Source organism: Pseudomonas sp. NFX224 (genome assembly GCF_048565165.1).
GTDB lineage: Bacteria > Pseudomonadota > Gammaproteobacteria > Pseudomonadales > Pseudomonadaceae > Aquipseudomonas.
On the sequence record NZ_CP183416.1, the window covers coordinates 3,662,089 to 3,772,794 of the forward strand.

Consider the following 110,706-nt stretch of genomic DNA (forward strand, 5'->3'; position numbering starts at 1 on the left):
CAGGAACCGTACCCCAAACCGACACAGGTGGTTGGGTAGAGAATACCAAGGCGCTTGAGAGAACTCGGGTGAAGGAACTAGGCAAAATGGCACCGTAACTTCGGGAGAAGGTGCGCCGGTGAGGGTGAAGGACTTGCTCCGTAAGCCCACGCCGGTCGAAGATACCAGGCCGCTGCGACTGTTTATTAAAAACACAGCACTCTGCAAACACGAAAGTGGACGTATAGGGTGTGACGCCTGCCCGGTGCCGGAAGGTTAATTGATGGGGTTAGCTAACGCGAAGCTCTTGATCGAAGCCCCGGTAAACGGCGGCCGTAACTATAACGGTCCTAAGGTAGCGAAATTCCTTGTCGGGTAAGTTCCGACCTGCACGAATGGCGTAACGATGGCGGCGCTGTCTCCACCCGAGACTCAGTGAAATTGAAATCGCTGTGAAGATGCAGTGTATCCGCGGCTAGACGGAAAGACCCCGTGAACCTTTACTATAGCTTTGCACTGGACTTTGAATTTGCTTGTGTAGGATAGGTGGGAGGCTTTGAAGCGTGGACGCCAGTTCGCGTGGAGCCATCCTTGAAATACCACCCTGGCAACTTTGAGGTTCTAACTCAGGTCCGTTATCCGGATCGAGGACAGTGTATGGTGGGTAGTTTGACTGGGGCGGTCTCCTCCTAAAGAGTAACGGAGGAGTACGAAGGTGCGCTCAGACCGGTCGGAAATCGGTCGTAGAGTATAAAGGCAAAAGCGCGCTTGACTGCGAGACAGACACGTCGAGCAGGTACGAAAGTAGGTCTTAGTGATCCGGTGGTTCTGTATGGAAGGGCCATCGCTCAACGGATAAAAGGTACTCCGGGGATAACAGGCTGATACCGCCCAAGAGTTCATATCGACGGCGGTGTTTGGCACCTCGATGTCGGCTCATCACATCCTGGGGCTGAAGCCGGTCCCAAGGGTATGGCTGTTCGCCATTTAAAGTGGTACGCGAGCTGGGTTTAGAACGTCGTGAGACAGTTCGGTCCCTATCTGCCGTGGACGTTTGAGATTTGAGAGGGGCTGCTCCTAGTACGAGAGGACCGGAGTGGACGAACCTCTGGTGTTCCGGTTGTCACGCCAGTGGCATTGCCGGGTAGCTATGTTCGGAATAGATAACCGCTGAAAGCATCTAAGCGGGAAACTAGCCTCAAGATGAGATCTCACTGGAACCTTGAGTTCCCTGAAGGGCCGTCGAAGACTACGACGTTGATAGGTTGGGTGTGTAAGCGCTGTGAGGCGTTGAGCTAACCAATACTAATTGCCCGTGAGGCTTGACCATATAACACCCAAGCAATTTGACGCTCCTCGTTGAAGAAACGAGAGAGACCAGATTGCGGTGTGTGAAGACGCAATGAACCGAAAGTTCGATGCTCACAAAACACCAAGCTATCACATACCCAATTTGCTGAAGCGAGACCATCTGGTCACGAGTCAGTACCCGAATTTCTTGACGACCATAGAGCGTTGGAACCACCTGATCCCATCCCGAACTCAGAAGTGAAACGATGCATCGCCGATGGTAGTGTGGGGTTTCCCCATGTGAGAGTAGGTCATCGTCAAGATTAAATTCCGAAACCCCAATTGCGAAAGCAGTTGGGGTTTTGTTTTGTCCGCAGGAAATCTGTCGCGCCCTCTTTCTATGCATTTGCCCGGCGCGTGGCTATCATGCGGGCCTCATTGTGAGGCGAGACTTGCATGCTGACGTTGTTAAAGCTTCTTAAAGATGGCCGATTCCATTCGGGTCAAGCCTTGGGCGCTGCCTTGGGCATTAGTCGCAGTGCGGTCTGGAAGCAGCTTCAGCATCTGGAGGCTGAGCTGGGGTTGTCCATTCATAAAGTCAGGGGGCGCGGTTATCAATTGGCTGCGCCGCTGACGCTGCTCGATCCCCTGGAGATCGGGCGTTTGGCGCCTGGCTGTGACTGGCCTGTCCTGATATTCGATTCGATCGATTCCACAAATGCTGAAGCGCTCCGTGCCATTGAGCGGCACGAGGCGGCGCCTTTTCTGGTGCTTTCTGAGCGGCAAACTGCTGGTCGCGGGCGGCGCGGGCGAAAGTGGGTGAGTCCATTCGCGGAAAACATCTATTACAGCCTGGTGCTGCGGATTGGGGGCGGAATGCGTCAGCTGGAAGGCTTGAGCCTTGTTGTCGGGCTCGCCGTCATGCAGGCCTTGCGTGAGCTAGGTGTTCCAGGTGTGGGGTTGAAATGGCCCAATGACGTCCTGGTCGGTCAGAAAAAAATTGCAGGAATCTTGCTGGAGTTGGTTGGTGATCCTGCCGACGTATGTCACGTGGTGTTGGGTGTAGGTATTAATGTAAACATGCAGATGACCGACGAGGTTGACCAGCAGTGGACTTCCATGCGGCTCGAGTCGGGAAGGATGTTTGATCGCAATCACCTGGTGGCTGCCCTTGGTTTGATGTTGCAGAAGTACCTCGCGCTTCATCAGTTCGGCGGGTTCTCAGCGGTTCAGGCGGAGTGGGAGCAAAATCACCTGTGGCAGGGGCGGGCGGTGTCGTTGATCGCCGGTGTTAACCAGATAGATGGTGAAGTGCTGGGTATTGATAGTCAGGGCGCCTTGCGCCTGAAGGTGGGCGGTGTGGAAAAGGTTTTCAGCGGCGGAGAGCTGAGTCTGAGGTTGCGCAATGATTCTTGAGCTCGACTGTGGAAACAGCTTTATCAAGTGGCGCGTGATTGAGACGGGCGTCCAGTGGGTTGTAGGCGAGGGGGTAGTCGATTCGGATCACGCTTTGCTGGAAAGCTTGAGTGCGCTCAATGGGCTCGCTCTCAGGTTTTGTCGGTTGGTCAGTGTAAGGACTTCAGAAGAAACCGATGCGTTGATCTCCCTGTTGAAGGCGTCCTTCGATGTGTCGGTGGTATGTGCGGCTCCGGCGCGTGAAATGTCCGGTGTGCGCAACGGCTATGAGGCGTTCGAGAGGCTGGGCCTTGATCGCTGGCTCGCCTTGCTCGGCGGGTTCCATTTGGCGGGTGGTGCATGCCTTGTGCTTGATTTCGGTACGGCAGTGACCGCTGACTTCGTCGCCGCGGATGGCGAGCACCTCGGAGGGTTTATTTGTCCGGGAATGCCGTTGATGCGTAATCAGCTTCGCACCCATACCCGAAAAATTCGTTACGGTGATCTTGCCGCCGAGCGCGCATTGGAGGCACTAGTCCCGGGTCGCGCTACGGTTGAGGCTGTCGAGCGCGGTTGCGTTTTAATGCTTCGGGGGTTCGTGCTGACTCAGTTGGAGTTGGCGCGTAGCTACTGGGGCGAGGGTTTCGCAGTTTTCATTACGGGTGGTGATGCGGGGCTGGTCTCCGGGGTGGTGCCTGAGGCCAGGGTGGTGCCGGATCTGGTATTTGTGGGCTTGGCGATGGCTTGCCCTTTGTCCTGAGGTATTTATGCGTTGGTTGTTTTTGCTGCTGCTTGTTCTGAATGTGTTTTATTACATCTGGCATCAACAAGAGGCTCCTCTGCGCGCGAAGGACGTAACACCCTTGAGCTTGTATCGGGGATCTCAACAGGATATTCGTTTGTTGAGCGAGGCTCCGGACGTGGCGAAGGATAAGAGCAAGGTGGCTCCGGTAGAGTCGGGATGCCTTTTTCTAGGTGGTTTTACTCGTCAGGACGTTGCTCAGGGGCTAGAGCGCAGATTGACTGGCATGGATGTCAAGTTTCAGCCGTTACCCAGGGGGAGTGCTGAATCCGCCGGTTATTGGCTGCGCGTAGCCCCGGAAAGCCGGCGCTGGCTGGATGATCTTCAGCTGATAAACCTTTCTAAAGAATTCAATGAGTTAAAACATAAAATAATGTCTTGCGAGGGGGTTGCACCCATCGAATAGTTTGCATAGAATGGCGCCCGCTCCACAGCGAACACCGGAAACGGTTAACGGTGTGAAGCGAGGTCAACGCAGCTAAGCTCAGGTTTTTATTGAGAAAAACGCTTGACAGAAGGCTGGCATGATGTAGAATGCCGGCTCGCTTAGGAGGGGTTCCCGAGCGGCCAAAGGGATCAGACTGTAAATCTGACGTCTACGACTTCGAAGGTTCGAATCCTTCCCCCTCCACCATTTTAGCGAGAGCTGTAAGCCTCGCGGGTATAGTTTAGTGGTAGAACCTCAGCCTTCCAAGCTGATGATGCGGGTTCGATTCCCGCTACCCGCTCCAAGTTTACAGGTTTTGCACAGTGTTACGCTCTTGTAGCTCAGTTGGTAGAGCACACCCTTGGTAAGGGTGAGGTCAGCGGTTCAAATCCGCTCAAGAGCTCCATATAACAAGGCAGATATGAAAATATCTGCCTTTGTTTTAAGGGTCTGGATTGCATTTCGTGTTCGGTGTAGGCGATTAGGTCGTCGGTGCTGATGGTGTCGTCCGGCTCGCAGAGTAAATGTTGTAAAGTCTTCTTCAGGCCGGCATAATGGTCGGCCTGATTTTGTTTTAGGTCAGTAGCTCAATTGGCAGAGCGACGGTCTCCAAAACCGTAGGTTGGGGGTTCGATTCCCTCCTGACCTGCCAGATTCACTCGGTGTGTCTGGCTTTCTTTTCACAGGATCTTCATAGATGACTCCTAAAGCTGAAGCTCAAGGCTCTCGCTTCGATCTGCTCAAGTGGCTAGTAGTAGTCGCTTTGGTGGTTGTTGGCGTTGTTGGCAATCAGTACTATTCTGCTTCGCCGATCCTGTACCGTGTACTGGCATTGCTTGTCATTGCTGCTGTAGCTGCCTTTGTAGGCCTGCAGACCGCTAAGGGCAAGTCTTTCTTCGTACTGGCTAAGGAAGCACGCACCGAGATTCGTAAAGTCGTATGGCCAACTCGCCAAGAAACGACGCAGACCACGTTGATCGTTGTGGCTGTTGTCCTGGTTATGGCGTTGCTGTTGTGGGGGCTTGATTCCCTGCTCGGCTGGCTTGTCTCCTTGATTGTCGGCTAAGGGTGTCCCGTGGCTAAGCGTTGGTATGTTGTGCATGCTTACTCGGGTTACGAGAAGCATGTCATGCGTTCGTTGATCGAGCGCGTAAAGCTGGCTGGCATGGAAGATGGCTTCGGCGAGATTCTGGTTCCCACTGAAGAAGTGGTTGAGATGCGTAACGGCCAGAAGCGCAAGAGCGAACGCAAGTTCTTCCCTGGCTATGTGTTGGTCCAGATGGATATGAACGAGGGTACTTGGCACTTGGTCAAGGATACTCCTCGGGTGATGGGCTTTATCGGCGGTACCGCTGATAAGCCTGCGCCGATTACTGATAAAGAAGCAGAAGCGATTCTGCGTCGCGTCGCTGACGGTAGCGATAAGCCTAAGCCGAAGACGTTGTTCGAGCCAGGCGAGTCGGTGCGTGTTAACGATGGTCCGTTTGCCGATTTCACCGGCACGGTCGAAGAGGTTAACTACGAGAAGAGCCGGATCCAGGTCGCGGTGCTCATTTTCGGACGCTCTACTCCGGTAGAGTTGGAGTTCAGCCAGGTCGAAAAGGTCTAGTTGAACAAGCATCCCAACCCCGCAGCCTTAGGCTGTGGGGTTTTGTCGTCACTGGGATAAACGCGCAAGTAACCGGGGAGCCTTTCGAGGCGTTTGAACCCGTAATTGGAGTGCCTCATGGCCAAGAAGATTACCGCTTACATCAAGCTGCAAGTGAAGGCCGCTCAGGCTAACCCAAGCCCACCTGTTGGTCCTGCTCTGGGTCAGCACGGCGTGAACATCATGGAATTCTGCAAGGCTTTCAACGCCCGTACTCAGGGTCTTGAGCCAGGTCTGCCGACTCCAGTGATCATCACTGTCTACAGCGACCGTAGCTTCACTTTCGAAACCAAATCCACCCCTGCTTCGGTTCTGCTGAAGAAGGCGGCCGGTCTGACCAGCGGTTCCGCTCGTCCGAACACCGTTAAGGTTGGCACTGTAACTCGTGCTCAGCTGGAAGAAATCGCGAAAACCAAAAACGCGGATCTGACTGCAGCTGATATGGAAGCAGCCGTGCGTACCATCGCCGGTTCTGCTCGTAGCATGGGCCTTAACGTGGAGGGTGTGTAATGGCTAAGCTGACCAAGCGTCAAAAGGCTATCGCCGGCAAAATCGAAGCAGGCAAGGCCTACAACTTTGTAGACGCTGCTGCCCTGCTGGCCGAGCTGTCGACTGTCAAGTTCAGCGAGTCGTTCGACGTTGCTGTAAACCTGGGTGTAGACCCGCGTAAATCCGACCAGGTTGTTCGTAGCGCTACTGTGCTGCCACACGGCACTGGCAAGACCGTTCGCGTTGCTGTGTTCACCCAGGGTCCAGCTGCTGAAGCCGCTCTGGCTGCCGGCGCTGACCGTGTAGGCATGGACGACCTGGCTGCTGAAATGAAAGGCGGCGACCTGAACTATGACGTAGTGATTGCATCCCCGGATGCAATGCGCGTTGTGGGTCAGTTGGGTCAGATCCTCGGTCCACGTGGTCTGATGCCTAACCCTAAAGTCGGCACCGTAACTCCAGACGTAGCTACCGCGGTTAAAAACGCCAAGGCTGGTCAGGTTCGTTATCGCACCGACAAAAACGGCATCATCCACACTTCCGTTGGCAAGATCGGCTTCGATGCCGTCAAGCTGAAGGAAAACGTTGAAGCCCTGATCGCTGATCTGAAGCGTATCAAGCCAGCTTCTTCGAAAGGTATCTACGTCAAGCGCGTTACCCTGAGCACCACTATGGGCCCAGGTCTGGTCATCGACCAAAGCTCGCTCGACGCGTAAGACACAGATTGGCGCAAGCGATTGCGCCAATTGAAAAATTGGGGTCCCTGCCTGGCGGGGGCTATCCAAGACCGTAGGCGACGCGAGTCTTAAACCACAAGCCTACGCAGATGGTGCTCCCGGTTCCTTACCGAATCAGACACCAAAACGACATCCGGTTTCGACCAGATGAAACGGTAACAAGCAGGAGTTAAACCCGTGGCAATTAAACTCGAAGACAAGAAGGCCATCGTCGCTGAAGTCAACGAGGCTGCCAAAGTCGCTCTGTCCGCTGTCGTGGCTGATGCCCGTGGCGTAACAGTAGGCGCGATGACCGGACTCCGTAAAGAGGCTCGTGAAGCTGGCGTTTACGTACGTGTTGTACGTAACACCCTGCTCAAGCGCGCTGTTGCTGACACTGAATTCAGTGTTCTCAACGACGTGTTCACTGGCCCTACCCTGATTGCATTCTCCAAAGAACATCCAGGCGCTGCTGCCCGGATCTTCAAAGAGTTCGCAAAGGGTCAGGACAAGTTCGAGATCAAGGCAGCTGCGTTCGAGGGCAAGTTCCTCGCAGCTAACCAAATCGACGTACTGGCAACTCTGCCGACCCGTGACGAAGCAATTTCTCAGCTGATGAGCGTGATTCAAGGCGCTACCAGCAAATTGGCTCGTACTCTGGCGGCAATTCGCGACCAGAAAGAAGCTGCTGCAGCCTAAGGCTCGTCAACTTCTCGCGTTTTTTGTTTTTTTCGATGGTCGCGTAGGCCGTCCCCAATATCAGGAATTAGATTCATGTCTATCTCTCAGAACGATATCCTTGAAGCAGTTGGCAACATGTCCGTAATGGAAGTTGTTGAGCTGATCAAAGCTTTCGAAGAAAAATTCGGTGTTACCGCTGCTGCTGCTTCGGCTGGTCCAGCTGCTGCTGCCGCTGTTGTTGAAGAGCAAACTGAATTCAACGTCATGCTGACCGAAGCTGGCGAGAAGAAAGTTAACGTGATCAAGGCTGTACGTGAACTGACCGGTCTGGGCTTGAAAGAAGCCAAGGCTGTAGTTGACGGCGCTCCTGCCATGGTTCTGGAAGCTGTTGCCAAAGACGCAGCTGACAAAGCCAAAGCAGCTCTGGAAGAAGCAGGCGCTAAAGTCGAGCTGAAGTAAGCATCGACTTTGCTCCTCCAGCCCAAGCGTTAAGCGACAGGCTGATGGCTGGTGGCTCTTGCCACCGGCCTTTTTCCGTTATTGGCAGCCGACTGGGTCGGTGCCGATAACGTGCTGTAACCACCCGATGCGGTGGCGCAAACCATGGGGTTTGCACGATTTTCTGGCTGCTCCCGTCGGGAGGGGCCAAACAAGCAGGTGACCAAGCTGGGGAACGCTGATGGCTTACTCATATACTGAGAAAAAACGTATCCGCAAGGACTTTAGCAAGTTGCCGGACGTCATGGATGTGCCGTACCTCCTGGCCATCCAGCTGGATTCGTATCGTGAATTCTTGCAAGCGGGAGCGACTAAAGATCAGTTCCGCGACGTGGGCCTGCATGCGGCCTTCAAATCCGTTTTCCCGATCATCAGCTACTCCGGCAATGCTGCGCTGGAGTACGTCGGTTATCGCCTGGGCGAACCGGCATTTGATGTCAAAGAATGCGTATTGCGCGGTGTAACTTACGCCGTACCTTTGCGGGTAAAAGTGCGCCTGATCATTTTCGACAAAGAGTCGTCGAACAAAGCGATCAAGGACATCAAAGAGCAAGAAGTCTACATGGGTGAAATCCCCCTGATGACTGAGAACGGCACCTTCGTAATCAACGGTACCGAGCGTGTAATCGTTTCCCAGCTGCACCGTTCCCCGGGCGTGTTTTTCGACCACGACCGTGGCAAGACGCACAGTTCCGGTAAACTGCTGTACTCCGCGCGCATCATTCCTTACCGCGGTTCGTGGCTGGACTTCGAGTTCGACCCGAAAGACTGCGTGTTCGTGCGTATCGACCGCCGTCGCAAGCTGCCTGCATCGGTACTGCTGCGCGCGCTGGGCTATACCACTGAAGAAGTGCTGGACGCGTTCTACACCACCAACGTATTCCACGTGAAAGGCGAGAACCTCAGCCTTGAACTGGTACCTCAGCGTCTGCGTGGTGAAATCGCGGTTCTGGATATCCAGGACGACAAAGGCAAGGTTATTGTCGAGCAAGGTCGTCGTATCACCGCTCGCCACATCAACCAGCTGGAAAAAGCCGGGATCAAAGAGCTGGAAGTGCCTCTGGACTACGTCCTGGGTCGCACTACCGCCAAGGTCATCGTGCATCCGGCAACCGGCGAAATCCTGGCAGAGTGCAACACCGAGCTGAGCACCGAGATCCTGGCGAAAATCGCCAAGGCCGGCGTAGTTCGCATCGAAACTCTGTACACCAACGATATCGACTGCGGTCCGTTCGTCTCAGACACGCTGAAGATAGACTCCACCAGCAACCAACTGGAAGCGCTGGTCGAGATCTATCGCATGATGCGTCCTGGCGAGCCGCCAACCAAAGACGCTGCCGAAACCCTGTTCAACAACCTGTTCTTCAGCCCTGAGCGCTATGACCTGTCTGCGGTCGGCCGGATGAAGTTCAACCGTCGTATCGGTCGTACCGAGATCGAAGGTTCAGGCGTGCTGTGCAAGGAAGACATCGTCGCGGTACTGAAGACCCTGGTCGACATCCGTAACGGTAAAGGCATCGTCGATGACATCGACCACCTGGGTAACCGTCGTGTTCGCTGTGTAGGCGAAATGGCCGAGAACCAGTTCCGCGTTGGCCTGGTGCGTGTTGAGCGCGCGGTCAAAGAGCGTCTGTCGATGGCTGAAAGCGAAGGCCTAATGCCGCAAGACCTGATCAACGCCAAGCCTGTTGCAGCGGCGGTGAAGGAGTTCTTCGGTTCCAGCCAGCTGTCGCAGTTCATGGACCAGAACAACCCGCTGTCCGAGATTACTCACAAGCGTCGTGTCTCTGCACTCGGCCCTGGCGGTTTGACTCGTGAGCGTGCCGGCTTTGAAGTTCGTGACGTGCACCCGACGCACTACGGTCGTGTTTGCCCGATCGAAACGCCGGAAGGTCCGAACATCGGTCTGATCAACTCCCTGGCTGCCTATGCGCGCACCAACCAGTACGGCTTCCTGGAAAGCCCGTATCGTGTGGTGAAAGATGCACTGGTCACCGACGAGATCGTGTTCCTGTCCGCCATCGAAGAAGCTGATCACGTGATCGCTCAGGCTTCGGCCACGATGAACGACAAGAAAGTCCTGATCGACGAACTGGTAGCTGTTCGTCACTTGAACGAATTCACCGTCAAGGCGCCGGAAGACGTCACCTTGATGGACGTATCGCCGAAGCAGGTCGTTTCGGTTGCTGCGTCGCTGATTCCGTTCCTCGAGCACGACGACGCCAACCGTGCGTTGATGGGTTCGAACATGCAGCGTCAGGCTGTACCAACCCTGCGCGCCGACAAGCCGCTGGTAGGTACCGGCATGGAGCGTAACGTAGCCCGTGACTCCGGCGTTTGCGTCGTGGCTCGTCGTGGCGGCGTGATCGACTCCGTCGACGCCAGCCGTATCGTGGTTCGTGTTGCCGATGACGAAGTTGAAACCGGTGAAGCCGGTGTCGACATCTACAACCTGACCAAGTACACCCGCTCCAACCAGAACACCTGCATCAACCAGCGTCCGCTGGTGCGTAAAGGTGATCGGGTTCAGCGTAGCGACATCATGGCTGACGGTCCGTCCACCGATATGGGTGAACTGGCGCTGGGTCAGAACATGCGCATCGCGTTCATGGCATGGAACGGCTTCAACTTCGAAGACTCCATCTGCCTGTCCGAGCGTGTTGTTCAGGAAGACCGTTTCACCACGATCCACATTCAGGAACTTACCTGTGTGGCCCGTGACACCAAGCTGGGCCCAGAGGAAATCACTGCGGACATCCCGAACGTGGGTGAGGCTGCACTGAACAAGCTGGACGAAGCCGGAATCGTGTACGTTGGTGCTGAAGTAGGCGCAGGCGACATCCTGGTTGGTAAGGTCACTCCGAAAGGCGAAACCCAGCTGACTCCGGAAGAGAAACTGCTGCGTGCGATCTTCGGTGAAAAAGCCAGCGACGTTAAAGACACCTCCCTGCGTGTACCTACCGGTACCAAAGGTACTGTTATCGACGTACAGGTCTTCACCCGCGACGGCGTTGAGCGTGATGCTCGTGCACTGTCGATCGAGAAGTCCCAGCTGGACGAGATCCGCAAAGATCTGAACGAAGAGTTCCGCATCGTTGAGGGCGCTACTTTCGAACGTCTGCGTTCCGCTCTGGTCGGCCATAAAGCCGAAGGCGGCGCCGGTCTGAAGAAAGGCCAGGACATCACCGACGAAGTTCTCGACGGTCTTGAGCACGGCCAGTGGTTCAAGCTGCGCATGGCTGAAGATGCTCTGAACGAGCAGCTCGAGAAGGCTCAGGCCTACATCGTTGATCGTCGCCGCCTGCTGGACGACAAGTTCGAAGACAAGAAGCGCAAACTGCAGCAGGGCGATGACCTGGCTCCAGGCGTGCTGAAAATCGTCAAGGTTTACCTGGCAATCCGTCGTCGCATCCAGCCGGGCGACAAGATGGCCGGTCGTCACGGTAACAAAGGTGTGGTCTCCGTGATCATGCCGGTTGAAGACATGCCGCACGATGCCAATGGCACCCCGGTCGACGTCGTTCTCAACCCGTTGGGCGTACCTTCGCGTATGAACGTTGGTCAGATCCTTGAAACCCACCTGGGCCTCGCGGCCAAGGGGCTGGGCGAGAAGATCAACCGCATGGTTGAAGAGCAGCGTAAGGTTGCCGAGCTGCGTAAATTCCTGCACGAGATCTACAACGAGATCGGTGGTCGTCAGGAAAGCCTCGATGACTTCTCAGACCAGGAAATCCTGGACCTGGCTCAAAACCTGCGTGGCGGCGTTCCGATGGCCACTCCAGTGTTCGACGGCGCCAAGGAAAGCGAAATCAAGGCCATGCTGAAACTGGCAGACCTGCCAGAAAGCGGCCAGATGCAGCTGACCGACGGCCGTACCGGCAACAAGTTCGAGCGTCCGGTTACCGTTGGCTACATGTACATGCTGAAGCTGAACCACTTGGTAGACGACAAGATGCACGCTCGTTCTACCGGTTCGTACAGCCTGGTTACCCAGCAGCCGCTGGGTGGTAAGGCGCAGTTCGGTGGTCAGCGTTTCGGGGAGATGGAGGTCTGGGCACTGGAAGCATACGGTGCTGCTTACACTCTGCAAGAAATGCTCACAGTGAAGTCGGACGATGTGAACGGCCGTACCAAGATGTACAAAAACATCGTGGATGGCGATCACCGTATGGAGCCGGGCATGCCCGAGTCCTTCAACGTGTTGATCAAGGAAATTCGTTCCCTCGGCATCGATATCGATCTGGAAACCGAATAACACGTGACGCGAATCGAGAGCGGGGCAGGATTGCCCGCTCTCTGCTCCGCCAGGAGGAAAGGCCTTGAAAGACCTACTGAATTTGCTGAAAAACCAGGGTCAAGTCGAAGAGTTCGACGCCATCCGTATCGGATTGGCATCGCCTGAGATGATCCGTTCGTGGTCGTTCGGTGAAGTTAAAAAGCCGGAAACCATCAACTACCGTACGTTCAAACCTGAGCGTGACGGCCTGTTCTGCGCCAAGATCTTTGGCCCGGTAAAGGATTACGAGTGCCTGTGCGGTAAGTACAAGCGCTTGAAGCATCGTGGCGTAATCTGCGAGAAGTGCGGCGTTGAAGTCGCGCTGGCAAAAGTTCGTCGTGAGCGCATGGCGCACATCGAACTGGCCTCGCCTGTTGCCCACATCTGGTTCCTGAAATCGCTGCCGTCCCGTATCGGCTTGCTGATGGACATGACCCTGCGTGATATCGAGCGCGTTCTCTACTTCGAGAGCTACGTCGTTATCGATCCAGGCATGACCACCCTTGAAAAAGGTCAGCTGCTGAACGACGAGCAGTACTTCGAAGCGCTGGAAGAATTCGGTGATGATTTCGATGCCCGCATGGGTGCCGAAGCTGTCCGCGAACTGCTGCACGCTATCGATCTGGAACACGAGATTGGCCGTCTGCGTGAAGAAATTCCGCAAACCAACTCCGAAACCAAAATCAAGAAGCTGTCCAAGCGTCTGAAGTTGATGGAAGCCTTCCAGGGTTCCGGCAACCTGCCAGAGTGGATGGTGCTGACCGTTCTGCCGGTTCTGCCGCCAGATCTGCGTCCACTGGTCCCGCTGGATGGCGGTCGCTTCGCGACTTCCGACCTCAACGATCTGTATCGTCGAGTGATCAACCGTAACAACCGTTTGAAGCGCCTGCTGGATCTGTCCGCTCCTGACATCATCGTGCGCAACGAAAAGCGTATGTTGCAGGAAGCCGTCGACGCACTGCTCGACAACGGCCGTCGTGGTCGCGCGATCACCGGTTCGAACAAGCGTCCTCTGAAATCCCTGGCTGACATGATCAAGGGTAAGCAAGGTCGTTTCCGTCAGAACTTGCTCGGTAAGCGTGTTGACTACTCGGGTCGTTCGGTAATTACCGTAGGTCCGACCCTGCGTCTGCACCAGTGCGGTCTGCCAAAGAAAATGGCTCTCGAGCTGTTCAAGCCGTTCATCTTTGGCAAGCTGGAAATGCGTGGTCTCGCTACCACCATCAAGGCTGCCAAGAAGATGGTCGAGCGCGAACTGCCGGAAGTTTGGGACGTTCTCGCTGAAGTGATTCGCGAACACCCAGTTCTTCTCAACCGTGCACCGACCCTTCACCGTCTGGGTATCCAGGCGTTTGAACCGGTTCTGATCGAAGGTAAGGCTATCCAGCTGCACCCTCTGGTCTGCGCCGCGTACAACGCCGACTTCGACGGCGACCAAATGGCCGTGCACGTACCGCTGACGCTGGAAGCCCAGCTCGAAGCGCGTGCGTTGATGATGTCGACCAACAACATCCTGTCGCCAGCCAACGGTGAGCCAATTATCGTTCCGTCGCAGGACGTTGTACTGGGTCTGTACTACATGACGCGTGAAGCGATCAACGCCAAGGGCGAAGGTCGTGTGTTTGCGGATCTGCAGGAAGTTGACCGTGTGTTCCGTGCCGGCGAAGCCGCACTGCACGCGAAAGTCAAAGTGCGGATCAACGAAACCGTCAACGACCGTGACGGCGGCAGCGTGAGCGGCACCCGTATCGTCGACACCACTGTCGGCCGTGCGCTGCTGTATCAAGTTGTTCCTAAGGGTCTGTCGTACGACGTCGTCAACCTGCCGATGAAGAAAAAGGCGATCTCCAAGCTGATCAACCAGTGCTACCGCGTGGTTGGTCTGAAAGAGACCGTGATCTTCGCTGACCAGTTGATGTACACCGGTTTTGCATATTCGACCATTTCCGGCGTTTCCATCGGTGTTAACGACTTCGTTATCCCGGATGAAAAAGCCCGCATCATCGGTACTGCTACCGACGAAGTGAAAGAGATCGAAAGTCAGTACGCCTCCGGCCTGGTAACCCAGGGCGAGAAGTACAACAAAGTGATCGACCTTTGGTCCAAGGCGAACGACGAAGTTTCCAAGGCAATGATGGCCAACCTCTCGAAAGAGAAGGTCATCGACCGTCATGGCGTCGAAGTCGACCAAGAGTCCTTCAACTCGATGTACATGATGGCTGACTCGGGTGCGCGGGGTTCCGCAGCACAGATTCGTCAGCTGGCCGGTATGCGTGGCCTGATGGCCAAGCCGGACGGTTCCATCATCGAAACGCCGATTACTGCGAACTTCCGTGAAGGTTTGAGCGTACTTCAGTACTTCATCTCCACTCACGGTGCTCGTAAAGGTTTGGCGGATACCGCGTTGAAAACTGCGAACTCCGGTTACCTGACTCGTCGTCTGGTAGACGTAGCGCAAGATCTGGTTGTAACCGAGATCGATTGCGGCACCGAACACGGCCTGCTGATGACTCCGCACATTGAAGGCGGTGACGTTGTAGAGCCCCTGGGTGAGCGCGTATTGGGTCGAGTTATCGCCCGTGACGTATTCAAGCCAGGTACCGAGGACGTCATCGTTCCTGCTGGCACTCTGGTAGACGAGAAGTGGGTCGAGTTCATCGAGCTGAACAGCATCGACGAAGTGATCGTGCGTTCGCCGATCAGCTGCGAAACCCGTTTCGGTATTTGCGCCAAGTGCTACGGCCGTGATCTGGCTCGTGGTCACCAGGTGAACATCGGTGAAGCAGTCGGCGTTATCGCTGCCCAGTCCATCGGTGAGCCGGGTACCCAGCTGACGATGCGTACGTTCCACATCGGTGGTGCGGCAAGCCGGACCTCCGCAGCCGACAGTGTTCAGGTGAAGAACGGCGGTACCGTCCGTCTGCATAACCTGAAGCACGTTGAGCGAGTGGACGGTCACCTGGTTGCCGTGTCCCGCTCCGGTGAGCTGGCCATTGCTGATGACTTCGGTCGTGAGCGTGAGCGCTACAAGCTGCCGTACGGTGCCGTGATTTCGGTTAAAGAAGGTGACAAGGTCGAAGCTGGCGCCATCGTGGCCAAGTGGGATCCGCACACTCACCCGATCGTTACCGAAATGAAAGGTACCGTGACCTACGTAGGCATGGAAGAAGGCATCACGATCAAGCGTCAGACTGACGAGTTGACCGGTATGACCAACATTGAGGTACTCGACGCCAAAGATCGTCCAGCTGCCGGTAAAGACATCCGTCCTGCCGTGAAGATGGTCGACGACAACGGCAAGGATCTGTTGCTGCCAGGCACTGACGTTATCGCTCAGTACTTCCTGCCAGCCAACGCCCTCGTCGGTGTAGCGGACGGCGCGAAGATTGCGATCGGTGATGTTATCGCTCGTATTCCGCAAGAAACTTCGAAGACCCGTGACATCACCGGTGGTCTGCCGCGTGTTGCCGATTTGTTCGAAGCTCGTCGTCCGAAAGAAGCGTCGATTCTGGCTGAAGTCAGCGGCACCATCGCGTTCGGTAAGGAGACCAAAGGCAAGCGCCGTCTGGTTATCACCCCGAACGACGGTAGCGATCCGTATGAAGAGCTGATTCCGAAGTGGCGTCACCTGAACGTCTTTGAAGGCGAACAAGTGAACCGCGGCGAAGTTATCTCCGACGGTCCAAGCGATCCACACGACATCCTGCGTCTGCTGGGTGTGAGTGCGCTGGCCAAGTACATCGTTAACGAGATCCAGGACGTTTACCGTCTGCAAGGCGTGAAGATCAACGATAAGCACATCGAGACCATCCTGCGTCAGATGCTGCGTAAAGTTGAAATCGCTGAATCCGGCGATTCCAGTTTCATCAAGGGCGACCAGATGGAATTGACTCACGTTCTGGTAGAGAACGAGCGTTTGAGCGGCGAAGACAAATTTGTCTCCAAGTTCACTCGTGTTCTGCTGGGTATCACCAAGGCGTCGTTGTCCACCGAATCGTTCATCTCGGCGGCTTCCTTCCAGGAAACCACTCGCGTACTGACCGAAGCGGCGGTAACCGGCAAGCGCGATTACCTGCGCGGCCTGAAAGAAAACGTGGTCGTGGGTCGTCTGATCCCGGCTGGTACCGGTCTGGCGTACCACAGCGAGCGCAAGCGTCGCCGTGATGCCGACAAGCCGTTGCGCGTAAGCGCCAGTGAAGTGGAAGCTGCACTGACCGAAGCGCTGAACTCTAGCGGTAACTGAGTTCTGCGATAAATGAGCGTAAGGCCCTGGCAGCTCCGTTCATCGAATCGAGACAATTTGTCGAGGTTCGATGGGTGGGGAGGTCGGGGCCTTGCCTTGACTGGGGACAAGATCCTCTTTAGACTCTTGTACCCCTAAATTTGGCGGGGATTCGTTCCTGTCATTTTGCTTTTCTTGCAAGACAATAGCGTCGCAAGACAACAGTGGAGCTAGTAGATGGCAACTATCAACCAGCTGGTACGTCAGCCGCGTAAGCGTATCGTCGAGAAATCCGACGTACCTGCGCTGCAGAACTGCCCGCAACGTCGTGGCGTGTGCACCCGTGTGTATACCACTACGCCGAAAAAACCTAACTCGGCACTGCGTAAAGTATGCCGTGTGCGTCTGACCAACGGTTTCGAGGTTTCCTCGTATATCGGTGGTGAAGGCCACAACCTGCAAGAGCACAGCGTGGTACTGATCCGCGGCGGTCGTGTAAAAGACTTGCCAGGTGTTCGTTACCACACCGTTCGCGGTTCTTTGGATACTTCCGGCGTTAAAGGTCGTAACCAGGGTCGTTCGAAGTACGGTACCAAGAAGCCTAAGTAGTAGCGGCTTTTTGTAAGAACTGAATTATCTATTTTTCTGAGTCGATAAGAGTAAGGTCGGAGGCGTCCCGTACAGGGCACCGATTCCGAGCGAACCTGAAGACCGTTTGAGGGCTTATCCATGCCAAGAAGACGCGTAGCAGCCAAGCGCGAAGTGCTTGACGATCCAAAATACGGAAGCCAAATCCTGGCCAAGTTCATGAACCACGTGATGGAAAGCGGCAAGAAAGCCGTTGCCGAGCGTATCGTTTATGGCGCGCTGGAGAAGGTTAAAGAACGCAAGAACAGCGACCCCCTGGAAATCTTCGAGAAAGCTCTCGACGCCATCGCTCCGCTGGTCGAAGTAAAGTCGCGCCGTGTAGGCGGTGCTACTTACCAGGTTCCGGTTGAAGTTCGTCCGTCCCGTCGTAACGCTCTGGCAATGCGCTGGTTGGTAGACTTCGCCCGTAAGCGCGGCGAGAAGTCTATGGCTCTGCGTTTGGCTGGCGAACTGTTGGACGCCGCCGAAGGTAAAGGTGCTGCAGTTAAGAAGCGTGAAGACGTGCACCGTATGGCTGAAGCCAACAAGGCTTTCTCGCACTACCGCTTCTAATTTTAGCGTCACTAATTTTGCGAGGGCTTTATGGCTCGTACTACACCGATTAATCGCTACCGTAACATTGGTATCGTTGCTCACGTGGATGCTGGTAAAACCACCACCACCGAGCGCGTCCTTTTTTACACTGGCAAAAGTCACAAGATGGGCGAGGTGCATGACGGCGCCGCGACCACAGACTGGATGGTTCAGGAGCAGGAGCGTGGTATTACCATTACTTCTGCTGCTATTACCGCCTTCTGGCAGGGTTCTGCGAAGCAGCACAAAGACCAATACCGCTTCAACGTCATTGACACCCCGGGTCACGTAGACTTCACCATCGAAGTTGAGCGTTCCCTGCGTGTACTCGACGGCGCGGTCGTTGTGTTCTGCGGCACTTCCGGCGTTGAGCCTCAGTCCGAGACCGTATGGCGTCAAGCCAACAAGTACGGTGTTCCACGTATCGTTTACGTGAACAAAATGGACCGTGCCGGCGCGAACTTCCTGCGCGTGATCGCTCAGATCAAGCAGCGTCTGGGTCACACCCCGGTGCCAATCCAGTTGGCTATCGGTTCGGAAGACAACTTCCAGGGTCAGATCGATCTGATGACCATGGAAGCGGTTTACTGGAACGATGCTGACAAAGGCATGACTCCGCGTCGCGAAGCTATCCCTGCTGAATTGCAGGAGCTGGCTGAAGAGTGGCGCAGCAACATGGTAGAGGCTGCGGCCGAAGCCAGCGAAGAGCTGATGAACAAGTACCTCGAGGGCGAAGAGCTCTCCATCGAGGAAATCAAGGCCGCTCTGCGTCAGCGTACTATCGCTGGTGAGATCGTTCTGGCTGTTTGCGGTTCCTCCTTCAAGAACAAGGGTGTTCCCCTGGTTCTCGACGCCGTTATCGACTACCTGCCTGCTCCTGTCGACATTCCTGCTATCAAGGGTTCCAACCCTGATAACGAGGAAGAAGAGATGGAGCGTCACGCAGACGACAACGAGCCGTTCTCGGCTCTGGCGTTCAAGATCGCTACCGACCCATTCGTGGGTACTTTGACCTTCGTCCGTGTTTACTCGGGCGTGTTGGCATCCGGCGACGGCGTGATCAACTCGGTTAAAGGCAAGAAAGAGCGCGTGGGTCGTATGGTGCAAATGCACGCAAACGCCCGTGAAGAAATCAAGGAAGTACGCGCTGGTGACATCGCGGCCTTGATCGGCATGAAGGACGTCACCACTGGTGAAACTTTGTGCAACGCTGACAAGCCAATCATCCTGGTTCGTATGGACTTCCCGGAGCCGGTTATTTCGGTTGCCGTTGAGCCTAAGACCAAGGATGACCAGGAAAAAATGGGTATCGCTCTGGGCAAGCTTGCTCAGGAAGACCCGTCTTTCCGCGTCAAAACTGATGAAGAGACCGGTCAAACGATCATCTCTGGCATGGGCGAGTTGCACCTGGACATCCTGGTTGACCGGATGCGCCGTGAGTTCAACGTCGAAGCCAACATCGGCAAGCCTCAGGTTTCCTATCGTGAGCGCATCACGAAGAACTGTGAAATCGAAGGCAAGTTCGTTCGTCAGTCCGGCGGTCGTGGCCAGTTCGGTCACTGCTGGATCCGTTTTGCGCCTGCTGACGAAGGTCAGGAAGGTCTGCAATTCGTGAACGAAGTAGTGGGTGGTGTGGTTCCTAAGGAATACATCCCGGCTATCCAGAAGGGTATCGAAGAGCAGATGAAGAACGGTGTTGTTGCCGGCTATCCGCTGATCGGCCTGAAGGCTACCGTGTTTGATGGTTCTTACCACGACGTCGACTCGAACGAGATGGCGTTTAAGGTGGCTGCTTCCATGGCGACCAAGCAACTGGCCCAGAAGGGTGGTGGTGAGTTGCTCGAGCCGATCATGGCGGTAGAGGTTGTTACGCCTGAAGACTATATGGGTGACGTGATGGGCGACCTGAACCGTCGTCGCGGCATGATTCTGGGTATGGAAGACACGGTTTCCGGTAAGGTTATCCGTGCTGAAGTTCCGTTGGGCGAGATGTTCGGTTATGCGACCGACGTTCGTTCGATGTCCCAGGGTCGCGCAAGCTACTCTATGGAATTCAAAAAATACAATACGGCTCCGTCGCACATCGTCGAAACCGTTACCAAAAAACAAGGCTGATTCAGTCCTTTAGGCAAGGAGTTAATTGTCGTGGCTAAAGAAAAATTTGATCGTTCCCTACCGCACGTCAACGTTGGCACCATCGGTCACGTTGACCACGGTAAAACCACTCTGACCGCAGCTCTGACTCGCGTCTGCTCCGAAGTTTTCGGTTCGGCCGTAGTTGAATTCGACAAGATCGACAGCGCGCCAGAAGAAAAAGCTCGTGGTATCACCATCAACACCGCGCACGTCGAGTACAACTCGAACATTCGTCACTACGCTCACGTTGACTGCCCAGGTCACGCTGACTACGTGAAGAACATGATCACCGGTGCTGCCCAGATGGACGGCGCGATCCTGGTTTGCTCGGCCGCTGATGGCCCGATGCCACAAACCCGTGAGCACATCCTGCTGTCCCGCCAGGTAGGCGTTCCGTACATCGTGGTTTTCCTGAACAAGGCTGACCTGGTGGACGACGCTGAGCTGCTGGAACTGGTTGAGATGGAAGTTCGCGACCTGCTGTCCACCTACGACTTCCCGGGCGACGACACTCCGATCATCATCGGTTCTGCTCGTATGGCGCTGGAAGGCAAAGACGACAACGAAATGGGCACCACTGCCGTTCGTAAGCTGGTTGAAACTCTGGATACCTACATCCCAGAGCCAGAGCGTGCTATCGACAAGCCATTCCTGATGCCAATCGAAGACGTATTCTCGATCTCGGGTCGTGGTACTGTTGTGACTGGTCGTATCGAGCGCGGTATCGTTCGCGTTCAAGATGCACTGGAAATCGTTGGTCTGCGTGACACCACCACCACCACCTGCACCGGTGTTGAGATGTTCCGCAAGCTGCTCGACGAAGGTCGTGCTGGCGAGAACTGCGGCGTTCTGCTGCGTGGCACCAAGCGTGACGACGTTGAGCGTGGTCAGGTTCTGGTTAAGCCGGGTTCGGTTAAGCCGCACACCAAGTTCACCGCAGAAGTTTACGTTCTGAGCAAGGAAGAAGGCGGTCGTCATACTCCGTTCTTCAAAGGCTACCGTCCACAGTTCTACTTCCGTACTACTGACGTGACCGGTAACTGCGAGCTGCCAGAAGGCGTTGAAATGGTAATGCCAGGTGACAACATTCAGATGACTGTTACCCTGATCAAAACCATCGCAATGGAAGACGGTCTGCGCTTCGCTATCCGTGAAGGCGGCCGTACCGTTGGTGCTGGCGTTGTAGCTAAAATCATCGAGTAATCTCTTTTTGAGATGGCTTTGATGCTTTGAAAAGGCCCCCGCTCAGCGGGGGCTTTTTTATTGGGTTGACACCTATCTGGGGCGTCTATAGAATTGCGCCTCCTTTTAACGGGCGTATTGCGCTCGGTGGGAATAGCAGCCGGAGTCTGAAATCCAATGCAAAATCAGCAAATCCGTATCAGGTTGAAGGCTTTCGACCATCGCCTGATCGACCAATCAACCCAGGAAATCGTGGAAACCGCGAAACGTACTGGTGCTCAAGTGCGTGGTCCAATTCCACTGCCTACCCGTAAAGAGCGGTTCACCGTTCTGGTCTCCCCGCACGTCAACAAAGACGCGCGTGACCAGTACGAGATCCGTACTCATAAGCGCGTTCTGGACATCGTCCAGCCAACGGATAAAACCGTTGATGCTCTTATGAAGCTTGATCTTGCGGCCGGTGTGGAAGTGCAGATCAGCCTCGGCTAAGACTCGGTCTTAGTCGTGTAACGCTCTGAAATGGGCGGCCATAGCGGGTGAAAGCCCCGTACACTCATGAGGTTTACAACATGACTATTGGTGTAGTCGGTCGTAAATGCGGTATGACCCGTATTTTCACCGAAGAAGGTGTCTCCATTCCGGTCACGGTCATTGAGATCGAGCCGAATCGCGTCACCCAGTTCAAAACTGAAGAGACCGATGGCTATCGTGCAGTGCAAGTCACTGTCGGCGAGCGTCGTGCTTCGCGTGTAACAGCAGCTCAGGCTGGTCACTTCGCTAAGGCGAACGTTGCCGCTGGTCGTACCGTAATGGAATTCCGTCTTGAAGAAGGCGAGTACCAAGCCGGCGATCTGATCAATGCTGAAATCTTCGCTGCTGGTCAACTGGTTGATGTAACCGGTCAGTCCAAAGGTAAAGGCTTCCAGGGTACGATCAAGCGTTGGAATTTCCGCGGGCAAGATAACACCCACGGTAACTCCGTATCCCACCGCGTTCCAGGCTCTATCGGCCAGTGCCAGACTCCTGGTCGTGTATTCAAGGGCAAAAAAATGTCCGGTCATATGGGCGCTGAGCGCGTGACCGTGCAGTCCCTCGAAGTAGTGCGCGTGGACGCTGAACGCAATCTGTTGTTGGTCAAGGGCGCTGTTCCTGGCGCTACTGGCGGCAACTTGGTTGTACGTCCAGCAGCCAAGGCTCGCGGTTAAGGGGAAGCTGACATGCAATTAAATGTAAATGACGCTCAAGCGATCGAAGTTTCCGAACTGACATTTGGCGGCGAATTCAACGAGACGCTGGTTCACCAAGCAGTCGTGGCCTACATGGCTGGCGGCCGTCAAGGTAGCAAGCAGCAAAAGACCCGTTCCGACGTTCGTGGTGGCGGTAAGCGCCCATGGCGTCAGAAAGGCACTGGCCGGGCTCGTGCCGGTACTATCCGTAGCCCAATCTGGCGTGGCGGCGGTACCACTTTCGCAGCTCGTCCTCAGGATCACTCCCAGAAGCTGAACAAGAAGATGTATCGCGCAGCAATGCGTTCCATCCTTGCTGAGCTGGTGCGTACTGATCGTCTGGTCGTGGTTCAGGATTTCGCCGTTGAAACGCCGAAAACCAAAGACCTGCTGGGCAAGCTGAACAACATGAGCCTGACCGACGTTCTGATCGTGTCGGACGCTGTTGATCAGAACCTGTACCTGGCTGCTCGTAACCTGCCACACGTTGATGTACGTGACGTGCAAGGTTCCGATCCAGTTAGTCTGATCGCATACGACAAGGTGTTGATCACCGTGTCGGCCGTGAAGAAATTCGAGGAGCTGCTGGGATGAACCAGGAACGCGTATTTAAAGTTCTGCTTGGCCCGCACGTTTCCGAGAAGGCTACGGTTCTGGCAGACAAGAAAGGCCAGTTCGTTTTCAAGGTTGCTACTGACGCAACCAAGCTGGAAATCAAGAAGGCCGTCGAAAGCCTGTTCAGCGTGAAAGTAGAGCGTGTTACTACCCTGAATGTTCTGGGTAAGAGTAAGCGCACTGCTCGCGGTCTGGGCAAGCGTAATGACTGGAAGAAGGCAGTTATCTCCCTTCAGCCAGGCCAAGATCTCGATTTCAGCAGCAGTGCTGAGTAAGGAAGGGGTGCATCATGGCAATCGTTAAATGCAAACCGACTTCCCCTGGCCGCCGTTTTGTGGTCAAGGTGGTCAACCAGGAGCTGCATAAAGGCGCTCCTCACGCACCGCTGCTCGAGAAAAAATCGAAGTCTGGTGGTCGTAACAACAATGGCCGTATTACCACTCGTCACATCGGTGGTGGTCATAAGCAGCATTACCGTATGGTCGATTTCCGTCGCAACGACAAAGATGGCATCTCCGCCACTGTCGAGCGTATCGAATACGATCCAAACCGTACTGCTCACATCGCACTGCTGTGCTACGCAGACGGCGAGCGCCGCTACATCATCGCCCCTAAAGGCGTGAGTGCTGGCGACCAGCTGATCGCAGGCGCTCTGGCTCCAATCAAGCCAGGCAACTCCCTGCAACTGCGCAACATCCCAGTGGGTAGCACGATTCACGGTATCGAATTGAAGCCGGGTAAAGGCGCTCAGATTGCTCGTTCCGCTGGTGCTTCGGCTCAGCTGATCGCTCGTGAAGGCGTGTACGTGACCCTGCGTCTGCGTTCCGGTGAGATGCGTAAAGTCCTGGCTGAATGCCGTGCGACCCTGGGTGAAGTCTCGAACTCCGAGCACAGCCTGCGTTCGCTGGGTAAAGCTGGTGCCAAACGCTGGCGTGGCGTTCGCCCAACCGTTCGTGGTGTTGCCATGAACCCGGTTGACCACCCACATGGTGGTGGTGAAGGTCGTACCTCTGGTGGTCGTCATCCGGTATCGCCATGGGGCTTCCCGACTAAGGGCGCGAAGACTCGTGGTAATAAGCGTACCGACAAAATGATCGTCCGTCGTCGCAAGTAAATAGAGGGATACGACAGTGCCACGTTCTCTGAAAAAAGGTCCTTTTATCGATCTTCACCTACTGAAGAAGATCGAAGTGGCGGCGGAAAAGAACGATCGCAAACCAGTTAAAACCTGGTCGCGTCGTTCGATGATCCTGCCACAAATGGTCGGTCTGACCATCGCAGTACACAACGGTCGTCAACACGTCCCGGTTCTCGTTAACGAAGACATGGTCGGCCACAAACTGGGCGAGTTCGCCGGTACCCGCACTTATCGCGGGCACGTGGCAGACAAGAAAGCCAAGCGTTAAGGGGTTAGGAAATGGAAGTAGCCGCTAAGTTGTCGGGCGCTCGAATCTCCGCCCAGAAAGCCCGCTTGGTCGCCGACCAGATCCGCGGGAAGAAGGTGGGCGAAGCGCTCAACCTGTTGGCTTTCAGCAGTAAGAAAGCCGCCGAGATCATGAAGAAAGTGCTGGAGTCGGCCGTAGCCAACGCCGAGCATAACGAAGGCGCAGACGTTGATGACCTGAAGGTCAGCACCGTTTTCGTCAACGAAGGGCGTTCGCTGAAGCGCATCATGCCACGTGCCAAAGGCCGTGCTGATCGCATCGTCAAGCGGTCTTGCCATATCACTGTCAAGGTTGCTGACAAGTAACGGAGTCGAAGAGATGGGTCAGAAAGTACATCCCATTGGCATTCGCCTGGGAATCGTCAAGGAGCACACCTCCGTCTGGTACGCAGACGGTCGGACTTATGCGGACTACTTGTTCGCTGATCTGAAGGTGCGTGAGTATCTCCAAGACAAACTAAAAAGCGCGTCCGTAAGCCGTATCGATATCCATCGTCCGGCTCAAACTGCACGTATCACCATCCACACCGCTCGTCCAGGTATCGTTATCGGGAAGAAAGGTGAAGATGTTGAGAAACTGCGTCAGGACCTGACCAAGCAAATGGGTGTGCCTGTGCACATCAATATCGAAGAGATCCGCAAGCCGGAACTCGACGGTATGCTGGTTGCGCAGAGCGTAGCTCAGCAGCTGGAGCGTCGCGTAATGTTCCGTCGCGCTATGAAGCGCGCTGTACAGAACGCAATGCGCATTGGTGCCAAAGGCATCAAAATCCAAGTGAGCGGTCGTCTCGGCGGTGCTGAAATTGCACGTACTGAATGGTATCGCGAAGGTCGTGTGCCACTGCACACCCTGCGTGCCGACATCGACTATGCCAACTACGAAGCTCACACCACTTACGGTGTGATCGGTGTAAAGGTTTGGATCTTCAAAGGCGAAGTAATTGGTGGTCGCCAAGAAGAACTGAAACCACAAGCACCAGCGCCTCGTAAAAAAGCTGCTAAGTAAGGGGTACGCCAAATGTTGCAACCAAAGCGTACGAAGTTCCGCAAGCAGATGACCGGCCACAACCGTGGTCTGGCACTGCGCGGTAGCAAAGTCAGCTTCGGCGAGTTCGCGCTGAAGTCTGTTGCTCGTGGTCGTCTCACCGCTCGTCAGATCGAGTCAGCGCGTCGTGCTCTGACCCGTCACGTGAAACGTGGCGGCAAGATCTGGATCCGTGTATTCCCGGACAAGCCGATCTCCAAAAAACCTCTCGAGGTTCGTATGGGTAAAGGTAAGGGTAACGTGGAATACTGGGTTGCCCAGATTCAGCCAGGCAAAGTCCTGTATGAAATCGAGGGTGTTTCTGAAGAGCTGGCGCGTGAGGCTTTCGCCCTGGCTGCTGCAAAGCTGCCGCTCGCCACCTCCTTTGTTAAACGGACGGTGATGTGATGAAAGCGAATGAACTTCGTGAAAAATCCGCACAGCAGCTGAACGAGCAACTGCTCGGCCTGCTGCGCGACCAGTTCAATCTGCGTATGCAGAAAGCAACTGGCCAGTTGGGGCAGTCTCATCTGCTCTCGCAAGTTAAGCGTGACATTGCTCGCGTGAAGACTGTGCTCAACCAGCAGGCAGGTAAGTAATCATGGCTGAAGCCGAAAAAACTGTCCGTACGCTGACTGGCCGTGTTGTCAGCGACAAGATGGACAAAACCATCACCGTTCTGATCGAGCGTCGCGTTAAGCACCCGATCTACGGTAAATACGTTAAGCGTTCGACTAAGCTGCACGCGCACGACGAAACCAATCAGTGCCACATCGGCGACAAAGTCACTATTCGTGAAACTCGTCCTTTGGCCAAGACCAAGTCTTGGGCGCTGGTTGATGTTCTCGAACGCGCTGTGGAAGTCTAAGGACTAGGGGTCGGAGAAATTATATGATTCAGACTCAATCCATGCTCGATGTGGCCGATAACAGCGGCGCTCGCCGTGTTATGTGCATCAAGGTGCTGGGTGGCTCCCATCGTCGTTACGCTGGTATCGGTGACATCATCAAAGTTACCGTCAAGGAAGCAATTCCTCGCGGTAAAGTGAAAAAAGGCCAAGTGATGACTGCTGTTGTAGTCCGCACTCGTCACGGCGTACGCCGTGCTGATGGCTCCATTATCCGCTTTGATGGCAACGCTGCTGTTCTTCTGAACAACAAGCAAGAGCCGATCGGCACCCGTATCTTTGGGCCAGTGACCCGTGAACTTCGTACTGAGAAGTTTATGAAGATCGTCTCGCTCGCCCCAGAAGTGCTGTAAGGAGATCCGACATGCAAAAGATTCGTCGTGACGACGAGATCATCGTGATCGCCGGCAAAGACAAAGGTAAGCGCGGTAAGGTGCTGAAGGTTCTTGCTGACAACCGTCTGGTTGTTGGTGGTCTGAACCTGGTCAAGCGCCATACCAAGCCTAACCCGATGTCGGGCGTACAAGGCGGTATCGTCGAGAAAGAAGCGCCACTGCACGCTTCCAACGTCGCCATCTTCAATGGCGAAACCAACAAGGCTGACCGCGTTGGTTTCAAAGTAGAAGACGGTAAGAAAATTCGTGTCTTCAAGTCGACCCAAAAAGCGGTTGATGCTTGAACACTGCTAGGTAGAAGACCATGGCACGACTAAAAGAGATTTACCGGAAGGAAATCGCTCCGAAACTTAAGGAAGAACTTAAGCTTTCGAACGTGATGGAAGTTCCGCGCGTTACCAAAATCACCCTGAACATGGGTCTGGGCGAAGCGATCGGCGACAAAAAAGTCATCGAGCACGCTGTTGCTGACCTGGAAAAGATCACCGGCCAGAAAGTCGTTGTGACCTACGCTCGCAAATCCATCGCTGGCTTTAAAGTCCGTGAAGGTTGGCCGATCGGCGTCAAAGTGACCCTGCGCCGTGAGCGTATGTACGAGTTCCTGGATCGTCTGCTGTCGATCTCCCTGCCTCGGGTTCGCGACTTCCGCGGCCTGAATGCCAAGTCCTTTGATGGTCGTGGTAACTACAGCATGGGCGTAAAAGAGCAGATCATCTTCCCGGAAATCGACTACGACAAGATCGATGCTCTCCGCGGTCTGGACATTACCCTGACCACCACTGCCAAGAACGATGATGAAGGCCGCGCTCTGCTGCGTGCGTTCAAATTCCCGTTCCGCAACTGATTGGAGTAGGACCATGGCCAAGATGAGCATGAAAAACCGCGAGCTGAAGCGTCAGCTCACGGTTGCCAAGTACGCCAAAAAGCGTGCAGCACTGAAAGCTATCATCGTTGATCTGAACGCAAGTCCAGAAGCGCGTTGGGAAGCTACAGTAGCCCTGCAGAAGCAGCCACGTGACGCAAGCGCTTCGCGCATGCGTAACCGCTGCCGCCTGACCGGTCGTCCACACGGCGTTTACCGCAAGTTCGGCCTCGGCCGTAACAAACTGCGTGAAGCGGCAATGCGTGGTGACGTACCAGGTCTGGTTAAAGCCAGCTGGTAAGTACTGTCAAAGTCTCGGTGGGAAGGTTCGCAAGATCCTGACCGCCGGTGGCCTTGAATCTGAATCAAGCCCCTTTTGGGGCTTGATTCATTTCTGGGGTTTGTCTAGAATATCCGGCTCGCCTGAGCCCGTGTTTTCTATGCTCGGAGATTCTCGGCGACACGTAGTAGCCGCAAGGCTAATTTTTCTGTATTAGGAGCGTCTAGCCCATGAGTATGCAGGACCCGTTAGCGGACATGCTAACTCGAATCCGTAATGCCCAGATGGCTGAAAAGTCCGTCGTAAGCATGCCATCTTCTACTTTGAAGGTAGCTGTTGCCAAAGTCCTGAAGGACGAAGGTTACATTGCGGGTTATCAGATCAGCAGCGAAATCAAACCACTGCTGTCTATCGAGCTGAAATATTTCGAAGGCCGTCCGGTTATCGAAGAAGTGAAGCGCGTTAGCCGTCCAGGCCTGCGTCAGTACAAGTCCGTCGAAGATCTGCCGAAAGTTCGTGGCGGTCTCGGTGTGTCTATCGTCTCCACCAACAAGGGTGTGATGACTGATCGTGCTGCGCGCGCTGCCGGTGTCGGCGGCGAAGTTCTTTGCACTGTGTTCTAAGGGGGGATAAGCATGTCTCGCGTCGCTAAGAACCCCGTTAAGCTGCCAGCCGGTGTCGAAGTAAAATTCGCAGGCCAACAGCTTTCGGTGAAGGGTGCCAAGGGCACTCTTGAACTGAACATCCATTCGTCCGTTGAGATCGTTGAAGAAGCTGGTGAGCTGCGTTTCGCTGCTCGCAATGGCGATCAACAGACTCGCGCAATGGCTGGTACCACTCGTGCGTTGGTAAACAACATGGTCCAAGGCGTAAGCCAAGGCTTCGAGCGCAAGCTCCAGCTGGTCGGTGTTGGTTACAAAGCGCAAGCAAAAGGCACAGTGCTGAACCTGGCTCTTGGCTTCTCGCACCCAGTGGATTACGAACTGCCGGAAGGCATCACCGCTGAGACTCCTAGCCAGACCGATATCCTGATCAAGGGCATCGACAAGCAGCTGGTAGGTCAAGTGGCCGCCGAGATCCGCGACTTCCGTCCACCAGAGCCGTACAAAGGCAAAGGTGTGCGCTACGCGGACGAAGTCGTCCGTCGTAAAGAAGCCAAGAAGAAGTAGGGCATAGCAAATGACCGACAAAAAAGTTACTCGACTGCGTCGCGCTCGCAAAGCACGCCTGAAAATGCACGAACTCGAAGTCGTGCGTCTCTGCGTGTTCCGCTCTTCGCAGCACATCTACGCCCAGGTCATTTCGGCCGACGGCAACAAAGTCCTGGCAAGCGCCTCGACTTTGGATAAAGAACTGCGTGATGGCGCCACTGGCAACATCGACGCGGCCACTAAGGTTGGCCAGCTGGTCGCTACGCGTGCTAAGGCCGCTGGCGTCTCGCAGGTGGCTTTCGACCGCTCTGGCTTCAAGTACCACGGCCGCGTTAAAGCGCTGGCTGATGCTGCTCGTGAAGCTGGGCTGGAGTTCTAAGTTATGTCAAATAACGACCAAAAGCGCGACGAAGGCTACATCGAGAAGCTGGTTCAAGTTAACCGCGTAGCCAAAACCGTTAAAGGCGGCCGTATCTTCACCTTCACCGCGTTGACCGTGGTTGGTGATGGTAAAGGCCGTGTTGGCTTCGGCCGTGGCAAGTCGCGTGAAGTGCCTGCTGCGATCCAGAAGGCAATGGAAGCTGCTCGCCGCAACATGATCCAGGTTGATCTGAACGGCACCACTCTGCAGTACGCAATGAAGTCCGCTCACGGCGCTTCGAAGGTGTACATGCAGCCTGCTTCTGAAGGTACCGGTATCATCGCTGGCGGCGCTATGCGTGCTGTCCTCGAAGTTGCTGGCGTTCAGAACGTTCTGGCCAAGTGCTACGGCTCGACTAACCCGGTAAACGTGGTTCACGCCACTTTCAAGGGTTTGAAAGCAATGCAGTCTCCTGAATCCATTGCCGCCAAGCGTGGCAAAAGCGTCAAGGAGATCTTCTGATCATGGCTACCGTTAAAGTTACGCTGATCAAAAGCATGACCGGCCGCATCCCTAACCACAAACTGTGCGTTAAGGGTCTGGGTCTGCGTCGCATCGGTCACACTGTAGAAGTCCAGGATACTCCCGAGAATCGCGGGATGATCAACAAGGCTTACTACATGCTGCGTGTCGAGGGTTAATCGATGAAACTCAATGATCTGAGTCCGGCGCCGGGTTCCCGTCGCGAAAAGCATCGTCCGGGCCGTGGTATCGGTAGTGGTTTGGGTAAGACTGGTGGCCGTGGTCACAAAGGTCAAACCTCCCGCTCCGGTGGCACCATTGCTCCAGGCTTTGAAGGCGGTCAACAGCCGCTGCATCGTCGCCTGCCGAAGTTCGGTTTCGTTTCCCTGAAGGCCATGGACCGCGCAGAAGTGCGTCTGTCCGAGCTGGCTAAAGTGGAAGGCGACATCGTCACCGTGCAGTCCCTGAAAGATGCCAACGTGATCAACGTCAACGTACAGCGTGTGAAAATCATGCTGTCCGGTGAAGTGACTCGCGCTGTCACTATCGGCAAGGGAATCGGCGCCACCAAAGGTGCGCGTGCGGCTATCGAAGCAGCTGGCGGCAAGTTCGAGGAATAAATGGCTAAGCAAGGTGCTCTCTCTGCGCTCGGCAAAGGCGGTATGTCTGAACTTTGGGCTCGTCTGCGTTTTCTGTTCCTGGCGATTATCGTCTACCGAATAGGCGCACACATCCCGGTTCCAGGTATCAACCCGGACCGACTCGCGGACCTGTTTCGACAGAATGAGGGGACCATTCTTAGCTTGTTCAACATGTTTTCCGGCGGCGCGCTGGAGCGGATGAGCATCTTTGCACTGGGGATCATGCCGTACATCTCGGCATCGATCATCATGCAGCTGATGACCGCCGTCAGCCCGCAGCTGGAGCAGTTGAAGAAGGAAGGTGAAGCTGGCCGTCGCAAGATCAGCCAGTACACCCGCTACGGCACTGTCGTCCTTGCTCTCGTTCAGGCTATTGGCATGTCCATTGGTCTGGCGGGGCAGGGCGTTGCGTTCACTGGTGACTTTGGCTTCCATTTCGTCGCGGTATCCACTTTTGTGGCTGGTGCGATGTTCATGATGTGGCTGGGTGAGCAGATTACTGAGCGTGGTGTTGGCAACGGTATCTCGATGTTGATTTTTTCGGGTATCGTCGCCGGTCTTCCGAGAGCGATTGGGCAGTCTTTCGAGTCTGCACGTCAGGGTGATATCAACATCTTTGCCCTGGTTGCCATCGGTTTGCTGGCAGTAGCGATTATCGGTTTCGTGGTGTTCATTGAGCGTGGTCAGCGTCGTATTGCTGTTCATTACGCCAAGCGTCAGCAAGGCCGCAAGGTTTTTGCTGCGCAGACCAGCCACTTGCCGCTGAAGGTGAACATGGCCGGCGTTATTCCGGCTATTTTCGCGAGCAGCATTTTGCTGTTCCCGGCTTCGTTGGGTGCCTGGTTCGGTCAGTCTGAAGGTATGGGCTGGTTGCAGGACATCTCGCAGTCGATCGCTCCTGGTCAGCCGTTGAATATTCTGCTGTTTAGTGCAGGGATTATTTTCTTCTGCTTCTTCTATACGGCGTTGATGTTCAATCCGAAAGACGTAGCGGAAAACCTGAAGAAGTCCGGTGCCTTTATTCCGGGCATCCGTCCAGGTGAGCAGTCTGCGCGCTACATTGATGGCGTTCTGACTCGCTTGACCATGTTCGGTGCTCTTTACATGACGGCCGTGTGCCTGTTGCCCCAGTTCCTGGTGGTTGCAGCTAACGTTCCGTTCTACCTTGGCGGGACCTCGTTGCTGATCGTCGTCGTGGTTGTGATGGACTTCATGTCCCAAGTACAATCGCACCTCGTTTCGCACCAGTACGAATCCCTGATGAAGAAAGCCAACCTGAAGGGCTACGGCAGCGGCATGTTGCGCTGAGTACCCCATAAGGTTCGAGGAGTTGGTGATGAAAGTTCGTGCATCGGTGAAAAAGCTGTGCCGTAACTGCAAGATTATTCGCCGCGAAGGTGTTGTTCGAGTAATTTGCAGCGCGGAACCGCGTCACAAACAGCGCCAAGGCTGAGTGTGATTGTGCTTCAAGCCCGGTAGCTAGTGCGCTACCGGGTTGATTATTTGTTATTACAGCGATATTATCTCGCGCCCTATTTCTTGGCTTCCGGGGCGTAGGTAGCTGTCAATTGGAGTCCCACTGAATGGCCCGTATTGCAGGCGTTAACATTCCAGATAACAAGCATACTGTTATCTCGCTGACCTACATCTATGGTGTTGGTCGCACTACTGCACAGAAAATTTGTGCAGAGACTGGGGTAAACCCAGCAGCAAAGATCAAAGATCTGAGCGACGAGCAAATTGAACAGCTGCGTGGCGAAGTGGCGAAGTTCACCACTGAAGGTGACCTGCGTCGCGAAATCAACATGAAAATCAAGCGCTTGATGGACCTCGGTTGCTATCGCGGTCTGCGTCATCGTCGTGGTCTTCCAGTACGCGGTCAGCGTACCAAGACCAACGCGCGTACCCGTAAAGGTCCGCGTAAGCCGATCCGCAAGTAATCGCCCCAGCGAATCGACAGGAATTTAATCATGGCAAAACCTGCTGCTCGTCCTCGTAAAAAAGTTAAAAAGACAGTGGTTGATGGCATCGCCCACATCCATGCATCTTTTAACAACACCATCGTGACCATTACCGACCGTCAAGGTAACGCTCTTTCCTGGGCTACCTCCGGTGGTTCGGGTTTCCGCGGTTCCCGCAAGTCCACCCCGTTTGCTGCTCAAGTAGCTGCTGAACGTGCTGGTCAAGCTGCGCTGGAATACGGCCTGAAAAACCTCGACGTAAACGTCAAAGGTCCAGGTCCAGGTCGTGAATCCGCAGTCCGCGCTTTGAACGGCTGTGGCTACAAGATCGCCAGCATCACCGACGTGACGCCAATCCCGCACAACGGGTGCCGTCCGCCGAAGAAGCGCCGCGTGTAATCCAGGAGATTGTAAAGAATGGCTCGTTACATTGGTCCAAAATGCAAACTCGCTCGTCGCGAAGGCACCGATCTCTTCCTGAAGAGCGGCGTGCGCGCGATCGAATCGAAGTGCAACATTGAAGCAGCACCTGGTATCCACGGCCAACGCCGCGGTCGCCAGTCCGACTACGGTACCCAACTGCGTGAAAAGCAGAAGGTCCGTCGTATCTACGGCGTTCTCGAGCGTCAGTTCAGCGGCTACTATAAAGAAGCTGCTGGCAAGAAAGGTGCAACCGGTGAAAACCTGCTGCAACTGCTCGAATGCCGTCTGGACAACGTTGTATACCGTATGGGCTTTGGTTCGACTCGTGCCGAATCCCGTCAGCTGGTATCGCACAAGTCGATCAGCGTAAACGGTCAGACCGTTAACGTTCCGTCCTACCAGGTTCGTGCTGGTGACGTGGTTGCTGTTCGCGAGAAAGCAAAAAACCAACTTCGCATTGTCCAAGCTCTCGATCTGTGTGCCCAACGTGGCCGCGTAGAATGGGTAGAAGTAGACACTGAGAAGAAGTCGGGCGTTTTCAAGAACGTTCCAGCTCGCAGTGATCTGTCCGCCGACATCAACGAAAGCCTGATTGTCGAGCTCTACTCCAAGTAAGGGCTAGAAAATAGGTGCATCCATGCAGATTTCGGTAAATGAGTTCCTGACACCCCGCCACATTGATGTGCAGGTTGTCAGTCCAACCCGCGCCAAGATCACTCTCGAGCCTCTCGAGCGTGGCTTTGGCCACACCCTGGGCAACGCGCTGCGCCGCATCCTGTTGTCCTCAATGCCTGGCTGTGCAGTAGTCGAGGCCGAGATTGACGGTGTGCTCCACGAGTACAGCGCCATCGAAGGTGTACAGGAAGACGTAATTGAAATCCTGTTGAACCTTAAAGGTCTGGCTATCAAGCTGCACGGCCGTGACGAAGTTACGCTGACCTTGTCGAAGAAGGGTTCGGGGGTGGTTACCGCTGCCGATATTCAGCTGGATCATGATGTCGAGATCGTTAATCCCGATCACGTAATCGCTAACCTGGCGTCTAACGGCGCCCTGAACATGAAGCTCGTAGTAGCTCGTGGTCGTGGTTATGAACCAGCCGACTCGCGTCAGAGCGATGAAGACGAAAGCCGCAGCATCGGTCGCTTGCAGCTTGACTCTTCGTTCAGCCCGGTTCGCCGTATCGCATACGTGGTGGAAAACGCCCGTGTTGAGCAGCGTACTAACCTGGACAAGCTGGTTATTGATCTGGAAACCAACGGTACTCTGGATCCTGAAGAGGCAATCCGCCGCGCTGCAACCATTCTGCAACAGCAGTTGGCTGCGTTCGTCGACCTCAAGGGTGACAGCGAACCTGTGGTAATCGAGCAGGAAGACGAGATCGATCCGATCCTGCTTCGCCCGGTTGACGATCTGGAACTGACTGTACGTTCGGCTAACTGCCTTAAGGCGGAAAACATCTACTACATCGGCGACCTGATTCAGCGTACCGAAGTAGAGCTGTTGAAGACTCCGAACCTGGGCAAGAAATCCTTGACCGAAATCAAGGACGTTCTGGCCTCCCGCGGTCTGTCCCTCGGCATGCGCCTCGACAACTGGCCGCCTGCAAGTCTTAAGAAGGACGACAAGGCGACTGCCTGATCGTCGTAATCACCGAACGTAGTGTTTGGTAAGGAATGAACCATGCGTCATCGTAAAAGTGGTCGTCACCTCAGCCGCACCAGCTCGCACCGCAAGGCCATGTTCCAAAACATGGCGGTGTCGCTGTTCGAGCACGAGCTGATCAAAACTACTCTGCCAAAAGCTAAAGAACTGCGCCGCGTTGCTGAGCCGCTGATCACTTTGGCCAAGACAGATAGCGTTGCTAACCGTCGTCTGGCTTTCGACCGTACTCGTTCGAAGGCTATCGTTGGTAAGCTCTTCAACGACCTGGGCAAGCGTTACGCTACCCGTGAGGGTGGCTACCTGCGCATCCTCAAGTGCGGTTTCCGCGCTGGCGACAACGCGCCTATGGCGTACGTCGAGTTGGTTGATCGTGCTACTGCTGGCGAAGCTGTATCCGCCGAGTAAGACGTCAAATACGAAAAACCGGGCCTAGTGCCCGGTTTTTTGTGCGCGCTTGGAAAGTGCAGCGGCGGTTCTTCCGATTTTGTTAGGTATTTTCTATCGATTGGTATCAGTCAATGAATTAGAAGATGTCATGTCGATCATCAATACTTCCTCTCAGCCGATTAGCCGGCAGTTTGAGACTGACAAAGGAAGAGATCGCATGAGCCAGAATAAAACGCTTACCACCGCCAGTGGCGCTCCTGTCGCCGATAACCAGAATTCCCGTTCCGCCGGCCCGAGAGGCCCGCTGCTGCTCGACGACTTTCACCTGATCGAGAAGCTGGCTCACTTCAACCGCGAAAACATCCCTGAACGTCGTGTGCACGCCAAGGGTTCAGGTGCTTACGGCACGTTCACGGTGACTCGTGATATCACTCAATACACCAGCGCCAAGCTGTTTGACGCCGTCGGCAAGCAAACACCAACGTTTCTGCGGTTCTCCACGGTAGGTGGCGAGCGCGGTTCGGCAGATACCGAACGTGATCCACGTGGTTTTGCGCTGAAGTTCTATACCGAAGAAGGTAACTGGGACATCGTCGGCAACAATACGCCGGTGTTCTTCATCCGTGATCCGCTCAAATTCCCGGACTTTATCCACACCCAAAAACGTCTGCCGCAAAGCAATCTCAAAAGTGCGCAAGCGATGTGGGACTTCTGGTCGCACTCTCCGGAGGCGCTGCACCAGGTCACTATCCTGTTTTCGGACCGAGGCATCCCTGATGGTTACCGCCATATGCACGGCTTCGGTAGCCACACCTATGGCCTGATTAGCGGCAATGGTGAGCGTCATTGGGTTAAGTGGCATTACAAGACCAAGCAAGGAATCAAGAACCTGGCGCCGGCAGAGGCTGCACGTCTGGCGGGTACTGATCCGGACTACGCTCAGCGAGACCTGTTCGAGGCCATCGAGCGCGGTGATTTCCCGAAATGGAGCGTATGCATCCAGATCATGACCGAGGCCCAGGCCGCCGCGCATTATGAAAACCCGTTCGACGTCACCAAGACCTGGTCGCAGAAAGAATTTCCGTTGATCGAAGTTGGTGAGCTGGAGTTGAACCGCAACCCGCTCAACTACTTTGCTGAAGTCGAGCAAGCGGCGTTCGGCCCAAGCAATATGGTGCCGGGTGTAGGACTGTCGCCGGACCGCATGCTGCAAGGTCGCGTGTTCGCCTACACTGATGCCCATCGCTACCGTGTAGGCACCAATCATCAGCAATTGCCGGTGAACGCTCCGCGCAGCCCGGTCAACAGCTACCAGCGCGATGGTTCGATGGCGTTTGGCAGCAATGGCGGCGCAGCGCCGAACTACGAGCCGAACAGTTATGTCGATTCGCCGAAGCAGGCTCCTCGCTATGCCGAGCCAGCGCTCGCCCTGAGTGGTGCGGCTGATCGCTACGATCATCGCGAGGATACTGACTACTACAGTCACGCGGGGGCGTTGTTCCGTTTGATGAGCGACGAGCAGAAAGCGTTGCTGGTCAGCAACATCGCAGGGGCAATGGCGGGTGTATCCAGTGATGTAGTCGATCGTCAGTTGCAGCATTTCTTCAAGGCCGATCAGGCGTATGGAGAAGCAATCGCAAAGCTGCTCAACGTACAGCTTAACGAAGTCTAAATGAGAAGCAGAACCGCCCTTATTTGGGCGGTTTTTACGTTATTTCGGCTGCTTTTCTCAGAATATCTTCGCTTTTATTGCGTCTGGCGGGTGACGTTATTGCCCGGTTGGTTCAAACTACAGACTTTCAAGCAGGGAGATGTAGGGCGATGCAAGGCCACCCAGACGTTATCGATTACCTCAACACGTTGCTGACCGGCGAACTGGCCGCGCGTGATCAATATTTCGTCCACTCGCGGATGTATGAGGACTGGGGTTTCACCAAGCTCTATGAACGTATCAACCACGAGATGGAAGAAGAAGCAGGTCATGCCGATGCCCTGATGCGTCGAATCCTGATGCTCGAAGGCACGCCACGCATGCGTCCTGATGATCTCGATGTCGGCACCACCGTGCCGGAGATGCTGGAAGCGGACTTGCGTCTTGAGTACAAGGTTCGCGCTGCGCTGTGCAAGGGCATTGAGCTCTGCGAGAAGCACAAGGACTATGTGAGTCGTGAAATGCTACGGGTTCAGCTCAACGACACCGAAGAAGATCACACTTACTGGCTTGAGAAACAGTTGGGTCTGATCAAGCTGATCGGTCTCGAGAACTACCTGCAATCCCACGCCTGATCGCAACTGATACAAAAAAGCCCCTGTCACTGATGAAGTGACAGGGGCTTTTTCATGGCGACTGGTTAAGCCCGATCACGCTCCAGCAGCGGTTTGAGGTAGTAGCCAGTGTGCGATTGCTTCATTTCGGCCACGTCTTCCGGTGTGCCGACGGCAATGATCTGCCCACCCTTGGAACCGCCCTCAGGCCCGAGATCCACCAGCCAATCAGCGGTCTTGATCACGTCCAGGTTGTGCTCGATCACCACTACTGTGTTGCCGTGGTCGCGCAGTCGATGCAGTACGTCGAGCAGTTGCTGAATATCCGCGAAGTGCAGGCCGGTGGTCGGCTCGTCGAGGATGTACAGAGTCTTGCCGGTGTCGCGCTTTGACAGCTCGCGGGACAGCTTGACCCGCTGCGCCTCACCACCGGACAGGGTGGTCGCCGATTGCCCGAGCTTGATGTAGGACAGGCCGACATCCATTAGCGTCTGCAGCTTGCGCGCCAGGGCCGGTACCGCGTCGAAGAACTCACGGGCCTCTTCGATCGTCATCTCGAGCGTTTCGTGGATGCTCTTGCCCTTGTACTTGATCTCCAGCGTCTCACGGTTGTAGCGCTTGCTCTTGCACACATCGCAGGGCACGTAGATGTCCGGCAGGAAGTGCATTTCCACCTTGATCAGGCCATCACCCTGGCAAGCTTCGCAGCGACCGCCCTTCACGTTGAAGGAGAAACGCCCAGGCCCGTAACCGCGGGAGCGGGATTCCGGCACGCCAGCGAACAGCTCGCGAATAGGTGTGAACAAACCGGTGTAGGTCGCCGGGTTGGAGCGAGGTGTGCGGCCGATCGGGCTTTGGTCGATATCGACGACTTTATCCAGATGCTCCAGGCCCTTGATGCTGTCATGAGCGGCAGCTTCAAGCGTTGTTGCGCCGTTCAACGCCGTGGCGCTCAACGGAAAGAGCGTGTTGTTGATCAGCGTCGACTTGCCCGAACCGGAGACCCCGGTCACGCAGGTCAGCAGGCCGATTGGAATGTCCAGATCGACGTTGCGCAAGTTGTTGCCGCGAGCGCCCTTGAGCGACAGCGACAGCTTTTTATTGCGCGGTGTGCGCTTGACCGGCACTTCGATTTTGACCCGGCCCGACAGGTACTTGCCGGTCAGGGAGTCAGGGTGAGCCATAACTTCGGCCGGGGTGCCTTCGGCGACGATATGGCCGCCATGGACGCCGGCGCCCGGGCCGATATCCACCACGTAGTCAGCCAGACGAATCGCATCTTCGTCGTGTTCGACGACAATTACCGTGTTGCCGATGTCGCGCAGGTGCTTGAGGGTGCCAAGCAAGCGGTCGTTATCGCGCTGATGCAGGCCGATTGACGGTTCATCGAGAATGTAGAGAACGCCGACCAGCCCGGCGCCGATCTGGCTCGCCAGACGAATACGCTGGGCTTCGCCACCGGACAGGGTGTCCGCACTGCGATCCAGCGACAGATAATCGAGACCGACGTTGACCAGAAATTGCAGGCGTTCGCGGATCTCCTTGAGGATTTTGTCGGCAATCTCGCCGCGACGCCCGGTGAGTTTCAACCCGCCAAAGTAATCGCAGGCATCGCCGATGGGCAGATTGGTCACCGCCGGCAAGGTTTTCTCACCCACCCATACATGTCGCGCTTCACGGCGCAGGCGGGTGCCGCGGCAATCAGGGCAGGACTGGGTGCTCAGGAACTTGGCCAACTCTTCGCGTACCGACGCCGACTCGGTTTCGCGATAGCGGCGTTCCAGGTTCGGCACGATGCCTTCGAACGGGTGCGAGCGTTTGACGATATCGCCACGGTCGTTCAGGTATTTGAAGTCGACGTTCTGCGAGCCGCTGCCATGCAGGATCTGCTTCTGCTGATCGGCCGGCAGCTCATTGAACGGCACTTCCAGGCTGAACTTGAAGTGGGACGCCAGCGAGCCGAGCATCTGAAAGTAATAGACGTTGCGCCGGTCCCAGCCACGGATCGCGCCTTCGGCAAGCGTCAACTCGCCATTGACCAGTCGCTTGATGTCGAAGAATTGCTTAACACCCAGGCCATCGCAGGTCGGGCAGGCGCCGGCTGGGTTGTTGAAGGAAAACAGCTTCGGCTCGAGCTCGCTGATGGCGTGGCCGCAAATCGGGCAGGCAAAGCGCGCGGAGAAGATCATTTCCTCGCCCGGCTCGTCGTCCATCGGCGCGACCAGGGCGATGCCGTCCGCCAGCTTCAGCGCAGTCTCGAAGGATTCGGCCAGACGCTGTTGCAGGTCCGCACGGACCTTGAAACGGTCGACCACCACATCGATGGTATGTTTTTTCTGCTTGTCGAGCTTGGGCGCTTCGTCCAGCTCATAAAGCTTGCCGTTGATCCGGGCACGGACGAAACCCTGGGCGCGAAGCTCTTCGAAGACCGACAGGTGTTCGCCTTTGCGCTCACGGATCACCGGGGCCAGCAGCATCAGTTTGCTGCCCTCCGGCTGGGCGAGGACCAGGTCAACCATCTGGCTCACGGTTTGCGCTTCCAGCGGAATATCGTGATCCGGGCAACGCGGAATACCCACGCGTGCATACAACAAGCGCAGGTAGTCGTAGATTTCGGTGATGGTGCCGACCGTCGAGCGCGGGTTGTGCGAGGTCGACTTCTGTTCGATGGAAATCGCCGGTGACAGGCCTTCGATGGTGTCGACGTCAGGCTTTTCCATCATCGACAGGAACTGTCGGGCGTAGGCCGACAGCGATTCGACGTAGCGGCGCTGGCCTTCGGCGTATAGCGTGTCAAAGGCCAGGGACGACTTGCCGGAGCCCGACAGGCCGGTGATGACGATCAGCTTGTCCCGTGGCAGGGTCAGGTCGATGTTCTTCAGGTTGTGGGTTCGAGCCCCACGAATCAGGATCTTGTCCAAAGTGGCCTCGCTCGGCGGGCGTCGAAAACATAGGAGTATACGGCCAAATACTGGATGGATGCACACTATCGAATGATGTGTTTGCAGCCTTACATGAAAGGTCTGTCATCTACACGCGGCAAAGCGTCGCGATATACCCCGACAATCGATGGGACTGGTAGAATCGCCGCCGGTTCACATGAGGTTTTTCCATGCACGATCCCCACAGCGAACGCATGAGTGGCAGCGAGACCCGCGCAGCGAGCGGTCTGGCCCTGGTGTTCGCCTTCCGTATGCTTGGCATGTTCATGGTGTTGCCGGTACTGGCGACCTACGGCATGGACCTGGCAGGAGCGACCCCGGCCCTGATCGGGCTGGCCATTGGCGCTTACGGCCTGACCCAGGCGATTTTCCAGATTCCTTTCGGTTTCATTTCCGACCGCATTGGCCGCCGCCCGGTGATTTACCTGGGGTTGATCGTCTTCGCCCTCGGCAGCGTGTTGGCGTCTCAGGCCGATTCGATCTGGGGTGTGATTGCCGGTCGCATCCTGCAAGGCGCCGGTGCAATTTCCGCAGCGGTCATGGCCTTGTTGTCGGACCTGACCCGCGAGCAGCATCGAACCAAGGCCATGGCCATGATCGGCATGACCATCGGTCTGTCGTTTGCCGTTGCCATGGTGGTGGGCCCGTTGCTGACCAGCGCTTTCGGCCTGTCCGGGCTGTTCCTCGCCACGGGCGGCCTGGCGCTGCTAGGCATCGTCATCGTGATGTTCATGGTGCCGCGCTCCACCGGGCCGTTGCAGCATCGTGAATCCGGCGTGGCGCGCCAGGTATTGATCCCGACGCTCAAGCATCCGGATCTGCTGCGCCTGGACCTGGGCATTTTTGTCTTGCACGCGATGCTGATGTCGAGCTTCGTGGCCTTGCCGCTGGCCCTGGTCGAAAAAGCCGGGCTGCCCAAGGAGCAGCATTGGTGGGTGTACCTGACCGCGCTGCTGATTTCATTCTTCGCCATGATCCCGTTCATTATCTATGGCGAGAAGCGACGCAAAATGAAACGAGTTTTGCTAGGCGCCGTCGTGACGCTGTTGCTCACTGAGCTATTCTTCTGGCAGTTCGGCGATAGCTTGCGGGCTCTGGTGATCGGTACGGTGGTGTTCTTCACCGCGTTCAATCTGCTGGAAGCTTCGCTGCCTTCGTTGATCAGCAAGGTTTCACCGGCGGGCGGCAAAGGCACGGCGATGGGGGTTTATTCCACCAGTCAGTTCCTCGGATCGGCACTGGGCGGTATCCTCGGCGGCTGGTTGTTCCAGCATGGCGGTTTGTCGGTTGTCTTCCTGGGATGTGCCGGGCTAGCTGCACTTTGGCTGGTCTTTGCTGTTACCATGCGTGAACCTCCCTATGTAACGAGCCTGCGCTTGCCGTTGTCGCCCGAAGCGATTCGTGAAGCGGGTCTGGTCGAGCGCCTCAAGGCCGTCGTAGGGGTAACAGATGCAGTGATAGTCGCTGATGAAGCGGCCATTTACATCAAATTGGACACCGAACTATTGGATCGCACCACCCTTGAAAGCCTGGTGAACAACCCGGCCGGGGCAGCGTGCGTAGCCTAGGAGAACGTAATGGCCCGTGGGGTTAACAAAGTCATATTGGTCGGCACTTGCGGCCAGGATCCTGAAGTTCGCTACCTGCCGAACGGCAACGCCGTGACCAACCTGAGTCTGGCGACCAGCGAGCAGTGGACCGACAAGCAAACCGGTCAGAAAGTCGAAAAGACCGAGTGGCACCGTGTGTCGATGTTCGGCAAAGTTGCAGAAATCGCTGGCGAGTACCTGCGTAAAGGTTCGCAGGTCTACATCGAAGGCAAACTGCAGACCCGCGAGTGGGAAAAAGACGGCATCAAGCGTTACACCACTGAAATCGTGGTCGACATGCAAGGCACCATGCAATTGCTGGGTGGCCGTCCACAAGGCGACCAGCAAGGTCAGGGCGGCGGTAACAACTACCAGCAATCCGCGCCACGCCAGCAGGCGCCTCGTCCGCAGCAATCGGCACCACAGCAGTCGCGCCCGGCTCCACAGCAGGCCGCACCGCAGCCGGCTCCGGACTTCGACAGCTTTGATGACGATATTCCGTTCTAGGAATCAGCTTCGAGCCAAGCAAAGCCCGGCACTCCCCAGAGGATGCCGGGTTTTTTGTTGGTGCGCCAGGCATGGCGCGTTGCGCGTAAGCGCAACCAGCTTGGCTGTGGTGGCCACGCTGGTGACTTGGAGGTGAAAGTCCTCTACACACCCGGCAAGGGGAAGTGTTAGCCAGAGGCAAGGGTGTCGCGGGTGACTGCGAATCTGAAGGAAGCCCGAGGCAAAATGCTGGCCTGACGAACAGGAAGCGGATAGAGGCGGCGCAGCGGGGTAAGAAGGCAAGCATCTTCAAAGCCCGATACTTGCACGGAACGCTGTGACGTAGATCCGACAGGCATAAGCAGGAAGGTCGCGCGAATTACCCTGGGAGATCTGTATAGCCTGCCATGTGCTACCGGCGTCGCGAGATGACGGGATGGGCGACAGAAGTCAGCAGAGGCCGTAGTAGTTGCTCGACACCGGAGTAACGAAGGGCTGAACCTGCCATGAGTGGATAGTCGGGTGTGATCTCTGTTGGAGCGTAAAGCAGAAACACCGCATAGCGGGGGTCGAGACCATCAGGAGGTAGGAGCCGGAAGCTCCGAGGGCCGGTCTGGGCGCTTAGATACCACAGGCGACACGTCAACGGAACCAAGCTCGCTGACGTTGTATGTCAGTAGGCAGGAACCGCCGTATACGGAACCGTATGTACGGTGGTGTGAGAGGACGGCGGGGGCAACCCCGCCTCCTACTCGATCCCGCATGTTCTCAAGGCCACTGCAATAAGGACAGGAATTCACGGTGATATGATGCCATTTGTCTAAAACTGACACCGGGTTGCCCTATGGATCGCCTGTCTACGTTGCTGTCCCAGTTCGGCGTTCGCGCGAGCCTGTTCTACAGCGGCAAGCTTTGCGGAATGGCCGCTTACGATGGTGCTGACCAGCGCGGACATATCCATCTGTTGCAGGCCGGCACCGTCACGCTGAAAGTGCCTGGCGGCAGCGACGCGCTGATTGACCGCCCCAGCCTGATTTTCCTGCCGCGCCCCAGTCGCCATCAATTGATCGGCGGTGAGCCCGAGGGCGCTCAGCTGTTGTGTGCGTCGCTGGCGTTCGACGGCGGTGCCAGCAATCCCATTTCTGCTTCGCTCCCCGATCTTCTGGTGTTGTCCCTCGATGAACTGCCGCTGCTGGCGGATACGCTGAGATGGTTGTTCAAGGAAGCGGCAGACGGGCACTGCGGCAGGGAGGCGGTGCTTGATCGTTTGTTCGAACTGTTGATCATCCTGCTGTTCCGACACCTGCTCGATCACCATCAGTTGAGCACCGGAATGATGGCCGGGTTGGCGGATGTGCGGCTGTCCCGTTCGTTGATTCAGATGCACGAGGCGCCACACCGGGCGTGGTCAGTTGCGGAGCTGGCGAATGAATCCAACATGTCCCGCGCCGCGTATGCGGTGCATTTTCGCTCGGTGTTAGGGCAGACACCTGCTGACTACTTGTTGAGTTGGCGGATCAGCCTGGCGCAGAAGCGCCTGCGTGAGGGGCGCCCGATTACGCTGATCGCCGATGAGGTTGGTTATGAAAGTCCTTCGGCGCTTGCCCGGGCGTTTCGGCGCAAGACCGGTTGCAGCCCTCGGGACTGGATGAAATCCCTGGGCGGTGAGGGCGCGGAGCGCGGTCGATCGTTGTAGTCAGAAATGGAAAAAGGCCTGAAACATCGAGCTGTTTCAGGCCTTTTTCATCGTGAAGTTGTCAGCTCAAGGCGTTTCCAGCTTGGTCAGGGAATGACCCGCTACGAAGAGGGAGGCGGCGAGCAATCCAAGGTCCTTGAGGAGGAACTGACCCGGTGCAACCGAGATAGCCGGGAAGCCGAGGCCGGGTTCGATCACGCCAGGTGTCGAGAACATGAAGCTCAATGTCGTCACGAACAACCCGGCGGACAAAGCACCTCCAATCAGTGAAAGCTTCGGCGATAGCAGGCGGCCGGCGATCAACACGCCAATCGAGACCTCAAGCACCCCCAGCAGGTTGGAGAACAGGTCGAAGCTGAAGATTTGATACACCCAGCCCAGCAATGGGCTGTTGCTCACCAGTGGAACCAGACCTTCTGCTTCGTAGTGGGTGAATTTCATTCCACCGAACCAGAAGTAGATGACGGCAAGGGCGAAGTAAATGCTGTAGGTCCCAATCGCTGTGGTTTTAACGCCGAGCGATGAAGTTTTCGACACGCTGACAGTGCTGATATTCACAGTGTTCATTGTTCAGGCTTCCAGTGAGTTTGGCTAAAAGTTAAGTGCGTAGGCAACTTGGCAAACCGTTACTGCGGCCCCCGCGGGTGACCTTGGGAGTGACGCCATTGTTGGCGCCGGCCTGATTCTTTTGGGCGCTGGCGGTATTGCGTTCGATGCAGATCGTCCAAACGTGCGAACAAAAAAAGCCCAGGGCTTCAGAGGCGCCGGGCTTTTTCATGGGGAGGATTCTTCTGCCTTTCGGCGGGTTGATCAGCGGCTGGCAGTCAGGAACTCGTCAGTGGAAATAACATTGGCGTAGGCAAAACCCAGGGCCGACATGAACGCTGCATGCACATGGGCCGCTGGAACGTTGGTGCCGTTGAACTCCAGGTCACGGGAGGCACAGGCGTCGTGGATCACAATGACGCTGTAGCCAAGATCGTTGGCGGCGCGGGTGATGCCATCGACGCACATGTGGCTCATGCTGCCGACGACCACCAGTTCCTTGACACCTTGTTCGTCGAGGATCGATTGCAGTTCGGTTTCGCGGAATGAGTTGACGAAGTGCTTGAGTACCACCGGCTCGTTGCCCTGGTTGAGGACTTTGGGGTGCAGCTTGGCGCCTTCGGAGTTTGGGGTGAAAAACGGTGCGTCCGGTGAGGTGAATTCGTGGCGGATGTGCACCACCGAATCACCGGCCTCGCGGAAGGCCTTGAGCAAGCGGACGGCGTTGTCTGCGGCGGCATCGGCACCGACCAGCGGCCACTTGCCTTGGGGGAAGTAGTCGTTCTGGATATCGACTACGATGAGTGCTTGCTTGGCCATGACTGTTTCCTCGATGTGCGGGTTGGGTGTGGAATGAAGTATCGGCCTCACGAGCCTGTTCGAGGATTGGCCGCACCGACAATAGAAGGGGGAAAACTGACAATGGACGCACAACGGGCAATCGCCGAGCTGGGCGTGTTGATCTATCCCGGTGCGCAAATGGCGGCGGTGCATGGGTTGACGGACCTGTTCGGGGTGGCCAACCGGATCGCCGCCGAACATCAGGCCGGGCACTTGCCGTTATTGCGCGTGAGCCATTGGCAGGTCGAGGGCGATCAGCCTCCCGCTCGGGTCTACGACAGCCATCCCGGTGCGGACGGCGCATTGGTGGCGGTGTTGATTCCGCCGTCGATCGGCGGGTTCACTGAGGGCCAGGCACCGCAAGCACTGATACGCTGGCTTCGCGAGCAACATGCCAGTGGCGCGACCCTGGGCGGTGTCTGCGTAGGCTCGATCCTGCTGGCAGAAAGCGGGCTGCTCGACGGCCGTAGCGCCACCACCCACTGGACTTCGGCGAAGACGTTTGCCAAGCATTATCCGGCGATCAAGCTCAAGGCCGACACGCCCATCGTCGACGACGGTGACCTGATCACCACCGCCGGATTGATGGCCTGGTCCGAGTTGGGATTGCGCCTGGTTGATCGCCTGCTGGGGCCGAGCATTGCCACCGGCACCGCGCGTTTTCTGGTGGTCGAGCACAGCGACAGTGCCAGCGAGTGCGGCAGCAATTTCGCGCCGATCCTCAGCCATGGCGATGCGTCGATTCTCAAAGTGCAGCACTGGCTGCAAAGCACCGGCGCCACCGATGTATCGCTGACGACAATGGCTGAGCGGGCAGGGCTGGAAGAGCGCACGTTCCTGCGTCGTTTTCGCGGGGCGACCGGGCTCAAGCCCACGGAATACTGCCAGCATCTGCGGGTCGGCAAGGCGCGGGAAATGCTTGAGTTCACCAACGGCACCATCGATCACATTGCTTGGACGGTGGGCTATCAGGATCCGGGCGCGTTTCGCTCGACGTTCAAGAAAATCACCGGCCTGGCGCCGAGCGATTACCGGACGCGGTTTGGTGTGTCCCCGGTGGCTGCGGCCCGATAACGGTCGCTCCCACAATGGATCTCTACTACGTTCGAAATCGTGCAATTTGCAGGAAGCGCAGTCACCGTCGTGCAGAATAAAGCAGGCGTCCTGCCATCACCGCTCCTGCAACCACCTGATTGGAAAAGCGTTTTCAGACAGACCCGATTGGCCTGATCTCTGCACCCCTCCAGTTACATTCATCTAGCGCTGATTGAAGGGGGACGCATGACCCCAACAAACCGCAAGAAACTGGTGGTCGCCCATTCGGTGCACCCCGACGCGCCGTTGCATGAAGTCGAAACCAATCGCGCGCTGGCCCGCTGGCTGGCGCAAATCCTCGGACTGAAATTTGGCGGCAGCTACGACCCGCAGCAGCATCATGGTCGGGAGCTCTATCTGTTGCCGACCCAGACACTGGTCGGCGCTGATGCCGCCCGACAACTGGGGGTCAAGGGGCCGGACGATTTGTGGGGCGGTTACGTCGAGCATGATTTCATCTGCACCAAAGCCATCAGTCACGGTTTGCTTAATCACAATGCCCATGCACCGCGAGGCTGGGCGCCGCTGTTTTCCGAACGGGTGCGCAGTGTCGTGCTCGATGGCCTCAGCGTGTTTTCCTTCGCGGATGCACGGCCGGCGGCCGAACATTTGCTGTATACCGGCCCGATCCGGCTCAAGCCGATTCACGCCTGCGCCGGACGCGGTCAGGAAGTGATCAAAAGCCTCGACCAGTTCGACGACATCCTCGCCCGGCCCGAGGCAAAAAAACTGTTCAGCGAAGGCGTGGTGCTGGAGCAGGACCTGGACAAGGTCATCACCCACAGCGTCGGCCAGAGTTTCATCGGCAATAAAGTGCTGAGTTACTGCGATGATCAATACTTGACCCAGGACGCCGAGGGCGAAGACGTGTATGGCGGCTCGAACCTGTTGGTGGTGCAGGGCGGCTACGATGATTTATTGAAGCTCGACCTGGCGGATGACGTGCGGTTGGCGATCAAACAGGCTCAGGTATTCGACAGCGCCGCGGATGAAGCCTATCCCGTTTTCTATGCCACGCGGCGTAACTACGACATCGCCCAGGGCCTCGATTACGACGGCAAACAACGCAGCGGTGTACTCGAACAATCCTGGCGCATGGGTGGCGCCAGCAGCGCCGAAGTGGCGGCATTGCAGAGCTTCGTCAACGATCCGCACATGCGTGCGATCCGGGTGTCCTCAGTGGAAACCTACATCGACCAGCCGCTGCCGGCGGACGCCATTGAGGTGTACCGTGGACCCGCGCAAAACAGTGACTTTCTTCTCAAGTACGTAACGGTCAATTCCTATGACGGCTAGAAGTGAAAGCATTCAAATCGACATCGACGATGAGCAGATGAGCGGGACGTTCCTCAGTCCCAAATCGAAAGTCCCCGGCGTGCTGTTCGTGCACGGCTGGGGCGGCAGTCAGGAGCGGGATCTGGAACGGGCCAAAGGCATCGCCGGTCTGGGTTGTGTTTGCCTGACCTTCGACCTGCGCGGGCACACCGGCGGCACCGGTATTCCGTTGACTCGGGTGACCCGCGAAGACAACCTGCGCGACCTGCTGGCGGCCTACGACCGCTTGCTCGCGCACCCGGCGCTCGACACCTCGGCGATTGCCGTGGTCGGCACCAGCTACGGCGGCTACCTGGCCTCGATCCTGACGTCTTTGCGGCCCGTGCGCTGGCTGGCACTGCGGGTGCCGGCGCTGTATCGCGACGATCAGTGGCACACGCCAAAACGCGATCTGGACAAACTCGACCTGCGTGATTACCGCAGCACGCTGGTGCGCGCTGACAGCAACCGTGCGTTGCACGCCTGCTCGGCCTTTACCGGGGATGTGTTGTTGGTTGAATCGGAAACCGATGACTACGTGCCCCACGCGACCATCATGAGTTACCGCGCGGCATGCCAGCAGACGCATTCGTTGACGCACCGGATCATCGACGGTGCCGATCACGCATTGAGTGAGCCGGTTTCACAACAGGCGTACACCTCGATCCTGGTGGACTGGATCACGGAAATGGTGGTGGGTGAGCGGTTGAGCATTATTCAGGCCAAGTGATTTTGTGGTGTCTCACAGGACGCCCAGGCTAGCTCCCACAAGATTCTGTGGGAGTTAGCTAACCTGCTGGCGATAGCACCCTCAAAAACACCGCCAATCACTTGGGTTTCCTGGCAATCCGCAGTGACTTCGCCTTGGCCTCCACCAGCAGATACATCACCAGCGTGATCAACAGCGGCAGCAAAAAATAAATCGCCCGATACGCCAGCAACCCAGCCACCAGACTGCCTCGTGACGCCTCGTGTTGCAGCAGCGCGACGAACACCGCTTCCAGCACACCGAGCCCCGCCGGAATGTGGGTGATGACCCCGGCGATGGCGCTGATCAGTAGAACGCCGAGCACCAGCGGATAATCCAGTTTGCTCGGCAGCAAAGTGAAGATCACCGCCGCCATCAGCGACCAGTTCAGTGCGCCGAGCAACAGTTGCAGGATCGCCATGCGCAGCGACGGTAAATTGATTTCCACCCCGCGAATCGCCCACTCACGGCGCTTGGAAAACTGGCATGCCGCCAGATAACCCGCACTGATCAACAGCAGCAACACACCCACCGCCTGAAGCGCCCCGCTGCTCAGTTTCCAGCCTGGCGGCATCCGGACCAGCCCGCTACTGAACACCACGCCGGCAATCAGCATGTAGCCGAACCAGTTGGTGGCCAGGCTCAAACCGAGGATTTTCGCGATGTTGCCTTTGCTCACCCCGAGCCGCGAATACAGCCGATAACGCATGGCGATGCCGCCGACCCAGGCGCTCAGGTTGAGGTTGAAGGCGTAGCTGATGATCCCCACCGGCAGGATCTGTTTCCACGTCAGGTCCTGGCGGATGTAGGTTCGGCCGATCAGGTCAAAACAGGCGTACACCAGAAAACTCAGCAGGGTCAGGGAGGACGCAATGATCAGCGTGCGCACCTTGAAATCGGCCAGGGTTTCCAGCACTTCGGCCCATTCGATGCGCTGGGCGAACATCGTCAGCAGCACGATCAACGCCAGGAAAAACAGCATCGTCAGCGGTCGTTTCCAGCGGCTCCAGCGTGACTTGGCCGGGTGCTCGGCATGGGGCGCCGCGTGTGCTTCAGTGCGGCTCATGCTCGTCGCTCCCGGTCGGTGAGGTGAACGCTTTCAAGCGCGGTTTGTGCGCCGGCAGCCAACCGGCCCAGGCCGGGAAATGCCGCAGGAAGTGGAACACCAGAAAACCCGTGGTCATGTGCCAGATGCGCCCGCGCGGTGCCTTGTCCACGGACATGACTTTGCAATGGTTATCGCTGAGGTCTTCGAGACGTTCGAACAGCACGCGGTTGAATTCGCGGTCGCGGATCAACACGTTGGCTTCCAGGTTCATCGACAGGCTCAACGGGTCGAGATTGCTCGAGCCGACCGTGCTCCAGTCTTCGTCCACCAACGCGACTTTGCCGTGCAGCGGACGGTCGCAATATTCGTAGATCTTCACCCCGGACTTGAGCAGGTAATCGTAGGTCATGCGCGCGGCGAGTTTGGCCACCAGCATGTCCGGCTGACCTTGCAGAATCAGCCGCACGTCAACGCCACGGCGCGCCGCGTTGCGGATCTCGCGCAGCAGTCGGTAGCCGGGGAAGAAGTAGGCGTTGGCGATCACCACGCGCCGCTTTGCCGAGCGAAGTACCTGCCGGTAAACCTGTTCGATATCGGTCTGGTGATCACCGTTGTCGCGGTGCACCAGACGCACCTGACCTTCGTGGTCACTGACCGCAAGCTCCGAGCGGCGTTGCCGGCGCTGTTGCCACCAGTACTTGGCGCGCACAGGGCGACCGCATTGCAGCAGGGCAAAATGATGAATGTCCGCTACGGTCGGGCCTTGCACCTCCACCGAATAATCCTGCTTGGCCTCGGGGCCGAAGTCCGCCAGATGGTCGGCCGAAAAATTGATCCCGCCGATGAACGCGACAGTCCCGTCCACCACCACGATCTTGCGGTGCAGGCGCCGGAACCAGTTGGTACGGATGCCCAGGCGTTTGGGGGCCGGGTCGAATATTTGCAGGTGCACCCCGGCAGCGCTGAGGGCGGTGAGATAACCGGTGCTCAGTTCGCCGCAGCCAAATCCGTCGAGGCTGGCGGTGACGCGCACGCCCCGTTGAGCGGCGTCGATGAGCACAGTCTTCAGTTCTTCGCCAACCTTGTCTTCGAACACGATGAAGGTTTCCAGGAGGATCTCGGTCTTGGCCTGGCGCATGGCCTCGAACACCCTTGGGAAATAGGCCTCGCCGTTTTCCAACAACTCGACACGGTTGTTGCCTTGCCAGCGGTACTCGACGTCGACCGCTGCGGGTTCGCTCATCGGTGGCGCGGCAATCGGATCCATGCGGGCTTTTTCCATCGGTGAAGCGCTCATAGCTCGATCTCCACCGACAGCGGTGCGTGGTCGGAAAGGTGTGACCAGGGCCGGGTGGTCAGCACTTGCGGCTGACTGGCCTTGAGGTTGCGCACGTAGATGCGATCCAGGCGCAGCGCCGGCAAGCGGGCGGGAAAACTGCGCGCCGGTTTGCCGTGATGCTCGGCGAATACCTCGCGCAAACCGCTGGGTTTGAGCAGGGCATCGGCCCGCTGGCGCCAGTCGTTGAAGTCCCCGGCGACGATCACCGGTGCATCGCCCGGCAACTCTTCCAGTCGACGGGTGAGCAGCTTCAGTTGTGCATAGCGGTGGGTTTCGCGCAGGCCGAGGTGGACGCAAATCGCATGCACCTCTGGACCTTCGCCGGGCAGGCGCAAGACGCAGTGCAGGATGCCGCGATTCTCGTGGCCGCTGATGGACACGTCGAGGTTGTCGTGGCGCACGATCTGGAATTTCGACAGCAACGCATTGCCGTGATCGCCCGCCGGATACACCGCGTTGCGCCCATAAGCAAACTGCGGCCACAGGGTGTCGGCGAGGAATTCGTATTGCGGCATCGCCGGCCAATTGGTGTAGCGCTTGGGATGCTGTTCGTGAGTGCCGTGCACTTCCTGCAAAAACACCACATCGGCGCAGACACTGCGCACCGCTTCGCGCAATTCCGGCAGGATGAAACGCCGGTTCAGCGCGGTGAACCCCTTGTGAGTGTTGACTGTCAGCACCGTGAAGCGATGCACCGTGGTCACGATAGACGCCTGCTCGTCCGTGACGCCGACCGGCTCGGGAATGCTCATGGCAGCGCTCCTTCAGCAACGGGTTTGCCGGGGGCGGTGAGCAGGTCTTTGTCGAGATCGAAACGCTCCAGCCGCGTGGCATCGAAAGGCGCGCGGACTTTGATGTCGTTATCGAAATAGCAGAACACTTCGCGGGCGTAGCGCTCCGGCCGTTGCTGGGCGTAAAACGATCCATTGATTTCGATGCTGTTGACCGCCCGCGACGCGAATTGCAACTCGCGTTTGCGGGGCAAGCCCTTTGGGTAGAAATCCCCCCGCCAGGGTGTGTAGCGCCAACCTGAAATTCCGATGTGAATCGCCGCCATGTCGCCTCCCGTTCGAGTGCCCCATCCTTTTGCTGACTGCGGGGCGGCGACGAAAGTTTCGGTGGAGCTACGGACGGTAAATCTGATGACTGTAGGAGGTTATTGGCTAGCGACGATTCGGGTGGAGCTTTCGGCATACACCGGGCCGAGGCGATCCAGGCGCCCGCTCCACGCCGTCAATGCCAGCGCCACCGGCAATGCCGAGGTTGAACGCGGCGATGTTCAGGCCGGACGCAACGTCCACCGCATGCGGCGTGTGATGTTCGGCCTGACGCACCACATAAACCTGCAACCCCGGCACGTTGCCGAACGCCACGGCGCCCCAGACCAGCACGGTAGCCAGCGCCAACCATGGATTGCCGGCGGTGAAGGTCAGCACGAACAGCACGGCGGCGAGCAGGGCGAAGATGATTTTCAGGGCGCTGATCGGGCCGCGCTTGTCCGCCAGTTTGCCACCCCAGATGTTGCCGACGGCCACCGAGATGCCGGGGTTTGGGTTGTGCGGAAAAATACCGGGATGAGCATTTGATATTTGTCTTGAACGCAAAGATTGCCGGGCAGATGTGGGTCACAGCCCGTGGGTGCATTTCGCGCAGACTTATCCACAACAGGTTTTGATGCCGCGGCATTCGGAGCCGCCTCAGAATGGAACCGGAGCATTCGGCGGTGTTAATGCCGGAGCGGTCGCGGCCTCAATAGGTTTGCTCGCGAGCATCAATGCCGGATCAGTTTATTGCGCACTTCCACACTGGCCTGCTGATCCAACTCCGACCAAAAAACCGGCTTGCCCGCCATCTCGGCAGCCACCGGCAACCCATCCCGAAACACCAGCCGGTTGCTCGCCAACGCTGGCACTTTCGCACCGGGCAAAAGGGTGCCCGCCAGGTTCAACGGATCAACTCCGCACACCGCAATCAAACTGCCGTCATGTGGCCGGCGCCGAACTTCGCGCAGCAGCGGAATTGCCTCAGGCAACGCAAATTGCTCACCCGCCAACCCGCTGACAAACCGCCCGCCACGAATCTCACCACGTGCTTCCAGACGATGGAAAGTGCGCAACAATTCGCGCCAACTCGGCAGCCAATCCGCCTCACGCTCCAGCATTCGCCAGAACACCACGCCGTAGCGGCGCAACAAGGACATGGCGATGTGTTCCAGGGTGTCGGTGGGTGTCGGTGCCGGACGCGCGTTATCCACAACCGGCGCGACGGGACCACGCCTGAGTAGCGCCCAACGCCCGGCGTCATCCATACCGCCGACAAACGCCCCGCGCCCACGACGACTGCTGCGGTTCTGGCGTTTGCTGGCCGGGGTAATCAACGCCCGCAGGCCGGCGAAGCTGTCAGCGTTCACCAGCCCGGCGCCCACCAGTTCCTGCAAGGCGATTTCCAGTTCCGAGCGCAGCAGATGGGCTTCGTGAATCAGCTCATCAAAAAACAACGCGCCGTGCTGGCTCAGGGCGGCGTGGACCTTTTGCGTTTTCGGCGACAGTTCGCTGACCGGCGTCTGCTCGGTCAATTCGCTCCAGAGTGCAACTCGATTGCGCGGCAACAACACGACCGGCGTGCTGCGCAGGGCCGTGCTGGCGCTTTTGTTGTGCGCGGTGAGCCGGGTCCAGACCAGTTTGCCGCTGCGGCACAACTCATCGAGCCAGGTTGCCGAATAGTCCTTGATGCGCGCCGGGAGAATGTCACTGTCCCAGGCTGACGCGGCGGCGGGGTAGCCTTCGAATTGAGCGATGATCGCCGGCAACACCGCGTTACCCTGACCTTGGGTGGCGCTGGACAGATGTTGCCAGTCGAACAAAAACCGCATGAAATCCTGCAACGCCACCGGCTCGATTTCCCGTCGCAATCTCTTGACCGTGTAGCGGTGAATCCGCGCGAGCAGATGCCGCTCGCACCATTCTTCTTCGGCGCAGCCCGGGGTGAACCGGCCGCGCAGCACGTAGCCTTCGCGCTCCAATTGCGCCAAGGCTTGGGTGATTTGAGTCGGCGGTAATCCGAGCGGTTCGGCAATCGCCTGCAACGGCAATGGACCAAAAGCGCTGAGCCGTGCACGGATCACTTCCAGCACGGCGTCGTCCCCATCCCAAGGTTCGTCAAAACCCGGCAGTGCTTCCAGTTTCGGCCACAAAGCGGCCTGTGGATAAATCGCCAACAGGCAGCTCAGCCGTTCCCGTGCCAGCCACAGGGAATGATCGATCAGGCAGGCGCGGCCGCTGTCAGCCAAGGCATTCAGCCAGTCGACCCAGTCCGGATTACCTCGGGCTTCGGTGTCGGTGACGCACGCCAAGCTCATCAGCGCCTCGTGCATTTCATCGACATTGCCGGGCGTTGGCCAGGCTTCTTCGCGCACGGCGGCAATCGCCTCGGCGTCTAGCGCGCCGAGGTCGTCAGTGGATTGCGGATCGCTCCAGCGTCGATTGAGCACCGCTTGCGTGCGGCGTTCCTCCAGCGGCGCATCGTCGAGAAAGGTGTAGGGACGGGCACTGAGAATTTCGGCGGCCAGCGGTGAGGGCGCCGGCAAGTCGCGGCTGATCAGACGCATCTCACCGCGCTCCATGCGCCGTAACAACGCCAGCCAGCCTTCGGTGTCCATGGCTTCGTGCAGGCAATCGTCGAGGGTTTGTTCAACCAGCGGATGGTCAGGGATTTCCCGTTCGCCGACGAGGTTTTCCACGCAGGCGATCTGATCGGGAAACACACTGGCGATCAGGTCTTCACTTTTCATCCGCTGGATCTGCGGCGGCACTTTGCGCCCGCCGCTGTAGCGCGGCAGCGCCAGGGCCACCCCGGCATTCCAGCGCCAGCGCACGCCGAACAATGGCGCATCGAGCACCGCCTGGATCAGCGTGTGCTCGGCACTGTTGCTGTGCAGATAGCGCCAGACATCATCGAGCTCAAAGCTGTGGCTGGTGGACAGTGAAAGTACGATGGCGTCTTCGCTGGCGGCGGCCTGCAATTCGAAGTTGAAGGTGCGGCAGAAACGCTTGCGCAGGGCCAGGCCCCAAGCGCGATTGATGCGGCTGCCGAACGGGCTATGGATGATCAGTTGTGTGCCGCCGGACTCGTCGAAAAACCGCTCCATCAGCAGCGTATCCTGTGACGGCAGGGCGCCGAGGGTCTGGCGCGCAGGAGCGAGGTATTCCACCAGTTGCTCGGCGCTGGCGAGGTTCAGGCCAAGGGTTTCGGTCAGCCAGTCGAGGCTCGGCTGCAAGTTGCCCGGCGCAGCGCCCAGCAACTCATCGAGATGCGCTTGCAGGCGGGCCACGGCCAACGACAATTCGGCACTGCGCCCCGGTGCTTCGCCGAGCCAGAACGGAATCGTCGGCGGTTGGCCCTGGGCATCTTCGACTCGCACCTTGCCGGTTTCCACCCGCAGGATTCGATAGGACGTGTTGCCCAACTGGAAGACATCCCCGGCGATGCTTTCCACTGCAAAGTCTTCGTTGACGCTGCCGATGTTCAGTGCCTGAGGTTCCAGCAAAACGCTGTAGTCGGCGTTGTCCGGAATGGTCCCGCCGCTGGTCACCGCCGTCAGTTTCGCGCCACGGCGCCCGCGCAGGCTGCGGGTCACGGCGTCGCGGTGCAGGTAGGCGCTGCGGATGCCCTGGCGCCCGTTGTAGCCTTCGGCGAGCATCTGCAGCAACGCTTGATAGTGCTTTTCGTCGAGTTCGGCGTAGGACGAGGCGCGGCGCAGCATGTCCAGCAACGCTTGCTCCTGCCATTCCTGGCAGCTGACTTCGGCGATGATTTGCTGCGCCAGAACGTCCAGCGGTGCCACGGGGATCAACAAAGTGTCGAGTTCACCGCGCCGTACGCAGTCGAGCAGGGCGGCGCATTCGATCAGGTCATCGCGAGTGGTGGCGAACAAGCGTCCCTTGGGTGTGCCGCCGACCTGGTGTCCGGAGCGGCCGACCCGCTGCAGGAACCCGGAAATCGAACGCGGCGAGGCGATCTGGCACACCAGGTCGACATCGCCAATGTCGATGCCCAGTTCCAGCGAGGCTGTGGCGATCAACACTTGCAAGTCGCCGCGCTTGAGCCGCTGCTCGGCGTCGAGGCGAAATTCCTTGGCCAGGCTGCCGTGGTGCGCGGCTACCGCGTCTTTACCGAGGCGTTCGCTCAAGTGTCGGCTCAAGCGTTCGGCAAGACGGCGGGTGTTGACGAAAATCAGCGTGGTGCGATGTTCGCGGGCGAGGGCGGCGAGGCGGTCGTAGACCCGCTCCCAGACATCGTTGGCCATTACCGCCGAGAGCGGCACGGGCGGCACTTCGATACCCAGGTCGCGGGGGCGGGCATGGCCGATGTCGACGATGTCACAGGAGCGGTCGCGGCCCACCAGAAAACGCGAGACCGCTTCGATGGGTTTCTGCGTGGCCGACAGGCCGATACGCACCAGCGGCTCGGTGCACAACGCCTGCAAGCGTTCGAGGCTCAGGGCCAGGTGACTGCCGCGTTTGCTGGCGGCGATGGCGTGGATTTCGTCGACGATCACCGTGCGCGTGGTGCCGAGCATTTGTCGGCCGGAGTCGGAGCCGAGCAGCACGTAGAGTGATTCCGGAGTGGTGACCAGAATGTGCGGCGCAACCTTGCGCATCGCCGAGCGGTCTTTTTGTGGTGTATCGCCAGTGCGCACCGCCGTGGTGATCTGCAATTCGGGCAGGCCCATCACGCGCAACTGTTCGGTGATGCCGGCGAGCGGGGTTTGCAGGTTGATGCGGATGTCGTTGGACAGCGCCTTGAGCGGCGAGACGTAGACCACCAGGGTTTCGTTCGGCAGTCCGTCGGCGCTGTCGAGGCCCCGGTGCACCAAGTCGTCGATCACCGCGAGGAATGCGGTGAGGGTCTTGCCGGAACCTGTGGGCGCAGCGACCAGCGTCGACCGGCGCAGGCGGATCAACGGCCACGCCCGGGCCTGGGCGGCGGTGACCGCGGGGAAGGTGTGGCTGAACCAGGCGCTGACGGCGGGGTGGAAGCCGTCCAGCGCACTGTCTGCGGGGATGGGCAGGTTCATGCAGTGATTTATGCGGCCAGAACAGCCCGTTTGCAAGCCATACACCGACATGTAGCAGGTGCCGAAGGCTGCGTTCGTCTGCGCAGCAGGCGTAAAATCAGAGTACGCGACTCATCTGCAGCACCGGTCGGGCCGGAGGGCGACCGCTTCGTGCTCGAACGCCGCCTTCGGCAGCTGCTACAGGGGCAGGGTGTAGTTTATAAGTGACGGTTGCGCACTAAACCCGCAAAATGCAACGATTCCGGCAACTATCAACGGTATCGCCTGCGGGTGATGTCGATAAAGCCATCGTTCCAATCAGACTGGGCCTGCTGACTCTATGCGAATGCGCCTTATGTTACTGGGCGGCGGAAATGCCCTTGGGCAGGCGCTGATTCGCCTCGGTGCGGAGGAAGACATCGGTTTCCTCGCCCCCCGCCCGCCGCAAGACGGCTGGGATGCCGCGAGCCTGACGCAACTGCTCGACGACACCCGTCCGGACGCGTTGATCAACCTCGCCTACTACTTCGACTGGTTCCAGGCCGAAGCGGTCAGCGAACAGCGTCTGGCCGGGCAGGAACGCGCGGTCGAGCGTCTGGCCGAACTGTGCCAGCACCACAACATCGTTCTGTTGCAGCCTTCGAGTTACCGTGTGTTCGACGGCTCCCGCGCCACCGCCTACAGCGAAAAAGACGAGCCGGTGCCTCTGGGCCAGCGCGGTCAGGCCTTGTGGCGGATCGAGCAGAGCGTGCGCGCCACTTGCCCGCAGCACGTACTGCTGCGCTTCGGCTGGCTGCTCGACGACAGCCCCGACGGCACCCTCGGGCGTTTCCTCGGTCGGGCTGAGGAGCCTGAAGAACTGCTGATGGCCGACGATCGCCGGGGCAATCCGACGCCGGTGGACGACGCCGCCCGGGTGATTATCTCGGTGCTCAAGCAACTCGATTGCGCGGCGCCGCTGTGGGGCACCTACCACTACGCCGGGCATGAGGCGACCACGCCGCTGGCGCTGGGGCAGGCGATCCTCACCGAAGCGCGGGCCCTGCATCCGCTGGCCATCGAAGCGCCGACCGCCCAGGCTCACGCCGCGCGACCGGACGCCGCCGAAGAGCCGCAACACGCGGTGCTGGCCTGCAAGAAAATCCTTCACACCTTCGGGATCAAGCCACGCGCCTGGCGTGCTGCGCTCCCGGCTTTACTGGACAGGTTCTATCGCCATGGCTGACGGCCCCGTTCTGATCACCGGCGGCGCCGGTTTCATTGGCTCGCACCTGACTGACGCCTTGCTCGCCAAAGGCCATTCGGTACGGATTCTCGATGATCTGTCCACCGGCAAGCGCAACAACCTGCCGCTGGATAATCCCAAGGTTGAGCTGATTGTCGGCGACGTCGCCGATGCCGCGCTGGTGGCACGGGCCATGGCCGGTTGCAGCGCCGTGGCGCACCTGGCGGCAGTCGCCTCGGTGCAGGCTTCGGTGGATGATCCGGTGAAGACGCACCAGAGCAACTTCATCGGCACGCTGAATGTCTGCGAAGCCATGCGTCAGGCCGGCGTGAAGCGAGTGCTGTTTGCTTCCAGTGCCGCGGTGTATGGCAACAACGGCGAAGGCGAGTCGATCGATGAAGACACACCCAAGGCACCGTTGACGCCCTACGCATCGGACAAGTTGTCGAGCGAGCATTACTTCGATTTCTACCGGCGCGAGCATGGGCTGGAACCGGTGATTTTCCGCTTCTTCAACATCTTCGGCCCGCGTCAGGATCCGTCCTCGCCGTACTCCGGCGTGATCAGTATTTTCAGCGAGCGCGCGCAAAAAGGCCTGCCGATCACCGTGTTTGGTGACGGTGAGCAGACGCGGGATTTTCTCTACGTCGAGGATCTGGTCGAGTTGCTGGTGCAAGCCTTCGATAAACCGCAGGTTGATGTCGGCGCGGTCAACGTCGGCTGGAATCAGGCGACCAGTCTCAAGCAATTACTGGCGGCGCTTGAGGAAGTAGTCGGTGAGTTGCCACCCGTGAGTTACGGCCCGGCGCGCTCCGGTGACATTCGTCATTCACGGGCCAACAACCGGCGATTGCTGGAACGCTTCACAGCGCCCGCGCAGACGCCGATGAGCGTTGGCCTGGCGCGATTGCTGGGACGATAGAAAAAGGCGCCTGTCGCAGGCGCCTTTTTTGTTGCTGATCGTTCCCTCGCAGAGCCTGGGAACGATCCATTCACCACCACGTGAATCCTCAGAACTTGTAACCCAAGCCAACCATGTAGATGAACGGATCGACGTCCACGTTCACCCGTGCCCGAGTGCCGGGTGCCACGGCATTGTTTTCAACAGTGGCGCGGGTGTCGATGTCGATGTAACGCACCTGGGCGTTGATCATCACGCGATCAGTCAGCATGTAGTCGGCGCCGACCTGCCAGGCCATGCCCCAGGAGTTCTTCGCCTTGAAGTTGCTGAAACCGTTGGCGCTGGCTTCGCTGCCGACGTGTTCATCGTAGATCCAGGTGTAGTTGATACCGGCGCCCACGTACGGTTGGAAGTCAGACTTCGCGTCCAGCGGGTAATACACGACGCTCAGGGTTGGCGGCAGGTGTTTCAGGGAACCGAGTTTGCCGTTGGCCGCGCTCAGGGCAGTGCCCTTGAGTTTCACGTCATGCTCGAACGGCGTGGCCGCGAGCAGTTCGATACCCCAGTTGTTGGTGAGCATGTAGGCGAAGTTGAGGCCCAGCTGTGTGTCGCTGCTCATGGTCGCCTTGCCACCCAGATCGGCGCCGCTCAGCGGGCCTTGATCGACCTTGACGGTGGAGCTGTCGGCTTTCGGGTTGACGGTGATCGCGCCGGCACGAAGGATGATGTCACCGGCCTCGTGGGCGTGGGCGAGCGGGGCTGCGAGCGCGAGCGCTACCAGCGAGGCACCGAGCAATGACTTGTTCATGGGGGCTCCAAAGGACGTTAAAAATTTTCGATGTCCAATGGTAAGCCGGCTAACTATTTGCTCTTTTGACGCAGCTCAATGAAAGTGGAATGAGGTGGTGTTTATGGCGTTTCTGAATGCCTCATCGCTTGCAGGCTAGCGGTCATCCCTCTGTAAAATGTTCACTCGGGCAATTCGTACAGATAAATCTTCTCCGCCTCCATCTGGTACCCGGCATCCGCCAACTCGCTGGTCGACGCTTTGACTTGCATCGCACCTTCGATCCAGTACGGCTGATACAACTCGTCGAGCTTCACGCCGACTTCGCTTTTGACATGCACGATCTGGTTCGACGGCGGTGGTGGCACATGGATGCAGGCGCCGAAATACGGCACCAGTAGAAAGTCCGTGGTGCGACCTTCTTCACTCACTTCCAGCGGTACGATGTAGCCCGGCAAGCGAATGTTCTGGCCGTCGAGGGCCTTGACCACCGGCGCGTTGGGCATGTCTTGCCTGGCTGCCGGCGCCGATTCGGCGGACAGCGCATCGCCCATCTTCGACAAGTCATGCAGCGGCGTCATGTTCGGCACTTCCGGTGCGGCATCGGGCGGGATCATTTCCGACCAGGTCAGCTCTTTCGGCTCGGCCGCCCACAGCGGCAGGGCGACCAGCATCAACAGCGCAAAAACAGCGCGGGGCATTTTCAAGCTCCTCATAAACGGATCGACAGGCCATCGGCCAAGGATTGGCGATAGGCGCGCCAGGCCGGCACGCTGCCCATCAGCAGCGCGGCGATCAGGATGCCACCGAGCAGCGTCCATTCATATTCGCTGGGCCAGGCCAGCGGCAGGAACAGGCCGTAATTGGCTTGTACGTAACCCTGGGCTGCGGCGATGCCCACGTAAAGCAGCGCTACGCCGGCAACCACGCCGGCCAGCGCCAAGGCAAACGCCTCCAGCACCAGCAACGTCGCGACATGCCACGGACGTGCGCCAACCGAGCGCAAAATCGCCATCTCGCGGCGGCGTTCATTGAGGCTGGTGAGAATCGCCGTGAGCATGCCGATCAAACCGGTCAGCACCACAAACAGCGAGACCACGAACAAGGCTTTTTCTGCGGTGCTCATCAAACTCCACAACTCTTGCAGCGCCACGCCAGGGAGGATCGCCAGCATCGGTTCGCCACGGAATTCGTTGATTTCGCGTTGCAGGGCAAACGTTGAAATCTTGCTGTTGAGGCCGAGCATGAACGCAGTGATCGCTTGCGGCGTCAGGTCCATGTTGCGCGCCTGATCGGCGCTGATCCGCCCATTGCCCCGGGCCGGTACACCGTTGTGCCAATCGATGTGAATCGCTTCCATGCCGCCGAGGCTGATGTGCAGCGTGCGGTCCACAGGCGTGCCGGTGCGCTTGAGAATGCCGACCACGGTGAATGGCTTGTCGTCGTGCTTGACCAGGCTGATCGCCGCCACGCCGTGGGCGAGCACCAGTTTGTCGCCGAGTTTGTACTTCAACGCATCCGCGACTTCAGCCCCAAGTACCACTTCGAACGGATCGGTGGCGAAGGCGCGACCATCGGCCAGTTCCAGGTGTTGCTGACGACCGTACTGGTAATGCTCGAAGTAGGCCACGGTGGTGCCCATCACCCGATAGCCGCGATGGGAGTCGCCCAGAGAAATCGGGATCGCCCATTTCACTTTCGGGTTGCTGGCGAAGTGTTCGAAGCTGTCCCAGCGGATGTTGTTGGTGGCGTTGCCGATGCGGAACACCGAGTACAGCAACAGGTTTACCGAGCCGGAGCGTGCGCCGACGATCAAGTCGGTGCCGCTGATGGTGCTGGCGAAACTGGCTTTGGCTTCGGTGCGCACGCGCTCCACGGCCAGCAGCAGGCACACCGACAGGGCGATGGCGAACGCGGTGAGGATCGCGGTGAAGCGGCGGTTAGCCAGGCTGGCCATGGCTAGACGAAACAAATACATCTCAGACCTCGGACGGGGTGGCGGCGCGATTGAGTTCGGCCAGCGACAGATTGCGATCGAACAGCGGCGCCAGGCTCTGGTCATGGCTGACGAACAACAGGCTCGCCCCGGCTTCGCGGCACTCGGTGAACAGCAGGCGAATGAAGTTTTCCCGGGCGTCGTAATCGAGGGCCGATGTTGGCTCGTCAGCGATCACCAGCTCCGGCTGACCAATCAGCGCACGTGCAGCGGCCACTCGTTGTTGCTGGCCGATGGACAGCGAGTCGGCACGGCGACCGAGCATGTTTTCATCCTTCAAACCCAAGTGGGCGAGCAAGGTGGCGGCGGCTTTGTCGACGCTGCCGTGGTGCTGTTTTGCCCGTGCGGCGCGCAGTGTCGAGAAGTGACAGGGCAGTTCGACGTTCTCGCGCACCGACAGAAACGGCAGCAGGTTGAACTGCTGGAAGATGTAGCCGGTATGGTCGACGCGAAAGTGATCGCGGGCGCCGGCCGAGAGTTCGGTCAGCTCCTGGCCGAGCAGGCGGATGCTGCCGCGATCAGGTTTCTGCACGCCGCCGAGCAAGCCGAGCAGGGTGGTCTTGCCACTGCCGCTAGGGCCTTTGAGGAATAGGGTTTCTCCCGGTTCCAGGCGAAACGCCGGGATGTCCAGCAGCGGAGGGTGACCGGGCCAGCTGAAGCCCAGGTCGGACAGTTCGATGAGTGCTTGGGTCATGTAAAACCGGTCAGGTTGTTGGCGAACTCCTGTAGGAGCGAGCCTGCTCGCGAAGGAGTGTCAGACACTTTGATGTCGACTGATACACCATCGCGAGCAGGCTCGCTCCTACAAGGGGGCTTCAGTGAATTCAGAATTTCAGGCTGGCAGCCTTGGCCGTGACTTCAACCCCTTGCTGCCCGCTAGGGCCGATCAGTTGTAGCTGAATTTTCTGGGTGGCCGGGAAGGTGTTGAATATGTTCGCCAGATCCAAAGTATTCAGCGCGCCCGGCGTGGCGCAGGTGAATTGGTAATGAGCGTGGATTTCACTGTGTTCGTGGTGATGCTCATCCTTGGCGTCTTCATCGTGATCATCATCGGCTTCCGGTTTATCGCCGAACAACGGGCTTTCCAGTTCCTGACTCGCGACCACGCAACCGGCGGCTTTCGGTAGGTTGAACAGAGTCAGCGGTTTCTCCAACTGGACGCGGGCGGCGGCGACTTTGGCTTTATCGGCATCGCTGGCAGCGGCGTGTTCGAAGCCCACCAGGTTCATCGCTGGGCTTTCCAGCTCCAGCGCCAGGGTCTGGCCGTCCAGTGCCGCGTTCAAGCGGCCGACACCGTGTTCATGGGCGCCGAGGCTGCCGTGCTCATGGTCGTGGTCATGTTCGTCGGCCGCATGGGCGACAGCCAGCGGCAACAAGGCAAACGGCAAAGCGAGCAGCAGACGACGCATGGCGAGTCTCCGAATGGTTAAATGAAGAATTTGTTATGTAATCTTATAACGTAAGTGCGGAGAGTTTGACTGGCTGCTTGGCGTTGCACAAGTCCCATGGGAGCATGCAAGCGAAGAAATGTGCGGGAGCAGACTCATGTTGCGAATTCGCGGAAGCATCGGCGACTGGCCGGTGGATTTGACGCTGGAAATGGATGACGCCGATTGGGCCAGGCTGGGCGCGCAGTTGCAGGTTGAGAAAACCGAAGTCAGTGCGCCGACGGCAAAACCGTTGAACCAGGATGATTCGCTGTGGCAGGTCGCCAGGGATTTGCTGCGCAAGGCCGGGCAGTTGAGCGGACCTGATCTGCTCGATCAACTGGAAGGGCTGACCGGCAGCGCGGCGGCGGGCAAGCGCCTGTTGGTGCGCCTGCGCCACAGCCCGGATGTGAAGGTGGAAAGCGGCGCCGATACGCCGATTTACCGCTGGATCGTGTAAACGGCAAAAAATCGCAGCCTGCTGTAGCTCCTACATGGAAATGCGTTCCTGTGTACGAGTTGCAGCAGGCTGCGATCTTTTGATTTTCAGTACAGCGCTGCAAACAACTTGCGACGATACGTGCTCACCAACGGGTGGTCATTGCCCAGCAGTTCGAACACTTGTAGCAAGGTCTTGTGCGGCAGGCCTTCGCTGTAGCTGCGGTTGCGGGTGAACAACTTGAGCAGGGCGTCCAGCGCCGCCTCGTACTGCTGGCGGGCCAGTTGCTGAATCGCCAGTTGATAGACCGCTTCGTCGTCCTGCGGGTCTTTCGCCAGTCGCGCTTTCAAATCGGCAGCGTCCGGCAGGTCCCGCGCCAACCCGAGGAATTTGATCTGCGCCTTGGCACCGGCCAACGCAGCCTTGTGCTCATCGCTTTTAACCGAGTCGAGCACGGCTTGCGCGTCGCTCAGTTCACCGCGTTCAGTGAGGCAACGCGCATAGAGGATCAGCGCTTTGGCGTTGGTGTTGTCTTCGCCCAGGATCACTTTGAGTTGCGCTTCGGCGTCGGCAAAGCGGCTGTCGTCAAACAATGCCTGAGCCTGTTCGAACGGATCGGCAGCGGCCGGTGGCGGCATTTGCACATGCGGCTCAAGCAAGGCACGCACGGCGGATTCCGGTTGTGCACCGGCAAATCCATCAACCGGCTGACCGTCCTTGAACAGCACCACGGTCGGCAGGCTGCGAATACCGAAGCGGGCGACGATATCCTGCTCGATGTCGCAGTTGACCTTGGCCAGCAGCAACTCGCCCTGATAGCTTTCGGCAATGGTCTGCAGCATTGGCATCAGCACTTTGCACGGTGCGCACCATTCGGCCCAGAAATCCACCAGCACCGGTTTGTGGAAAGAGTTCTCGATCACAGATTGCTCGAAATCGGCAGTCGTGGCGTCGAAGATGTACGGCGTTTGCTGACTCATGGGGTATCTCGTAAAAGCGTGAATGGGGCAACTATACGGTCAGGCGCGGGCAGCGTGGTAGAGGCTCACATGCCGAAACTCTTCGGGCTCGGCCAGATCCGGCAGGGTCATGGCTTCGAGCATTTCGATGCGCCGGTACAGTGGATGACGGAAATCGCGCACCCGTGAGTCCGCCACCAGCGCTTCCCGGCCGCGGCTGAGAAACTCATCGAGCAGCGGTAGATTTGCCCGGTCGTACAGCACATCGGCCACCAGGATCAGATCGAAGCGATCAGCCTCGGCGAAAAAGTCCGTCGAATAACTGAGTTGTACGTCATTGAGTTCGGCATTCGCCCGACAGGCGGCAATCGCCAACGGGTCGAGGTCGCAGGCCACCACCTCCAGCGCCCCGGCCTTCACGGCAGCAATTCCTGCCACGCCGGAACCGGCGCCGAAATCCAGCACTCGTTTGCCTTCGACCCAATGCCGGTTTTCGGCGAGATAACGGGCCACGGCCAAACCGCTGGCCCAGCAGAAACTCCAGTACGGCGGCTCGTGCAGGATGCGCCGGGTTTCTTCCGGGCTGAAGGCACGGGCCATGTTGTCGCCGTCGATCAGCCACAACTTCAGATCGGTCTCCGGCAATGGGCAAGCAACCAGTCGCGCATCGCCGAGCAGTTCCCCCAAGGCCTGTTGCAGGTCGAGCGGTGCACTCATGGGGCTTTGACGAATTGCAACTGGCCCAGCGTTTGGGTCGTTGCCTGGGTAATCAGTTGCGACGGCAGATGCAGGATCAACTGGCCGGACTGGCTGGCGCGGCCACGCAGTTCAACGCGGGCGCCGGCCGGGAAAGCCTCCGGGTTGAAACGCAGGTGAAACGGCAACACCTGATTGGTGCCGATCAGGCTCGAACTGGCGAGCAGTTGTTGCGGGCGGTCCTTTTCATCGATCACCAGCAAGGCCAGTTCGACTTCGGCACCGGCCGGCACACCTTGCAGGGTGCCGCTCAATTCACGCTGATACGCGGGCAGCGGGCCGAGGTTGGTCGACTCCCTGGCTTTTTTCTGCGCCTGCTCTGGCGCGGGGCCGGGCGTCGGCGGCTGGGGTGCATCGCTGCTGCAGGCCACCAGCAGGCTGAACACACTGAGCAAAACGAGCGGTCGTAACGACATTGGCAGCTCCGTAAACATGAAATCCATGGATCGACAGATCATGCTCGTCTGTATACCGCAAACCCTATGGCTTGTCTTGCCACCGGGATGCGCTACCATGGCCCTCCCTTTTTTTGTTGCCTGCCACCATGCACTGTCCCTTCTGCGGTGCCAACGACACCAAGGTCATCGACTCGCGTCTGGTCGCCGAGGGCGAACAGGTGCGCCGCCGGCGCGAATGCCTGGCCTGCGGCGAGCGCTTCACGACGTTCGAGACGGCTGAGCTGGTGTTGCCGCGCCTGATCAAAACCGACGGCAGTCGCCAGCCGTTCGACGAAGAAAAACTCCGCGCCGGCATGCAGCGTGCGCTGGAAAAGCGCCCGGTGAGCGTCGAGCGCCTCGAATCGTCGCTGGTGCACATCAAACACAAACTGCGCGCCACCGGCGAACGCGAGGTCAAATCCCTCGTGGTCGGTGAGCTGGTGATGGCCGAGTTGCAAAAGCTCGATGAAGTCGCCTACATCCGCTTTGCTTCGGTGTATCGCCGCTTCCAGGACCTCAACGAGTTCCGCGAAGAGATCGATCGCCTGGCCCGTGAACCGGTGAAAGAATGACCACGTCCGCCGAACAGGCCATTCTCGACGCCCATTTCATGGCCCGCGCCCTGGAATTGGCGCGCAAAGGTCACTACACGACGCACCCCAATCCGCGGGTCGGCTGCGTGATCGTGCGGGATGGGCAGATTGTCGGCGAAGGCTGGCATGAGCGCGCCGGTGAACCGCATGCCGAAGTCCACGCCTTGCGCGCGGCGGGCGATCAGGCTCGCGGTGCCACTGCTTATGTCACCCTCGAACCCTGCAGCCACCATGGCCGCACGCCGCCCTGCGCCGATGCGCTGGTCAATGCCGGTGTGGCGCGGGTGGTCGCGGCGATGCAGGACCCGAACCCGGAAGTCGCCGGTCGCGGCCTGCAGCGCCTGGAGCAGGCGGGTATCGTCACCGAAAGCGGCGTGCTGGAAGGCGAGGCGCGCAAGCTCAACCAGGGCTTCTTGAAGCGCATGGAACACGGCTTGCCGTTCGTGCGGGTCAAGTTGGCCATGAGCCTGGACGGCCGCACGGCGATGGAAAGCGGCGAAAGCCAGTGGATCACCGGCCCGGCGGCGCGTTCGGCGGTTCAGCGTTTGCGCGCTCAGGCCAGTGTGGTGCTGACCGGTGCCGATACGGTACTGGCGGACAACGCCCGGCTGACCGTGCGCGCCGAGGAATTGGGTCTGGATGCCGAGCAAGCGGCAATGGCCATGAGCCGTCCGCCGCTGCGTGTGTTGGTCGACGGTCGCTTGCGGGTGCCGCTGGATGCGCCGTTCTTCAAGGCTGGCCCGGCGCTGGTCGCCACTTGCGTGGCCGTGGAAGAACAATATGCCACCGGCCCGGAATGCCTGATCGTGCCCGGCTACGATGGTCAGGTCGATTTGCGCCAGTTGCTGGTCGAACTCGCCAACCGTGACGTCAACGAGGTGCTGGTTGAGGCAGGTCCACGGTTGGCGGGTGCTTTCGCCCAGCTCGGACTGGTCGACGAATTCCAGATTTTCATCGCCGGCAAGTTTTTGGGTTCCTCGGCGCGGCCGCTGCTGGATTGGCCGCTTGCGCAAATGAAAGATGCGCCGGAGCTCAAAATCACCGAAATTCGTGCGGTTGGCGATGACTGGCGAGTCATCGCCATTCCTTTGCCAGCAGCAAGCGTATAATTTCCGGCCACCGCTACAGCGCTGGCTTTGTTCTCGAGGAGAACCCCATGTTCACCGGCATCATCGAATCCATCGGCAGTATCCGTGCACTGACCCCAAAGGGCGGTGATGTGCGGGTTCACGTCGAAACCGGCAAGCTCGACTTGAGCGACGTCAAACTGGGCGACAGCATCGCGGTCAACGGCGTGTGCCTGACTGCCGTTGAATTGCCGGGCAACGGCTTTGCGGCGGACGTCAGTCGCGAAACCCTCGACTGCACCGCCATGAACGACCTGAAAAGCGGCAGCCCGGTCAATCTGGAAAAAGCCCTGACCCCGACCACTCGCCTCGGCGGGCACCTGGTCAGCGGTCATGTCGATGGCGTGGGCGAAGTGGTTGCCCGCACCGAGAATGCGCGTGCCGTGGAATTCCGTATCCGCGCACCGAAAGAACTGGCCAAGTACATCGCCCATAAAGGCTCGATCACCGTCGATGGCACCAGCCTGACCGTGAACGCGGTCGATGGCGCCGAGTTCCTGCTGACCATCATTCCGCACACCCTGAGCGAAACCATCATGGCGTCGTATCAGCCGGGTCGCCGGGTGAACCTGGAAGTCGACTTGCTGGCCCGTTACCTGGAGCGCCTGTTGCTCGGCGACAAGGCCGCAGAGCCTGCTTCCAGTAACATCACCGAAAGCTTTCTGGCCGCCAACGGCTACCTCAAATCCTGACTCAAGGGGGTGCCTTGTGGCGCTCAATAGCATCGAAGAACTGGTTGAAGAGATCCGCCAAGGCAAGATGGTCATCCTCATGGATGACGAAGACCGCGAGAACGAAGGCGACCTGATCATGGCCGCCGAGTGCTGCAAGCCCGAGCACATCAACTTCATGGCCAAGCACGCCCGTGGCCTGATCTGCATGCCGATGAGCCGCGAGCGCTGCGAACTGCTCAAGCTGCCATTGATGGCGCCGCGCAACGGTTCCGGTTTCGGCACCAAGTTCACTGTATCGATCGAAGCGGCCACCGGTGTGACCACCGGCATCTCCGCCGCCGACCGTGCGCGCACCGTGCAAGCGGCCGCCGCCCGTGATGCCAAGGCTGAAGACATCGTCAGCCCGGGCCATATCTTCCCGCTGATGGCCCAGGCCGGCGGCACCCTGGCTCGCGCCGGCCACACCGAAGCCGCCTGCGACCTGGCGCGCATGGCCGGTTTCGAACCGAGCGGCGTGATCTGCGAAGTGATGAACGACGACGGCACCATGTCCCGTCGCGCCGAACTGGAAGCTTTCGCCGCTGAACACGACATCAAGATCGGCACCATCGCCGACCTGATTCACTACCGCATGATCCACGAACGTACCGTTCAGCGGATTGCCGAGCAGCCGCTGGACAGCGAACTGGGCCAATTCAACCTGGTGACCTATCGTGATTCCGTGGAAGGCGACGTGCACATGGCACTGACCCTGGGCAATGTCTGCGCCGAAGAACCGACCCTGGTGCGCGTGCACAACATGGACCCGCTGCGCGATCTGCTGATGGTCAAACAACCGGGCCGCTGGAGCCTGCGCGCCGCCATGGCGGCGGTTGCCGAGGCTGGCAGTGGCGTTGTGTTGCTGCTGGGTCACCCACTCGATGGCGACGTGTTGCTGGCGCATATTCGCGAAACCGCCGACCACGCGGCCGTGAAAAAACCGACCACCTACAGCATTGTCGGTGCCGGTTCGCAGATCCTGCGTGACCTTGGTGTGCGCAAGATGCGCCTGATGTCGGCACCGATGAAATTTAATGCGATATCCGGTTTCGATCTGGAAGTTGTAGAATATGTGCCCTCCGAATAATGACCGGTTGTTCCCGGCCATGAATTCGCGGTTCAAATATCACTGAGGGGCGCGTACGAGACGCGTCCCGGCTCTTTAAGAGATCTAACGAATGACCCTGAAGACCATCGAAGGTACCTTCATCGCCCCTAAAGGCCGCTACGCTCTGGTAGTGGGCCGTTTCAACAGCTTCGTCGTTGAAAGCCTGGTCAGCGGTGCAGTTGATGCCCTGGTTCGCCACGGCGTGAGCGAAAGCGACATCACCATCATCCGCGCACCTGGCGCCTTCGAAATCCCGCTGGTTGCGCAGAAAGTCGCTCAGAAAGGCGAGTTCGCAGCAATTATCGCCCTGGGCGCGGTCATTCGTGGCGGCACTCCGCACTTCGAATACGTGGCTGGCGAGTGCACCAAGGGCCTGGCCCAGGTGTCCATGGAGTTCGGCGTGCCGGTCGCTTTCGGCGTCCTGACCGTTGATTCCATCGAGCAAGCCATCGAACGTTCCGGCACCAAGGCCGGTAACAAAGGTGCTGAAGCTGCCCTGTCCGCTCTGGAAATGGTCAGCCTGCTGGCGCAGTTGGAGGCCAAGTGATTAGCGACGAAAGCGATCGTTTTAACCCGCGCGATCCAAAGCCTGCGGATGCCGGCAAGCCATCGAAAAGCGTCAAGCGTCGCGAAGCCCGTCAGCTCGCGACCCAGGCGTTGTACCAGTGGCACATGGCCAAGCAGTCGCTGAACGAGATCGAAGCGCAGTTCCGGGTCGATAACGATTTCACCGATGTCGATGGCGCCTACTTCCGCGAGATCCTGCACGGGGTTCCGCAGTTCAAGACCGAAATCGACACCGCACTCACGCCTTGCCTCGATCTGACCATCGAAGAGCTGGACCCGGTTGAACTGGCAGTTCTGCGCCTGTCGACCTGGGAACTGCTCAAGCGCGTCGACGTGCCGTACCGCGTTGTGATCAACGAAGGTATCGAACTGGCCAAGGTCTTCGGTTCCACCGACGGCCACAAGTTCGTCAACGGTGTGCTCGACAAACTGGCGCCACGTCTGCGTGAAGCTGAAGTCAAGGCGTTCAAGCGCTGATCCGCGCTTGAACCTCTTGTCTGCGCCATGGGCGAGTTTGAGCTGATCCGCAATTTTTTCGCCGCCGCGCCTTGTGCGCAGGGCGGCGAAGGCGTTGCCCTCGGGATCGGCGATGACTGCGCCTTGCTGGCTGTTCCTCCCGGGGAACAGTTGGCGATCTCCACCGATACGCTGGTGGCCGGTGTGCATTTCGCCGACCCCTGCGATCCGTTTCTGCTCGGTCAGCGCTCGCTGGCCGTGGCCGTCAGCGATCTGGCTGCCATGGGCGCCACCCCAATTGCCTTTACCCTTGCCCTGACCCTGCCGACGGTGACCGCCGATTGGCTGCAAGCCTATGCCCGTGGTTTGAACCTCATGGCGCAAAGCTGCGGCGTCGCGCTGGTGGGCGGCGACACCACTCGCGGGCCGCTGAGCCTGACCGTGACCGTATTCGGGCGCGTGCCGGGCGGTTTGGCGCTGACCCGCAGCGGTGCGCAAGCGGGCGATCTGTTGTGCGTGGGCGGTGAGTTGGGTAATGCCGCTGGCGCATTGCCGTTGGTGCTCGGTCAGCGTTGCGCTGAAGCGGCGATCGCCGATCCGTTGCTGGCGCATTACTGGTCGCCGCAACCGCAGCTTGGTTTGGGTCAAGCATTGCGTGGCAAAGCCACCTCGGCAATGGATATCTCTGACGGGCTGCTCGCTGATTGCGGGCATATCGCGCTGGCCTCCAAGGTCGGTATCCACATCGAGCGGGACCGCTTGCCGCTGTCGCCGGCCTTGGTCGCTTTTGTCGGTCAATCGGACGCACAAATGGCGGCCCTGAGCGGCGGCGACGATTACGTACTGGTCTTCACTCTACCGTCCGTCGAGTTGCCGCTGTTGCTGGCCGAGGGTTGGCCGATCCATGTAATCGGTCGCGTCGTGAACGGGCAGGGCGTGACGCTGCTCGACACCGATGGGCAAGACATCACCCCGCAAACCCGGGGTTATCAACATTTTCGGGAGACACCGTGACAGATCATCCCAAACAGGTCCCGGCGGAATTCGTACCGCCGTCGGTCTGGCGCAATCCATGGCATTTCCTGGCGTTCGGCTTCGGCTCGGGCACCTTGCCAAAGGCACCGGGCACCTGGGGGTCGTTAGTTGCGCTACCCTTTATTCCGTTGTGGCAGATGTTGCCCGATTGGGGCTACTGGCTGATGCTGGGCATCACCATGCTGTTCGGCTTCTGGCTGTGCGGCAAGGTGGCCGATGATTTACGCGTGCACGACCACGAAGGCATCGTCTGGGACGAAATGGTCGGGATGTGGATTACCCTGTGGCTGGTACCGGAAGGTTGGCAGTGGTTGCTGGCGGGGTTCTTGATGTTCCGCTTCTTCGATATTCTCAAGCCGTGGCCGATTCGCTGGATCGATCGGCACGTGCACGGCGGCGTCGGGATCATGCTCGATGACGTATTGGCCGGGGTGTTTGCGTGGCTGGCGATGCAGGGACTGGTGTGGATTTTCGCCTAAGGGGATGAGTGGGAGAACTAAGGATGGCTCGACGCGGGTTGATGGTGCTGGTGTTCGCCTTGTTTTGTTCACTCGCCCACGCGGGTGAGGCTGCGACGACGCCGTCCGTAATTCACCTGGCCAGTGAAGAGTGGGAAGACTACACCGCCGCCGACGGTCATGGCCTGGGCTGGGATGTGCTGCGCAAGGTCTTTGAGCCGGCAGGCGTCAAGCTCGATATCCGCAGCGAACCTTATGTGCGCTCGATGGGCCTGGCCGAGCGCGGCGAAGTCGACGCCTGTGTCGGTTCCTACCGTGACGAGTCGGATCAGTTGCTGTATCCACGCTGGAATTTCGATACCGATCACATCTATGCCTTGGGTCTGGCCAGCAGCCCGGTGCCGACGCCGGAAACCCTGGGTAACTATCGCCTGGCATGGGTCCGTGGTTACGACTTCCAGGATTATCTGCCTAACGTGCGCCGCTATGACGAAGTGATCCGGCGCACCGGCATCGTGTCGATGCTGACCTACAACCGTGCGGACTTCTACATCGATGCCCTGACCGAGGTCGATTACGTCCTCAACCGGGCCAAGGATCCGTCGCAGTTCCGCCGTACCCATATCGCCGAATTGCCGCTGTATCTGTGTTTCGCCAAGACCGACTCGGCCCGCACGCTGATGGCGTTGTTCGACCAGCGCATGGAGGTGTTGGTGAAAAACGGCGAGTTGAAGCCGATCTTCGAACGCTGGAAACAGCCTTACCCGTTTGATACGGACTGAAGTCGGACTTAGTGGCCGCAGGCTTCGTCAGTGGCTACCAGGACAGTACAGGCTGGCTTTGGGCTGCCTGTTATCAAACTTTTTGATGGTTATCGCCGATAATTCAGCCTAAGCGCCGTCTGGAAGCTGCTGTTACAATGCCGGCTCTGCGAATCTTCAGACTTTTAGATCAGGAGCACACCGGTGCCTGTCGTTTTTGTCGCCGCTTCCAAGCTGCCAACGCCTTTTGCGCAATTCACCATGCACGGTTTTCTCGACGAAGCCACCGGCCGCGAGCACGTTGTGCTGAGCCTGGGTGAGATCGCCGACGGTGCCCCGGTACTCGGCCGGTTGCACTCCGAATGCCTGACGGGCGATGCCCTGTTCAGCCAGCGTTGCGACTGCGGCTCGCAACTGGAGGCTGCCTTGCAGGCCATCGCCCGTGAAGGTCGTGGCGTGTTGCTGTACTTGCGTCAGGAAGGCCGTGGCATTGGCTTGCTGAACAAGATCCGCGCCTATGAGTTGCAGGACGGCGGTGCCGACACCGTTGAAGCCAACGAGCGTCTGGGCTTTGCCGCCGACCAGCGTGACTACGCCATGTGCCTGCCGATGCTGGAGCATTTGGGCGTGAAATCCCTGCGCCTGATGACCAACAACCCACGCAAGGTCAAAGCCTTGACCGACATGGGTATCGTGGTTGCCGAGCGCGTGCCGTTGCACACCGGCCACAACCCGCACAACAAACTCTACCTGGCGACCAAGGCCAGCAAACTCGACCACATGATGGGCAACGAACATCAGGGCGAGGTAGACCGGGCGTGACCCGCGGTCAAGTGCGGCGCCGGCTGTCCGTCAACTGGTGGCAGTACTTTGCACTGGCCGTGTTGCCACTGTTCGTGATCAACGGTGTGTTCGGCGAGAGCGACGCAGTGTTGCCGGTGCTGGCGATGCCGTTGTTCATCGCGGGTGTGGCGTCGATGTTTGTCAGCCTGAAATTCTTTGGCGGCTACAAGCATGCGCTGATCGCCACCCAGAAAGCCCTCGATACCCCTGAAGAACCCGCCGCCTGGATCAGTCTGGCAGCCAAGCGCCGCACGGCATTCCTGGCCGCCGGCCTGCCGGCGTGGATCGGTGCGCTGGCCGTGTTCGTCGGCCTCGAAGCAGTACCGCTGATGCTGCTGGCACTGTCGACCACGGTGCTGTTCTACCTCTACCGTATTCCGCGTCAACTCGGTTGATGCGCCAACTCTGGCTGGCGGTTCTGCTGCTGGTCATCGGCGGTCCGTTGTTGGCCGCCCCACGAGTGGTCAGCCTCGCGCCATCCTTGTCTGAAATCGTCGTTGAGCTGGATTCAGCCGATCTTCTGGTGGGCGTGCTGGATGCTGGTGAGCGTCCAGCCGAACTCAATAACCTGCCTTCCGTTGGCCGTTACGGTCAGTTGGACATGGAGCGCCTGCTCAGCCTCAAGCCCGATTTGCTGCTGCTCTGGCCCGGCAGCGTCGGCCCGGCCCAGCGTGAACAACTCGAGCGCTTGAACATCCCGACCTACATCGCCGAACCGCACCATTTCGAACAGCTCACCGCACAGATCGAGGGGATTGCCGCGCAGCTTGGGCGATCTGAACGGGGAGTCTCTTTGGCCACTGATTTGCGCCGACGACTGGCCGAACTGCGTCAGCGCTATCGACGGGATGAGCCGTTGCGAGTGTTTTATCAAGTCTGGGATCGGCCGCTGTACACCGTTGGCGGAGGGCAGATCATCAGCGATGCGCTAGACGTCTGCGGTGCCCGCAACGTATTTGCCGACCTGACGCTGCCGGCCCCGCAAGTCAGCGTGGAAGCGGTGCTGCAGCGTAATCCCGAGGTGATTCTGGCCAGCGATCAGGCCCAGCTCGATGCGTGGAAAGCCTGGCCGCAAGTGGCTGCGGTCGTGAGAGCGCAGCTGCTTTTGGTGACGGATAAAGGCCTGGAGCGACCGAGTGGGCAGATGGTCGAGGCTACTGCGAAGCTTTGCCAGTTGATTGCGCCCGATCGTTGAGGCCGAGTCGCCTGCAATCGCGGGCAAGCCCGCTCCTACAGGGGGCGGGTTTGATCGCGGATGCCGAAAATCTCGGATCAGATCTCCGGCGTCCACGTCACCCCAAACATCCACGCCCGACCTTCCTCGCGATACCCATACTGACTGCCTTCATGGCTATACAGCGCCCGGCTGTAACCCTTGTCCAGCAGGTTATCCACCTTCAGCTCCAGCTTGATCTCCCGGTTGAGCGCCCAACTGCTGCGCAATCCAAGCAGCGCATAACCCCCCAACGGCTGCTGATTGTTCAGGTCGTCATAGCTGCTGCTGACCGCTTGCCAACTGGCGCCGAGGCCCAATCGGTCGTACTGCCGATCCAGATCCAGGCTCAAGGTGCGTCGTGCGCGACGGGCCAGGGTATGGCCGGTCTCTCGGTCCCGCGGGTCGATAATCGCTACACCGAGGTTGCTCTGCCAGCCGAACAGTTCCTGTTTCAACGCGGCTTCGAAGCCGTTGATCCGCGCCGAAGCTACGTTCTCCGGGCGTGAGTTGCTGCCGAAGATGATCGCGTCTTCCAGGTCCGTGCGGTACAGCGAGGCTTCCAGTCGACTGTTCTCGGTCAACTGGCTGCGCCATTGCAGCTCATAGCTTTTCGAGGTTTCGGGCTTCAGGTCGGGGTTGCTGAAATCCGGGTAGTACAGGTCGTTGAACGTCGGTGCGCGGAAGCCTTCGCTGTAGGTCAGCAATACGTCGTTGTCTGGATTCAGCGGCAGGGTGAAGGTGCCGCTCCAGGTGTTTTGGCTGCCAAACTGTTGGTTGTCGTCGTGGCGCAGGCCCAGCTCTGTGGAGAAGCTGTCCGCTTGATAACGATGCTGGATGAACGTCGCACGGTTCCAGCGACTGTCTTCGTCGAACGCGGTGCTGCTGTTGACGCGGTCTTCGTACCAGTCGCCGCCGAGGATCAGGCTGTTGCGCTCGTTGAGAGTCAAATCGTTCTGCCAGTTCACCGAGTCGCGGTAGGTGTTGAAGACGCTGCGCTCATCGCTGAGTTTGTCGAAGGTCTTCTCGCGGTTTTCGCCATGCCCGAACTCGACGCGGGTTTTCCACAGATCGTTTATCCGGGCGTCGACGTAACTGCTGACGCTGCTCACATCGAATTCGTTGTAGGGCTGCTCCTGGACTGACTCGAAGGTCGTCAGGTCGAAGCGGCCGAACGGGTTGTCGTATTCACTTTTGCCACGGTTATCCAGCACGTTGGCGCCGATTTCGATGTCGTCGGTCAGGGCGTGGCTGAGGCTCAGGCTAAACGACTTGTTGCGGTACGCGTCGTGATCGCTGTCGCTGGGGTACGACTCGTGGGTGCGATCGATGCCGGCGGTTTCATCGAGGCTGGCGCCGAGGTTGAAGCGGGTTTGCTCATCGCCACCGGATAAACCGAGGCTGCGCTCCCAGGTCTGGTTGCTGCCGAAGCCGACATGCATTTGCGGGCGCAACCCCGGTTCGCTGCCACGGCGGGTGAAAATCTGGATCACCCCGCCAATCGCATCGCTGCCATAAATCACCGAGCGGGAACCACGCAGGACCTCCACGCGCTCGACCTGTTCGATGTTGATGTGTTGCAGGTTGCTGTCGCCGGAGGTCGCGTTGCCGATGCGCTGGCCGTCCACCAAGACCAGGCTTTGCGCCGACTGCGTACCGCGAATGTAAACACCTGGCAGGCTGCCGCGACCGCCGGTTTGCGCAACCTGCACACCCGGCACGCGACGCAGCAAATCAGTGACGCTGTTCGGTTGCAGGCGGTCGATGTCCTCGCGAGTGAACACGGTATTGGCGGCGCTGCTGTCGTTGCGCGCTTCGACCTGGCGGTTGGCGCTGATCAGCACGTCGGGCAGTTTCAGGGCTTGGTCGCGTTCGAAAGTGTCGGCATTGGCGTTGGCGGTGGGCAGTAGAAACAAGGGCAGGGCGAGGCGGGAGAGCTTCATTGGTAGTCCGTTGGTGTTTCGTGGAGCACACAAATCAAATGTGGGAGCGAGCCTGCTCGCGATGACGGTGTATCAGTCAACATTTGAGTCGACTGACAGTCCGCTATCGCGAGAAGGCTCGCTTGTATGCTAGGACTTGAAGGGAGGAGGAGGGACAAGGCTCGATTCTGACTGTTAGCGCAGTACAGATCCGTGGGAGATTTCGCCCCTCCTCCTTTCACCCAAGCGCCGATAAAGAATGCATCTGGCTAGACCGACGATAGGAACAAGCCTGCGCCTCTGGGTGAGCCCTTCAAGTGCTCAAAACCATATCTCGGGGGATGTTTAATGGCAATGCCGGTTTCTGCTATCAAGCCAATCGTGGGCGTGGATGTCGCCAAGAGTGAGTTGATGATCTATCAGGCCGAACTGGATCTGCTTGAGACGCTTCCCAATAACAAGCCAGCCATCAAGAAATGGCTGAAAGCCTTGCTGGCACCGGTCGATATCGCTATTGAGTCGACCAATATCTATCACCTGGAGTTCGCCGACCTGGCCCATGAGGCCGGTTGCACCATTTACATGGTCGGTGGCTATGAACTGAGCCATTACCGCAAAGGTGTGAAAGTTCGCGCCAAAACTGACGCGCTGGATGCAAAGTTACTCGCTCGCTATCTGAAGAACGAGTATGAAGAGCTTCATCCATGGATTCCGCCATCGCCGTTGTACCGCTGCCTCTTGAGCCTTTTCCGCCGGCGCGCGGCGCTGGTTCAGGCGCGGGTTGGCTTGGTGCAGAGCTGGACAAATGAACCGCTGCTCAAAGCCGCTTTTGCCGAGCAAGTGGCCTCCATGCAGAGGCTTGAAGGGCTGGTCGAGAAAATGATCAACGACCGCCTGAAAGAAGCCGGCTTGCTTGCCCAGTTGAAGCGTTGCATGAAAGTCGAAGGTATCGGCTTTCTGACTGGTGCCCGCTTGATCGCGGCTTTTCAGCGAGGCGATTTCAGAAATGCAGATGCCTTCATCGCGTTTTTGGGGATGGATTTGCGGGTATCGCAGTCAGGACAAAAAGACGGTCGCCGCAGCCTGACCAAGCGCGGCGATCCGGAGGCGCGTCGGCTTTTGCACAACGCTGCCATGTCGGCCAGCCGCACAGCCGCCTGGAAAGGTTTTTACCAAGAACAAAGAGCTAAAGGGTTCAGTACTACGCAGGCACTGGTGATCTTGGCCCGTAAACTTGCCCGGATCGTATTTGCACTGCTGAAAGGGCAAGGTGAATACCAACCGAAAGCAGGTTGAAGGCTTCCCCTCAACCATAGAATCTCCCACAGGGTGTTGCATGTATCCCGAGAGTTAAATATTGAGCAGTTGCAGGCGCTCGCGGATCGAGGCCTCGATCCCGGCTTCATCCAGCCCACACTCAGCCAGCATCTGCGCAGGCTTGGCGTGTTCGACGTAGATGTCCGGCAAGCCCAGGTGCAGCACCGACTTGAGGATGTTCTCGCGGGCGAGGAATTCGCTGACTGCGCCACCGGCACCGCCCATGATGGCGTTCTCTTCAACCGTCACTAACAGCTCATGGCTGGCGGCAACCTGGCGGACGAGTTCTTCATCCAGCGGTTTGACGAAGCGCATGTCGACCACGGTCGCATCCAGCTTCTCGGCGACTTTCAGTGCTTCGGCCAACTGCACGCCGAATACCAGCAGGGCGACTTTGCTGCCCTGACGGCGAACCACGCCTTTGCCGATTTCGATCGGTTCGAGGTCTTTCTCGATGGTCGCGTTCGGGCCATTGCCGCGTGGGTAACGCACCGCCGCCGGGCCTTCGTACAGGTGTCCGGTGGTGAGCATTTTGCGCAGCTCGTTTTCGTCGCTCGGGGTCATCACCAGCATGCCGGGGATGCAGCGCAGGAACGATAGATCGAAGCTGCCGGCGTGGGTCGGGCCGTCTTCGCCAACAAGACCGGCGCGATCGATGGCGAACAGCACGTCGAGGTTTTGCACCGCGACGTCATGCACCAATTGGTCGTAGCCGCGCTGCAGGAACGTCGAATAGATCGCCACCACCGGCTTCGCGCCTTCGCAGGCCATGCCGGCCGCAAGAGTCACGGCGTGCTGCTCGGCAATCGCCACGTCGAAGTAGCGCAGCGGGAAACGCTCGCTGAAAGCGACCAGGTCGGAGCCTTCTTTCATCGCCGGGGTAATCCCCACCAGACGCGGATCGGCAGCCGCCATGTCGCACAGCCATTCACCGAACACACCGGAATACTTTGGCCCGCTGGCTTTTTTCGGCGCGGCGGCCGGGGCGTCCAGCGGTTCGAGTTTGGTGATGGCGTGGTAACCGATCGGGTCGACTTCCGCCGGGGCGAAGCCTTTGCCTTTCTTGGTGACGATGTGCAGGAACTGCGGACCTTTCAGGTCGCGCATGTTGCGCAGGGTGGCGATCAGGGTCGGCAGGTCGTGGCCATCGATCGGGCCGATGTAGTTCCAGCCCAGCTCTTCGAACAGCGTGCCGGGAACCAGCATGCCTTTGGCGTATTCTTCGGTACGACGGGCGATTTCCCAGGCACCGGGCAGGCGCGACAGCACTTTCTTGCTGCCTTCGCGCATGCTGGCGTAGGTACGGCTGGAAAGGATCTTCGCCAGATAGTTCGACAAACCACCGACGTTGCGCGAAATCGACATGTCGTTGTCGTTGAGGATCACCAGCATGTTGGCGTCCACTTCCGGCGCGTGGTTCAGCGCCTCGAACGCCATGCCGGCGGTCAACGCACCGTCGCCGATCACGGCGATGGCCTTGCGATCGCTGTTTTGCAGGCGGGCGGCAATGGCCATGCCCAGCGCGGCACTGATCGAGGTGCTGGAGTGACCGACGCCAAAGGTGTCGTACTCGCTCTCGGAGCGGCGCGGGAAAGCGGCAATGCCGTCCTTCTGGCGCAGGGTGCCCATGCGCTCGCGGCGACCGGTGAGGATCTTGTGCGGATAAGCCTGATGACCCACGTCCCACACCAACCGGTCATCCGGGGTGTCGAAAACGTAATGCAACGCGATGGTCAGCTCGATCACGCCCAGGCCGGCACCGAAATGCCCACCGGTCTGGCCGACCGTGTAGAGCAATTCCAGGCGCAACTCATCGGCCAGGGTTTCCAGCTCGGCTTCGCCTAACCGGCGCAGGCCGTCCGGCGTGTTCGCGCGGTCGAGCAGGGGCGTGGTCGGGCGTTTGCGGGGAATCTCATGAAACGTCGTGGGCATCAGGCGAATCGTTATAGGTATAAAAGATGCGGCAGTTTACCTGATGCATCGGTCCCTGCCCACGCGTTGAGCTTTTTTGGCGGATACGCCGTCAGTTGCGGCGCTCAACGATATATCGGGCCAAATCGCGCAAAGGCTCGGCGTCCGCGTCAAACGGTCGCAGCGCGTGCAAAGCCAGATCGCGCAGCTCCAGGGCATAGGCCTTGGCCGCGTCGAGGCCGAGCAGGGCCGGGTAGGTTGGCTTGTCGCGGGCAATGTCGGCGCCCTGGCGTTTGCCGAGGGTTTCGGTATCGCTTTCGACGTCGAGAATGTCGTCCTGGACCTGGAACGCCAGGCCGATGGCCTGGGCATAAGTCTGCAGGGATTTCAGTTCATCTTTCTCGGCACGGCCGCTGGCCAGGGCGCCGAGCTTGACGCTGACCTCGATCAGCGCACCGGTCTTGTGTCGATGCATGTATTCGAGGGCCTTCTGATCGAGTTTCAGGCCGACCGAGCCGAGGTCGATGGCTTGACCGCCGACCATACCCGCCGGGCCTGCGGCCTGCGCCAATGCGCTGACCATTTGCAGGCGAATCTCCGCGTCCGCATTGCTCAGGCGCGGGTCGAGCAGCGCGCTGAACGCCAGGCTCTGCAAACCGTCGCCAGCGAGGATCGCGCAGGCTTCATCGAATTTCTTGTGGGTGGTCGGCTGGCCGCGTCGCAGGTCGTCATCGTCCATGGCTGGCAAATCGTCATGCACCAGCGAGTAAGCGTGGATCAACTCCACGGCGCAGGCCGCGCCGTTGGCTTGTTCGGCCTTGCCACCCAACGCTTCGCAGGCCGCATAGGCCAGCAATGGACGCACGCGCTTGCCACCGTTCATCACGCTGTAGCGCATGGCTTCGTACAGCCGAGCCAGCTCAGGGCTCGGCGCAGTGAACAAAGTGTCCAGGGCCGCATTGACCCGGGCCTGGCTGGTCGCCGAATACGCTGCAATCATTCTGGCTGGTCCGCGTCGAAGGGTTCCTCGGCCAACTCGCCATCACGCTCGAGCAGCACCTGAACCTTTTGCTCGGCCTGGGCCAGTGCCGCCTGGCAATCGCGGGTCAGACCGATGCCCTGCTCGAAAGCGGTCAGCGAGTCTTCCAGCGACAATTCACCGTTCTCCAGACGCTCGACCAGTGTTTGCAGGTCGGCGAGGGACTGTTCGAAATCCAGTGCAGCTTTTTTGCGGGCCATGGCGGCGATTTCCGGTTGACGTTAAACCGGCGCGACACTAGCAGATAGGGGGTTTATGGGCAAATGAGCGGGGTGTAGGGACCGGTCCAGAGTCGACACATTTTTTGTAGCAACTGCCGAAGGCTGCGTTCGGCTGCGAAGCAGTCGGCAGTCCAGTTTGCGCGGTATGCCTGATGTACCGAAAGTGCTGATTAACGACTGCTGCGCAGCCGAAGGCAGACTTCGCCAGCTGCTACAGATCGGGTTTTGGCTCAGCTATCCCACGGTTTGGATCGGTGCACCGTTTATTCGACTCGCCAATGTGCGTGATTGCCGGCGCAAATCAAGACACCTGCGATTGTTAAAAAACACCCAACTGGCTACCCTTCGCGCCATCGACGACCCAACCGTCACGGGTCTTTCAGACGAAACGCAGGCTGCACATCTGTAACGCGCCGAGGATCAGGCGCAAGGTTTCGTCATGCATGGCAGGAGGCGTCACATGCGTTCATTTCTTTTGCTGCTGATTGGCCTGGTCTGCGCTCCGGCTCTGGCCGCGCCGAGTGCCGAGATGTCGGAACCGGTGGGCGGCTGGCGCTTTAACGGTTTGCTGGACCGCACGGAAAACCCGCAAGTCGCCTATCCCACGCCACCCATTGATCGCGGCGTGCAACGCAATCGGACGATGATCGAAGGCCAGCTCAAGGCCATCGGCACGCAGCGCGGTCCTCATACGCTGGCGGTCAACGGCAATCCCTTGAATCTGTACACCGACGACCAGGGGCGTTTCGCCCGGCCGTACGCGTTCGGCGCCGGTTCCAACAGCGTCGAAGTCCGCAGCGCCGAGGGGCAGTCGCTCAAGCGCGTTCAATTCTATGAAGCCAACAACCTGCGTACGCCCGCGCGGATTCGCGTGGTGTTGGGTTGGGACGATCCCAAAGCCGAACTCGATCTGCACATCATCACGCCTGACGGTCAGCATGCCTTCTGGGCTCACTCTGCATTGACCAACGGCGGCGGCCTGGACCCGGACGGCGTCGACGGCCCCGGCCCGGAAATGTTCACCATGACCGCGCCTCTGCGTGGCACCTATCTGGTTTACGTGAACTATTGGGGCAACTTCGGCAGCGGCGGCTATAACTTCGATGAAGCCGGCAACCAGAACGAGGTGATCACCTCGCAGATCAACCTGGTGCTCAACGAAAACACCGTCGACGAAAAACGCGAGACCTTCATCGTGCCCCTGCGCGCGATCGGCGACCTGCTGCTGGTCAAGACTTTCAACTATTGAGCATCCCGCACCACGGATGAATTGGGTTTTGTGAAATGAGCGATAACACTGCTTTACCATCGACGGCCCCAGGCGCGGAAACACCGAAACCGTCCCGCCGTTGGCCGGCCATCATGGCCGGGGTGTGTCTGGTCGTGGGCGTGGCCGCCGGCATGGGCTGGCTGATGAAAAAAAGCCCGGCCCCGGCACCGCAACTGGCGGCGGAAAAACTCGGCATGAGCCGCCCCGATGGTTTGCTCGAAACCCACTCCCTGAGCCAATTGCCCAAGGACTTGCTGGCAGTGCCGCTCCTCAAGGAAACCCTGACCGAGGATTTCGTCTTCTATTACGAAACCCATGCCGATCGCCTCGGTTTGATCGGCAGCTTGCGGCGGATCATTTACGAGCATGACCTGAAGTTGCAGGACACGCTGATCGAGCAACTGTTCGATCAACCGGCGGACGTGGCGCTGTGGCGCGGCACGGATGGCCGGCTCAAGGATTTCCTGCTGGTGATGGATCGCGGAGGCCTGGCCAAAGTGCTGGAACCACTGGCGAAAGTGGCACTGGATGATTCACAGCTGAGCAAAATCGCTGACGTGAAAGTCGGTGCCGATGACGTTGCGCTTTATCAGCTCACCTATAACGCCAGCAAGGCGCTGGTGTTCGCCTCCCATGGCGACAAACTGGTGGTGCTGTCCAATCCGACCAAACTTTACGATCCGCAAAGCGGGGCGACGCAGGAGTCGGGTAGCGTTTCGACCCAAGCCATCGTCGCACTGCTCAACGGCGACAAACTGTTCCCCGAAGCCTTCGGCTTGCCACCCCGTGCGCCGGAGGTGAAGCAGCGCCTGTCGGTCAATGCCAGCGTGCTGGCGATGGGTTACCAGCGTTTTATTCCGAACTTCGCCGGCTTGCGTTTCGACATGGACGACAAGGGCTGGCACAGCTTTCTCGCCATGGATGAGCTGGAGAATCAACCGGACTTCGACTTCAAACCGGTCTGGCAAGCCATGCCCATGGGCGCGAGCGCTTGCGTGGCCCTGCCACTGGCCGCCGAACAACAGAAGCCGCTGTTGGTAAAACTCGGCGCCGAAGAGAGTGTCGCCCAGGCATTGACCGAACACATGGCCGGTGCGGCGGGCCTGTGCTGGTACGCCGATTCGCGACTGTACACGCCGCTGTTGGTGGCAAGCCTCAAGGACGAAGACAGCGCCAAACTCGATGGCGATCTGGGCACGCTGTTCGGCTCGATGGTCGGTGCTTATGAAAGCAAGGTCGATGAGCAGGCGTTCCCGGTGGTCGAAAAGCAGGAAGGCCAGAGCCATCAGTGGCAGCGCCAGGTCAGTTCGAACTTCGGTCCTTACGCCGCCAAGGAAGCCGAGAATCCGGACGCGATCAGCGGCAAGGCGTTCATGCGCGTGAGCCTGGCCCGTCATGGTTCGACGCTGTTGTTTTCCCTCGACGACAAACTGGTGGACAAGGCTCTCGGCACCCTCGACAAACGCTTCCCGCCGATGGCTGACGTGGTGCCCAAAGACCTGCTGATACCGGTCTATTTCGGCCCGGACTCCATGGCGCAACTGATGCAGCAGGAAACCCTCGACAGCCTGCCGCAAGACATGGAGCCGGTGTTCTACAACGCCGCGCAAACCTACCTGATTCCGAAACTGCGCAAGCTCGGCGGTTACGGCAAGTACGCCCTGACCTTGCCCGAAGGTAGCGAACCGGACGGCCACTGGCAGTGGCTACCGCTGGAATGGAAAGCCCTGTGAACGCACTGCTCCGCAGTCTCGGCTTGCTCGCTTTGCTGTTGAGCGCGGGCGCCCGAGCCATCGAAACACCGGCGCTGGATGTGCAGCAATCCCAGGTGTTCCGCGCCTGGTTCGTGCGCATCGCCCAGGAGCAACTGAGCCAGGGTCCGAGCCCGCGTTGGTATCAGCAGGATTGCGCCGGGCTGGTGCGATTTGCCGCCAACGAAGCGCTGAAAGTCCACGATGACAAATGGCTGCGCAGCAATGGCCTGTCCAACCGTTACCTGCCGCCGGAGCTGCAGCTGAGCGACGCCCAGCGCGGTATTGCCCAGCAATGGCAGCAGGGCGGTGGCAAGCTCGGGCCGTACGTCAACGCGATCAAGCTGATCCAGTTCAACAGTCGTCTGGTCGGCCGCGATGTCGCCCAAGCGCGGCCCGGCGACCTGATGTTTTTCGATCAGGGCGACGACCAGCACCTGATGATCTGGATGGGCCGCAACATCGCCTATCACACCGGCACCACCACACCCACCGACAACGGCATGCGTTCGGCAAGCCTGCAGCAACTCATGACATGGAAGGACACCCGATGGATACCCGATGCAGCCAACCCCAACTTCATCGGCGTTTATCGACTGAATTTTCTCTCCCAATGATCGGTGCGCGCATGCTGCGTTTTCTGTCTCTGCTGTTGGTTTTGCTGCTGCCTTTTTCGACGGTCAACGCTGAAGACAGCGTCGAGCCGAGCGGCTATACGCCGGTCCCCGGCGAAAGTTTTTTCCTGCTGGCCGACAGCAGTTTTGCCAGCGACGAACAGGCGATGGTGCGTCTCGAAGCGCCGGGCCGCGACTACCGCCGCTTCCGCATGGAGCCATACGGCGGCGCCGACATTCGCGTGTATCGCATTGACAAGCCGCTGGATTTCCTCAAGCGCCAGAAGAACCTGCATCGTGTGGTCAGCGACGGTCATTTCAAGGGCGAAGGGCTGTCCAACACGCTCGCCTATCTGTGGGACAACTGGTACCGCAAATCCCGTCGGGTAATGCAGCGGGCGTTCTCCTATGAGTCGCGCAAGCAAGTCACCGAAGAAGTGCCGGAACTGAAGATGGGCGCGGCCATGACCGCACCAACGCCCTACGATGCGCAACCACAATTCGCACTGATTCCGGGCCTGCCGGTGGTCAGTCAGTTCCGTTATCCGCTGTGGCAGGCCAAGCCGATCCAGCCGCCTGAAGGTGTGAACCTCGCCGGCTCTTCCAGCGAGTTCGTCAGCGTCGCGCCAGGCAATGTCTATATCCCGTTGGGCAACCTGAAACCGGGTCTGTACCTGGTGGAAGCGCTGATCGGCAAGTACCGTGCGACCACCATGGTCTTCGTTTCCAATACCGTGGCCGTGAGCAAGATTGCCGGTGACGAACTGTTGGTCTGGGCTGCACGCAAACATGAAGGCAGTTCGGTGCCGAAGGTCAATGTGCTGTGGACTGATGGCTTGGGCGTGATGAGCAGCGGCGCCACCGATGCCGATGGTTTGCTGCGCCTGAAACACGTCAGTCCCGAGCGCTCGTTCGTGATTGGCGAGGATGAAGAAGGCGGGGTTTTCGTCTCGGAAAACTTCTACTACGACAGCGAAATCTACGACACCAAACTCTATGCGTTCACCGACCGGCCGCTGTATCGGCCGGGGGATTGGGTATCGCTGAAAATCGTCGGCCGCGAATTCAAGAATGCCCGGGATTCTGTGCAGCCAACAGCGGCCGACGTCAACGTGACGGTGCTGGACGCGACCGGCACGGCGCTGCAAAGCCTGGACTTGAAGCTCGATTCCAAGGCCGGCACCCAAGGTCGCTTCCAGCTGCCGGATAACGCTGTGGCCGGTGGCTACGAGTTGCGTTTCAGCTACAAGGGTCAGGCCTACAGCAGCGCCTTCCGCGTCGCCGAATACATCAAGCCGCACTTCGAAATTTCCCTGAACCTGGCCAAGCAGGATTACCACACCGGCGAACCGGTCAGGGGCAATCTGATGCTGTTGTATCCGGATGGCAAACCGGTCGCCAACGCCAAGTTGAGCTTGAGCCTGCGTGCCCAGCAACTGTCGATGGTCGACAACGAGCTGCAATACCTCGGGCAGTTCCCGGTGGAGCTGACCAGCACCGAACTGACCACTGACGCCAAGGGCAACGCCACCCTCGATCTGCCCGCCACCGACAAACCGAGCCGCTACATGCTCACCGTATTTGCCAGCGATGGCGCGGCGTATCGGGTCAAGACCACCAAGGAAATCCTCATCGACCGAGGCGCAGCGAATTTCCGCTTGAGCGCGCCGCAGCGTTTCAGTGCGGTGGGCGACAAGGTCGCGTTCAGCTACGTCAACGAAAGCGAGCAGAGTGCAGCGGTCACACCAGGCAGCTACGGCTGGGTGCGCCTGGAAGATCAAAGCACGGGCGAGGGCAAACTCACTGCTGCCGACAAAGGCTTCACCCTGGCCTTCGACCGTCCTGGCACCTATAACCTGACACTCCGGGATGACCATGGCCGCACCCTCGGCGCGACGGGGCATTCAGTCACTGGCGAAGGCGTCAAGGCCGTGCCGGGCACCGTCGAAATCGTCCTCGATAAACCGGAATACGAGGCCGGTGATGAAGCGCTGGCACTGATCACGTTTCCCGAGCCGATCAACGATGCACTGCTGTCGCTGGAGCGCGACAAGGTCGAGGCCACGGCGCTGCTGTCCAAGGGCGGCGACTGGCTGAAGATGGAAAAACTCAGCGACACCCAATACCGCGCGCGCATTCCGGTGAAGGACGGTTTCGCCCCGAACCTGACGTTCTCGGTGCTCTATACCAAGGGCGGCCAGTACAGTTTCCAGAATGCCGGCATCAAGGTGATTACACCGCAGATCGACGTGGCCATCGCCACGGACAAAGAGACGTATCAACCCGGCGACACCGTGTCCGTGGATCTGACGACGCAGTTCGCCGGCAAGCCAATCCCTGCGCATGTGACGGTCAGTGTGGTTGATGAAATGGTCTATGCGCTGCAACCGGAAGTGGCGCCGACCATCGACCAATTCTTCTATCACCCTCGTCGCAACAACGTGCGCACCAGTGCCAGCCTGTCGTTCATCAGCTACGACGTCGCGCTGCCGGGCAGCCCCGGTGCGCCGGGCAAGGCCAACCGCAGCGAGCGCGGGGTGAAAGTGCTGGAGCGGCCGCGGCGTGAAGATGTCGATACCGCTGCGTGGCAACCGGAACTGGTGACCGATGCCAACGGCAAAGTCCGATTCACCTTCAAGATGCCCGACTCGCTGACCCGCTGGCGCATCACCGCACGGGCCATCGCCGATGACGGTCAGGTCGGACAGAAGAAGCAGTTCGTGCGCTCGGAAAAACCGCTGTACCTGAAGTGGAGCGGGCCGAGCAAATTCCGCACGGGCGATAAACCGGATCTCGGTGTGTTCGCGTTCAGTCAGGCAGAAAACCCGGTCAAGGCTGAGCTGGTGACTCACTACGCGGGCAGCGAACAGCGTATTCCCGTCACGCTCAATAGCGGCATCAACTACATCCCGCTGGCGGCGTTCACCTTGACCAACGGTGAGTGGACCGCCGAACTGGTGCAGGACGGCAAAACCGCTGATGTCTTGGCCGTGCGCCTGACTGCGACCGGCGAAGGCTGGCAGGTCACGCAAAGCCAAAGTCTGGACGTTGCCAGCGGTGATACACCGCTGACTTTGCCGGCGGACGCCACCGACATTCGCCTGCGTCTGGATGACAGTCCGCAAGCGCTGTTCCGCTCGGCGCTCGATGATCTGCTGAGTTATCCGTATGGCGGCGTCGAGCAAACGGCCAGTCGATTGCTGCCGCTGAGCATCGCCTATCCGACTCTGACGTCGAACCCGCAAATCCGCGATCGCTTGCGCCTGATTATGCAGAACAGTCGCTTGCGCCTGGTGCAAATGGCCGGGCCGTCGGCGAGTTTCACCTGGTGGGGCATGGACGGCGAGCCGGATGCATTCCTCACGGCCTACGCCTATTACGCCGACTGGCACGCCAGCCAGGTGCTGGAACTGAGCCTGCCACCGGAGCATTGGCAGCGGGTGCTGGAGGTCTACGCCAAGCAGGCGAAAAACACGCCGCTGTTGCAGCGGGCGCTTGTTCTGTCGTTCGCCAAACAGATGCAATTGCCGGTCAACACGTTGCTCAGCGGCTTGATGGAAGATCTGGCGAATGCAGGCGAGGGCAATGCCGCGAACCTGATGGAGGATGGCGAAGACAGCATCGTCATGAGTGATCCGGATTCGGCGCTGGGGCTGGCGGCGGCTCGTGTGCTGACCGCATCGCTGGCCAGGCAATCGAAGGTCGCCTTGCCGCAAGCATTCAACCGGCAATTGGCCGATGCGCAGCAGCAACTGGCCGTCAGCTCCCAGCCATTTGCCGAGGCGTTGAACCTGTCGCTGCAACCGTTCGATCAGGCCCGCACGCAGGCATTGCTGCAACGGTTGTTGCCGCAGCAATCGACCCTTGAACGAGCACTGGCGCTGACCTGGCTGCAACGCAGCATCGAGCAGGCTTCGCCCACCATTGCGTTGGCGCCGGGTGAAGACTGGAATAAGCAGTACGGGGTTTCTGGTGAGATGTACTGGACGTGGCAGGGGCCTGCGCCAGTGCCGACGGTATTGACGCTGACCGGTGCGCAAGAGCGTCCACTGCGCGCTGCATTGAGCTACCGCGGCCAGCAGCCGGCGGTCGATCCGATGGCCGTGACCATCACCCGTCGCCTGTCGCGACTGGTGCCGGGGGATGAGGCCTTCACCTTCAAACTCGAAGCGGTCGGCAACGCACCGTTGTCCAGTGACAGCCTGTATCTGGACGAAGTGATCCTCACCAGCAAGGCTGCGAAACCGCTGCGCTACGGCCTGCTTGAAGTGCCGCTGCCACCGGGTGCCGATGTCGAGCGCACCACGTGGGGCATCAAGTTGCAGGGCAAGGCGGGGACTGAACCGACGGCGCTGGAAAAAGCTCGATTCGAGCCGGGACAACTGGCCTATGCGGTGCCGGTGGATGCGCTGAGTGGCGAATTGCGTTTGCGGCATTTGGTGCGCTTCTCGCAAAAAGGCCAGTTCAACCTGCCACCGGCACGCTTCACGCAGGTCTACGCGCCACAGCATCGGGCTCAGGAACAGAAACCGGCGCTCGGTCAGGTTACGGTTCACTGACATGTTCCGGCCTTTGTTCTGTTGGCTGCTGTGTTGGATGCCTGCGCTGGCGATGGCGCAGGACGAACCCTTGCGTGTGGCCTTCAAGGAAGAGTTGCTGACGTTGAGCCGGACGCAATTGCTGTCGCGCGAGCCATTGCCGGACACTCTGCAGGCACCCTTGGGCAGCGTGTGGAAGCTGTTTGTCTATGGCTGGCTGGTGGACACCGTTGCCCGTGAGCCGGCGTATGAATGTCGTGGGCAATCGAAAGAGGAAGTCTATTGCTGTACCGCCGGCGGCAAGATCGAACGTGATCAGGCGTTGGTGAAATCCTGTGGTTTGTACTTTGAGCCTGCGCGCTTGGGGATCGACGCTGCTCAATGGCGCGCGTATTGGCAGGCTCGGCAAGCGCCGCACTGGTTGCTGGAATTACCGTCATTGCAGCCAGCCACCCGGGTTTCGGTGGCTGAGTTGCTCCGTGTGTTGGCCGTGATGCCGGCGCAGGATCAGGCCCGGCGCGTGCTGCTGGACGTGGTGCTGAACGCAGCGGACGGCAATGTCGTCGGTGAACTCGGCAGCCGGTTGCGGGTGAAAACCTGGAGCTGGCTGGGGGATCAGGATGCTGCGACGCGACAGGGCGGATTCGCCGGATGGACGGCGGACGGCACGCCGATCTGGGCCGGTGGACGCGGAACCAGTCAACGGGTTCTGCGCGATTATGCCGGGGCGATTTCTGCGGTGGTGCCTGCGTCCTGGCCCGCGGAGGCGGGGAAGTGTGTGGAGGTTGGGTTGTTCTCCCGCTATCCGCTTCGTCGTGTGTTATCGGGTGACACTGTAGTGTCCTCCGGGGCGTTGCGGGGCGATTACCGAGTCGAGTTCGTCAATGGCAATCAACTCGATGTTCACAGTGACGGCGAATTGTTTTTGCTCAAGGATAAGCTCGTTGCCCGGCTGGACCGTGAAGAGTATGTCGCCCGCGTGCTTCAGCGCGAAGCCACTCCCGAACCGGTCGAAGCCGCCAAGGCCCTGGCCGTCGCGATCCGCACTTACCTGCTGCAAAACGCCACGCGCAACGGGGAATGCCTGAGCATCGACGACAGCAGCCAGCGTCAACGGGTCGCGCCACGTCCGGCTACCATCGAAGCGCGCAACATTGCGGCATGGACCAGCGATCTGGTACTGGCCGGTAGCATCGTTACCTACCACTCCGATCAACCCGGTCCGGACAAACTGTCCTGGCAACAGGCCGTCGAACAGGCCCGCTCCGGCCAGCGTTACGACGCGATCCTGCTGCACGCTTACCCACGCGCCAGCCTCAGCCGTTGGGACAACCCGGTGGCTTCCTGCGAAGCACTGCCCGCCGCACAAGACTGGCTGCAAAAGCAACGGCGCGGCTGGCGACCTCGTCTGGAAAGCGAAGTGGGCTACAGCGAAGTCAGCTCCTTTGCCGTCTGCCGCCTGAGCGTTGGTCGCCCGTATGTCGACCGCGAACGCCAGCGCATCTACGTGCGCGGCGTGCTCTCGCTGCAAGACCGCCTCGACCTGACCCACGAATACCTGCACCTGGCCTTCGAAGCACACCCCAACGGCCAGGATGAAACCTACATCGAAGGGCTCGCCCGCCACCTCTTGCTGGAATAGACCATGACACTCCGTTATCCACAGGTCTTGCTGTTGCTCTGTTCGTTGTCGGCGTTACCGCTGGTGATGGCGCAAGGCGTCAAACTCGACACGCCTTCTGGAGGCTGGCGAACCGGCGCGCCGGAGGGCGAGGGCGAAAGTTTTCGTCAGACCGTCAACTACCCGGCCTCTTCGGTAAACACCCCGGCCGGGCAGGCCAACACAGCGCGAATCAGCGGCCAGATCCACGCCACACCGAAATCCACCGAGCCCGGTCGGCTGATCGTCAACGGCGTCAGCATGCCCCTGAAGATCGACCCTGCCGGCCGCTTCGACCGCCCGTTCTCATTTCCCAACGGCAGCAACAGTGTCGAAGTGCGCAGCCCTGACGGCCAGCAGCGCCACCGCACGCAGTTCCTTAATGCCAGCGTTGGCGCCACCCCGGCCAAACTCCGCGTCTTGCTGGCCTGGGACAGCGACGGCACCGACCTCGACCTCCACCTCATCACCCCCGACGGCGCCCACATCTGGTACGGCGACCGCGTCGCGCCTAACGGCGCGGCACTCGATGTCGACGTCACCACCGGCTACGGCCCGGAAATCTTCGCCATGCCCGCGCCGATCAAAGGGCAGTACCTGGTGTATGTGAACTACTTCGGCGGTGGCTATCGCAGTGATGAAGAAGGGCAGGAGGATTCCGTACAACCGCTGACCACGGCGCAGGTGACGGTGATAACGGAAGAGGGGACGCCGAGCGAGAAGATGGAGACGTTTTTGGTGCCGATGAGGGCGGTGGGGGAATTGACGTTGGTGAAGGGATTTAGTTATCCGTGAGGGAAACAGTCAGATTACTTTTCTGTAGGCATTAAAAAGCCGGCTTGTGGCCGGCTTCTCGGGGACTGGCTTGGATCATTTTTGGTAAACCGCGCCAGCCTTCAAAACGTACACCCGGATCTTGCGTCCGGCTGTGGGACTCGGCGAGAAAGTCATCTGCTTTGTCGGTGCGATCAGAGCCGCTTGGCGGGTTGATGCGCAAATGTGGGGCGCAGCATACTGATTTTTTTGGGAAATTCCCAGCTTGGTGTACGGGTTGGAGCTATTGCACTGACGTGTAGCCGCAGGCTTCGCCAGCGGCTACAAAAAACTGGGTATTACAGGAACGGCACCTCCGGCCTGCGTTTGTTCAGCGTCGACCACCAGAACACCCAGCCCATGACCCTGATGTTCTGCTCTTCGATTTGTGCGGCCCTGAAGATTTCATCCGGGTATTCGGCGCTGTTGTGGCTGCGCATGCGCAGTGCGTTGCCGGGGATCCGGTGCAGGTACTTGATTCGCAGCATGCCGTCATGCTCGATTGCGTAAATCTCACCATCGACAATTTGTGTAAGCCCGCGGTCAATGGCGAGGATGGAGCCGTCTTCAATTTTCTCGGCCATGCTGTTACCGATCATGTGGGCGCAGATGGCGTCGGCGTGGCTGATTTCCAGTGAGTCGAGGTGGCCGCGGGGCAGGCGGATGGACTGGCTGGGGTCTTCGACGACGTGGTTTTTTTTGGAGCCTGGGGCCGTGGCGATTTCTTTATAAAGAGGCAGTTCGACGTCTGTGGGCTCGATGACCGTGTAGACACCGCGAATGGCCTGAGCGTCGAAGGTGTTGCCAGTTTCGTCGAGTAGGCGCAGGTGTCTGGCATCTTTCTGACCCTCACCGGTTTTCAGCCATTCACTGTTTACGGAGAGTCGCATGGCGACTTCTTCCATGCAGTGGGCGGGTACACCGCGGGTGTACCAGTTATGGACATTTTGCGGTGCCGTGTTCAAAAACTCGGCAAATCCGGAAGTCGTGATGCTGGCAAGTCGTAGGAGCGCTCGAAAGCGTGGGCCGCTAGTGTTCTTTTTCATAAACACGAGTCTACGGAGGCGGAATAAGGCTTTGAATAAACGAACTGTTCAAATTCGAGGGAAATTTAAGACTTGATGTAAGACGTCGCTGGCGAAAATTAAACAAGAAAAAACCAAATCAGAGGCACTTTAAACAAAGTGTTTAAGCGATGCTTTTCAAGCGCCCACAAAAAACCCCGGATCAACCGGGGTTCTTCTTAAAGCTTGAATCTCGCAGCTGCGCTTAGCCTTTGTAAGCGGCAACCGACTTGGTGATCGCTTCGCGGGCGGCGTCTGCGCCGGCCCAGCCTTCGATCTTCACCCATTTGCCTTTTTCGAGATCTTTGTAGTTCGCGAAGAAGTGCTCGATCTGTTGGATCAGCAGCGCTGGCAGGTCGGTGTATTCCTTCACGTCGACGTACAGCTGGGACAGCTTGTCGTGTGGAACTGCAATCACTTTGGCATCGCCGCCGCCGTCATCGGTCATGTTCAGGATGCCGACCGGACGAGCGCGGATCACGGAGCCTGGAGCAACCGGGTAAGGGGTCACGACCAGTACGTCGAGGGGATCACCGTCGTCAGCCAGGGTGTTCGGGATGTAACCGTAGTTGGCCGGGTAGAACATTGGGGTGGCCATGAAACGGTCAACGAACAGGCAATCGCTGTCTTTGTCGATTTCGTATTTGATCGGCGCGTGGTTGGCCGGAATCTCGATCGCGACGTAGATGTCGTTCGGCAGGTCTTTGCCAGCCGGAATCTTGCTGTAGCTCATTGGGCGTTGCCCCCGTTAGTTGACCAAAAACACTTGGCCGGATTGACCAAAAAGTGGCGGCGATTATAGGCATATTCCTACGCCGACGCCATGGACCAGAGGTCGTGTAGACCTTAGTCGTGTGGCTGATAGACCGGATCGTGCGCCTGAAGTTGCTTCAATCTTCCGAGCGGGTCCTGGCGGTAGAACAGCTTCAACTGCTCGTACACCTGTGGATAAGCCTCATGCAGCAAATCCGGGGCGCTGAAGAAGTATTCGCTGGTGACGGCGAAGAACTCGGCCGGGTTTTCCGCGGCATAGGGATCGATGGCGGTCTCGGCATCCGGATTGCGCTCCAGTTGCCGGTCGAGGTCGTCGTAGGCGTCCTGCATGACCTTGGCCCAGTCGCTGACCCGCATGTTGGCGTGCAGCGGTGGCAGGCCGTTGGCATCGCCATTGAGCATGTCGAGTTTGTGCGCCAGCTCGTGGATCACCAGGTTGTAGCCTTCCCAGCCGCCACTGGCCATGACGCCGGGCCAGGCGAGGATGACCGGCCCTTGCTGCCAGGCTTCACCGCTGTGCTCGCCGTCCCACTCATGCTCGACGCCACTGGCGTCACGATGGCGCTGGGGGCTGAGGAAGTCGTCGGGATAGAGGATGATTTCGTGAAAACCCTGATACCAGTTCAGATCGCCCAGGTGCAACAACGGCAACTGCGCCTGGGCCGCGAGCAGCAGACGTTGCTCCTGATGCAGTTCGACGCCGGGCAGGGAGGTCAGGTGTTTGTCTTCGAGGAATAGCACGCAGGCTTCGCGCAGCCATTGGTCTTCGGCGGCGCTGATGCCATCAAGAAAGCTCAGATGATGTCGCACCCGTTGCCACATCTCGTCGGCTATCGGGTGCTTGGCCAGGGTGCGCCGGCGTCGCCATGCGCCAAGGGACCACATCGTGTCAGTGCGGTGCGGTCTTGGAGTTCGAACCACCGAAGCGGCCGCGGACCACGCCGATGATCATTGGCACCAGCGACAGCAGGATGATGCCCACCACCAGCAGCGACAGGTTCGACTTGATGAACGGTACGTTGCCGAAGAAGTAGCCGAGAGTGACCAGGCCACCGACCCACAGGATGGTGCCGAGGACGCTGAAGGCGAAGAAGCGCGGATACGGCATTCTTGCTACGCCGGCGACGAATGGGGCAAAGGTGCGAATGATCGGCAGAAAACGCGCCAGCGTCACGGTTTTGCCGCCGTGCTTTTCATAGAAATCGTGGGTTTGCTGCAGGTAGTCGCGACGGAAGATCTTGGAATTCGGGTTGCTGAACAATCGTTCGCCTGCCGTTCGTCCGATGACGTAGTTGGTGCTGTCGCCGAGAATCGCCGCGAGCATCAGCAAACCGCCCAGCAACACCGGGTCCATGCCGCCACCGGCCGCCACGGCGCCAGCGATGAACAGCAGCGAATCGCCGGGCAGGAAGGGCATCACTACCAGGCCGGTTTCACAGAAGATCACCAGAAACAGAATCGCGTAGATCCATGGCCCGTAGTTGGTGACCAGCAAGTCGAGGTACACATCGAGATGCAGGACGAGATCGAGCGGGTTGAAATCCATGGAAAGCACCTGTTATGACGGCCCGACTCGGCAGGCCTGTGCGGATGACTTCGCGTAAGGCCTACAGACGGGTGTAGTTTTTCTTACAAGCCGGGAAGGTCGGCATTATACGGTCTGGGAGGTGAAAAGCGCGTCGAGATTGTAGCGGGGGATGTCGGGTGGCTGATTGTAGGAACAAGCTTGTTCGCGAAAAAACCAGAGGCGCCGCTGGGCCTCTGATTTTACGCGCTCTCGTTCACACCCATCGCGAGCAAGCTCGCTCCTGCAGGTTATTTATTGTCGGCTTACAGCTCGTCGCTGATCGGCAACACGTAGTTCTTGAACTCGGTGTCTTCCTTGAATCCGATGGATTCGTAGGTTTTCTGCGCAACGTCATTATTGCTGCTGGTGGAAACCCGCATGCGCACGGCATTGGTTTCCTTGGCCATCTTCTTCGCGGTTCGGATCAGATTATCGGCGACCAGTTGGCGACGGGCGTCCTCGGCGACATAAATGTCGTTGAGAATCCACACACGCTTGAGTGAAAGCGAAGAAAAACTCGGGTAGAGCTGACAGAAACCCATCAGTTTGTCGTCATTATCGGCCAAAGCCAGGTAAATCACCGACTCCTTGCGGCGCAGGCGTTTTTCGAGGAACGCCCGGGATGAGTCCGGATACGGCAGGGAACCATAAAACTCGCGATACTTGACGAACAACGGGGTCAGCAAATCCAGGTGTTCGAGGGTCGCTTGAATAATCCGCATGGTAGGTCTCGTCTTCAAGTGGCTGTCTTGCGTGCTTGGACGGCGACGGGGCCGTGCGTCGATCCTGCCTGAAACTGGAACGAAAGTGCAATGCAGAAGCGGTTCAGGCATCCGGCGAACTCAGTAGGAAATTACCTTTCATGTCCGCACCGACGTCTGACTCCAGCGTCTGAACCTGCGCTTCATCCTTCAGACTGACCCCCGATAGCTGCCGCCGACAGGCTTCGCGCATCAAATACAGCAAACGGTGTGCCGCCATGCCGTAGCTCAAGCCTTCAAGACGCACATTGGAGATGCAGTTGCGGTAGGCGTCCGTCAGGCCGACCTTGGGATTGTAGGTGAAATATAACCCGAGACTGTCGGGCGAACTGAGGCCGGGACGTTCGCCAATCAGGATCACCGTCATTTTTGCGCCCAGCAGTTCGCCGACTTCATCAGCGACAGCGACGCGCCCCTGTTCCACCAGAATCACCGGAGCGACAGTCCAGTTTTCAGCGCGTACCTGCTCCTCCAGCCGCGCCAAAAATGGCAGGGTATGACGGTGAACCGCCAAAGCTGACAAGCCATCGGCGACCACGATAACCAGATCGACCCCGCCAGGATTGGCCGAGGCGTAGTCGCGCAACACCTGAGCCGACTCGACGTTCAACTTACGCCCCAGATCGGGGCGTTGCAGATAGCTGTTTCGGTCGATTGCCGCGCTATGCAGCAAAACGCTTTCATGCCCGCGTTCGGCCAGTTGCGAGCGCAGGGCCGGATGGTCGAAGGGCAAATACACCGCGTCCCGCGCCTGGGCATGGGCGTATTGGAAGTCCAGCTGTGCACGGGTCGGCATGCTGGTGCCGGTGCGGCCCAAGGCAATTCGCGCCGGTGTCAGGCGTCGCAGTTCCAGCCAAGGGTTGTGCGGATCGTAGGGTGGTTTTTCCATATCAACACTCATCCCAGTTGCGCCAAGGCCTGGCGGAAGGCCGGCGGCAGGCTGTTGCCGAAAAGAACCCGGCCATCCGCCTGGGTGAAGATGCCCATTTTCGCCAGCCAGTGTTCGAACTCCGGTGCAGGCTTGAGCCCCAGCGTCTGCCGGGCATAGAGCGCATCGTGGAACGACGTGGTCTGGTAATTGAGCATGATGTCGTCGGAGCCGGGGATGCCCATGATGAAGTTGATTCCGGCCACGCCCAGCAGGGTCAGCAGGGTGTCCATGTCATCCTGGTCCGCCTCGGCGTGGTTGGTGTAACAGATGTCACAGCCCATCGGCACGCCGAGCAATTTGCCACAGAAGTGATCTTCGAGGCCGGCGCGGATGATTTGCTTGCCGTTGTAGAGGTATTCCGGGCCGATAAATCCTACGACGGTGTTCACCAGGAACGGGTTGAAATGTCGCGCTACTGCGTAGGCTCGGGTTTCGCAGGTCTGTTGATCGACGCCATGGTGGGCGTTGGCCGACAGGGCACTGCCCTGGCCGGTTTCGAAATACATCAGGTTTTTCCCGAGCGTGCCGCGATTGAGGCTCAGCCCGGCGTCGTAACCCTCCTTGAGCACATTCAGGTTGATGCCGAAGCTGGCGTTGGCCGCCTCGGTGCCGGCGATCGACTGGAACACCAGGTCCAGCGGCACGCCGCGATTGACCGCTTCGATCGATGTGGTGACGTGGGTCAGCACGCAAGCCTGGGTCGGAATCTCGTAGCGCTGGATGATCGCGTCGAGCATCTCCAGCATGGCGCAGATCGAGGCGATGCTGTCGGTGGCCGGGTTGATGCCGATCATGGCATCGCCGTTACCGTGTAGCAGACCGTCGAGGATGCTCGCGGCGATGCCGGCCGGTTCGTCGGTCGGGTGGTTGGGTTGCAGGCGAGTGGACAGGCGACCGCGCAGGCCGAGGGTGCCGCGAAACTGCGTGACCACGCGGATTTTTTGCGCCACCAGCACCAGATCCTGCACACGCATGATCTTGGATACGGCAGCCACCATTTCCGGGGTCAGGCCGGGGGCGAGGGCGCGCAGGACCTGCTCGTCAGCAGCATCGCTGAGCAGCCAGTCGCGAAAACCGCCCACGGTAAGGTGGCTGACGACCGCAAAGGCTTGTTTGTCATGGGTGTCGATGATCAGTCGGGTGACTTCATCGTCTTCGTAGGGAATCAGGACCTCCTGCAGGAAGTGGCTCAGCGGAATGTCAGCCAATGCCATTTGCGCCGCGACGCGCTCGCCATCTTTGAGTGCGGCGACACCGGCCAGAAAATCCCCGGAGCGCGCCGGGCTGGCCTTGGCCATCACATCCTTGAGGCTGTCGAAGCGATAGGTCTGGGCGCCGACGGAATGGGCATATACGGCCATGGGGCGGTGTCCTCCAGATTATGAATAGCTCAAATTAACCACCAGTGCACTTCAATAACGCAGGTGCAACTCATATACCTTCGAGCATAGCGTCCGCCGGTGCTTCGGAGCGTTGCCGGGCGGTCAGCTGGAAATACAGGTAACCGGCGACCATGAATCCAAGGAAAACCAGGCCGATCAGCGTGTTGAACCAGGCCATCGCCACCAGGCATACCACCGCCAGGAACAGCGCGATCCCCGGTACGATCGGGTAACCCGGCGCGCGGAAGGTGCGCTCCAGGTTCGGCTCGGTTTTACGCAACTTGAACAGGCTCAGCATACTGATGATGTACATCACGATGGCACCGAATACCGACATGGTGATCATCGCTGCCGTCAGGCTCATGCCTTGCAGATTGACCAGACCGTCGCTGTAGATCGCTGCGATGCCGATCACCCCGCCGGCCAGAATCGCCCGGTGCGGTGTCTGGAAGCGCGAGAGTTTGGCCAGGCTGCGAGGCAGGTAGCCGGCGCGGGCCAGGGCGAAGAACTGCCGCGAATAGCCGAGGATGATCCCGTGGAAACTGGCCACCAGGCCGAACAGACCGATCCACACCAGCATGTGCATCCAGGTCGAGTTATTGCCGACCACCGCTTTCATCGCTTGCGGCAGCGGATCGTTGATGTTCGACAGTTGACGCCAGTCGCCGACACCGCCGGCCATGATCATCACGCCAATGGCCAGGAATACCAGGGTCAGAATGCCGCTGACATAGGCCCGGGGAATCGTGCGTTTCGGGTCCTTGGCTTCTTCGGCCGCCATGGCCGCACCTTCGATGGCGAGAAAAAACCAGATTGCGAAGGGAATGGCCGCGAAAATGCCGGGTATCGAGGCCATCGTGAATTCGTTGGAACCTGACCAGCCATTGAGTACGAAATTACTGAAGCTGAAGCCCGGCGCGACGACGCCCATGAACACCAGCAGTTCGGCGACGGCCAGCACGGTAACCACCAGTTCGAAGGTGGCGGCGATGCTGACGCCGAGGATGTTCAGGCCCATGAACACGAAATAGGCGCCAACGGCGGCGATCTTCGGGTCCAGCTCCGGATATTGCACGTTGAGATAGGCGCCGATGGCCATGGCGATCGCCGGGGGCGCAAAGACAAATTCGATCAGGGTGGCGATACCGGCAATCAATCCTCCTTTCTCGCCAAACGCTCGACGGCTGTAGGCAAACGGCCCGCCAGCGTGAGGAATGGCAGTGGTCAATTCGGTGAAACTGAAGATGAAGCAGGTGTACATCGTCGCCACCATCAATGCGGTGACGAGGAAACCCAATGTCCCTGCGGTGCCCCAGCCGTAACTCCAGCCAAAGTACTCGCCGGAAATCACCAGGCCGACGGCAATGCCCCATAAATGCAGGGTGCCGAGTGTGGGTTTGAGCTGTGTGGAAGAAGTAGTCATAAGTCCTCTCTATTTTTTATTGTTCGATCTTTTGGACTTTCAGGTACGACGGGTTGAGTGCAAAACCTGAATGACGGGTAGGCAAGGGCCGTGCCAGAACGGCCAGGCCTTTTGTGTTGTGTCATTCAGGACGCCATCGCGGGCAAGCCCACAGAGATTTGAGTGAGCCTCAAACAGTGGATTCACCCACAACCCTGTGGGAGCGAGCCTGCTCGCGATGGCTTTCGAAAGGGCGACACCGAACCATCGGTGTCGCCCCGGTTTTTAGAAGAAGCCCAGCGGATTGATGTCGTAGCTCACCAGCAGGTTTTTGGTCTGCTGGTAGTGGTCGAGCATCATCTTGTGGGTTTCACGACCGACGCCGGATTTCTTGTACCCGCCGAACGCGGCGTGCGCCGGGTACAAGTGGTAGCAGTTGGTCCATACACGACCGGCCTTGATGGCGCGGCCCATGCGGTAGGCGCGGTTGATGTCGCGGGTCCAGAGGCCGGCACCCAGGCCGAACTCGGTGTCGTTGGCGATGGCCAGGGCTTCGGCTTCGTCCTTGAAGGTGGTGATGCTCACCACCGGGCCAAAGATTTCTTCCTGGAACACACGCATTTTGTTGGTGCCCTTGAGCAGAGTCGGCTGGATGTAATACCCGCTCGCCAGGTTGCCCTCGAGTTTTTCCACCTTGCCGCCGGTCAGCAGCTCGGCGCCTTCGCCCTTGGCGATTTCCAGGTACGAAAGGATTTTGTCGAATTGCTGCTCGGACGCCTGGGCGCCGACCATCGTGTCGGTGTCCAGCGGGTCGCCACGTTTGATCGACAGGACTTTTTTCATCACTTCTTTCATGAAGTCGTCGTAGATCGACTCTTGCACCAGGGCGCGGGACGGACAGGTGCAGACTTCGCCCTGGTTGAAGAATGCGAGCACCAGGCCTTCAGCGGCTTTTTCGATGAAGGAAGGCTCGGCCTTCATGATGTCTTCGAAGAAGATGTTCGGCGATTTGCCACCCAACTCCACGGTGGACGGAATGATGTTTTCGGCAGCGCATTTCATGATGTGCGAGCCGACCGGGGTCGAACCGGTGAACGCGATTTTGGCGATGCGCTTGCTGGTGGCCAACGCTTCACCGGCTTCTTTGCCGAAGCCTTGCACGATGTTGAGCACGCCGGGCGGCAGCAGGTCGCCAATCAACTCGACCAGCACGGTGATGCCCAACGGCGTCTGCTCGGCAGGCTTGAGCACCACGCAGTTGCCGGCAGCCAGCGCCGGGGCGAGTTTCCAGGCGGCCATCAGGATCGGGAAGTTCCACGGGATGATCTGCCCGACCACGCCTAGCGGTTCATGGATGTGATAAGCCACGGTGTTGCCGTCGATTTCGGCAGCGCTGCCTTCCTGGGCGCGAATGCAACCGGCGAAGTAGCGGAAGTGGTCGGCGGCCAGCGGAATGTCGGCGTTGAGGGTTTCACGCACGGCTTTACCGTTGTCCCAGGACTCGGTGATCGCCAGCCGTTCCAGGTTCTGTTCGATGCGGTCGGCGATTTTCAGCAGCACCAGCGAGCGGGCCTGGGCGGACGTGGCGCCCCAGGCATCGGCCGCCGCGTGAGCAGCGTCCAGGGCCTTGTCGATGTCTTCGGCCGTGGAGCGGGGGAATTCGGCAATGGGTTGGCCATTTACTGGCGAGGTATTGGTGAAGTACTGACCTTTGACAGGCGCGACGAATTCGCCGCCGATGTAGTTACCGTATTTGGCCTTGAACGAAACGATAGCGCCTTCAGTACCGGGGTGAGCGTAACGCATGATGTTTTCTCCTTGGCTTTTTGTATTTGTAAGGAAGAGCGCATGTGCGCTTGCTTTAAGCGTAGAGCAAAGGTCGGGCCACCGCCCTGCAGGTCAGGCAAATCAAGGCGTTGCGCGATTTCTGTCGGACGGGCGGGTGGCGGCTGTGACGCTATCGGTACAGCCGCTGTGACACTTTGTACCGCTTTTGGCACGAGCTGTGACCGGGTGGTCTTGCCAGCATTGCATTGCAGGCCAGGCTGGAGGATGCTCGGGATCACCTCAAGCGCGGGTCGCCGAGCCCCGGGGAGAACAATAAGAAATGCACGACAATCATTTGAGTCGCCATGCCCAGCAAGTATTGACCGTGACACAGGGGAAAACCCACCTGCACGGTCCCGGCAGCGATCCGTCCATCGCCCGTTCCTGGCTGCGCTGTCTTGAGGACTATCACCTCGACCCGGCCCTGACCATGGCGCCGACGGTGCTGGAACATGGCCGCGTCCTTGAAAGCCGCGAACGCTTGCAGCAAGTACTGCACATCGCCGGTAACGAAATGACCAGCCTGCATCAGCAACTCTCCGGCGCCGGGCATGCGGTGCTGTTGACCGATGCGCGCGGGGTGATCCTCAACTGCGTGACGGCCCCCGCCGAACGGAAGATTTTCGAGCGCGCCGGCCTTTGGCTCGGTGCTGACTGGAGTGAGGCTTGCGAAGGCACCAACGGTATCGGCACGTGCCTGGTGGAACGTCAGGCGCTGACCATTCACCAGGACGAACATTTTCGCGGCCGCCACACCGGCCTGACCTGTTCGGCGAGCCCGGTGTTCGATCCTCACGGCGAACTGCTGGCGGTGCTCGATGTGTCCTCGGCGCGGCACGATGTCTCGCGCCAGAGTCAGTTTCACACCATGGCCCTGGTCAATCTTTCGGCGAAGATGATCGAGAGTTGCTACTTCCTGCGTTATTTCGACAATCAATGGTTGCTGCGTTTTCACCTGCAAGCCGAATCCGTCGGCTTGTTCAGTGAAGGGCTGATGGCGTTCGACGGAGAAGGGCGGATCTGCGCGGTCAATCAGAGTGCATTGAATCTGCTGGGGCATGTGCGCGGTGGGTTGCTCGGCAAACCGGTGGAGGCGTTCTTCGATTGTTCACTCGATGAGCTACTCGGTCGAGCCAGCGTCAATGCCAGCGCCAGTTGGCCGCTGCGCACCCGCGACGGGCGCAGTTTGTTCGCCTTGTTGCGCGGTCAGCCGCGACGCGTGCCGGTGCCGTTGGTGCCCAGTCCGGTTATTGAGGATCGCGCACCATCGTCCGGCATCTGCCTGGGTGATGCCGGTTTGCAGACCGATTTCCGCAAGGCCCTGCGCGTGTACGAGCGGGACGTGCCGCTGCTGATCAACGGCGAAACCGGGTCAGGTAAAGAGGCCTTCGCCAAAGCCGTTCACCAGGCCAGCCAGCGTGGTGGAAAAGCTTTCGTTGCGCTGAACTGCGCGGCCATCCCGGAAAGCCTGATCGAGAGCGAACTGTTCGGTTATCGCGGTGGCAGTTTCACCGGGGCGCGCAAGGAAGGCATGCGCGGCAAGTTGCAGCAGGCCGATGGCGGGACGTTATTCCTCGATGAAATCGGCGACATGCCGCTGACCTTGCAGACGCGGCTGTTGCGGGTACTCGAAGACCGGCAAGTGGTGCCGATTGGCGGCGAGCCGGAATCGGTCAATGTGCGGATCATCAGCGCCACGCACCGCAATCTGCTGGAGCGGGTGCAGGACGGCAGTTTCCGCGAGGATCTGTATTACCGTCTCAATGGGCTGGAAGTCGCGCTGCCGGCATTGCGCGATCGCAGTGACAAGTCGCAATTGCTCGATTTTTTGCTGGCTGAAGAAGCAAGCGGTGAAACGGTATTGATCGACGCGCCGGCGCGCGAGGCATTGTTGGGGTTTGCCTGGCCGGGCAACGTGCGGCAGTTGCGCAATGTACTGAGGACTTTGGCGGCACTGTGCGAGGAAGGACGAGTCGGGGTGGAGGATTTGCCGGTGATGATTCGTCAGGCGCGGCCTATTGCGCAGCCGAGCGTAGAAGTCTCGGAGCATCCGCTGGAGGATGCCGAGCGGTTGACGTTGTTGAATGCTCTGGAGCAGACACGGTGGCATATGACCAATACCGCCGAGCAACTTGGTGTGAGCCGAAATACCCTTTATCGCAAGCTGCGTAAGCACGGTATCGCTCGGTAAACCGTGTCGCGGCCATCGCTAGCAGGCTAGCTCCCACAGGGTAATGGGCTGGATTTTCCATTTGGGAGTGCACTCTAATCTAGTGTGGGAGCCAGCCTGCTGGCGATGGCGCCGGTATGGGCGAAACAAAGGTGCGAATTTCCCCACCCTAAGCTAACCTGCGGCCATGTTTACGAGGTCGACTATGCACATTCATATTCTTGGTATCTGCGGCACTTTCATGGGTTCGATGGCGGTTCTGGCCAAAGAGCTGGGCCATCACGTCACCGGCTCCGATGCCAACGTCTATCCACCGATGAGCACTCAACTTGAGGCGCAGGGCATCGAGTTGACCCAGGGCTACGACCCGGCGCAGCTCGACCCGGCCCCTGATCTGGTGGTGATCGGCAATGCCATGTCCCGCGGCAACCCGGCTGTCGAATACGTGCTGAACAAAGGCCTGCCCTACGTCTCCGGCCCGCAATGGCTGGCCGATCACGTGCTGCAAGGTCGCTGGGTGCTGGCGGTTGCCGGTACCCACGGCAAGACCACCACCAGCAGCATGCTCGCCTGGGTGCTGGAACACGCCGGGATGAGCCCGGGATTCCTGATCGGCGGCGTGCCACAGAATTTCTCGGTGTCGGCGCGTCTGGGCGGCACACCATTCTTTGTGATCGAAGCCGACGAATACGACAGCGCGTTTTTCGACAAGCGCTCGAAGTTCGTTCATTACCGTCCGCGCACGGCGATCCTGAATAACCTGGAATTCGACCACGCCGATATCTTTCCGGACCTGCCCGCCATCGAACGCCAGTTCCACCATTTGGTGCGGACCATCCCGAGTGAAGGTCTGGTGATTCACCCGACGACCGAGCCTGCGTTGCAACGCGTCATCGAGATGGGGTGCTGGACCCCGGTGCAAACGACCGGTGCCGGTGGTCAGTGGCAGGTCAAGTTGCTCAGCGGAGACGGTTCCGCCTTCGAAGTGATGTTCGAAGGTGTGTCTCAAGGCGTGGTCGACTGGGACATGACCGGCCAACACAACGTTGCCAACGCACTGGCCACGTTGGCAGCCGCGCGCCACGTTGGCGTGGTGCCATCCATGGGGATCGCTGCATTGAGCGCGTTCAAAAGCGTCAAGCGCCGCATGGAAAAGGTCGCCGAAGTCCGTGGCATCACCATCTATGACGACTTCGCTCACCATCCGACCGCCATCGCCACCACGCTCGACGGTTTGCGTAAACGCATTGGCGATGCACCGTTGATCGCGATCATCGAGCCGCGCTCCAACTCGATGAAACTCGGCGCGCACCGTGACGGCTTGCCGGAAAGCGTGGTCGATGCCGATCAGGTGATCTGGTACGCGCCGGCCAATCTCGGCTGGGACCTGGCGGCCACCGCGTCGCTATGCACGGTGCCGTCGATTGTCAGCGATTCGCTGGAAGGCATCATCGAACGGGTGAAAAGCCAGGCGCAGCCGGGCACGCACGTGGTGATCATGAGCAACGGCGGCTTCGGCGGCCTGCACGGCAAACTCGCCGAGGCGCTCAAATGAACAACGGCCCGGACCGCATCACGCTGGCGATGACTGGCGCTTCCGGCGCCCAGTACGGCTTGCGCCTGCTCGACTGCCTGGTGCGTGAAGACCGTGAAGTGCACTTCCTGATTTCCAAGGCCGCGCAATTGGTGATGGCCACCGAAACCGATGTAACGTTGCCGGCCAAGCCGCAAATGATGCAAGCCTTCCTCACCGAATACACGGGGGCTGCCGCCGGGCAGATTCGCGTGTACGGCAAGGAAGACTGGATGTCGCCGGTGGCCTCGGGCTCCGGCTCACCGGCGGCGATGGTGGTGGTGCCGTGTTCCACTGGCACGCTGTCGGCCATCGCGACCGGTGCCTGCAACAACCTGATCGAACGTGCGGCGGACGTGACACTGAAAGAGCGTCGGCAGCTGATTCTGGTGCCGCGTGAAGCGCCGTATTCGAGCATTCACCTGGAGAATATGCTCAAGCTGTCGAACATGGGCGCGACGATCCTGCCAGCCTCGCCAGGCTTCTACCATCAACCGCAAACCATCGACGACCTGATCGATTTCGTCGTGGCGCGGATTCTCAATTTGCTGAACATTCCCCAGGACATGTTGCCGCGTTGGGGCGAGCACCATCTGACCAGCGATGAATAAGCTGCTGGTGACGGTGCTGGCGCTGCAATTGGCCGGGTGCGCTACGGCGCGCACGCTGGATGCCGCCAAGCCGGGGGCGCCGGTGGTGTACTCCGGGACACGGCTGGATTTGTATGCGTTGAATGGCGGTTGCTGCGCGAAGGATCGTTTCGGTGCGGAGGCACCGAGCTATCCGGGTGTGGATCTGCCCGCCAGTGCGTTGCTCGACACGCTGCTGTTGCCGCTGTCGTTGTTGACGGTGATCGGCGTGAGGTTTCAGGCGACCGGGGGATTGTAAGAGAGCGCTTCGCGCTCTATCGCGAGCAGGCTCGCTCCCACAGGGAAATGCATTCCAATGTGGGAGCGAGCCTGCTCGCGATGAGGCCCGCTCAGGGACCACAAAATTATTTGCCCAACTTCCTAAGCTCATCCGACTCGACAATCCGCACCCCATCCTGCTCTTCCAGCGCCAGGCGCCACATCGCGCGGGCCAGTTGGCAGGCTTCGATGCCATGGTATTTGCCGGGGATCAGCCGGGACAGCGGACCCGCCACTTTCTCGCCCAGGCGGGGCTTGATGCGCTCGCCCAGCAGCAGCGATGGCCGGCAAATGGTCAGTTGCGGCCAGTCCTGCGCGCGCAGCGCGTGCTCCATCTCGCCTTTAACCTTGTTGTAGAAAATCGAGGATCTGCGATCGGCGCCCAAGGCACTGATCACGATCAGGTGCCGTGCACCCATCTCCCGTGCGCGCTTGGCAAAGGCCACCACCATGTCCAGGTCCACTGCGCGGAACGCCTGTTCCGAGCCCGCCTGTTTGATGGTGGTGCCCAGGCAGCAGTAGGCAATGTCGACACGGCCGTTCAGCTGCGGCAGAAACACCGCCGGGTCGCCGACCGGGTTTTCAAGGTGGGGATGCTTGGCCAGGGGGCGGCGTGAAGGCGCCAGCACCCGCGAAATCGTTGGCTCATTGAGCAGGCGATCGAGCAAGTGTTCACCGGTCAGCCCGGTGGCTCCGGCAAGCAATACGTGCTGAGGCGTCAAGTACATAGTGTTTCTCCCTTGATACTGTCAGCTTAGTTGTTCTTTGCATCCTTGCTGTCAATGGAGACACTTTGCAGTGCTTTTCGTGCTTGCTGTTTGCGTAACAACTGCCAGTGCGACAGCACGGTTTTCGGTGCCCAGATCTGCGGTTCGGAAGCTTCGTAGTTGTCCGCCAGCTCGCGTTCGGCGACGGTGGCTTTGGCCAGCTTGAAGGCTTGCTCCAGGTCATCGGTCTGGTTCAGCGCCTGGGCAAACAGGGCGTCGCCGAAGTAGGTGAAGTTGGCTTCTTCCGAACAGCCGAAGGACACGCGGTCGGCCCGTGAGGCGGTCATGATCAGTGTGCGTTCGTCCTTGAGGGCAGGAATGAAGCCGCCGGAGTAGCAAGACGAAATCACGATGATCTTGTCGCGGTTTTTCAGTGGCGCGAGGACGGCGGCCAGTTCGTCGGCTGGCAGGTCCGCCAGTTCCATGCGTGGCTGGTCGAGCACCAGTTCGTGTTCGGCGGTGCCGTGGCTGGTCAGGTAGATGAAAATCAAATCTTCCGGGCCGCTGCGTTCGGCCAGGGTCAGGGCCGAGCGACGCAGGTTTTCCCGGGTGGCCATCGGTCGATCGCCGAGGTGATCGCGATGGTTGACCAAGCGGATCTGGCCGAAGGCGCCGAAGCGGCTGGTGAGCATGTTGGCGACGTAGTCGGACTCGCGCAGGAAAACACTCTGCTTGCCGTCGCCGCCCAGGGTCAGCGTGTACAGCTCCACGGCCGGCGTCGAGGCTGGCACGTTGCCCAGCGCCTCTTCCAGTAGACGCCCTTGGGCCAGCAGGCCGAGTTCGAGGGTGTCGGGCAGCAACTTGCCATCGGCGTCACGCACACGCTGGCCATTGATCCAGGTGCCGCTGAGCACGGAGCCATCGGTCAGCACGAGAGTGCCGCGACCCGAATACGCGTCGCTGTCGAACTGGCCAATGTAGAAACTGCCGTCGGCGAGATTCAAGCGGCCTTGGCCACTGAAGCGCCAGTCGTTGAAGTGACCAATGTAATGGCTGCCGTCGACGCCGATCAGTTCGCCCTTGCCATTGAGCGAACCTTCCTTGAACTGCCCCAGCCAGACATCGCCGTCAGCGTTTTCATAGCGGCCCTTGCCGTGCAGTTGATTGTTCTTGAAGCCGCCGACGTAGATGTCGCCGTCCGCGCTGTTGAATGTCCCGTTGCCTTCCAGCTGACCGTCGACGAAGCGTCCGGTGAACTGATTGCCATTGCCGTCACCGCGCTGGCCTTCGCCATTGGGTTTGCCGTGGGCGAACTGGCCTTGGTAGGCGCTGCCGTCTTCGAGTTCCAGACGGCCGAGCCCTGAATACTGATCGGCCTTGAACTCGCCGCGGTAGGTCATGCCGTTTTCTTTGAGGGTGCCTTCGCCATCGCGCCGGCCGAGCTTGAAACCGCCGGTGTAGCCGCTGCCGTTGGTGGTCAGGCTGCCCTGGCCGTCGAACAGGCCTTGATTGAACAGCCCGCGGTAGACCTCGCCATTGCTGCCGTGCCATTCGCCCTGGCCGTGCCATTGGCCCTTGTCGAACTCCCCGGCGTACCAGCTGCCGTTCGGGTAGTCGATACGGCCCTGGCCTTGCAGCAAGCCATCGACCAGATCACCGCGATAGCGTCCGCCATCCGGCAGGCGTGCGTCTGGCGGCAAAGGGGATTCGCCGTCGCCGCAAGCGGTGAGCATCAGGGTCAAGGCTAGGAGGGCAAGTGAGCGCATAGCGGGTTCCGGGCAATTAGGCGACCGAGTATGCCGCAGCTATGTGTCCATATACAGCCGGTAGAAATGCAGCGGGCGCGAAACAGCGTGAGCTGCTTCGCATCCGGGAAGGTTTACACGAAGCAGAGCGACAGCGGTTCGGCGATATACGCCGGTTTGTCCGAGCCTTCGATCTCCAGGGTGGCGGTGGCCTTGAGCAGCCATTGGCCGGGTTTCTTCTCGGTGACTTCGGTCAGGTCGACCTTCAGGCGCACTTTCGAATTGACCTTGACCGGCTGAATGAACCGCACGCTGTCCAGGCCATAATTGACCACCATCTTCAGGCCTTCGGGAAGGATGAGGATGTCTTCCATCAGTTTCGGAATCAGCGACAGCGACAGGAATCCGTGGGCAATGGTACTGCCGAAAGGCGTTTGCGCGGCCTTGACCGGATCGACGTGGATGAACTGATAGTCCCCTGTGGCTTCGGCGAACAGGTTGATGCGGTCCTGATCGATGGTGAGCCATTCGGAACGTCCAAGTTCCTTGCCGACATAATCATTGAGCTCTGCAACTGGAACATAGGGCATTGAGACTCTCCTTGGGTTCATCGGTTTTATAGTTTTGAGTGGGGGGGATTTGACCTCCCGGATTACCACTTTAGATCAACATGGCAAACTGCTCCGGTCAACTGACCATGCTTTTGGCGAATGCCGATCCATAGCGCAGGCATGCTTATAATGCCCGGGCCAATGCGGGTAACGGATTTTTGCGGGAGATCTTAGATGTTGTTACGTGGCCTGACGTGGCTGGTGCTGTTCCAATTGCTTGGTACCGCGATCAATCATTTGTTTTTACCGGTCCTGCCGGGGCCGATTGTCGGCCTGCTGCTGTTGCTGATGTTTCTGATCAGCCGTGGCCAGGTCGGTGAACCGCTGAACCTGGCGGCCAGCAGCCTGTTGCGTTACCTGCCATTGCTGCTGGTGCCACCAGCGGTGGGCGTGATGGTCTACGCCGCCGACATCGCGGCCGATTTCTGGGCCATTGTCGGCGCGCTGGTCTTGTCCCTGTTGCTGTCGATGGCGTTTGCCGGCGTGCTGATGCAGCGCATGGTCAAGCGCCACGCTCACCCCGAGGACAACCAATGATCTTCGACTGGCACGGCGCCTGGACGTCGGTAATTCATCATCCATTGTTCGGCATCGGCATTACCCTGGGCGCCTATCAACTGGTGTTGGCGGCATTTGAGAAAACCCGCTGGATCTTTTTGCAGCCGGTGCTGGTCTCCATGTTGCTGGTGATCGGTGTGCTGGTGAGCTGCGGGCTGAGCTACGCCGAGTACCGCAAGAGCACCGAGATCCTCAGTATCCTGCTCGGCCCGGCCACCGTTGCCCTGGCTGTGCCGCTTTACCTCAACCTGCGGCGGATTCGGCAGTTGTTCTGGCCGATTTTTACTACGCTGGTGATAGGCGGGGTGGTTGCCACAGGCATGGGTGTGTTGCTGGGCTGGTGGTTCGGGGCTGAACACATGATCTTGATGACCATGGCGCCGAAGTCGGTGACCTCGCCGATTGCCATGCTGGTGGCCGAACAGATTGGCGGTGTCGCAGCGTTGGCAGCGGTGTTTGTGTTGATCACCGGTGTGATTGGGGCGATCTTTGGCCCGAGCCTGTTGACCCGGCTCGGGGTCCACAGTCCCGAGGCGCGCGGCATGGCGCTGGGCATGACGGCTCACGCGGTCGGCACGGCGGTGGCCATGCAGGAAAATGAAGAGTGCGGCGCCTTCGCGGCGCTCGCGATGAGTCTGATGGGCGTGGCCACGGCGGTGTTGTTGCCGTTGGCGGTGTCGATGGTGGTGTGAAGGAACTGTCTATGAGTCTGCCGCTTTTTCCGCTGAACACTGTGCTGTTTCCTGGCTGCATCCTCGATTTGCAGATTTTCGAGGCGCGTTACCTGGACATGATCGGTCGCTGCATGAAACAGGGCGGCGGCTTCGGCGTGGTGTGCATTCTTGACGGTGAGGAAGTCGGCATCGCCCCGGCGGGGTATGCACTGGTCGGGTGCGAAGCGCTGATCACCGACTTCAAGACGCAGGATAACGGCCTGCTGGGGATTCGGGTCCAGGGCGGGCGGCGTTTCAATGTGTTGAGTACGGAAGTCCAGCGTGACCAATTGATCCTCGCCGAGGTCGAGTGGCTGGACGATGAACCCGAACAGCCATTGCAGGACGAGGACGCCGATCTGGTGGCCC

General features: G+C 58.9%; 112 protein-coding genes, 4 tRNA genes, 2 rRNA genes and 2 pseudogenes (2 of these 120 cut by a window edge). 87 read left to right on the top strand and 33 right to left on the bottom strand.

Features of this window, described 5'->3' with window-relative positions:
* The 51 genes from ACNYC6_RS16515 to bfr form a co-directional block, all read left to right on the top strand.
* Window positions 1-1,309: ribosomal RNA gene (locus tag ACNYC6_RS16515) — 23S ribosomal RNA — on the top strand (it extends 1,583 nt beyond the left edge of the window).
* A 167-nt stretch (window positions 1,310-1,476) separates the two neighbouring features.
* Window positions 1,477-1,592, top strand: a 5S ribosomal RNA gene (rrf, locus tag ACNYC6_RS16520).
* Window positions 1,593-1,725: 133 nt separating this feature from the next.
* Window positions 1,726-2,685, top strand: a complete 960-nt coding sequence (gene birA / locus ACNYC6_RS16525; protein ID WP_419708335.1) for a bifunctional biotin--[acetyl-CoA-carboxylase] ligase/biotin operon repressor BirA — start codon at window positions 1,726-1,728, stop codon at window positions 2,683-2,685.
* Window positions 2,675-3,424, top strand: coding sequence for a pantothenate kinase (locus ACNYC6_RS16530; protein ID WP_419708336.1), 750 nt, complete (start codon window positions 2,675-2,677; stop codon window positions 3,422-3,424). Before birA ends, ACNYC6_RS16530 begins: the two co-directional genes overlap by 11 nt.
* Window positions 3,425-3,431: 7 nt before the next feature.
* Window positions 3,432-3,872, top strand: a complete 441-nt coding sequence (locus tag ACNYC6_RS16535) for a hypothetical protein (protein ID WP_419708337.1) — start codon at window positions 3,432-3,434, stop codon at window positions 3,870-3,872.
* Between the two features lie 143 nt (window positions 3,873-4,015).
* Window positions 4,016-4,100: transfer RNA gene (locus ACNYC6_RS16540), tRNA-Tyr, on the top strand.
* Between the two features lie 23 nt (window positions 4,101-4,123).
* Window positions 4,124-4,197 (top strand) — tRNA-Gly (locus ACNYC6_RS16545).
* A 26-nt stretch (window positions 4,198-4,223) separates the two neighbouring features.
* Window positions 4,224-4,299: transfer RNA gene (locus tag ACNYC6_RS16550), tRNA-Thr, on the top strand.
* Window positions 4,300-4,469: 170 nt separating this feature from the next.
* A tRNA-Trp gene (locus ACNYC6_RS16555) sits at window positions 4,470-4,545 on the top strand.
* A 45-nt stretch (window positions 4,546-4,590) separates the two neighbouring features.
* Window positions 4,591-4,959, top strand: coding sequence for a preprotein translocase subunit SecE (secE, locus tag ACNYC6_RS16560; protein ID WP_419708338.1), 369 nt, complete (start codon window positions 4,591-4,593; stop codon window positions 4,957-4,959).
* Window positions 4,960-4,968: 9 nt separating this feature from the next.
* Entirely contained in the window at window positions 4,969-5,502 is a 534-nt protein-coding gene (gene nusG / locus ACNYC6_RS16565) for a transcription termination/antitermination protein NusG (protein WP_007933727.1), read from the top strand.
* A gap of 117 nt (window positions 5,503-5,619) precedes the next feature.
* The gene (gene rplK / locus ACNYC6_RS16570; RefSeq protein ID WP_007933726.1) at window positions 5,620-6,051 is read left to right on the top strand and encodes a 50S ribosomal protein L11; all 432 of its coding nucleotides are present in this window, start codon (window positions 5,620-5,622) and stop codon (window positions 6,049-6,051) included.
* Window positions 6,051-6,746 carry a 50S ribosomal protein L1 gene (gene rplA, locus ACNYC6_RS16575; protein WP_003186095.1) on the top strand — a complete coding sequence of 232 codons (696 nt, stop codon included), beginning with the start codon at window positions 6,051-6,053 and terminating at the stop codon, window positions 6,744-6,746. Before rplK ends, rplA begins: the two co-directional genes overlap by 1 nt.
* A gap of 198 nt (window positions 6,747-6,944) precedes the next feature.
* The gene (gene rplJ, locus ACNYC6_RS16580) at window positions 6,945-7,445 is read left to right on the top strand and encodes a 50S ribosomal protein L10 (RefSeq protein ID WP_007970413.1); all 501 of its coding nucleotides are present in this window, start codon (window positions 6,945-6,947) and stop codon (window positions 7,443-7,445) included.
* 75 nt (window positions 7,446-7,520) lie between these two features.
* A complete protein-coding gene (rplL, locus tag ACNYC6_RS16585; RefSeq protein ID WP_056855887.1) occupies window positions 7,521-7,886 on the top strand; it encodes a 50S ribosomal protein L7/L12 in 366 nt (121 codons plus the stop codon).
* Between the two features lie 220 nt (window positions 7,887-8,106).
* Window positions 8,107-12,180: a DNA-directed RNA polymerase subunit beta gene (rpoB, locus tag ACNYC6_RS16590; protein ID WP_419708339.1), complete on the top strand. Its 4,074-nt coding sequence runs from the start codon at window positions 8,107-8,109 to the stop codon at window positions 12,178-12,180.
* A 64-nt stretch (window positions 12,181-12,244) separates the two neighbouring features.
* Window positions 12,245-16,444 (top strand): DNA-directed RNA polymerase subunit beta', encoded by a 4,200-nt coding sequence (rpoC, locus tag ACNYC6_RS16595; RefSeq protein ID WP_419708340.1) that lies wholly within the window; start codon window positions 12,245-12,247, stop codon window positions 16,442-16,444.
* A gap of 216 nt (window positions 16,445-16,660) precedes the next feature.
* Entirely contained in the window at window positions 16,661-17,032 is a 372-nt protein-coding gene (gene rpsL / locus ACNYC6_RS16600) for a 30S ribosomal protein S12 (protein ID WP_002555494.1), read from the top strand.
* A gap of 120 nt (window positions 17,033-17,152) precedes the next feature.
* The gene (gene rpsG / locus ACNYC6_RS16605; RefSeq protein WP_002555493.1) at window positions 17,153-17,623 is read left to right on the top strand and encodes a 30S ribosomal protein S7; all 471 of its coding nucleotides are present in this window, start codon (window positions 17,153-17,155) and stop codon (window positions 17,621-17,623) included.
* A gap of 30 nt (window positions 17,624-17,653) precedes the next feature.
* Window positions 17,654-19,759, top strand: a complete 2,106-nt coding sequence (fusA, locus tag ACNYC6_RS16610) for an elongation factor G (protein WP_150704930.1) — start codon at window positions 17,654-17,656, stop codon at window positions 19,757-19,759.
* Window positions 19,760-19,789: 30 nt separating this feature from the next.
* Window positions 19,790-20,983: an elongation factor Tu gene (gene tuf, locus ACNYC6_RS16615; RefSeq protein ID WP_008065716.1), complete on the top strand. Its 1,194-nt coding sequence runs from the start codon at window positions 19,790-19,792 to the stop codon at window positions 20,981-20,983.
* Between the two features lie 156 nt (window positions 20,984-21,139).
* Window positions 21,140-21,451, top strand: coding sequence for a 30S ribosomal protein S10 (gene rpsJ, locus ACNYC6_RS16620; RefSeq protein ID WP_003186070.1), 312 nt, complete (start codon window positions 21,140-21,142; stop codon window positions 21,449-21,451).
* An 80-nt stretch (window positions 21,452-21,531) separates the two neighbouring features.
* Window positions 21,532-22,167: a 50S ribosomal protein L3 gene (gene rplC, locus ACNYC6_RS16625; protein WP_003186059.1), complete on the top strand. Its 636-nt coding sequence runs from the start codon at window positions 21,532-21,534 to the stop codon at window positions 22,165-22,167.
* A gap of 12 nt (window positions 22,168-22,179) precedes the next feature.
* Complete coding sequence (gene rplD, locus ACNYC6_RS16630; RefSeq protein ID WP_003228735.1) at window positions 22,180-22,782, top strand: 50S ribosomal protein L4; 603 nt, start codon at window positions 22,180-22,182, stop codon at window positions 22,780-22,782.
* Complete coding sequence (gene rplW / locus ACNYC6_RS16635; RefSeq protein ID WP_002555488.1) at window positions 22,779-23,078, top strand: 50S ribosomal protein L23; 300 nt, start codon at window positions 22,779-22,781, stop codon at window positions 23,076-23,078. Before rplD ends, rplW begins: the two co-directional genes overlap by 4 nt.
* Before the next feature lie 14 nt (window positions 23,079-23,092).
* Window positions 23,093-23,917 (top strand): 50S ribosomal protein L2, encoded by an 825-nt coding sequence (gene rplB / locus ACNYC6_RS16640; RefSeq protein WP_419708341.1) that lies wholly within the window; start codon window positions 23,093-23,095, stop codon window positions 23,915-23,917.
* 16 nt (window positions 23,918-23,933) lie between these two features.
* Window positions 23,934-24,209: a 30S ribosomal protein S19 gene (gene rpsS / locus ACNYC6_RS16645; protein ID WP_002555486.1), complete on the top strand. Its 276-nt coding sequence runs from the start codon at window positions 23,934-23,936 to the stop codon at window positions 24,207-24,209.
* An 11-nt stretch (window positions 24,210-24,220) separates the two neighbouring features.
* Entirely contained in the window at window positions 24,221-24,553 is a 333-nt protein-coding gene (rplV, locus tag ACNYC6_RS16650; RefSeq protein WP_003103908.1) for a 50S ribosomal protein L22, read from the top strand.
* A gap of 13 nt (window positions 24,554-24,566) precedes the next feature.
* Entirely contained in the window at window positions 24,567-25,253 is a 687-nt protein-coding gene (gene rpsC, locus ACNYC6_RS16655; protein ID WP_003176422.1) for a 30S ribosomal protein S3, read from the top strand.
* Between the two features lie 12 nt (window positions 25,254-25,265).
* A complete protein-coding gene (gene rplP, locus ACNYC6_RS16660; RefSeq protein ID WP_003228729.1) occupies window positions 25,266-25,679 on the top strand; it encodes a 50S ribosomal protein L16 in 414 nt (137 codons plus the stop codon).
* Window positions 25,679-25,870, top strand: coding sequence for a 50S ribosomal protein L29 (gene rpmC, locus ACNYC6_RS16665; protein WP_002555481.1), 192 nt, complete (start codon window positions 25,679-25,681; stop codon window positions 25,868-25,870). The genes rplP and rpmC overlap by 1 nt, the downstream gene beginning before the upstream one ends.
* 2 nt (window positions 25,871-25,872) lie before the next feature.
* A complete protein-coding gene (rpsQ, locus tag ACNYC6_RS16670; protein ID WP_003176419.1) occupies window positions 25,873-26,139 on the top strand; it encodes a 30S ribosomal protein S17 in 267 nt (88 codons plus the stop codon).
* Window positions 26,140-26,162: 23 nt separating this feature from the next.
* Window positions 26,163-26,531 (top strand): 50S ribosomal protein L14, encoded by a 369-nt coding sequence (gene rplN / locus ACNYC6_RS16675; protein ID WP_002555479.1) that lies wholly within the window; start codon window positions 26,163-26,165, stop codon window positions 26,529-26,531.
* Window positions 26,532-26,542: 11 nt separating this feature from the next.
* Entirely contained in the window at window positions 26,543-26,857 is a 315-nt protein-coding gene (gene rplX / locus ACNYC6_RS16680; protein ID WP_003186046.1) for a 50S ribosomal protein L24, read from the top strand.
* Between the two features lie 20 nt (window positions 26,858-26,877).
* Entirely contained in the window at window positions 26,878-27,417 is a 540-nt protein-coding gene (gene rplE, locus ACNYC6_RS16685) for a 50S ribosomal protein L5 (protein ID WP_003210069.1), read from the top strand.
* Between the two features lie 13 nt (window positions 27,418-27,430).
* Entirely contained in the window at window positions 27,431-27,736 is a 306-nt protein-coding gene (gene rpsN, locus ACNYC6_RS16690; RefSeq protein ID WP_003176414.1) for a 30S ribosomal protein S14, read from the top strand.
* 209 nt (window positions 27,737-27,945) lie between these two features.
* Entirely contained in the window at window positions 27,946-28,338 is a 393-nt protein-coding gene (gene rpsH / locus ACNYC6_RS16695; protein WP_017848802.1) for a 30S ribosomal protein S8, read from the top strand.
* 12 nt (window positions 28,339-28,350) lie between these two features.
* On the top strand, window positions 28,351-28,884 hold the full coding sequence (gene rplF / locus ACNYC6_RS16700; protein ID WP_003176412.1) for a 50S ribosomal protein L6: 534 nt from the start codon (window positions 28,351-28,353) through the stop codon (window positions 28,882-28,884).
* A 10-nt stretch (window positions 28,885-28,894) separates the two neighbouring features.
* The gene (gene rplR, locus ACNYC6_RS16705) at window positions 28,895-29,245 is read left to right on the top strand and encodes a 50S ribosomal protein L18 (RefSeq protein ID WP_003186037.1); all 351 of its coding nucleotides are present in this window, start codon (window positions 28,895-28,897) and stop codon (window positions 29,243-29,245) included.
* A gap of 3 nt (window positions 29,246-29,248) precedes the next feature.
* Window positions 29,249-29,749, top strand: coding sequence for a 30S ribosomal protein S5 (gene rpsE, locus ACNYC6_RS16710; RefSeq protein ID WP_003186035.1), 501 nt, complete (start codon window positions 29,249-29,251; stop codon window positions 29,747-29,749).
* A gap of 2 nt (window positions 29,750-29,751) precedes the next feature.
* A complete protein-coding gene (gene rpmD / locus ACNYC6_RS16715; protein WP_003176408.1) occupies window positions 29,752-29,928 on the top strand; it encodes a 50S ribosomal protein L30 in 177 nt (58 codons plus the stop codon).
* A gap of 3 nt (window positions 29,929-29,931) precedes the next feature.
* Complete coding sequence (gene rplO, locus ACNYC6_RS16720) at window positions 29,932-30,369, top strand: 50S ribosomal protein L15 (RefSeq protein WP_003228720.1); 438 nt, start codon at window positions 29,932-29,934, stop codon at window positions 30,367-30,369.
* Entirely contained in the window at window positions 30,370-31,698 is a 1,329-nt protein-coding gene (gene secY, locus ACNYC6_RS16725; protein ID WP_003228718.1) for a preprotein translocase subunit SecY, read from the top strand.
* 28 nt (window positions 31,699-31,726) lie between these two features.
* Window positions 31,727-31,843: a 50S ribosomal protein L36 gene (rpmJ, locus tag ACNYC6_RS16730; protein ID WP_002555468.1), complete on the top strand. Its 117-nt coding sequence runs from the start codon at window positions 31,727-31,729 to the stop codon at window positions 31,841-31,843.
* Between the two features lie 130 nt (window positions 31,844-31,973).
* The gene (gene rpsM / locus ACNYC6_RS16735; protein ID WP_009045849.1) at window positions 31,974-32,330 is read left to right on the top strand and encodes a 30S ribosomal protein S13; all 357 of its coding nucleotides are present in this window, start codon (window positions 31,974-31,976) and stop codon (window positions 32,328-32,330) included.
* A gap of 30 nt (window positions 32,331-32,360) precedes the next feature.
* On the top strand, window positions 32,361-32,750 hold the full coding sequence (gene rpsK / locus ACNYC6_RS16740) for a 30S ribosomal protein S11 (RefSeq protein ID WP_002555466.1): 390 nt from the start codon (window positions 32,361-32,363) through the stop codon (window positions 32,748-32,750).
* An 18-nt stretch (window positions 32,751-32,768) separates the two neighbouring features.
* Window positions 32,769-33,389 (top strand): 30S ribosomal protein S4, encoded by a 621-nt coding sequence (rpsD, locus tag ACNYC6_RS16745; RefSeq protein WP_003176404.1) that lies wholly within the window; start codon window positions 32,769-32,771, stop codon window positions 33,387-33,389.
* 22 nt (window positions 33,390-33,411) lie between these two features.
* Entirely contained in the window at window positions 33,412-34,413 is a 1,002-nt protein-coding gene (locus tag ACNYC6_RS16750) for a DNA-directed RNA polymerase subunit alpha (RefSeq protein ID WP_007924176.1), read from the top strand.
* Between the two features lie 42 nt (window positions 34,414-34,455).
* The gene (gene rplQ, locus ACNYC6_RS16755; RefSeq protein ID WP_007970429.1) at window positions 34,456-34,842 is read left to right on the top strand and encodes a 50S ribosomal protein L17; all 387 of its coding nucleotides are present in this window, start codon (window positions 34,456-34,458) and stop codon (window positions 34,840-34,842) included.
* A 199-nt stretch (window positions 34,843-35,041) separates the two neighbouring features.
* Window positions 35,042-36,496 carry a catalase gene (locus ACNYC6_RS16760; protein ID WP_419708342.1) on the top strand — a complete coding sequence of 485 codons (1,455 nt, stop codon included), beginning with the start codon at window positions 35,042-35,044 and terminating at the stop codon, window positions 36,494-36,496.
* Window positions 36,497-36,645: 149 nt separating this feature from the next.
* Complete coding sequence (gene bfr, locus ACNYC6_RS16765) at window positions 36,646-37,110, top strand: bacterioferritin (protein ID WP_419708343.1); 465 nt, start codon at window positions 36,646-36,648, stop codon at window positions 37,108-37,110.
* Window positions 37,111-37,175: 65 nt separating this feature from the next.
* On the opposite strand, the gene uvrA is transcribed toward bfr, so the two are convergent.
* A complete protein-coding gene (gene uvrA, locus ACNYC6_RS16770) occupies window positions 37,176-40,010 on the bottom strand; it encodes an excinuclease ABC subunit UvrA (RefSeq protein WP_419708344.1) in 2,835 nt (944 codons plus the stop codon).
* A 191-nt stretch (window positions 40,011-40,201) separates the two neighbouring features.
* Between uvrA and ACNYC6_RS16775 the strand changes: the two genes are divergently transcribed.
* The 3 genes from ACNYC6_RS16775 to ACNYC6_RS16785 all read left to right on the top strand — a co-directional run bounded on the left by ACNYC6_RS16775 (window position 40,202) and on the right by ACNYC6_RS16785 (window position 43,802).
* Window positions 40,202-41,599, top strand: a complete 1,398-nt coding sequence (locus tag ACNYC6_RS16775; protein WP_419708345.1) for an MFS transporter — start codon at window positions 40,202-40,204, stop codon at window positions 41,597-41,599.
* Between the two features lie 9 nt (window positions 41,600-41,608).
* Window positions 41,609-42,127: a single-stranded DNA-binding protein gene (locus tag ACNYC6_RS16780; RefSeq protein ID WP_007984430.1), complete on the top strand. Its 519-nt coding sequence runs from the start codon at window positions 41,609-41,611 to the stop codon at window positions 42,125-42,127.
* 823 nt (window positions 42,128-42,950) lie between these two features.
* A complete protein-coding gene (locus ACNYC6_RS16785) occupies window positions 42,951-43,802 on the top strand; it encodes an AraC family transcriptional regulator (RefSeq protein ID WP_419708346.1) in 852 nt (283 codons plus the stop codon).
* A gap of 66 nt (window positions 43,803-43,868) precedes the next feature.
* Here ACNYC6_RS16785 and ACNYC6_RS16790 read toward each other — a convergent pair whose 3' ends face one another.
* The gene (locus ACNYC6_RS16790) at window positions 43,869-44,369 is read right to left on the bottom strand and encodes a YkgB family protein (protein WP_419708347.1); all 501 of its coding nucleotides are present in this window, start codon (window positions 44,367-44,369) and stop codon (window positions 43,869-43,871) included.
* Window positions 44,370-44,612: 243 nt separating this feature from the next.
* A complete protein-coding gene (locus tag ACNYC6_RS16795; RefSeq protein WP_419708348.1) occupies window positions 44,613-45,167 on the bottom strand; it encodes a cysteine hydrolase family protein in 555 nt (184 codons plus the stop codon).
* Between the two features lie 102 nt (window positions 45,168-45,269).
* On the opposite strand from ACNYC6_RS16795, the gene ACNYC6_RS16800 reads away from it, so the two are divergent.
* From ACNYC6_RS16800 to ACNYC6_RS16810, 3 genes are all read left to right on the top strand, one after another.
* Window positions 45,270-46,262 (top strand): GlxA family transcriptional regulator, encoded by a 993-nt coding sequence (locus ACNYC6_RS16800; protein ID WP_419708349.1) that lies wholly within the window; start codon window positions 45,270-45,272, stop codon window positions 46,260-46,262.
* Window positions 46,263-46,469: 207 nt separating this feature from the next.
* Window positions 46,470-47,579 (top strand): DUF3182 family protein, encoded by a 1,110-nt coding sequence (locus ACNYC6_RS16805; protein WP_419708350.1) that lies wholly within the window; start codon window positions 46,470-46,472, stop codon window positions 47,577-47,579.
* Window positions 47,569-48,327, top strand: a complete 759-nt coding sequence (locus ACNYC6_RS16810) for an alpha/beta hydrolase family protein (RefSeq protein ID WP_419708351.1) — start codon at window positions 47,569-47,571, stop codon at window positions 48,325-48,327. Before ACNYC6_RS16805 ends, ACNYC6_RS16810 begins: the two co-directional genes overlap by 11 nt.
* A gap of 97 nt (window positions 48,328-48,424) precedes the next feature.
* On the opposite strand, the gene ACNYC6_RS16815 is transcribed toward ACNYC6_RS16810, so the two are convergent.
* The 6 genes and pseudogenes from ACNYC6_RS16815 to ACNYC6_RS16840 all read right to left on the bottom strand — a co-directional run bounded on the left by ACNYC6_RS16815 (window position 48,425) and on the right by ACNYC6_RS16840 (window position 56,808).
* The gene (locus ACNYC6_RS16815; protein ID WP_419708352.1) at window positions 48,425-49,411 is read right to left on the bottom strand and encodes a lysylphosphatidylglycerol synthase domain-containing protein; all 987 of its coding nucleotides are present in this window, start codon (window positions 49,409-49,411) and stop codon (window positions 48,425-48,427) included.
* The gene (gene clsB, locus ACNYC6_RS16820) at window positions 49,398-50,690 is read right to left on the bottom strand and encodes a cardiolipin synthase ClsB (RefSeq protein WP_419708353.1); all 1,293 of its coding nucleotides are present in this window, start codon (window positions 50,688-50,690) and stop codon (window positions 49,398-49,400) included. The genes ACNYC6_RS16815 and clsB overlap by 14 nt, the downstream gene beginning before the upstream one ends.
* Window positions 50,687-51,484 carry an endonuclease/exonuclease/phosphatase family protein gene (locus ACNYC6_RS16825; RefSeq protein ID WP_419708354.1) on the bottom strand — a complete coding sequence of 266 codons (798 nt, stop codon included), beginning with the start codon at window positions 51,482-51,484 and terminating at the stop codon, window positions 50,687-50,689. Before ACNYC6_RS16825 ends, clsB begins: the two co-directional genes overlap by 4 nt.
* A gap of 137 nt (window positions 51,485-51,621) precedes the next feature.
* Window positions 51,622-51,789, bottom strand: a pseudogene (locus tag ACNYC6_RS16830) (DUF72 domain-containing protein); the annotation flags it as partial.
* A 99-nt stretch (window positions 51,790-51,888) separates the two neighbouring features.
* A pseudogene (locus ACNYC6_RS16835) lies at window positions 51,889-52,276 on the bottom strand (MFS transporter); the annotation flags it as partial.
* A 227-nt stretch (window positions 52,277-52,503) separates the two neighbouring features.
* Window positions 52,504-56,808 carry an Lhr family helicase gene (locus tag ACNYC6_RS16840; RefSeq protein ID WP_419708355.1) on the bottom strand — a complete coding sequence of 1,435 codons (4,305 nt, stop codon included), beginning with the start codon at window positions 56,806-56,808 and terminating at the stop codon, window positions 52,504-52,506.
* A gap of 319 nt (window positions 56,809-57,127) precedes the next feature.
* Between ACNYC6_RS16840 and ACNYC6_RS16845 the strand changes: the two genes are divergently transcribed.
* Window positions 57,128-58,012 carry a sugar nucleotide-binding protein gene (locus tag ACNYC6_RS16845; protein WP_419708356.1) on the top strand — a complete coding sequence of 295 codons (885 nt, stop codon included), beginning with the start codon at window positions 57,128-57,130 and terminating at the stop codon, window positions 58,010-58,012.
* On the top strand, window positions 58,005-58,934 hold the full coding sequence (locus ACNYC6_RS16850) for an NAD-dependent epimerase/dehydratase family protein (protein ID WP_419708357.1): 930 nt from the start codon (window positions 58,005-58,007) through the stop codon (window positions 58,932-58,934). Before ACNYC6_RS16845 ends, ACNYC6_RS16850 begins: the two co-directional genes overlap by 8 nt.
* Before the next feature lie 88 nt (window positions 58,935-59,022).
* On the opposite strand, the gene ACNYC6_RS16855 is transcribed toward ACNYC6_RS16850, so the two are convergent.
* The 5 genes from ACNYC6_RS16855 to ACNYC6_RS16875 form a co-directional block, all read right to left on the bottom strand.
* A complete protein-coding gene (locus tag ACNYC6_RS16855) occupies window positions 59,023-59,721 on the bottom strand; it encodes an OmpW/AlkL family protein (RefSeq protein ID WP_419708358.1) in 699 nt (232 codons plus the stop codon).
* Between the two features lie 161 nt (window positions 59,722-59,882).
* Window positions 59,883-60,401, bottom strand: a complete 519-nt coding sequence (locus tag ACNYC6_RS16860) for a DUF3299 domain-containing protein (RefSeq protein ID WP_419708359.1) — start codon at window positions 60,399-60,401, stop codon at window positions 59,883-59,885.
* Window positions 60,402-60,412: 11 nt separating this feature from the next.
* Window positions 60,413-61,678, bottom strand: a complete 1,266-nt coding sequence (locus ACNYC6_RS16865) for an ABC transporter permease (protein ID WP_419708360.1) — start codon at window positions 61,676-61,678, stop codon at window positions 60,413-60,415.
* A 1-nt stretch (window position 61,679) separates the two neighbouring features.
* On the bottom strand, window positions 61,680-62,390 hold the full coding sequence (locus ACNYC6_RS16870) for an ABC transporter ATP-binding protein (protein ID WP_419708361.1): 711 nt from the start codon (window positions 62,388-62,390) through the stop codon (window positions 61,680-61,682).
* 130 nt (window positions 62,391-62,520) lie between these two features.
* Window positions 62,521-63,105 (bottom strand): DUF2796 domain-containing protein, encoded by a 585-nt coding sequence (locus ACNYC6_RS16875; protein ID WP_419708362.1) that lies wholly within the window; start codon window positions 63,103-63,105, stop codon window positions 62,521-62,523.
* 136 nt (window positions 63,106-63,241) lie between these two features.
* On the opposite strand from ACNYC6_RS16875, the gene ACNYC6_RS16880 reads away from it, so the two are divergent.
* Window positions 63,242-63,583, top strand: a complete 342-nt coding sequence (locus tag ACNYC6_RS16880; protein ID WP_419708363.1) for a hypothetical protein — start codon at window positions 63,242-63,244, stop codon at window positions 63,581-63,583.
* 86 nt (window positions 63,584-63,669) lie between these two features.
* On the opposite strand, the gene trxA is transcribed toward ACNYC6_RS16880, so the two are convergent.
* From trxA to ACNYC6_RS16895, 3 genes are read right to left on the bottom strand one after another with little or no spacing between them, the layout of a single operon-like run.
* Window positions 63,670-64,542, bottom strand: coding sequence for a thioredoxin (trxA, locus tag ACNYC6_RS16885; protein WP_419708364.1), 873 nt, complete (start codon window positions 64,540-64,542; stop codon window positions 63,670-63,672).
* 39 nt (window positions 64,543-64,581) lie between these two features.
* Complete coding sequence (locus ACNYC6_RS16890) at window positions 64,582-65,238, bottom strand: class I SAM-dependent methyltransferase (RefSeq protein WP_419708365.1); 657 nt, start codon at window positions 65,236-65,238, stop codon at window positions 64,582-64,584.
* The gene (locus tag ACNYC6_RS16895) at window positions 65,235-65,693 is read right to left on the bottom strand and encodes a YbaY family lipoprotein (RefSeq protein WP_419708366.1); all 459 of its coding nucleotides are present in this window, start codon (window positions 65,691-65,693) and stop codon (window positions 65,235-65,237) included. The genes ACNYC6_RS16890 and ACNYC6_RS16895 overlap by 4 nt, the downstream gene beginning before the upstream one ends.
* A gap of 128 nt (window positions 65,694-65,821) precedes the next feature.
* On the opposite strand from ACNYC6_RS16895, the gene nrdR reads away from it, so the two are divergent.
* The 12 genes from nrdR (at window position 65,822) to ACNYC6_RS16955 (ending at window position 74,570) form a co-directional block, all read left to right on the top strand.
* Window positions 65,822-66,286, top strand: coding sequence for a transcriptional regulator NrdR (gene nrdR, locus ACNYC6_RS16900; protein WP_003228656.1), 465 nt, complete (start codon window positions 65,822-65,824; stop codon window positions 66,284-66,286).
* A complete protein-coding gene (ribD, locus tag ACNYC6_RS16905; RefSeq protein ID WP_419708367.1) occupies window positions 66,283-67,416 on the top strand; it encodes a bifunctional diaminohydroxyphosphoribosylaminopyrimidine deaminase/5-amino-6-(5-phosphoribosylamino)uracil reductase RibD in 1,134 nt (377 codons plus the stop codon). The genes nrdR and ribD overlap by 4 nt, the downstream gene beginning before the upstream one ends.
* 47 nt (window positions 67,417-67,463) lie before the next feature.
* Complete coding sequence (locus ACNYC6_RS16910) at window positions 67,464-68,126, top strand: riboflavin synthase (RefSeq protein ID WP_084319673.1); 663 nt, start codon at window positions 67,464-67,466, stop codon at window positions 68,124-68,126.
* A gap of 16 nt (window positions 68,127-68,142) precedes the next feature.
* Window positions 68,143-69,234 carry a bifunctional 3,4-dihydroxy-2-butanone-4-phosphate synthase/GTP cyclohydrolase II gene (ribBA, locus tag ACNYC6_RS16915; protein ID WP_419708368.1) on the top strand — a complete coding sequence of 364 codons (1,092 nt, stop codon included), beginning with the start codon at window positions 68,143-68,145 and terminating at the stop codon, window positions 69,232-69,234.
* 91 nt (window positions 69,235-69,325) lie between these two features.
* On the top strand, window positions 69,326-69,802 hold the full coding sequence (ribE, locus tag ACNYC6_RS16920) for a 6,7-dimethyl-8-ribityllumazine synthase (RefSeq protein WP_003228649.1): 477 nt from the start codon (window positions 69,326-69,328) through the stop codon (window positions 69,800-69,802).
* The gene (nusB, locus tag ACNYC6_RS16925; RefSeq protein ID WP_008053839.1) at window positions 69,799-70,299 is read left to right on the top strand and encodes a transcription antitermination factor NusB; all 501 of its coding nucleotides are present in this window, start codon (window positions 69,799-69,801) and stop codon (window positions 70,297-70,299) included. The genes ribE and nusB overlap by 4 nt, the downstream gene beginning before the upstream one ends.
* A gap of 27 nt (window positions 70,300-70,326) precedes the next feature.
* A complete protein-coding gene (gene thiL, locus ACNYC6_RS16930; RefSeq protein ID WP_419708369.1) occupies window positions 70,327-71,292 on the top strand; it encodes a thiamine-phosphate kinase in 966 nt (321 codons plus the stop codon).
* On the top strand, window positions 71,289-71,792 hold the full coding sequence (locus ACNYC6_RS16935) for a phosphatidylglycerophosphatase A (protein WP_137804417.1): 504 nt from the start codon (window positions 71,289-71,291) through the stop codon (window positions 71,790-71,792). Before thiL ends, ACNYC6_RS16935 begins: the two co-directional genes overlap by 4 nt.
* A gap of 23 nt (window positions 71,793-71,815) precedes the next feature.
* Complete coding sequence (locus ACNYC6_RS16940; RefSeq protein WP_419708370.1) at window positions 71,816-72,553, top strand: substrate-binding periplasmic protein; 738 nt, start codon at window positions 71,816-71,818, stop codon at window positions 72,551-72,553.
* A 183-nt stretch (window positions 72,554-72,736) separates the two neighbouring features.
* The gene (ribA, locus tag ACNYC6_RS16945) at window positions 72,737-73,354 is read left to right on the top strand and encodes a GTP cyclohydrolase II (RefSeq protein ID WP_044465292.1); all 618 of its coding nucleotides are present in this window, start codon (window positions 72,737-72,739) and stop codon (window positions 73,352-73,354) included.
* Window positions 73,351-73,770 (top strand): MFS transporter, encoded by a 420-nt coding sequence (locus ACNYC6_RS16950; RefSeq protein WP_419708371.1) that lies wholly within the window; start codon window positions 73,351-73,353, stop codon window positions 73,768-73,770. The genes ribA and ACNYC6_RS16950 overlap by 4 nt, the downstream gene beginning before the upstream one ends.
* Window positions 73,770-74,570, top strand: a complete 801-nt coding sequence (locus tag ACNYC6_RS16955; RefSeq protein ID WP_419708372.1) for a cobalamin-binding protein — start codon at window positions 73,770-73,772, stop codon at window positions 74,568-74,570. The genes ACNYC6_RS16950 and ACNYC6_RS16955 overlap by 1 nt, the downstream gene beginning before the upstream one ends.
* A 77-nt stretch (window positions 74,571-74,647) precedes the next feature.
* On the opposite strand, the gene ACNYC6_RS16960 is transcribed toward ACNYC6_RS16955, so the two are convergent.
* Entirely contained in the window at window positions 74,648-76,531 is a 1,884-nt protein-coding gene (locus tag ACNYC6_RS16960) for a TonB-dependent receptor domain-containing protein (RefSeq protein WP_419708373.1), read from the bottom strand.
* A 327-nt stretch (window positions 76,532-76,858) separates the two neighbouring features.
* On the opposite strand from ACNYC6_RS16960, the gene ACNYC6_RS16965 reads away from it, so the two are divergent.
* The gene (locus tag ACNYC6_RS16965; protein WP_419708264.1) at window positions 76,859-77,806 is read left to right on the top strand and encodes an IS110 family transposase; all 948 of its coding nucleotides are present in this window, start codon (window positions 76,859-76,861) and stop codon (window positions 77,804-77,806) included.
* Between the two features lie 54 nt (window positions 77,807-77,860).
* On the opposite strand, the gene dxs is transcribed toward ACNYC6_RS16965, so the two are convergent.
* The 3 genes from dxs to ACNYC6_RS16980 form a co-directional block, all read right to left on the bottom strand.
* Entirely contained in the window at window positions 77,861-79,759 is a 1,899-nt protein-coding gene (gene dxs / locus ACNYC6_RS16970) for a 1-deoxy-D-xylulose-5-phosphate synthase (RefSeq protein WP_419708374.1), read from the bottom strand.
* Between the two features lie 91 nt (window positions 79,760-79,850).
* On the bottom strand, window positions 79,851-80,738 hold the full coding sequence (gene ispA, locus ACNYC6_RS16975) for a (2E,6E)-farnesyl diphosphate synthase (RefSeq protein WP_419708375.1): 888 nt from the start codon (window positions 80,736-80,738) through the stop codon (window positions 79,851-79,853).
* Complete coding sequence (locus ACNYC6_RS16980; RefSeq protein WP_007894317.1) at window positions 80,735-80,977, bottom strand: exodeoxyribonuclease VII small subunit; 243 nt, start codon at window positions 80,975-80,977, stop codon at window positions 80,735-80,737. The genes ispA and ACNYC6_RS16980 overlap by 4 nt, the downstream gene beginning before the upstream one ends.
* 166 nt (window positions 80,978-81,143) lie before the next feature.
* Between ACNYC6_RS16980 and ACNYC6_RS16985 the strand changes: the two genes are divergently transcribed.
* The 7 genes from ACNYC6_RS16985 to ACNYC6_RS17015 are packed head-to-tail and all read left to right on the top strand — an operon-like array spanning window position 81,144 to window position 91,626.
* Window positions 81,144-81,407, top strand: a complete 264-nt coding sequence (locus ACNYC6_RS16985) for a hypothetical protein (RefSeq protein ID WP_419708376.1) — start codon at window positions 81,144-81,146, stop codon at window positions 81,405-81,407.
* Between the two features lie 51 nt (window positions 81,408-81,458).
* A complete protein-coding gene (locus tag ACNYC6_RS16990) occupies window positions 81,459-82,247 on the top strand; it encodes a YfaP family protein (RefSeq protein WP_419708377.1) in 789 nt (262 codons plus the stop codon).
* A 35-nt stretch (window positions 82,248-82,282) separates the two neighbouring features.
* The gene (locus ACNYC6_RS16995; protein ID WP_419708378.1) at window positions 82,283-84,001 is read left to right on the top strand and encodes a DUF2138 domain-containing protein; all 1,719 of its coding nucleotides are present in this window, start codon (window positions 82,283-82,285) and stop codon (window positions 83,999-84,001) included.
* The gene (locus ACNYC6_RS17000; RefSeq protein ID WP_419708379.1) at window positions 83,986-84,636 is read left to right on the top strand and encodes a DUF1175 domain-containing protein; all 651 of its coding nucleotides are present in this window, start codon (window positions 83,986-83,988) and stop codon (window positions 84,634-84,636) included. Before ACNYC6_RS16995 ends, ACNYC6_RS17000 begins: the two co-directional genes overlap by 16 nt.
* Window positions 84,633-89,192, top strand: a complete 4,560-nt coding sequence (locus ACNYC6_RS17005) for an alpha-2-macroglobulin family protein (protein ID WP_419708380.1) — start codon at window positions 84,633-84,635, stop codon at window positions 89,190-89,192. Before ACNYC6_RS17000 ends, ACNYC6_RS17005 begins: the two co-directional genes overlap by 4 nt.
* A 1-nt stretch (window position 89,193) precedes the next feature.
* A complete protein-coding gene (locus tag ACNYC6_RS17010; protein WP_419708381.1) occupies window positions 89,194-90,813 on the top strand; it encodes a DUF2300 domain-containing protein in 1,620 nt (539 codons plus the stop codon).
* A 3-nt stretch (window positions 90,814-90,816) separates the two neighbouring features.
* Window positions 90,817-91,626, top strand: coding sequence for a YfaP family protein (locus ACNYC6_RS17015; protein WP_419708382.1), 810 nt, complete (start codon window positions 90,817-90,819; stop codon window positions 91,624-91,626).
* Window positions 91,627-91,943: 317 nt separating this feature from the next.
* On the opposite strand, the gene ACNYC6_RS17020 is transcribed toward ACNYC6_RS17015, so the two are convergent.
* From ACNYC6_RS17020 to ACNYC6_RS17060, 9 genes are all read right to left on the bottom strand, one after another.
* On the bottom strand, window positions 91,944-92,690 hold the full coding sequence (locus ACNYC6_RS17020) for a LexA family transcriptional regulator (protein WP_419708383.1): 747 nt from the start codon (window positions 92,688-92,690) through the stop codon (window positions 91,944-91,946).
* A 223-nt stretch (window positions 92,691-92,913) separates the two neighbouring features.
* The gene (gene ppa / locus ACNYC6_RS17025; protein WP_007990564.1) at window positions 92,914-93,441 is read right to left on the bottom strand and encodes an inorganic diphosphatase; all 528 of its coding nucleotides are present in this window, start codon (window positions 93,439-93,441) and stop codon (window positions 92,914-92,916) included.
* 113 nt (window positions 93,442-93,554) lie between these two features.
* Entirely contained in the window at window positions 93,555-94,367 is an 813-nt protein-coding gene (locus ACNYC6_RS17030; protein WP_419708384.1) for a zinc-dependent peptidase, read from the bottom strand.
* Window positions 94,368-94,371: 4 nt separating this feature from the next.
* Window positions 94,372-95,028: a DedA family protein gene (locus ACNYC6_RS17035; RefSeq protein WP_419708385.1), complete on the bottom strand. Its 657-nt coding sequence runs from the start codon at window positions 95,026-95,028 to the stop codon at window positions 94,372-94,374.
* Between the two features lie 284 nt (window positions 95,029-95,312).
* Window positions 95,313-95,771 carry a GNAT family N-acetyltransferase gene (locus tag ACNYC6_RS17040; protein ID WP_419708386.1) on the bottom strand — a complete coding sequence of 153 codons (459 nt, stop codon included), beginning with the start codon at window positions 95,769-95,771 and terminating at the stop codon, window positions 95,313-95,315.
* Window positions 95,772-95,874: 103 nt separating this feature from the next.
* Window positions 95,875-96,699 carry an ethanolamine ammonia-lyase subunit EutC gene (gene eutC, locus ACNYC6_RS17045; RefSeq protein ID WP_419708387.1) on the bottom strand — a complete coding sequence of 275 codons (825 nt, stop codon included), beginning with the start codon at window positions 96,697-96,699 and terminating at the stop codon, window positions 95,875-95,877.
* An 8-nt stretch (window positions 96,700-96,707) separates the two neighbouring features.
* Complete coding sequence (locus ACNYC6_RS17050; protein WP_419708388.1) at window positions 96,708-98,102, bottom strand: ethanolamine ammonia-lyase subunit EutB; 1,395 nt, start codon at window positions 98,100-98,102, stop codon at window positions 96,708-96,710.
* Window positions 98,103-98,172: 70 nt separating this feature from the next.
* Window positions 98,173-99,546, bottom strand: coding sequence for an ethanolamine permease (gene eat, locus ACNYC6_RS17055; RefSeq protein ID WP_419708389.1), 1,374 nt, complete (start codon window positions 99,544-99,546; stop codon window positions 98,173-98,175).
* Between the two features lie 264 nt (window positions 99,547-99,810).
* Window positions 99,811-101,331, bottom strand: coding sequence for an aldehyde dehydrogenase family protein (locus ACNYC6_RS17060; protein ID WP_419708390.1), 1,521 nt, complete (start codon window positions 101,329-101,331; stop codon window positions 99,811-99,813).
* 301 nt (window positions 101,332-101,632) lie between these two features.
* Between ACNYC6_RS17060 and ACNYC6_RS17065 the strand changes: the two genes are divergently transcribed.
* From ACNYC6_RS17065 to ACNYC6_RS17080, 4 genes are all read left to right on the top strand, one after another.
* Window positions 101,633-103,543, top strand: coding sequence for a sigma-54-dependent Fis family transcriptional regulator (locus tag ACNYC6_RS17065; protein WP_419708391.1), 1,911 nt, complete (start codon window positions 101,633-101,635; stop codon window positions 103,541-103,543).
* A gap of 184 nt (window positions 103,544-103,727) precedes the next feature.
* A complete protein-coding gene (gene mpl, locus ACNYC6_RS17070; protein ID WP_419708392.1) occupies window positions 103,728-105,077 on the top strand; it encodes a UDP-N-acetylmuramate:L-alanyl-gamma-D-glutamyl-meso-diaminopimelate ligase in 1,350 nt (449 codons plus the stop codon).
* Window positions 105,074-105,706 (top strand): flavin prenyltransferase UbiX, encoded by a 633-nt coding sequence (ubiX, locus tag ACNYC6_RS17075; RefSeq protein WP_419708393.1) that lies wholly within the window; start codon window positions 105,074-105,076, stop codon window positions 105,704-105,706. The genes mpl and ubiX overlap by 4 nt, the downstream gene beginning before the upstream one ends.
* Window positions 105,699-105,983: a YceK/YidQ family lipoprotein gene (locus ACNYC6_RS17080; protein ID WP_419708394.1), complete on the top strand. Its 285-nt coding sequence runs from the start codon at window positions 105,699-105,701 to the stop codon at window positions 105,981-105,983. Before ubiX ends, ACNYC6_RS17080 begins: the two co-directional genes overlap by 8 nt.
* Before the next feature lie 106 nt (window positions 105,984-106,089).
* Here ACNYC6_RS17080 and ACNYC6_RS17085 read toward each other — a convergent pair whose 3' ends face one another.
* The 3 genes from ACNYC6_RS17085 to ACNYC6_RS17095 all read right to left on the bottom strand — a co-directional run bounded on the left by ACNYC6_RS17085 (window position 106,090) and on the right by ACNYC6_RS17095 (window position 109,045).
* Complete coding sequence (locus ACNYC6_RS17085) at window positions 106,090-106,731, bottom strand: oxidoreductase (protein ID WP_419708395.1); 642 nt, start codon at window positions 106,729-106,731, stop codon at window positions 106,090-106,092.
* Window positions 106,732-106,757: 26 nt separating this feature from the next.
* On the bottom strand, window positions 106,758-108,476 hold the full coding sequence (locus ACNYC6_RS17090) for a C13 family peptidase (protein WP_419708396.1): 1,719 nt from the start codon (window positions 108,474-108,476) through the stop codon (window positions 106,758-106,760).
* A gap of 113 nt (window positions 108,477-108,589) precedes the next feature.
* Complete coding sequence (locus tag ACNYC6_RS17095; protein WP_338583315.1) at window positions 108,590-109,045, bottom strand: MaoC family dehydratase; 456 nt, start codon at window positions 109,043-109,045, stop codon at window positions 108,590-108,592.
* A 195-nt stretch (window positions 109,046-109,240) separates the two neighbouring features.
* On the opposite strand from ACNYC6_RS17095, the gene ACNYC6_RS17100 reads away from it, so the two are divergent.
* The 3 genes in view from ACNYC6_RS17100 to ACNYC6_RS17110 are tightly spaced (at most 11 nt apart) and all read left to right on the top strand, a layout consistent with a single transcriptional unit that may run on beyond the window.
* Entirely contained in the window at window positions 109,241-109,603 is a 363-nt protein-coding gene (locus tag ACNYC6_RS17100) for a CidA/LrgA family protein (protein WP_419708397.1), read from the top strand.
* Window positions 109,600-110,316, top strand: coding sequence for an LrgB family protein (locus tag ACNYC6_RS17105; RefSeq protein ID WP_419708398.1), 717 nt, complete (start codon window positions 109,600-109,602; stop codon window positions 110,314-110,316). The genes ACNYC6_RS17100 and ACNYC6_RS17105 overlap by 4 nt, the downstream gene beginning before the upstream one ends.
* 11 nt (window positions 110,317-110,327) lie before the next feature.
* A protein-coding gene (locus tag ACNYC6_RS17110; RefSeq protein ID WP_419708399.1) for an LON peptidase substrate-binding domain-containing protein crosses the window boundary here: on the top strand, window positions 110,328-110,706 show its 5' portion. It continues 212 nt past the right edge of the window; the window shows 379 of its 591 coding nt (coding positions 1-379); its start codon is at window positions 110,328-110,330; its stop codon lies off the right edge, out of view.

Excerpts from the sequence above, each read along its gene's own strand:
- birA (WP_419708335.1), top strand. The coding sequence starts at position 1,726 with ATGCTGACGTTGTTAAAGCTTCTTAAAGATGGCCGATTCCATTCGGGT.
- ACNYC6_RS16530 (WP_419708336.1), top strand. The coding sequence starts at position 2,675 with ATGATTCTTGAGCTCGACTGTGGAAACAGCTTTATCAAGTGGCGCGTG.
- ACNYC6_RS16535 (WP_419708337.1), top strand. The coding sequence starts at position 3,432 with ATGCGTTGGTTGTTTTTGCTGCTGCTTGTTCTGAATGTGTTTTATTAC.
- secE (WP_419708338.1), top strand. The coding sequence starts at position 4,591 with ATGACTCCTAAAGCTGAAGCTCAAGGCTCTCGCTTCGATCTGCTCAAG.
- rplK (WP_007933726.1), top strand. The coding sequence starts at position 5,620 with ATGGCCAAGAAGATTACCGCTTACATCAAGCTGCAAGTGAAGGCCGCT.
- rplA (WP_003186095.1), top strand. The coding sequence starts at position 6,051 with ATGGCTAAGCTGACCAAGCGTCAAAAGGCTATCGCCGGCAAAATCGAA.
- rplL (WP_056855887.1), top strand. The coding sequence starts at position 7,521 with ATGTCTATCTCTCAGAACGATATCCTTGAAGCAGTTGGCAACATGTCC.
- rpoB (WP_419708339.1), top strand. The coding sequence starts at position 8,107 with ATGGCTTACTCATATACTGAGAAAAAACGTATCCGCAAGGACTTTAGC.
- rpsL (WP_002555494.1), top strand. The coding sequence starts at position 16,661 with ATGGCAACTATCAACCAGCTGGTACGTCAGCCGCGTAAGCGTATCGTC.
- rpsG (WP_002555493.1), top strand. The coding sequence starts at position 17,153 with ATGCCAAGAAGACGCGTAGCAGCCAAGCGCGAAGTGCTTGACGATCCA.
- fusA (WP_150704930.1), top strand. The coding sequence starts at position 17,654 with ATGGCTCGTACTACACCGATTAATCGCTACCGTAACATTGGTATCGTT.
- rpsJ (WP_003186070.1), top strand. The coding sequence starts at position 21,140 with ATGCAAAATCAGCAAATCCGTATCAGGTTGAAGGCTTTCGACCATCGC.
- rplC (WP_003186059.1), top strand. The coding sequence starts at position 21,532 with ATGACTATTGGTGTAGTCGGTCGTAAATGCGGTATGACCCGTATTTTC.
- rplD (WP_003228735.1), top strand. The coding sequence starts at position 22,180 with ATGCAATTAAATGTAAATGACGCTCAAGCGATCGAAGTTTCCGAACTG.
- rplW (WP_002555488.1), top strand. The coding sequence starts at position 22,779 with ATGAACCAGGAACGCGTATTTAAAGTTCTGCTTGGCCCGCACGTTTCC.
- rplB (WP_419708341.1), top strand. The coding sequence starts at position 23,093 with ATGGCAATCGTTAAATGCAAACCGACTTCCCCTGGCCGCCGTTTTGTG.
- rplV (WP_003103908.1), top strand. The coding sequence starts at position 24,221 with ATGGAAGTAGCCGCTAAGTTGTCGGGCGCTCGAATCTCCGCCCAGAAA.
- rpsC (WP_003176422.1), top strand. The coding sequence starts at position 24,567 with ATGGGTCAGAAAGTACATCCCATTGGCATTCGCCTGGGAATCGTCAAG.
- rplP (WP_003228729.1), top strand. The coding sequence starts at position 25,266 with ATGTTGCAACCAAAGCGTACGAAGTTCCGCAAGCAGATGACCGGCCAC.
- rpmC (WP_002555481.1), top strand. The coding sequence starts at position 25,679 with ATGAAAGCGAATGAACTTCGTGAAAAATCCGCACAGCAGCTGAACGAG.
- rpsQ (WP_003176419.1), top strand. The coding sequence starts at position 25,873 with ATGGCTGAAGCCGAAAAAACTGTCCGTACGCTGACTGGCCGTGTTGTC.
- rplN (WP_002555479.1), top strand. The coding sequence starts at position 26,163 with ATGATTCAGACTCAATCCATGCTCGATGTGGCCGATAACAGCGGCGCT.
- rplX (WP_003186046.1), top strand. The coding sequence starts at position 26,543 with ATGCAAAAGATTCGTCGTGACGACGAGATCATCGTGATCGCCGGCAAA.
- rplE (WP_003210069.1), top strand. The coding sequence starts at position 26,878 with ATGGCACGACTAAAAGAGATTTACCGGAAGGAAATCGCTCCGAAACTT.
- rpsN (WP_003176414.1), top strand. The coding sequence starts at position 27,431 with ATGGCCAAGATGAGCATGAAAAACCGCGAGCTGAAGCGTCAGCTCACG.
- rpsH (WP_017848802.1), top strand. The coding sequence starts at position 27,946 with ATGAGTATGCAGGACCCGTTAGCGGACATGCTAACTCGAATCCGTAAT.
- rplF (WP_003176412.1), top strand. The coding sequence starts at position 28,351 with ATGTCTCGCGTCGCTAAGAACCCCGTTAAGCTGCCAGCCGGTGTCGAA.
- rplR (WP_003186037.1), top strand. The coding sequence starts at position 28,895 with ATGACCGACAAAAAAGTTACTCGACTGCGTCGCGCTCGCAAAGCACGC.
- rpsE (WP_003186035.1), top strand. The coding sequence starts at position 29,249 with ATGTCAAATAACGACCAAAAGCGCGACGAAGGCTACATCGAGAAGCTG.
- rpmD (WP_003176408.1), top strand. The coding sequence starts at position 29,752 with ATGGCTACCGTTAAAGTTACGCTGATCAAAAGCATGACCGGCCGCATC.
- rplO (WP_003228720.1), top strand. The coding sequence starts at position 29,932 with ATGAAACTCAATGATCTGAGTCCGGCGCCGGGTTCCCGTCGCGAAAAG.
- secY (WP_003228718.1), top strand. The coding sequence starts at position 30,370 with ATGGCTAAGCAAGGTGCTCTCTCTGCGCTCGGCAAAGGCGGTATGTCT.
- rpmJ (WP_002555468.1), top strand. The coding sequence starts at position 31,727 with ATGAAAGTTCGTGCATCGGTGAAAAAGCTGTGCCGTAACTGCAAGATT.
- rpsM (WP_009045849.1), top strand. The coding sequence starts at position 31,974 with ATGGCCCGTATTGCAGGCGTTAACATTCCAGATAACAAGCATACTGTT.
- rpsK (WP_002555466.1), top strand. The coding sequence starts at position 32,361 with ATGGCAAAACCTGCTGCTCGTCCTCGTAAAAAAGTTAAAAAGACAGTG.
- rpsD (WP_003176404.1), top strand. The coding sequence starts at position 32,769 with ATGGCTCGTTACATTGGTCCAAAATGCAAACTCGCTCGTCGCGAAGGC.
- ACNYC6_RS16750 (WP_007924176.1), top strand. The coding sequence starts at position 33,412 with ATGCAGATTTCGGTAAATGAGTTCCTGACACCCCGCCACATTGATGTG.
- rplQ (WP_007970429.1), top strand. The coding sequence starts at position 34,456 with ATGCGTCATCGTAAAAGTGGTCGTCACCTCAGCCGCACCAGCTCGCAC.
- ACNYC6_RS16760 (WP_419708342.1), top strand. The coding sequence starts at position 35,042 with ATGAGCCAGAATAAAACGCTTACCACCGCCAGTGGCGCTCCTGTCGCC.
- bfr (WP_419708343.1), top strand. The coding sequence starts at position 36,646 with ATGCAAGGCCACCCAGACGTTATCGATTACCTCAACACGTTGCTGACC.
- ACNYC6_RS16775 (WP_419708345.1), top strand. The coding sequence starts at position 40,202 with ATGCACGATCCCCACAGCGAACGCATGAGTGGCAGCGAGACCCGCGCA.
- ACNYC6_RS16780 (WP_007984430.1), top strand. The coding sequence starts at position 41,609 with ATGGCCCGTGGGGTTAACAAAGTCATATTGGTCGGCACTTGCGGCCAG.
- ACNYC6_RS16785 (WP_419708346.1), top strand. The coding sequence starts at position 42,951 with ATGGATCGCCTGTCTACGTTGCTGTCCCAGTTCGGCGTTCGCGCGAGC.
- ACNYC6_RS16790 (WP_419708347.1), bottom strand. The coding sequence starts at position 44,369 with ATGAACACTGTGAATATCAGCACTGTCAGCGTGTCGAAAACTTCATCG.
- ACNYC6_RS16795 (WP_419708348.1), bottom strand. The coding sequence starts at position 45,167 with ATGGCCAAGCAAGCACTCATCGTAGTCGATATCCAGAACGACTACTTC.
- ACNYC6_RS16800 (WP_419708349.1), top strand. The coding sequence starts at position 45,270 with ATGGACGCACAACGGGCAATCGCCGAGCTGGGCGTGTTGATCTATCCC.
- ACNYC6_RS16805 (WP_419708350.1), top strand. The coding sequence starts at position 46,470 with ATGACCCCAACAAACCGCAAGAAACTGGTGGTCGCCCATTCGGTGCAC.
- ACNYC6_RS16810 (WP_419708351.1), top strand. The coding sequence starts at position 47,569 with ATGACGGCTAGAAGTGAAAGCATTCAAATCGACATCGACGATGAGCAG.
- ACNYC6_RS16815 (WP_419708352.1), bottom strand. The coding sequence starts at position 49,411 with ATGAGCCGCACTGAAGCACACGCGGCGCCCCATGCCGAGCACCCGGCC.
- clsB (WP_419708353.1), bottom strand. The coding sequence starts at position 50,690 with ATGAGCGCTTCACCGATGGAAAAAGCCCGCATGGATCCGATTGCCGCG.
- ACNYC6_RS16825 (WP_419708354.1), bottom strand. The coding sequence starts at position 51,484 with ATGAGCATTCCCGAGCCGGTCGGCGTCACGGACGAGCAGGCGTCTATC.
- ACNYC6_RS16840 (WP_419708355.1), bottom strand. The coding sequence starts at position 56,808 with ATGAACCTGCCCATCCCCGCAGACAGTGCGCTGGACGGCTTCCACCCC.
- ACNYC6_RS16845 (WP_419708356.1), top strand. The coding sequence starts at position 57,128 with ATGCGAATGCGCCTTATGTTACTGGGCGGCGGAAATGCCCTTGGGCAG.
- ACNYC6_RS16850 (WP_419708357.1), top strand. The coding sequence starts at position 58,005 with ATGGCTGACGGCCCCGTTCTGATCACCGGCGGCGCCGGTTTCATTGGC.
- ACNYC6_RS16855 (WP_419708358.1), bottom strand. The coding sequence starts at position 59,721 with ATGAACAAGTCATTGCTCGGTGCCTCGCTGGTAGCGCTCGCGCTCGCA.
- ACNYC6_RS16860 (WP_419708359.1), bottom strand. The coding sequence starts at position 60,401 with ATGCCCCGCGCTGTTTTTGCGCTGTTGATGCTGGTCGCCCTGCCGCTG.
- ACNYC6_RS16865 (WP_419708360.1), bottom strand. The coding sequence starts at position 61,678 with ATGTATTTGTTTCGTCTAGCCATGGCCAGCCTGGCTAACCGCCGCTTC.
- ACNYC6_RS16870 (WP_419708361.1), bottom strand. The coding sequence starts at position 62,390 with ATGACCCAAGCACTCATCGAACTGTCCGACCTGGGCTTCAGCTGGCCC.
- ACNYC6_RS16875 (WP_419708362.1), bottom strand. The coding sequence starts at position 63,105 with ATGCGTCGTCTGCTGCTCGCTTTGCCGTTTGCCTTGTTGCCGCTGGCT.
- ACNYC6_RS16880 (WP_419708363.1), top strand. The coding sequence starts at position 63,242 with ATGTTGCGAATTCGCGGAAGCATCGGCGACTGGCCGGTGGATTTGACG.
- trxA (WP_419708364.1), bottom strand. The coding sequence starts at position 64,542 with ATGAGTCAGCAAACGCCGTACATCTTCGACGCCACGACTGCCGATTTC.
- ACNYC6_RS16890 (WP_419708365.1), bottom strand. The coding sequence starts at position 65,238 with ATGAGTGCACCGCTCGACCTGCAACAGGCCTTGGGGGAACTGCTCGGC.
- ACNYC6_RS16895 (WP_419708366.1), bottom strand. The coding sequence starts at position 65,693 with ATGTCGTTACGACCGCTCGTTTTGCTCAGTGTGTTCAGCCTGCTGGTG.
- nrdR (WP_003228656.1), top strand. The coding sequence starts at position 65,822 with ATGCACTGTCCCTTCTGCGGTGCCAACGACACCAAGGTCATCGACTCG.
- ribD (WP_419708367.1), top strand. The coding sequence starts at position 66,283 with ATGACCACGTCCGCCGAACAGGCCATTCTCGACGCCCATTTCATGGCC.
- ACNYC6_RS16910 (WP_084319673.1), top strand. The coding sequence starts at position 67,464 with ATGTTCACCGGCATCATCGAATCCATCGGCAGTATCCGTGCACTGACC.
- ribE (WP_003228649.1), top strand. The coding sequence starts at position 69,326 with ATGACCCTGAAGACCATCGAAGGTACCTTCATCGCCCCTAAAGGCCGC.
- thiL (WP_419708369.1), top strand. The coding sequence starts at position 70,327 with ATGGGCGAGTTTGAGCTGATCCGCAATTTTTTCGCCGCCGCGCCTTGT.
- ACNYC6_RS16940 (WP_419708370.1), top strand. The coding sequence starts at position 71,816 with ATGGCTCGACGCGGGTTGATGGTGCTGGTGTTCGCCTTGTTTTGTTCA.
- ACNYC6_RS16955 (WP_419708372.1), top strand. The coding sequence starts at position 73,770 with ATGCGCCAACTCTGGCTGGCGGTTCTGCTGCTGGTCATCGGCGGTCCG.
- ACNYC6_RS16960 (WP_419708373.1), bottom strand. The coding sequence starts at position 76,531 with ATGAAGCTCTCCCGCCTCGCCCTGCCCTTGTTTCTACTGCCCACCGCC.
- ACNYC6_RS16965 (WP_419708264.1), top strand. The coding sequence starts at position 76,859 with ATGGCAATGCCGGTTTCTGCTATCAAGCCAATCGTGGGCGTGGATGTC.
- dxs (WP_419708374.1), bottom strand. The coding sequence starts at position 79,759 with ATGCCCACGACGTTTCATGAGATTCCCCGCAAACGCCCGACCACGCCC.
- ispA (WP_419708375.1), bottom strand. The coding sequence starts at position 80,738 with ATGATTGCAGCGTATTCGGCGACCAGCCAGGCCCGGGTCAATGCGGCC.
- ACNYC6_RS16980 (WP_007894317.1), bottom strand. The coding sequence starts at position 80,977 with ATGGCCCGCAAAAAAGCTGCACTGGATTTCGAACAGTCCCTCGCCGAC.
- ACNYC6_RS16985 (WP_419708376.1), top strand. The coding sequence starts at position 81,144 with ATGCCTGATGTACCGAAAGTGCTGATTAACGACTGCTGCGCAGCCGAA.
- ACNYC6_RS16990 (WP_419708377.1), top strand. The coding sequence starts at position 81,459 with ATGCGTTCATTTCTTTTGCTGCTGATTGGCCTGGTCTGCGCTCCGGCT.
- ACNYC6_RS16995 (WP_419708378.1), top strand. The coding sequence starts at position 82,283 with ATGAGCGATAACACTGCTTTACCATCGACGGCCCCAGGCGCGGAAACA.
- ACNYC6_RS17000 (WP_419708379.1), top strand. The coding sequence starts at position 83,986 with ATGGAAAGCCCTGTGAACGCACTGCTCCGCAGTCTCGGCTTGCTCGCT.
- ACNYC6_RS17005 (WP_419708380.1), top strand. The coding sequence starts at position 84,633 with ATGATCGGTGCGCGCATGCTGCGTTTTCTGTCTCTGCTGTTGGTTTTG.
- ACNYC6_RS17010 (WP_419708381.1), top strand. The coding sequence starts at position 89,194 with ATGTTCCGGCCTTTGTTCTGTTGGCTGCTGTGTTGGATGCCTGCGCTG.
- ACNYC6_RS17015 (WP_419708382.1), top strand. The coding sequence starts at position 90,817 with ATGACACTCCGTTATCCACAGGTCTTGCTGTTGCTCTGTTCGTTGTCG.
- ACNYC6_RS17020 (WP_419708383.1), bottom strand. The coding sequence starts at position 92,690 with ATGAAAAAGAACACTAGCGGCCCACGCTTTCGAGCGCTCCTACGACTT.
- ppa (WP_007990564.1), bottom strand. The coding sequence starts at position 93,441 with ATGAGCTACAGCAAGATTCCGGCTGGCAAAGACCTGCCGAACGACATC.
- ACNYC6_RS17030 (WP_419708384.1), bottom strand. The coding sequence starts at position 94,367 with ATGTGGTCCCTTGGCGCATGGCGACGCCGGCGCACCCTGGCCAAGCAC.
- ACNYC6_RS17035 (WP_419708385.1), bottom strand. The coding sequence starts at position 95,028 with ATGGATTTCAACCCGCTCGATCTCGTCCTGCATCTCGATGTGTACCTC.
- ACNYC6_RS17040 (WP_419708386.1), bottom strand. The coding sequence starts at position 95,771 with ATGCGGATTATTCAAGCGACCCTCGAACACCTGGATTTGCTGACCCCG.
- eutC (WP_419708387.1), bottom strand. The coding sequence starts at position 96,699 with ATGGAAAAACCACCCTACGATCCGCACAACCCTTGGCTGGAACTGCGA.
- ACNYC6_RS17050 (WP_419708388.1), bottom strand. The coding sequence starts at position 98,102 with ATGGCCGTATATGCCCATTCCGTCGGCGCCCAGACCTATCGCTTCGAC.
- eat (WP_419708389.1), bottom strand. The coding sequence starts at position 99,546 with ATGACTACTTCTTCCACACAGCTCAAACCCACACTCGGCACCCTGCAT.
- ACNYC6_RS17060 (WP_419708390.1), bottom strand. The coding sequence starts at position 101,331 with ATGCGTTACGCTCACCCCGGTACTGAAGGCGCTATCGTTTCGTTCAAG.
- ACNYC6_RS17065 (WP_419708391.1), top strand. The coding sequence starts at position 101,633 with ATGCACGACAATCATTTGAGTCGCCATGCCCAGCAAGTATTGACCGTG.
- mpl (WP_419708392.1), top strand. The coding sequence starts at position 103,728 with ATGCACATTCATATTCTTGGTATCTGCGGCACTTTCATGGGTTCGATG.
- ubiX (WP_419708393.1), top strand. The coding sequence starts at position 105,074 with ATGAACAACGGCCCGGACCGCATCACGCTGGCGATGACTGGCGCTTCC.
- ACNYC6_RS17080 (WP_419708394.1), top strand. The coding sequence starts at position 105,699 with ATGAATAAGCTGCTGGTGACGGTGCTGGCGCTGCAATTGGCCGGGTGC.
- ACNYC6_RS17085 (WP_419708395.1), bottom strand. The coding sequence starts at position 106,731 with ATGTACTTGACGCCTCAGCACGTATTGCTTGCCGGAGCCACCGGGCTG.
- ACNYC6_RS17090 (WP_419708396.1), bottom strand. The coding sequence starts at position 108,476 with ATGCGCTCACTTGCCCTCCTAGCCTTGACCCTGATGCTCACCGCTTGC.
- ACNYC6_RS17095 (WP_338583315.1), bottom strand. The coding sequence starts at position 109,045 with ATGCCCTATGTTCCAGTTGCAGAGCTCAATGATTATGTCGGCAAGGAA.
- ACNYC6_RS17100 (WP_419708397.1), top strand. The coding sequence starts at position 109,241 with ATGTTGTTACGTGGCCTGACGTGGCTGGTGCTGTTCCAATTGCTTGGT.
- ACNYC6_RS17105 (WP_419708398.1), top strand. The coding sequence starts at position 109,600 with ATGATCTTCGACTGGCACGGCGCCTGGACGTCGGTAATTCATCATCCA.